General features: G+C 45.2%; 82 protein-coding genes (2 of these 82 cut by a window edge). 6 read left to right on the top strand and 76 right to left on the bottom strand.

Going from position 1 to position 115343, the window contains the following annotated elements:
• The 14 genes from HQN88_RS12750 to HQN88_RS12685 all read right to left on the bottom strand — a co-directional run.
• On the bottom strand, positions 1 to 546 hold the 5' portion of the coding sequence (locus HQN88_RS12750) for a carbohydrate ABC transporter permease (RefSeq protein WP_173111986.1). It extends 333 nt beyond the left edge of the window; only the first 546 of its 879 coding nucleotides appear in the window; its start codon is at positions 544 to 546; its stop codon lies off the left edge, out of view.
• Positions 547 to 655: 109 nt separating this feature from the next.
• Positions 656 to 1963 (bottom strand): ABC transporter substrate-binding protein, encoded by a 1308-nt coding sequence (locus tag HQN88_RS12745; protein ID WP_173111983.1) that lies wholly within the window; start codon positions 1961 to 1963, stop codon positions 656 to 658.
• A gap of 181 nt (positions 1964 to 2144) precedes the next feature.
• Entirely contained in the window at positions 2145 to 3923 is a 1779-nt protein-coding gene (locus tag HQN88_RS12740; protein ID WP_173111979.1) for a cache domain-containing sensor histidine kinase, read from the bottom strand.
• 23 nt (positions 3924 to 3946) lie between these two features.
• Positions 3947 to 5491 carry a response regulator transcription factor gene (locus HQN88_RS12735; RefSeq protein WP_173111976.1) on the bottom strand — a complete coding sequence of 515 codons (1545 nt, stop codon included), beginning with the start codon at positions 5489 to 5491 and terminating at the stop codon, positions 3947 to 3949.
• A 204-nt stretch (positions 5492 to 5695) separates the two neighbouring features.
• Complete coding sequence (locus tag HQN88_RS12730; RefSeq protein WP_173112377.1) at positions 5696 to 6502, bottom strand: carbohydrate ABC transporter permease; 807 nt, start codon at positions 6500 to 6502, stop codon at positions 5696 to 5698.
• Between the two features lie 105 nt (positions 6503 to 6607).
• Positions 6608 to 7480 (bottom strand): carbohydrate ABC transporter permease, encoded by an 873-nt coding sequence (locus HQN88_RS12725; RefSeq protein WP_173111973.1) that lies wholly within the window; start codon positions 7478 to 7480, stop codon positions 6608 to 6610.
• Position 7481: 1 nt separating this feature from the next.
• A complete protein-coding gene (locus tag HQN88_RS12720; protein ID WP_173111971.1) occupies positions 7482 to 8570 on the bottom strand; it encodes an ABC transporter ATP-binding protein in 1089 nt (362 codons plus the stop codon).
• 13 nt (positions 8571 to 8583) lie between these two features.
• A complete protein-coding gene (locus HQN88_RS12715) occupies positions 8584 to 9897 on the bottom strand; it encodes an ABC transporter substrate-binding protein (RefSeq protein ID WP_246320206.1) in 1314 nt (437 codons plus the stop codon).
• A 210-nt stretch (positions 9898 to 10107) separates the two neighbouring features.
• Positions 10108 to 10740 carry a glycerol-3-phosphate responsive antiterminator gene (locus tag HQN88_RS12710; protein ID WP_246320205.1) on the bottom strand — a complete coding sequence of 211 codons (633 nt, stop codon included), beginning with the start codon at positions 10738 to 10740 and terminating at the stop codon, positions 10108 to 10110.
• A gap of 40 nt (positions 10741 to 10780) precedes the next feature.
• Positions 10781 to 11626: a metallophosphoesterase family protein gene (locus HQN88_RS12705; RefSeq protein WP_173111968.1), complete on the bottom strand. Its 846-nt coding sequence runs from the start codon at positions 11624 to 11626 to the stop codon at positions 10781 to 10783.
• 148 nt (positions 11627 to 11774) lie between these two features.
• Positions 11775 to 12575, bottom strand: a complete 801-nt coding sequence (locus tag HQN88_RS12700) for a TatD family hydrolase (RefSeq protein WP_173111965.1) — start codon at positions 12573 to 12575, stop codon at positions 11775 to 11777.
• Positions 12568 to 13146: an RNA 2'-phosphotransferase gene (locus HQN88_RS12695; protein ID WP_173111961.1), complete on the bottom strand. Its 579-nt coding sequence runs from the start codon at positions 13144 to 13146 to the stop codon at positions 12568 to 12570. Before HQN88_RS12695 ends, HQN88_RS12700 begins: the two co-directional genes overlap by 8 nt.
• A 46-nt stretch (positions 13147 to 13192) precedes the next feature.
• Positions 13193 to 14503 carry an AAA family ATPase gene (locus tag HQN88_RS12690; protein ID WP_173111958.1) on the bottom strand — a complete coding sequence of 437 codons (1311 nt, stop codon included), beginning with the start codon at positions 14501 to 14503 and terminating at the stop codon, positions 13193 to 13195.
• Complete coding sequence (locus HQN88_RS12685; protein ID WP_173111955.1) at positions 14500 to 15921, bottom strand: RtcB family protein; 1422 nt, start codon at positions 15919 to 15921, stop codon at positions 14500 to 14502. The genes HQN88_RS12690 and HQN88_RS12685 overlap by 4 nt, the downstream gene beginning before the upstream one ends.
• Positions 15922 to 16347: 426 nt before the next feature.
• Here HQN88_RS12685 and HQN88_RS12680 point away from each other — a divergent pair, with 426 nt between their 5' ends.
• Positions 16348 to 17889 carry a sensor domain-containing diguanylate cyclase gene (locus tag HQN88_RS12680; RefSeq protein WP_173111952.1) on the top strand — a complete coding sequence of 514 codons (1542 nt, stop codon included), beginning with the start codon at positions 16348 to 16350 and terminating at the stop codon, positions 17887 to 17889.
• A gap of 151 nt (positions 17890 to 18040) precedes the next feature.
• Positions 18041 to 20560 carry a heparinase II/III domain-containing protein gene (locus HQN88_RS12675; protein ID WP_173111949.1) on the top strand — a complete coding sequence of 840 codons (2520 nt, stop codon included), beginning with the start codon at positions 18041 to 18043 and terminating at the stop codon, positions 20558 to 20560.
• A 423-nt stretch (positions 20561 to 20983) separates the two neighbouring features.
• Here the strand turns inward: HQN88_RS12675 and lacZ are convergent, their stop codons facing one another.
• From lacZ to HQN88_RS12595, 16 genes are all read right to left on the bottom strand, one after another.
• Entirely contained in the window at positions 20984 to 24088 is a 3105-nt protein-coding gene (gene lacZ, locus HQN88_RS12670; RefSeq protein ID WP_173111946.1) for a beta-galactosidase, LacZ type, read from the bottom strand.
• A 25-nt stretch (positions 24089 to 24113) separates the two neighbouring features.
• Positions 24114 to 25724: a response regulator gene (locus tag HQN88_RS12665; RefSeq protein WP_173111943.1), complete on the bottom strand. Its 1611-nt coding sequence runs from the start codon at positions 25722 to 25724 to the stop codon at positions 24114 to 24116.
• Positions 25725 to 25731: 7 nt separating this feature from the next.
• Positions 25732 to 27483 carry a sensor histidine kinase gene (locus HQN88_RS12660; RefSeq protein WP_173111940.1) on the bottom strand — a complete coding sequence of 584 codons (1752 nt, stop codon included), beginning with the start codon at positions 27481 to 27483 and terminating at the stop codon, positions 25732 to 25734.
• Positions 27484 to 27576: 93 nt separating this feature from the next.
• Complete coding sequence (locus tag HQN88_RS12655; protein WP_173111937.1) at positions 27577 to 28983, bottom strand: ABC transporter substrate-binding protein; 1407 nt, start codon at positions 28981 to 28983, stop codon at positions 27577 to 27579.
• 149 nt (positions 28984 to 29132) lie between these two features.
• The gene (locus tag HQN88_RS12650) at positions 29133 to 29993 is read right to left on the bottom strand and encodes a carbohydrate ABC transporter permease (RefSeq protein ID WP_173111934.1); all 861 of its coding nucleotides are present in this window, start codon (positions 29991 to 29993) and stop codon (positions 29133 to 29135) included.
• Positions 29994 to 30012: 19 nt separating this feature from the next.
• Positions 30013 to 30906, bottom strand: coding sequence for a carbohydrate ABC transporter permease (locus tag HQN88_RS12645; RefSeq protein ID WP_173111931.1), 894 nt, complete (start codon positions 30904 to 30906; stop codon positions 30013 to 30015).
• 188 nt (positions 30907 to 31094) lie between these two features.
• Positions 31095 to 34250: an alpha-mannosidase gene (locus HQN88_RS12640; protein WP_173111928.1), complete on the bottom strand. Its 3156-nt coding sequence runs from the start codon at positions 34248 to 34250 to the stop codon at positions 31095 to 31097.
• 92 nt (positions 34251 to 34342) lie between these two features.
• Positions 34343 to 35785 carry a PAS domain-containing sensor histidine kinase gene (locus HQN88_RS12635; RefSeq protein ID WP_173111925.1) on the bottom strand — a complete coding sequence of 481 codons (1443 nt, stop codon included), beginning with the start codon at positions 35783 to 35785 and terminating at the stop codon, positions 34343 to 34345.
• A gap of 247 nt (positions 35786 to 36032) precedes the next feature.
• Positions 36033 to 38396, bottom strand: coding sequence for a family 43 glycosylhydrolase (locus HQN88_RS12630; protein WP_173111922.1), 2364 nt, complete (start codon positions 38394 to 38396; stop codon positions 36033 to 36035).
• Between the two features lie 13 nt (positions 38397 to 38409).
• On the bottom strand, positions 38410 to 40422 hold the full coding sequence (locus HQN88_RS12625) for an alpha-L-arabinofuranosidase C-terminal domain-containing protein (RefSeq protein ID WP_173111919.1): 2013 nt from the start codon (positions 40420 to 40422) through the stop codon (positions 38410 to 38412).
• A gap of 23 nt (positions 40423 to 40445) precedes the next feature.
• Positions 40446 to 41339 (bottom strand): carbohydrate ABC transporter permease, encoded by an 894-nt coding sequence (locus HQN88_RS12620; protein ID WP_173111916.1) that lies wholly within the window; start codon positions 41337 to 41339, stop codon positions 40446 to 40448.
• A gap of 13 nt (positions 41340 to 41352) precedes the next feature.
• Entirely contained in the window at positions 41353 to 42309 is a 957-nt protein-coding gene (locus HQN88_RS12615) for an ABC transporter permease (RefSeq protein WP_173111913.1), read from the bottom strand.
• 27 nt (positions 42310 to 42336) lie between these two features.
• Complete coding sequence (locus HQN88_RS12610; protein WP_173111910.1) at positions 42337 to 43920, bottom strand: extracellular solute-binding protein; 1584 nt, start codon at positions 43918 to 43920, stop codon at positions 42337 to 42339.
• A 117-nt stretch (positions 43921 to 44037) separates the two neighbouring features.
• Positions 44038 to 45633, bottom strand: coding sequence for a response regulator transcription factor (locus HQN88_RS12605; protein WP_246320204.1), 1596 nt, complete (start codon positions 45631 to 45633; stop codon positions 44038 to 44040).
• Positions 45634 to 47412, bottom strand: a complete 1779-nt coding sequence (locus tag HQN88_RS12600; protein ID WP_173111907.1) for a cache domain-containing sensor histidine kinase — start codon at positions 47410 to 47412, stop codon at positions 45634 to 45636.
• A gap of 83 nt (positions 47413 to 47495) precedes the next feature.
• Positions 47496 to 49283, bottom strand: a complete 1788-nt coding sequence (locus HQN88_RS12595) for a family 43 glycosylhydrolase (protein ID WP_173111904.1) — start codon at positions 49281 to 49283, stop codon at positions 47496 to 47498.
• Positions 49284 to 49508: 225 nt separating this feature from the next.
• Here HQN88_RS12595 and HQN88_RS12590 point away from each other — a divergent pair, with 225 nt between their 5' ends.
• Positions 49509 to 50348, top strand: coding sequence for a helix-turn-helix domain-containing protein (locus HQN88_RS12590; protein WP_173111901.1), 840 nt, complete (start codon positions 49509 to 49511; stop codon positions 50346 to 50348).
• Between the two features lie 89 nt (positions 50349 to 50437).
• Here the strand turns inward: HQN88_RS12590 and HQN88_RS12585 are convergent, their stop codons facing one another.
• The 3 genes from HQN88_RS12585 to HQN88_RS12575 form a co-directional block, all read right to left on the bottom strand.
• Positions 50438 to 51553, bottom strand: a complete 1116-nt coding sequence (locus HQN88_RS12585; protein ID WP_173111898.1) for a slipin family protein — start codon at positions 51551 to 51553, stop codon at positions 50438 to 50440.
• Between the two features lie 626 nt (positions 51554 to 52179).
• Complete coding sequence (locus tag HQN88_RS12580) at positions 52180 to 53037, bottom strand: sugar phosphate isomerase/epimerase family protein (protein ID WP_173111895.1); 858 nt, start codon at positions 53035 to 53037, stop codon at positions 52180 to 52182.
• 233 nt (positions 53038 to 53270) lie between these two features.
• Entirely contained in the window at positions 53271 to 55853 is a 2583-nt protein-coding gene (locus HQN88_RS12575; protein ID WP_173111892.1) for a GH116 family glycosyl-hydrolase, read from the bottom strand.
• A gap of 145 nt (positions 55854 to 55998) precedes the next feature.
• On the opposite strand from HQN88_RS12575, the gene HQN88_RS12570 reads away from it, so the two are divergent.
• A complete protein-coding gene (locus HQN88_RS12570) occupies positions 55999 to 56868 on the top strand; it encodes an AraC family transcriptional regulator (protein ID WP_173111889.1) in 870 nt (289 codons plus the stop codon).
• A gap of 28 nt (positions 56869 to 56896) precedes the next feature.
• Here HQN88_RS12570 and HQN88_RS12565 read toward each other — a convergent pair whose 3' ends face one another.
• From HQN88_RS12565 to HQN88_RS12550, 4 genes are all read right to left on the bottom strand, one after another.
• On the bottom strand, positions 56897 to 57898 hold the full coding sequence (locus HQN88_RS12565; protein ID WP_173111886.1) for a FecCD family ABC transporter permease: 1002 nt from the start codon (positions 57896 to 57898) through the stop codon (positions 56897 to 56899).
• The gene (locus HQN88_RS12560; RefSeq protein WP_173111883.1) at positions 57891 to 58910 is read right to left on the bottom strand and encodes a FecCD family ABC transporter permease; all 1020 of its coding nucleotides are present in this window, start codon (positions 58908 to 58910) and stop codon (positions 57891 to 57893) included. Before HQN88_RS12560 ends, HQN88_RS12565 begins: the two co-directional genes overlap by 8 nt.
• Positions 58900 to 60870: an ABC transporter substrate-binding protein gene (locus HQN88_RS12555; protein WP_173111880.1), complete on the bottom strand. Its 1971-nt coding sequence runs from the start codon at positions 60868 to 60870 to the stop codon at positions 58900 to 58902. The genes HQN88_RS12560 and HQN88_RS12555 overlap by 11 nt, the downstream gene beginning before the upstream one ends.
• Positions 60871 to 61595: 725 nt before the next feature.
• A complete protein-coding gene (locus tag HQN88_RS12550; RefSeq protein WP_173111877.1) occupies positions 61596 to 61967 on the bottom strand; it encodes a winged helix-turn-helix transcriptional regulator in 372 nt (123 codons plus the stop codon).
• A gap of 128 nt (positions 61968 to 62095) precedes the next feature.
• Between HQN88_RS12550 and HQN88_RS12545 the strand changes: the two genes are divergently transcribed.
• Positions 62096 to 63277 (top strand): MFS transporter, encoded by a 1182-nt coding sequence (locus tag HQN88_RS12545; RefSeq protein ID WP_173111872.1) that lies wholly within the window; start codon positions 62096 to 62098, stop codon positions 63275 to 63277.
• A 49-nt stretch (positions 63278 to 63326) separates the two neighbouring features.
• On the opposite strand, the gene HQN88_RS12540 is transcribed toward HQN88_RS12545, so the two are convergent.
• The 9 genes from HQN88_RS12540 to HQN88_RS12500 form a co-directional block, all read right to left on the bottom strand.
• On the bottom strand, positions 63327 to 64274 hold the full coding sequence (locus HQN88_RS12540) for an NHL repeat-containing protein (protein WP_246320224.1): 948 nt from the start codon (positions 64272 to 64274) through the stop codon (positions 63327 to 63329).
• Positions 64275 to 64465: 191 nt separating this feature from the next.
• A complete protein-coding gene (locus HQN88_RS12535; protein WP_173111868.1) occupies positions 64466 to 65437 on the bottom strand; it encodes a Gfo/Idh/MocA family protein in 972 nt (323 codons plus the stop codon).
• A gap of 8 nt (positions 65438 to 65445) precedes the next feature.
• Positions 65446 to 65814, bottom strand: coding sequence for a hypothetical protein (locus HQN88_RS12530; RefSeq protein WP_337995202.1), 369 nt, complete (start codon positions 65812 to 65814; stop codon positions 65446 to 65448).
• A gap of 232 nt (positions 65815 to 66046) precedes the next feature.
• Entirely contained in the window at positions 66047 to 66808 is a 762-nt protein-coding gene (locus tag HQN88_RS12525; protein WP_173111865.1) for a DeoR/GlpR family DNA-binding transcription regulator, read from the bottom strand.
• Between the two features lie 46 nt (positions 66809 to 66854).
• Positions 66855 to 67820: an aldose 1-epimerase family protein gene (locus HQN88_RS12520; RefSeq protein WP_246320203.1), complete on the bottom strand. Its 966-nt coding sequence runs from the start codon at positions 67818 to 67820 to the stop codon at positions 66855 to 66857.
• A gap of 67 nt (positions 67821 to 67887) precedes the next feature.
• A complete protein-coding gene (locus HQN88_RS12515) occupies positions 67888 to 68391 on the bottom strand; it encodes a D-lyxose/D-mannose family sugar isomerase (protein ID WP_246320223.1) in 504 nt (167 codons plus the stop codon).
• 41 nt (positions 68392 to 68432) lie between these two features.
• Complete coding sequence (locus HQN88_RS12510) at positions 68433 to 69659, bottom strand: carbohydrate kinase family protein (RefSeq protein ID WP_274319541.1); 1227 nt, start codon at positions 69657 to 69659, stop codon at positions 68433 to 68435.
• A gap of 2 nt (positions 69660 to 69661) precedes the next feature.
• On the bottom strand, positions 69662 to 70819 hold the full coding sequence (locus HQN88_RS12505; protein ID WP_173111855.1) for a Gfo/Idh/MocA family protein: 1158 nt from the start codon (positions 70817 to 70819) through the stop codon (positions 69662 to 69664).
• A 30-nt stretch (positions 70820 to 70849) separates the two neighbouring features.
• The gene (locus HQN88_RS12500) at positions 70850 to 71683 is read right to left on the bottom strand and encodes a class I fructose-bisphosphate aldolase (RefSeq protein ID WP_173111852.1); all 834 of its coding nucleotides are present in this window, start codon (positions 71681 to 71683) and stop codon (positions 70850 to 70852) included.
• A gap of 291 nt (positions 71684 to 71974) precedes the next feature.
• On the opposite strand from HQN88_RS12500, the gene HQN88_RS12495 reads away from it, so the two are divergent.
• Positions 71975 to 72886, top strand: coding sequence for a helix-turn-helix domain-containing protein (locus HQN88_RS12495; protein WP_173111848.1), 912 nt, complete (start codon positions 71975 to 71977; stop codon positions 72884 to 72886).
• On the opposite strand, the gene HQN88_RS12490 is transcribed toward HQN88_RS12495, so the two are convergent.
• From HQN88_RS12490 to HQN88_RS12330, 30 genes are all read right to left on the bottom strand, one after another.
• A complete protein-coding gene (locus HQN88_RS12490) occupies positions 72883 to 74418 on the bottom strand; it encodes an ADP-ribosylglycohydrolase family protein (RefSeq protein WP_173111845.1) in 1536 nt (511 codons plus the stop codon). The genes HQN88_RS12495 and HQN88_RS12490 overlap by 4 nt on opposite strands.
• A gap of 245 nt (positions 74419 to 74663) precedes the next feature.
• On the bottom strand, positions 74664 to 75278 hold the full coding sequence (locus tag HQN88_RS12485; protein WP_173111841.1) for a polysaccharide deacetylase family protein: 615 nt from the start codon (positions 75276 to 75278) through the stop codon (positions 74664 to 74666).
• Positions 75279 to 75351: 73 nt separating this feature from the next.
• Positions 75352 to 80283 carry a sugar-binding protein gene (locus HQN88_RS37605; RefSeq protein WP_246320202.1) on the bottom strand — a complete coding sequence of 1644 codons (4932 nt, stop codon included), beginning with the start codon at positions 80281 to 80283 and terminating at the stop codon, positions 75352 to 75354.
• A gap of 142 nt (positions 80284 to 80425) precedes the next feature.
• Entirely contained in the window at positions 80426 to 81955 is a 1530-nt protein-coding gene (locus HQN88_RS12460) for an extracellular solute-binding protein (RefSeq protein WP_173111838.1), read from the bottom strand.
• A gap of 76 nt (positions 81956 to 82031) precedes the next feature.
• Complete coding sequence (locus HQN88_RS12455; protein WP_173111836.1) at positions 82032 to 82913, bottom strand: carbohydrate ABC transporter permease; 882 nt, start codon at positions 82911 to 82913, stop codon at positions 82032 to 82034.
• A gap of 12 nt (positions 82914 to 82925) precedes the next feature.
• Positions 82926 to 83891, bottom strand: a complete 966-nt coding sequence (locus tag HQN88_RS12450) for an ABC transporter permease (protein ID WP_173111833.1) — start codon at positions 83889 to 83891, stop codon at positions 82926 to 82928.
• A gap of 91 nt (positions 83892 to 83982) precedes the next feature.
• Positions 83983 to 85800: a cache domain-containing sensor histidine kinase gene (locus tag HQN88_RS12445; protein WP_173111830.1), complete on the bottom strand. Its 1818-nt coding sequence runs from the start codon at positions 85798 to 85800 to the stop codon at positions 83983 to 83985.
• 36 nt (positions 85801 to 85836) lie between these two features.
• Entirely contained in the window at positions 85837 to 87453 is a 1617-nt protein-coding gene (locus HQN88_RS12440; RefSeq protein WP_173111827.1) for a response regulator, read from the bottom strand.
• A 314-nt stretch (positions 87454 to 87767) separates the two neighbouring features.
• On the bottom strand, positions 87768 to 88058 hold the full coding sequence (locus tag HQN88_RS12435) for a DUF2325 domain-containing protein (protein WP_173111824.1): 291 nt from the start codon (positions 88056 to 88058) through the stop codon (positions 87768 to 87770).
• A gap of 214 nt (positions 88059 to 88272) precedes the next feature.
• Complete coding sequence (locus HQN88_RS12430; protein ID WP_246320201.1) at positions 88273 to 89043, bottom strand: IclR family transcriptional regulator; 771 nt, start codon at positions 89041 to 89043, stop codon at positions 88273 to 88275.
• Between the two features lie 70 nt (positions 89044 to 89113).
• Positions 89114 to 90631, bottom strand: coding sequence for an HAL/PAL/TAL family ammonia-lyase (locus tag HQN88_RS12425; RefSeq protein WP_173111821.1), 1518 nt, complete (start codon positions 90629 to 90631; stop codon positions 89114 to 89116).
• A gap of 40 nt (positions 90632 to 90671) precedes the next feature.
• Positions 90672 to 91769 (bottom strand): DUF917 domain-containing protein, encoded by a 1098-nt coding sequence (locus HQN88_RS12420; protein WP_173111818.1) that lies wholly within the window; start codon positions 91767 to 91769, stop codon positions 90672 to 90674.
• Between the two features lie 45 nt (positions 91770 to 91814).
• A complete protein-coding gene (locus tag HQN88_RS12415; RefSeq protein WP_173111815.1) occupies positions 91815 to 93461 on the bottom strand; it encodes a urocanate hydratase in 1647 nt (548 codons plus the stop codon).
• Between the two features lie 33 nt (positions 93462 to 93494).
• Positions 93495 to 94754 (bottom strand): M20 family metallo-hydrolase, encoded by a 1260-nt coding sequence (locus HQN88_RS12410; protein ID WP_173111812.1) that lies wholly within the window; start codon positions 94752 to 94754, stop codon positions 93495 to 93497.
• Positions 94751 to 96121: a dihydroorotase gene (locus tag HQN88_RS12405; protein ID WP_173111809.1), complete on the bottom strand. Its 1371-nt coding sequence runs from the start codon at positions 96119 to 96121 to the stop codon at positions 94751 to 94753. Before HQN88_RS12405 ends, HQN88_RS12410 begins: the two co-directional genes overlap by 4 nt.
• A 35-nt stretch (positions 96122 to 96156) precedes the next feature.
• Positions 96157 to 96363: an EamA family transporter gene (locus tag HQN88_RS12400; RefSeq protein WP_173111804.1), complete on the bottom strand. Its 207-nt coding sequence runs from the start codon at positions 96361 to 96363 to the stop codon at positions 96157 to 96159.
• 18 nt (positions 96364 to 96381) lie between these two features.
• The gene (locus HQN88_RS12395; RefSeq protein ID WP_173111801.1) at positions 96382 to 97074 is read right to left on the bottom strand and encodes a DMT family transporter; all 693 of its coding nucleotides are present in this window, start codon (positions 97072 to 97074) and stop codon (positions 96382 to 96384) included.
• Positions 97075 to 97110: 36 nt separating this feature from the next.
• Positions 97111 to 97935, bottom strand: a complete 825-nt coding sequence (locus tag HQN88_RS12390; protein WP_173111798.1) for a DUF427 domain-containing protein — start codon at positions 97933 to 97935, stop codon at positions 97111 to 97113.
• A 14-nt stretch (positions 97936 to 97949) separates the two neighbouring features.
• Positions 97950 to 99308: an LLM class flavin-dependent oxidoreductase gene (locus HQN88_RS12385; protein ID WP_173111795.1), complete on the bottom strand. Its 1359-nt coding sequence runs from the start codon at positions 99306 to 99308 to the stop codon at positions 97950 to 97952.
• A 31-nt stretch (positions 99309 to 99339) separates the two neighbouring features.
• On the bottom strand, positions 99340 to 100281 hold the full coding sequence (locus tag HQN88_RS12380) for an ABC transporter substrate-binding protein (protein ID WP_173111792.1): 942 nt from the start codon (positions 100279 to 100281) through the stop codon (positions 99340 to 99342).
• A gap of 27 nt (positions 100282 to 100308) precedes the next feature.
• Positions 100309 to 100959, bottom strand: coding sequence for an ABC transporter permease (locus HQN88_RS12375; RefSeq protein WP_173111789.1), 651 nt, complete (start codon positions 100957 to 100959; stop codon positions 100309 to 100311).
• Positions 100956 to 102110, bottom strand: coding sequence for a betaine/proline/choline family ABC transporter ATP-binding protein (locus tag HQN88_RS12370; RefSeq protein WP_173111786.1), 1155 nt, complete (start codon positions 102108 to 102110; stop codon positions 100956 to 100958). The genes HQN88_RS12375 and HQN88_RS12370 overlap by 4 nt, the downstream gene beginning before the upstream one ends.
• Positions 102111 to 102384: 274 nt before the next feature.
• Positions 102385 to 103218 (bottom strand): DUF427 domain-containing protein, encoded by an 834-nt coding sequence (locus HQN88_RS12365; RefSeq protein WP_173111783.1) that lies wholly within the window; start codon positions 103216 to 103218, stop codon positions 102385 to 102387.
• 183 nt (positions 103219 to 103401) lie between these two features.
• On the bottom strand, positions 103402 to 106398 hold the full coding sequence (locus tag HQN88_RS12360) for a hypothetical protein (protein WP_173111780.1): 2997 nt from the start codon (positions 106396 to 106398) through the stop codon (positions 103402 to 103404).
• A gap of 142 nt (positions 106399 to 106540) precedes the next feature.
• Entirely contained in the window at positions 106541 to 108112 is a 1572-nt protein-coding gene (locus HQN88_RS12355) for an extracellular solute-binding protein (protein WP_173111777.1), read from the bottom strand.
• 44 nt (positions 108113 to 108156) lie between these two features.
• Positions 108157 to 109029, bottom strand: coding sequence for a carbohydrate ABC transporter permease (locus tag HQN88_RS12350; protein ID WP_246320200.1), 873 nt, complete (start codon positions 109027 to 109029; stop codon positions 108157 to 108159).
• A 17-nt stretch (positions 109030 to 109046) separates the two neighbouring features.
• A complete protein-coding gene (locus HQN88_RS12345; RefSeq protein WP_173111774.1) occupies positions 109047 to 110009 on the bottom strand; it encodes an ABC transporter permease in 963 nt (320 codons plus the stop codon).
• A gap of 215 nt (positions 110010 to 110224) precedes the next feature.
• Positions 110225 to 111286, bottom strand: a complete 1062-nt coding sequence (locus tag HQN88_RS12340) for a response regulator transcription factor (RefSeq protein WP_173111771.1) — start codon at positions 111284 to 111286, stop codon at positions 110225 to 110227.
• Positions 111287 to 111297: 11 nt separating this feature from the next.
• A complete protein-coding gene (locus HQN88_RS12335; RefSeq protein ID WP_173111768.1) occupies positions 111298 to 113100 on the bottom strand; it encodes a sensor histidine kinase in 1803 nt (600 codons plus the stop codon).
• A gap of 158 nt (positions 113101 to 113258) precedes the next feature.
• A protein-coding gene (locus HQN88_RS12330; protein WP_173111764.1) for an alpha-L-rhamnosidase crosses the window boundary here: on the bottom strand, positions 113259 to 115343 show its 3' portion. It continues 1203 nt past the right edge of the window; the window shows 2085 of its 3288 coding nt (coding positions 1204-3288); its start codon lies off the right edge, out of view — the gene reads right to left on this strand; the stop codon is at positions 113259 to 113261.

Genomic DNA, 115343 nt, shown 5'->3' with positions numbered 1-115343 from the left:
TTGCAAAGAGGAAAGGAAAAAAATCATATTATATCCTGTCCAGCGCCATGTAATGGCAAGAATAATCGTAATTTTCGCCCAGAACGGATCGGAAATCCAAGCGATGGGCTGAGAAATTAAGTGAATTTTGATTAAAGCCATATTGATCAAACCATCATTGCCGAACAAATATTTGAAAACAACCGAGTAAGCAACAAGTGAGGTTACGCAAGGCAAGAATATCGCGGTACGGAAAAATCCCTTGAAACGAAGCTTGCTATCATTCAACAAAACGGAAATCATCATCGACAGCACGATCATAACCGGTACTTGGATAATCAAATAGATAAACGTATTCTTAACGGCCGTGATAAATGTCTTATCACTAAAGAGCCGCTTATAGTTGCTTATCCCGTTGAAATGTAAATTAGCACCCGCGCCTGTCTTAAAGGAAAGCAGCAATGCCTGAATCATAGGATAAAAGTAAAACAAACATATCATTAATACAGCGATAGCGATAAACAGCCATCCCGTAAGCTTTGCACGGCTACGAATCGAGAAGTTCATTAGTCAAATCCTTCCTATCATTTACGATGAAAAATCGAAACGCTGTCCCCTGCTTTGCATATTTCGCAATACAGAGGTCAGCGTTCCATAGGTTAATGGGAAGAGAAACTTACTTAAGTTGGGACTCTGCTTGGGACTGAGCATCACTGAATACTTTCGCAATGTCTTTGCCCTTCAGGTAATTTTGCATCTCAACTTTGAGAATATCTTCAATCGCATACGTATGCAGACCATAGTTGACTTTAGGAATTTGAGCCGTCCATGTTGCGAAATCAGAAATTACTTTTTGACCTCCGAAGAAATCGTCGGCTTTCGTGTAAGCTTCACCTTGCGTAGCAGGTTTATATGTACCGATAACCCCTACGTCTGTAACTAATTTCTGATACAAATTCACATCAGAACCAAGTGTTTTCCCTAGGAAATCAGCAGCCGTATCTTTACCCGTACTGTTCAACACATACCAGGAGCTTCCCCCAAGGTTAGATGCGTTAACCGAACTAGCTGTGTTTTTCAACTTAGGAAAAGGAACAACAGCCCATTTACCGGATTGATCAGCTTGTGATTTAATCGATGGTGTAATCCAGTTACCTGTCGGAACAGAAGCTACAGCTCCGCTATTGAAACCAGCTAGGAAGGAGTTCCAATCCGAGTTGATTTTAACAATATTAGCGCTCATGATTTCTTTATACGTCTCGAAAGCTTCTTTCAACACAGCGTTGTCTTTCAGATCTGGCGTCGTACCGTCACTTTTCAGATACCAAGCGCCTGCTGATTGAATCATCATACGAACTAAGCCAAGATCATTTGGATCCTGTGTCAGCAATTCTTTACCTGTTTTTGCTTTGACTGCTTTACCAACTTCAATGAATTTCTGCCAATCCATATTCTTCAGATCGTCGACTTTATAGCCTGCTTGTTCCAAGTAATCTCTGCGTACATATAAGCCTGTTACGCCGGAATCAAATGGCACACCGTATTGTTTGCCGTTCAAGCTTGTTGGACCTAACTTATAATCGGCGAAATCCGAAGCCTTAATGGATGCGGACAAATCCGCAAATGAGTCTGGATATGTTTTCAAGAAGCTTTGTGCACGGTAATCTTCAATCAATACAACATTCGGCAGACCTGACTTTGAACCGGAGTTTAGCCCCGTGTTCAACTTTTGAATAATGTCATCTTGCGCATATTCAATTACGTTGATTTTCACATCAGGATGATCCTTCGCATAAGCATCTTTCGCTAGGTTCATTGCTGCGATATTAAAGTTCTTATCCCATGCCCAAACCGTAATCTCCTTACTAGTACTCGAAGCGCCTCCGCTAGGCGTAGTAGTTGATGTTGAGTCGGACGAATTACTTGAACATGCCGTCAAAAGCAAAAAACTTGCAAGTAAAACCGTAGAAATTTTCTTCTTCATGTGATCCCCCTTGATGATTTGATATTGTAAGTGCTTACTAATAAATAATATCATTCGGGCAAATCGTCTTGTTAGAACTAAATTTACTGAAATTAGCGTTTTTATTGTGTCTGATATTCCTTCCTCCACCACTCATTTGTATTATTTTTATATTTTGTATTTATTTTAGATTTTTATACTTCTACTTGTACTGTTCTGTGCTCCATGGAAGTTTAATGGAAATTTTCGTTCCTTGTCCCACGGAACTTGATATCGTAACCCCATACTCTTCTCCGTACAATAGAACCAGGCGATCATGAACATTACCAATACCAATCCCTGTAAACAATTGCCGTGCACTTGTGGCATTCGGCATCTCATCCGTGTTGTTCGAAATTTCCATGCCATCCCCATTGTCAACTACTTCACAGAGCAGCGTATCTCTCTCTTTCGTGATGATGACATAAATATATCCGGTACCTTTCTTATTAAAAGCGTGAAAAAAAGCATTTTCGATGAAAGGTTGCAGCATCAACTTCGGCACTTGTGCAGGCAAGCAGTCCGGTGAAACAAAGTAATCCACTTTAATCCCTTGGCCATAACGAATCTGATTAATGAACACATAATGCTTTAAATTCACCATCTCTTGCACAACGGGAATCGTTTCTTGGACATTACTGATCGTATTCTGCAGGAGAGAAATGAGGGCATGAATCGTTTGTGTGGCCGTCTCTTGACTACCTCGTTGAACGAGAATGTTAACTGAAGCCAGCGTATTGTAAAGAAAATGCGGATTGATTTGCTGCTGTAGCGCGGCTAACTCTGCCTTGCGCTGCTCCTTCTGCGTATCAACAAGCTGAGAGATATAGTCGTTCAACTCATCTAGCATAAAATTGAAAGATCGACTAAGCTCCCTTGTCTCATAGGTCCCGGTCACCGCCATATAATTGTGAAAATTCTCTTTCGTCACCGTAGACATTTTCTTAACTAGCTTTCTTAACGAGAGTGTCAGTCGCCGCGTGATGACATACACAATAAGAACAGTCACAATGACAATTCCTGCAACAAGGAAGAAAATCGCTTTCCTGTTGAGCATTTGACCAAGTGCTGTATCCTTATCAATGACGTTGACGATGTAAAAGTCGTATAACGGCAAATCCTTAGCCACGACAATGACATCTTTGTGAGACATGTTCATTTCTACCTCAGCCAGACCAAGTTGCTGAATCCTCTGGGCACTGTCTAAGAGCTCTTTCGATGTGGTTCCAATCAGCCCATGGCGATTGCTGGAAACAATCCGACCTTGACGATCCAATATCATCACATCATTCCCATCACTTGTGAAGCTCGTATAAATGGATCGAACATCGCTTTCTTTCATAATGATATACAGTGTCCCATACCATTCTTTACTGAGGGGTTCAATTAGAGCCTTGGCGGCAACCAATCCTTGGTCCCCAGATCCCGGAGTTCCTTCGTCCAAATAACTGTACATCAATCGCCCAGACTGCCTCTGCGACTCTTGTGTAATTGGATTTCGCCCTAAATCCTCCGAGGAACCTGACCAATAGGTACGGTCGCTCGTATAGCTTTTGCCATTGATACCCGAAATGATCATGCCAATGTTCTTGGCTCCAATACCGGACTGGATTCGCTTCATCTGTTCACTCATGCCAAAGGTCACCATGGAATTGGTTAACGAATCGCTATCTGCCGCAGTCAGAAAACTCTTAATCGCTCCACTTTGCGCAGCATTAATGGCAATATTTACATTGGTATAATGAATGGATTCCAAACCGCTTTTAATTTGCTCGATAATTTTTGAATTCGTGATACTGAATGTCTTCACAAACAGCTTTTGCGACATTTGCACCGTAACCCAAGAAGTCGCCACCGTGACCGTGATCATGCTGAGCACCATCACGAGAAACAATTTGCGAAATAAACTTTGATCGGCGATCCTTCTTAGCCAAGCCCCCATAAGTTCGATGATTCCCTTCGTCTTCATTTTTTGCGATAGTGGCTAGGTGAAGTCCCCATCAACTTCCGAAACACTTTTGTGAAGTAACTATGATCGGAGTACCCAACAAGACTACTAATTTCTGAAATTGACAAATGCGCACTACCTCTTAATAATTCACATGCACGTTCGATTCGAATCCGATTCAAATACTCATTAAAACCTTCTTTATTATGAACAGTGAAATAATTGGACAAGTATGAAGGGTTGAAATGAAACTGTTTGGCTACATCCGTCAGGGTAAGCGGTTCAGCAAAATGCTCATCCAGATACATTAAAATCTTTTGTATCCCCGGAGAATTGGTTTTATTCCCTGTCACACAGTCGGCCGCCTCAATCAGAAACTTGGCTAAAAGTGATCGCACTTCCCCAATATGCTTGGCTTCATGAATGGCACGGAAATACTCATATTTCGCTTCATCCAGCGTGCTGGCCTCATAGTGAAAATGTAGCAAGCTGACAATGATATTGAACAGACTGTGCCCCAGAAACGATTTAAACTCGAACATATCGATATCTAGCCTGCCAGGCATGGAATCGACATATCGGTTGAGACGTTCAAACGCTAGCTGAAATTCTTGATGGTTCAGTTCAGCGGTAAACGCCTCGGAATCAAATGTATCTTTGTTCCCTTCATCATCCACAAGTTCATTTGCGAAGAACAGTTGTACATCCGATAGAAAGAAACGGTGATCCAGCACTTTTAAACTATCATTCGAATAGACGTCATGAAGTTCTTCGATTTTCGAGAAATTCTTGCTGAGTGCGACATAGAAGGATAATCCTCCGCTCACGCCAGATTCCACCAATTGTTCGGCCAAATGGATGGCATCCGCTCTGCCAGTATCCTCTGTATTCAACAGAAACCGGATATGGCTGTCTTGATGTGAAAGATGATGTATGACAACAGGTTGCTGGGCACCCTGAACCCTACCTTTCAGAAATGATTCGATCCATTCCTCATTCCGTTTCAGAGAGGATGGGCTATCTTGTATATCCGCAACTAGTAGGATAAAGCAAGGATATGGGAAATAGGTGCTGATTTCCTCACCGTCAACATCCATGGCATAGCCGGAAATCAACTTGTCCAACACATAATCCACGGACTGACCTTTGTCATTCGTAAAATCCATGTGCCTGAAGGCCGGCATATGCTGAACCGTCTTTTTTAATACAGCTAAAAGTGAATTCGCATCTAATTTCGGTTTTAATAAATAATCCGCTACACCGTTCTGAAACGTTGAACGGACATACTCAAACTCACCGTAGGAGCTGAGCACCACGATTTCAATCTCCGGATATAGACCTTTCACAACCCTGACCAATTCCTCCCCATTCATAACCGGCATAACAATGTCTGTCAGAATCATGTTGGGTTGGAACTCTTTAACCATATCAAGCGCATCCTTACCGTTGGCAGCCTCGCCAACGATGTGGAAGCCTTCGCTTTCCCAATCGAGAAGATGTCTAATTCCTTGACGCACCAGCATCTCATCATCAACAATTAATACCTTGCATAACGTCTCCATGTCTTACTCCTTTATGGCTTATACCTAGCTTCCCACTTTTAGATGGAACGATGTATCGATCTCTGTCACATTTTATGTTTTATTGTACACTTTAACAAGATTGAATCAACGTCCATCTTCGGAAGCGTATTTCGCAATAAAAAAAACATCATTCGCCTTGTAAGGTGAATGATGCTTTTATAGGGCCGATACGCTTCAACTCGACTACTTAACCCCTGTATACACAAATGCGCGAATGATATGCCTCTGTGCAAAAAAGAAAGCAATCAGAATGGGCGTTACCAGCATCATGTTCCCAGCCATTAGCACATTCCAATTCGCTACTCCTTCTTCTTCACGAATCTTAGCAATCCCCAAAGGCAAAGTTCTCGCGACATCATCTGTCGTCATGACCAATGGCCAGAAGTAATCATTCCAATGCGCTATAAAGCTGAAGAGGGCAAAGGTCGCCAATACCGGTTTTGCCATTGGCACCATTAGCTTAATAATAATTTGCCACTCTTTGGCACTATCCAACCGTGCTGCTTCAATCAGTTCCTCCTGAACTTGTTTGAATGATTGCCTCAAGAGGAAAATGCCAAATGCGCTGGAGGCAAATGGAAGTATAAGAGCTAAGTGTGTGTTAAGCAGCTTCCATGCACTCAACTGTAAATAAACAGGCAAGAAAATTAATTGAGATGGAATCATTAAGGTCACCATAACCATGCCGAACAATATGCCTGATCCCTTAAACGTATAACGCGCAAAAGCATAGGCCGCCGGAATAATGGTAAGCATCTGCAAAGCGAGAATACCTAACGAGATTATAATACTGTTCGAAATATAATGTAAAAACGGACCTGAGCCCCAGGCTTTTGAATAATTGCTCCACATGATATGTTTAGGAATCCAATTAGGCGGAAATATCATGGTTTCAGGCAGTGTCTTCAGAGAGGTCGAAAGCATCCATACAAATGGCATGGCAAAAACAAGTACCAACGCAATCATGCCCATTACACTTACGAACTTCATGATGTAATGTAATGTTTTGGAAATGATTTCTTCTTTGCTTTTTACATATATCACAGGTCGTTCCGCATTCATTGTATGCTCGGCTTTCAATGATTTCCCTTCTTTCTATTGATAATGAACACGCTTAGACATCATTTTAAAGTAGATGATTGTTAATATCCCAACGATAACTAGTAAAATGACACCTGCCGCAGAAGCGCTGCCGATTTTGAAGAATCGGAACCCATATTCATAGATATAATACACGAGCGTATTCGTTGAGTTAACCGGTCCTCCCTGCGTCATAATTGCGATGGTTTCGAATACCTGAAACGATCCAATCATGTTAATGATGACTAGGAAGAAGATTGTTGGCGAAAGCATTGGGAGTATTAATCTGTAAAAGGTCGTCCAAGGCTTGGATCGATCCAGGGCTGCCGCTTCATAGATGTCTCTAGGAATACTTTGCAATCCGGCGATAAATACCAGCGTATTATAGCCTAGTCCTTTCCAGACAGCGACGATGACTAAAGAAATCAGAGATGTACTCGTGGAGGACAGCCATGCTAGTTTTCCGAAGCCAAACAAACCGATGAACCAGTTCAATAAGCCATACTGCGGATCCATCACCCAGACCCAAATCATGGAAATGGATACCCAAGAAACAATATGCGGACTGAAGATCGCGCCCTGGACAAAACTTTGAAACACACTGGCTTTATTCAACCAAAGGGCTAGCAATAAGGAGAAGATAATGATACATGTAACGGTCAACACCGTGTAAATCGTTGAGTTGGATATGACTTGTAAAAATTCTTTTTCAGTAAGGAGATCCGTAAAGTTTTGCAAACCAACAAAGTTCTTCGTAGGGCTAATAAAATTCCAATCATACATACTTAAGTACATCATATAAATGATCGGATATATAAAAAACAATGAAAACACAGTAATCGCAGGTGCTACCATGGCGTACGGACGCAGTTTTTCCCACATTGTCATCTTACACACCACCGCTAGTCACAAGAATTTTTTCCTGACGTGCTTGATGGGTTGTTTCTCCTATATTACGAATTCTTTGGCCGTCCGGATCAAAATAGTAAAGCTTATCATAGGGAATCATAATTTGGATATGATTGTCTGTTTGCAAGGAAGACAGGAAGGTTTTCACGAAAAATATGCCCATCTCAGATTTAATCTGATAAATATTTTCTGAGCCAAGGCTCTCGCGAGTTAGGATCTCTCCGTTAACAACAAAACCATTTGAAAGATTATTTGGAGACATTACCACATGCTCTGCCCGGAAACCAATATAACCAATCTTCGAACCTGTCCCTACCTGTAACCCTTGTACGTTTGCAAAATGAAAAATATTCATAGCCGGTGTCCCTATAAACTGTGCTGTAAACACATTATCCGGATCATTATACAGTTTCAAAGGTGAATCCGACTGTTGAATAATCCCTTTGTTCATAAGAACGATCTCATCGCCCATTGACATGGCTTCGACTTGATCATGGGTAACATAGACAAAGGTCGTGCCCAGCCTTTTGTGCAGCTGGATTAACTCTGTTCTCATTTGATTGCGCAGCTTGGCATCCAGATTGGAGAGCGGCTCATCCAAAATAAATACTTTTGGATTCTTGACCATGGCGCGGGCAAGCGCAACCCTTTGACGCTGCCCACCTGATAAATTTTGCGGCTTCTTATCTAGATATGGCGTTAACGCGACGATTTCACAAATATCATGGATCAAGGCTTCTCGTTCTTTTTTGGGTACCTTTCTGTTTTTCAGTCCAAATTCAATATTTTCGCGCACGGTCATTGTCGGATATAACGCATAGTTTTGGAAGACCATGGCGACATCCCGAAGTCCTGGCTGCATATCATTTACGCATTTATCGCCAATCCATATTTGTCCTTCGCTCTGTTTCTCAAGACCTGCAATCATACGCAAAGTAGTTGATTTACCGCAGCCAGAAGGGCCGACGAGCACTGTAAATGACCCCTCTTTAATCGTAAGATTTAAACCGCTGATAATCGTTTCGTCTTTATACTTTTTACCGATATTGATTAATTGGATCCTTGCCATATGTTCATCTCCTTTACTTGCTCAACAATTTATTTGCTTTTTCCGCAGCTTCGTTCATCGCCTCCTGCGGTTTGACATCCTTTTCAAGAATGGCTTTGGTCATGGCATCGATAATTGTTTTGGAGATTTCTGCATAAGCATTGGCGCTAGGACGAAGTACCGCATACTGCAATTGATCCGAAGCAACTTTGTATTGCGGAAACTCTTTATAATAGGCTTGTACCTCTTCACTTTGTAATGCAGATAGACGGCTTGGCAAATATCCAACATACTTATGCTGATAAATCGTATTTTCCTTGGTCGTCATGAACTTAATAAACTCCCAAGTTGCTTCTTTTTCTGCGTTGCTTAGCTTCGATGTGATGGACAAATGACATCCTCCGGTTGGCACACCATACGATTTATTCGCAGGCATAAAGCTGGTCATCATTTCAAAATTATTTCCCTTTGCCACCTCAATGCTTGCAGAGACGCCTGCGGTGGATCCGATTTTAAATGCGGAAAGCTGATTGGTCCAATCCTTTTCGGCATCAGCACCTGCTGTTTTTCCTACAGTAAACTTAATTAAACCTTCATCGGACATTTTCTTCCAAAACTCAACCGGCGCGACACCTTCAGGCGAGTTAAACGTTGCTTTCTTTCCGTCGTCGCTTATCACCTTGCCACCACTTTGAGCAACAAGTGCCTCGTATTCCCAGACGCCGACGGCCATCGTCAAGGGAGTCTTCCCTTTCGCTTTCAATACGCGACCATATTGCTCCAACTCCGCCCAACTTTTTGGACCAGCAGGATCTAAGCCAGCATCTTTAAGCATCGTGACATTCTTGTAAAAGATTGGCGTACTTCGCATAAAAGGAATCCCATATAGCTTGCCATCCACATAGGCATTCCCCATAAGGCCCGGATTAAAATCCTTAATATTGACTTGTGCCTCATCCCTTGTTGCAAGAGGAGTTAGATCTGCAAGCATGCCTGAGCGAGAAAAAATACCGGTAGAAGAAATTTCAAGATCGAACACGGCAGGGGCATTCCCTGCCGCAAATGCTGCTTGCACTTTGGCATTAAGATCATCATAAGTGCCTTGGTTCGCTTGCTGCACTTCAATTTTGCTCTGCGACTCATTAAATTTTTTGACGAGGTTTTGTTTCGCTTCCTCAATTTTCCCACCGTTAGCTGTCCAGTATTTAATGACGACTTTGCCTTCGGAAGAGGCGGAGTTAGTGGCTGAACCCGATGCGGTCTTGTTGTCAGTGCCACCTGTGCCACATGCGGTTAGCATGAATATGGAGCTAAGCGTAAGAATAGATACCCATTTCGTCTTCATCATTTTCATTTTCCTCCTAATTTTTGATATCAATCCAAAAAGAAAGAAGCCTAAATCAACCGCCGACTTATCGTCGACCGCTAATTAGGCTTCTCCATTACTCCAACCTACTGCTATTTACTTGTCATGTTCATCATAATCGACCAGTATTAACCAAGTGTCAATTCAATGTGAATGTTTTGAAAATTCAAAGCTAGTATCTGCTGGGCTGTCTCACACAATAATTCGAAGCTTCTCTTCCTCTTCCGAATACGTTTCATGCCATAGTACCGATTGCGAAGAAGATACTGCTGTTGCGCCATACTTGAAAACTTCCATGACATGACTTCGATCAAACAACAGCCCTCCGGTAATAATCGGGAGGGTGGTAAACTTCTTAATTTTCCCGATCATTTCTGGAATTCGCGCTGGCATCAGCTCAATGATATCGGGTTCAATTTGGGTAAGACTCTTGGATAAATTCTCTATCCCTTCGGTATCCACTAAGAAAAAGCGTTGAATGGTGAATAACCCCATTTTTTTCGCCGTTTTTACGACATTCGTTTTCGTAGTAATGATCCCTGTTGGTTTAATCACTTTGGCCAAGTAATCCATCCCATAAAAATCGGTACTTAAACCGCCTATCTTTTCCATATGCAGAAATACCGGTAACTGATGACTTTTGAATACATCCACATACCCTTTGATGACCCCAATATGCCCTGTTAGCAGAAAAACGCCGCTTAATTGGTTTCTGAGGGATAAGGCAATTTCGATTTGTTTCGGTTCCTTGATGGAAGCAACCATCCGGTGAGAGCGTAATCTTTCAAAAAATAGACCACTTTCATCATGCAAATGCTTCTTCAAGCATCAACACCTCCTAAATTGCTGGTTGCTTTCAGAACAACTACCTATTCTGCTCTGCAGCTATCCGTAAAGAGATCCTGCATTCTCGATCCGAATCTGTTCCACGCGCGTTAGGATTATGACTAAAATGCTTCATATTGTTGTACAACATCGCTACATTCTCTGTTAAAGCGGAGTCTGATAGGTCAACAGCTGATATACGTATTTCGTCTTGCTCAATCTTCACAATCCGTAACCCGTGCTGATCCAGACATGCCGATAGTTGTACAAACGTCCAGTTATTCTGCTTAACAATGGAATCAATATGCGTATGACCGTTGACATACAAGCCAATGCCTTCTTTCTTGCTTAAAATCTTCCACATGTCAATATGAGGATGAATAGATCCTTTTTCTTTATCCGAATTGGTTGTCGTATTATGTACAGGATGATGAGCAAATACGAGTACTGGTGTTGTCCCGGATGCCTCAATGACTTCTTCAAACCATGTCAATTGCTCTTCGTCAACCCATCCTCCCCAATCCTCAAAATCCATCTCTTTCGCCGTATCTAGAAATACAAGAATGGCTTGCTCCGTGGTTACTGCGTGATAGCGAGATTGTCCGCTTATTTCAAGTACTTCTCTCCTTGTTTGTGCGTACAGATCGTGATTTCCCAAAGCATGATAAAATGTTCTTCCACCTTTTCGTATGATCTCATAAACTTCTTGCAGCTCCGACGAATGTCCATAATTGGTAAGATCCCCTACCGAAATATGAGCATCTCCTTCAAGTTCCAAAAATCGTTCCAGAAATGTTTGATAGAAATCATTGCGCGCTTCTAACCATCCTGGAATTGCTTCATCAATCTGGTGATAATGTAGATCTCCCATCAGTACTAGTTTCATAATTTCTCTCCTACTCTCTATCAAAATTGGATGTGATGCCATCACTTCGTTAATGATAGATAGCGAGTATTAAATCTAATTACAAGTTTATTTGTTAATTTTGTAAATATTTGACTCGAAGGGAGACGTAGATGTCCACATATCGACCTCATATATGCATCCTTCCAAAAAAATCCCTTGTCGTTTGTGCAGTTGAATCCGCAACTTCCTTGGGAGTTAGACCAAGGCATGCAGCAACTGTCGCAGCGATATGCGGAAGAAATGCCGGCTCATTCCGGCCATCCTGCGGCTTAACGGGCAAATCCCGAGGTGTAAGAAAAGGGGCATCTGTTTCTAGCATCAAACGGTCAAGAGGTACCTGCTTCACAAGATCACGCAGGTGCTTGCCTCTACGTTCATCGCAAATCCAGCCTGTGATTCCGATATAAAATCCTAACTGCAAATATACCTGAAGCTCTTGCAGTGATCCTGTAAAACAATGGACAACAGCCTTATTGATTGAACCGACATACGGCTTCAGTATGCGAACAAAATCATAATGTGCTTCTCGTTCATGTAGGAAAAGCGGCATTTGCAGCTCGCAGGCCAGCTTAATCTGTTCCTCAAACCATTTCCGCTGAACATCGCGAGGTGAGAAATCGCGGTTATAATCCAGTCCACATTCACCAATGGCAACCACTTGCGGCTTCTTCGCCAACTGACGCAACTTAGTAATCGTATGCTCTTTGCAATTGCGCGTGTCGTGTGGATGTATCCCTGCCGTTGCAAATAATTTCCCAGGAAATTCACCTGCAAATCGCGACGCTTCATCGCTGCTTCTTAGGCTCGTGCCAGTCAATAAAAGTGGGGTTACTCCTGCTTCAAGCGCTCTGGTAACCACTTCTTCGCGGTCCTGATCAAACGAGCGATGCATTAAGTTAACACCAATGTCGATAAGTTGATTACTCATGGTACTGCACCACCTCTGAATTGTCATTGACGCGGCAGAACTCGGCCGGAACGGCGTCTGCCAGCCATACTTCATTCCCTGCATAATAGAAGACCACTCCTGCTTGGGAAGCTTTCTCCGTATCAATGGCTACAATAATTAATTCCCCTCTTCGTTTACCAGCAAGTGTTGCAAAATGAAGTCCTTCAGACAAATGAACATATTGACGATGCATGGAACGTAATCCTTGTTCTAAAATTGTAGGAGCAGCCTGCACATTGGTACCGTGATAGAGCACGTTTGGCGGTATTGCCGCTGGATAGCTAACTTTATCATGGCTATGCCCATAACGAGCTCGGATTCGATCGCCGATAATCTCAAAGCGTTGCTTTTCACACCGCGCAACAACTTCTTTAACGTCACTTTCGCTAATTTTCGACCACTTTGTCTGTACACGAAAAACTTCCATTAATTCGGCAACCGTACAGGAACCATCCGTAGGATCTAGGCTCAGCCCGAATTCTTCTGGCGAATGCCGCAGTATTTTACTCATAAACTTACTTAATTTTGTTTGCATGTTATCCTGTAACATCTGAATCACGTCCTAAAATTTATATTCATTTTCAATAACTATTTACTCAACTAACCAAAAATCCAACCCTCACATCCGACTCCTCTTTCATCCATGACATCGTCTGCCCTTTATGCAGATCCGATTTCATCGATTTCACCAGTTTCTCGATATCCACCGTTTGCTCGTAGTGCCACTGAAGCGCAGCAGATACATACAATTCATTTAACTGGGCAAAAGTAAACCCTTCTGTTTGCTTCGCCGTTACGCGGATCAACTCTTCATTCAAAAGCTTCCCGATCCCCTTTTGCTCCAAATATGTCTGTCTCAGATCTAAGTCTGGAAGCTTAATTTCGTAAGCACGGTCAAATCTCCCTGCCCGGTTCATAAGTGCTGGATCAATTTGCTCCGGATAGTTCGTTGTCCCAATGAGGAATATCCCTTCTTTTGAAGTCGCGCCATCTAAAATATTTAAAAAGTACGACCGTGCCCGATGCGGCATCGCATCGATGTCTTCGATGACAAGAATCATCGGTGCCATTTTAGCCGCAGCTTCAAATGCCTCTTGAATAGATTCACTCCCCGTATTCTCGGTTATTTGCCAATAAGCAACAGGAGCTTTGACGCTGCCGGCAATCGATTTGACGAGCGTTGTCTTTCCATTTCCGGGCTTCCCATAGAGCAGGATGCCTCTTTTGTAAGGAAGCTCATATGCTTTGAAGAAAGCACGATCTTCCGAAAAAAACTGATCAATGGCGCGATAAATATCTGTTTTCACTTCGCTCTTCATGATGACATCTGAACGCTCAACCATGCGTGTGATTGGCGCCAGTTCTTTTTCCATGCCATGAGGTCCATCCGTGAAAACGGTCACTTGTCTACGGTCTAATTCCCTGCGCCGCTGCCTTGCGTGTTCTAGAAAACGCAGTAGACTCGCATCATCCACGGCGAAAACAAAATCCTCTGCTCCAACGCCATTCAAGCGAAAGATAGGTACTCTAGCTAATGCAATTCCCCAGGACGGGTAAGCAAAAACGTTGTTCCGCAGAGTAGGATACGTTCGATATGCCGCAGCATCATTTTCCCCGTCCATTCCGAACGCACGTGACTCCATTCGGTCGTAGATTCTAGTGACAAATTGCACATCCGTTGACCCTGCCTTCACATCTTGTTCAAGCAGCTCCCAATACTCCTCTTTCCTATCTTCACTCAAATAGGTTACAAAGTCATGACCATACTTCTTCTCCAGCACACCTTGAATTCGTTCTAATACATACACATAGTCCCCATAGGCTTTAGGCGAGTTGCCTTCCGACCTAATCGGAGCTGTTACTGCCGCTGATACTTCATTCACTTTTACACTTTGTTCATGTCTCATTTAGCACCTTTTACTGTCGCCATGGGCTTACATTTAGCTACAACTTCAGCCAATCCCGCTCCGACGACACTTTCAATAATTTGATCAACATCTTTATAAGCTTGCGGCGATTCATCTAGGATCGACTCTAATGATCTTTGGTTGACGACAATTTCCTCATCCGTCCCCACTCGCATGGAAGAGGCAAATTCATTCAGTGTTATCAACCTTTTCGTCGCACTGCGAGAGCGAATTCGCCCTGCTCCATGACAAATGGAGTGGAAGTTGGCTTTACCGCCTGGTGCTCCCACCATAATGTAGGAGGAGGTCCCCATGGAACCGGGAATCAGCGCAGGGTGACCTGTGGTTTGATAAGGCTGTGGGTTATCAGGATGCCCTGCAGGAAGCGACCTCGTCGCCCCTTTGCGATGAACAAAGTAGGACTGCCCATCATGCTTTTCCTCCCATGCATAGTTATGCATAAGATCGTACAACGTGGTCATTTCAAACTTTGAGCCGAATACATCTTTACCAGCCTCTCGTATGGCATAGGCAATCAGATGGCGATTGACAACCGCATAATTGAGTGCTGAATACATGAGATTGACATAGGTCTCGGCTGCTGGATGTTCTAAAGGTGCAAATAACAGCTTAGGATCAGCTGTTCCTAATCCATTCATCTTCATCACCTTTAACATATCACTACTGCAATACTGACTTACAGATCCACCCCATGCACGGGAGCCTGTGTGAATCATGATGACCACTTGACCATCGAAAAGCCCCCAAGCTTCAGCCACCTCCCGGTTCTCTTCCGCAATCTCTACCGACTGAATTTCGGCAAAATGGTTCCCATTCCCCAGCGTCCCAAGCTGACGATGCGAGCGATGCCAAACATGGTCTGGAAATCGATTCAATGCATTTTCATCCAACGTAAATTTACTGCTCTCCACATGCGTAAGCGATGTTGCCTTGCGAGGCGTATAGCCGTCGGGCATATACTTCTTCGGTAAACCGTGCAGTCCTTTGGTGACGATGCTCTCCAACCGGATATCCGAGAAATGGCCGCGCGCATGGTCTTCAACGGGTAAATACTTCTCGATGGTCTTCACCAGTTTGCGGCGCAGCTTCACATCTTTCAGTTCATCCTTATGCAAATTCGTCATATGCACGCGCATGCCACACCCTATATCGCTACCGACAATAGATGGTGATACAAATCCGTTATGGGTATTCCATACCGCTGTCGTACCTATACAAGTACCCACACCGACATGTACGTCAGGCGTATAGCTCATATAGACTTGATTAGGTATCTGCAAATTGTTGTTGGCCATCTGAAATACTTGATAATCTAAAGCTTTAAATAACTCAGGTCCTGCGTATACATGAACAACTCCCGCTGGCAGCTGGACCTCTTGATAATAATTTTCTATCATTCTTTTATCCTCTTTTCTTGTTATCTGGACGCAAAAAAGCCGTAGACCTACATCGTCTACGGCTTTTTCATGTCAAATTTAAACTAGGCGTACTCCAAGAGCACCTACGTATTCGTCACAAGTCCGGTTGAGACCGATGGTATGACTTGCTTTTCAGTTGTCGGTTTATTCATAGAAATTTGTTTGCGAATCATATCGTCGGCCTCCTTTCCATTCATTTACAAACATCATACGAGTCGAACCCAATAACTGTCAATCCGTTCGCGGCGGAAAGATTAATTATAAGGATCTGGCCTGTTAATTGAAAACGTTGCTGTCATCCAAACCCCGTTGTTTTTCTACATTGCTTCTTTAGTAAAATTCATGCTAATGTGAGAATGAAACACACCATATTCCACTACATAACGACGATAAGGAATATCTCAAATGAATGAACTTTTTTTAGACTTCCTAACGATTTTACTCCCTACTTTTTTCTTCTTTTACATGGCAATCACGTTAATTCACCGAAATATGAATAGTATGATGAACCGAATTGCGGCTATTCTCATGCTTGCTTTTCAGCTATATTTCTTAGGAGAATATATTAAAACGTCCTTACTGCCACAATATCAAATGCAAATTGTTCTTTATGGCAATAGCCCTATGCTTCTGTTAGTCATATGCTGTTTGGTGCACCTTAGTATACTCTTTGGAAGTCCAACTACATCGCACTTGAAGCGATACTTGCCACTTTTTTACGCGGCCCCCTACGTATTATGGCTGTATTTTCTAAGTACCAGAGATCATCGCGTCTTATACAATATGAATGTGACTGATGGACGAAGTCCGCTTGATCCGCTTTTTCTGCTTCTTACCGTTCTCTTCGTTGCAGGGTATATTCTGATTTCGGTTGTGATTCTCTCTATCTCTTGGTATCGAACTCGTGAATTAAAGCATAAGAAGTCTCTTCGTTCCATGCTTCTCAGTTTATTCTTACTTTTTGCCTGGTTTGTCATGGTCACCTCTCTCTTACAATTTAAAATAGTAACTACTCGGAATGCCATGATTTTATTTTTTATCGGCTATTTGTTCTGGGCGATTGCCCTTCGTCACTTAATTGGTAAATATGACATTATGCCAGATTACCGAAAGCTCTTTCATAATCTTTTCCAATCGGCACCTACAGGCATTTTGCTACTGGACGAAAAGGGAGAAATCAAAGAAATGAACCCCAGGGCGAAACAATGGCTTTCGGGTATTGCTGACTCTGACATCATGAGCCATTTTCAGTTTGATGACAGGTTGAGTCTCCCAGCTAGAATGGCGCGGGTTCAACGAGAGAACGAAGTGCAGTGGGAGGCCCAGATCGTCAATTCACCTAAAGGTGATCTGGACTTTATAATAGGCCTAGAATTGATCGAGGAAACCAATGAGAAACTATTTGTCATGCACCTAACTGACGTTACTTCGTTGAAGGATACGGAACGTAAATTATTTAAATCAGAGCAAAACTACAAATATTTAGCGCACCATGATTCGCTTACAAATCTTTATAATCGAGCTGCCCTTCAAGAGCAGTTGTTGCACAAGTTTAGGATTCATGAATCGTTCGCCTTAATCTTAATCGACTTGGATCGTTTCAAACCGATTAACGATGGATATGGTCATTACGTTGGAGATCTATATCTGAAGCATTTTGCACAAATTTTGGAAACCTGCGTTCAACCCGGTGATATTATTGGGCGTATCGGTGGAGACGAATTTGTGTGGGTCCTTTCATCCATGCCTGAATACATTGAATTAGACACGTTTATCAGTGAAAAATTATCTCTTTTATACAAACTCCCTTTTCAATATGAGGATATTCATATTGACATTTCATTTAGTTCTGGCGTCAGTCTCTACCCCAGAGATGCGACGGATATCACTCAATTAATGAAAAAAGCGGATGAGGCCATGTACAAAATGAAACACAGCAAACGATAAATTTCACATCTATCAGGAAGATCGCATCATCGAAATTCAGTTGATTTCCCCCTCCTCCTTGCTTGGATTGTCCCACTCTCACGACTAAAGCTGATGCTATAGTAGAAAGTGTAGGTGTGACTCTCTACAACTTGATCAGGAGGTACTTGAGATGAGAAACGACTTACAACGAGTGATACCTAAACGTCCTTTCGCTTGCTATGATGCAGGGCAATTGGAGGGCATTCGTTCCCGAATCTCCATGCAAACTGAGCTGGGGGAAGAATACAAGCGACAGTTAACATTATCTGATGCCTTTGCAGAAGTGGAAACCACTGTGCCCATTCAACGCAGTTCCGCTTTCCGAACGAATCCATTTGTGTTCCGGACGCCAGCGAACGCTGCCTATATGAAGATAACTTTTTACATCCGGGGAAAAGGTGAAGTTTGGATCAGACAGGTGCAGCTTACCCACTCGGAAAAAGGATTACCGATCCCTATCGAAAACGGGAGTTTCGATCAGGGATTAATTGGATGGAAGATTACGTCAAGCTCCGCTTCCAGCTCGGTCACCATCCTTGAACCCGTTGAAGACCCCTGGCTCGGGCCGTGTTTGCATGTGAAGAATTGGTCAGAGGACGACATGACGCTTTTGGCAATGGTAACTACGATTCCCGTATGTGCCGAAGAGCATTACAGCATTCAGACAACCCTTCGATTGGACGAACTCTTCACAGACGAGGGCATATACCTCGAGGTCAGCTTCCTCAATGCGGTCGGACAACCTATGGACGTGGTATATACGTCCCCAACTTTTAACCGCAAAACGCCGACCACATGGGCTACCTTGCTGGAGATTGCTGGTGCAGATGCGAACGCTTACATGGTGACGGGGAATGCGGTCTACGCAGAGCGCGCTAAGCGGAAGATCTTGTACATGTTGGCAGACATGTGCCAAGGTATGGATATTTTCAGGGCAACTGGCTGGCATGTGGATGATACTTACGGAGCCGTCCATATTGGACGTGGTATGGCTGTGACATCGGTCATCTACGACCAAATTGCCGACTCCGATGTTATTTCGCCAGATGAGGACGCGGCCATCCAAACACATTTCCGCTATATTGCTGGCATGATGATGGACACCAACTATTACCAATTTGATCTGGAACAGTTTCCGGATGAGAAGGGAGGCAAACGGAGTAACTGGAACGCGGACCGCGCCACCGGTCTCGGTATCTATGCACTCATCTTCCCCGAAGAGGAACTTGCTGAACACTATTTGGAGCATGCCTGTGCTGTCGTGGATTGGCAGTTAGAGCATGTCGTAGATCAGGATGGCGCGTGGCCTGAAAATATTCGTTACCATGGTGCCGTGCTGCATAGGTACTTTCTGTTCTTCACACTGCTGCAGCGGCTTAGGGGCATTGATTACTTGTCCCGCGACAAGGTAAAAAAGATGTATCGCTACTTAATTGGTACCGTGACTCCGAAGGATTGCGTTCAGGGTGGACCGGATTCACAACCTAAATTGCTCTCGCCAGCTGTTGGTGACTCAACCGTTGATGACCATTGGTTCCGTTTGTTCGCCTATGCTGCCCCCTTTTATGCAAAGACAGATCCCCAGCTAAGCAGGGAAATGATGTGGGCCTGGAAGCACGGAGGCGGCGTAGTTCGGGATACAGGAGCTAGCCCATGTACCCTGCTGGCCCTTCTTTACCCGCAGCTGGATCTTCCACAGGAAGCCCCAGAACTGACTTCCGTTCACTATGCTGGCATTGGGTATGTTATTTTTCGACAGCATTTCGGACAATGGGGACAGGAAAACTATGCGATCTTTGAGTCATCGCCGCTAACCTATCATGCCCACCATGACGAAGGCCACTTCTCCATATGGGCAAATGCTACCCCTCTGACCCTTGACCCTGGAACGGGTGGGTACTACAACGGAGACCGACACTGGTACGTAAACGGACATGCGCATAACGTAGTTCAATTTATGGACGAGGCAGGTATTGTACAGAATGGCCCGCTAAAGAGCATCTGCGAGGAAGTTTACTTCTCGGACCAACTCGATTATGTCCGAAGTTGCATTCCTGATGTCCATGCCGAAGCCTACCATCGTCACTTCGCGTATGTGAAGGCCTGCGCTGACGTTTATGTGGTTTGGGATCATATTCGAAGTCAGAGGAACAGTATCTGGAATCTGCATACCATGAGCACCTCCTCTGATATTGAGGAGAACCGGTTGACGGCACACTGCTTAAATGAAATGAAACTGGAAGTTACTTTCTTAGAGCCAAGCAGGATCTCAACATCAACGGCTAACGGGGCTGTATCCGGAGCTTATCCATTAGCTGTACAAGAACACTTTCAAATTACTGGTGATTACGGCAGTGATTATCTGACCCTACTCTTTCCGAATAATGGGGAATTGTCTGGGCTAACCGTTCGAACTTTGTCAGTTGATTCCGATTCCCCCGAACTTCGGATGTACAGGGTACTGCAAGAGGAACAAACTTTGTTCCTCTTGCTGGTGAACGGGGCTGATCACTTACAAACTTTCGCGTTCCAAGCCGATTCGTCACTTTTGAATCTACTGGACCAAACATCCTATAACCCAGACCCCAACGGTCAATGCCACATGCAGTTGGACGCCGGCAGGCTTGCCATATTGATTGAAACTGAATAAACATGCATGCACAATGGGCTAGTTAATCTCTTACAGAAACTAACTCTTCTACATTTGCTGCGGCTTACTCAAAAGCTACGTACCGTCCTTCATTAGCTGGATTTCCTACATCTAGTTTCGAGGAAAACTAGCTTATGGGGAGTTTAACTGGATTTCCTACATCTATTTATGCTCAAATTCACCCATTTGGCGAAATTCCCTTTTAATAACGGGAGTAAATCCAGTTAGTTTGGGAAATCACCGCAATTCGCTTGAATTAGCTGGAGAAAATCCAGTTATTCGATATCTAAACCGTCCTTCGATGACTACTCACCGTGTTACGAAGAAATATAGCCTTCTTAATTTAGGTGAAACTTATAAATACAATTAAAAAAGGTCAATCGACAATTCGTCGACTGACCTTTTTTTAATTCACACCTTGAATTAATGACTAATTCCTTTAAACGAAAAACTGTAAGCATAACTGCGGTTTGCATAAAGCGTAAACTCGGGATGCGTCTTCGACATCCAACTATCGTCGCCGCCAACTCCCATCTGGCGGTAGTTGACTCGCAGCGCGACCTTATCGCTAGTAGGCAGCTTGTACATATGATCGTGCGCTTCTAGTTCAGACGGCGTATATGGCAGTGCGTTCAGCTCCACGGCATTAGCACCTTCAATACGTAATCCAATACCATCGACACGGGTCAGCTCTGCCCAGCGAACTTCCGTTTTGTTTCCGCATTCCTGAGGGCGCAGATACGGAACATATTGGTCCACTACTTTCCCCTGATAAATACCCAGCCTTGCACTTTCAGCACGGTCCCAATGATTTTCATGCGGTCCCTTGCCGTACCACTTCAAGTTCTCGAAGCTTGCATCCAGCTGGAACATCATACCAATCTCCGGGATTTCCGGCAGGTTATGCCCGGGCAGCAGTTCCTCACGAATCCGAATCCTGCCATCCCCAGTCACGACATAATTCAGGTTGCAGATTGAACTGCGTATCGTGGGTAAGTTATATGTGACGGCAATTTCTACTTTATCCTCAAACGAACGAATATTCATGGCATGCAGCTTGCGCTCCTGACCCGCTTTTTTCCACGTCGCACTGCGCTCTGGCAGCTTATTACCTTTATCGTTATCGATACTAGCACGCCAGAAGTTAGGCTTTGGAGCCTCTTTCATGAGCTCGACTCCTTTATAAACATAGGAGGTTAAATCACCTGTCCCCTTGCTGAAAGTGGCACTGAACGCTGAACTAAATGCCGTGAAAGACGTGTCTGACTCTTTCGTATGCAATGGCATAACATCTCGAGCTTGCACCGCATGCGTCACAACTGGCAACAAAAACTGTTCAAACGCCACCTCATGACCAGCAGGCGCCCATGCCTGATCTGTCTTCTCCACCAGTCGAACAGTCAATGTGCACTCTTCTCCATCGAACAAGTCAGTAGGCAGCTGATAGGAAAGAGTAATGACTTCCGTGGCCCCCGCTTCCACAGCCAGTGATGCGATTCCTTGCCCAACTAACATGCCGTTCCTCGCCATTTCCCACTTAAGATGATAATCAGATAAGTTCGTAAATAGATAGTTGTTCGTTACACGGATATGACCTTGCTTCAGATCCACTTCTTCGAACTTCACATTCTGATAGCATTTCTTCACTTCATATAACTTCGGAGTTACACTGCGATCCGCGAAAATGAGACCATTCCCGCAAAAGGTGCCATCATTGGGAGTATCGCCGAAGTCCCCGCCGTAGGCCAGATAGGGGATCCCATCTGAAGTTTTGGTGCGAATGGCTTGGTCGATCCAGTCCCAGATAAAACCACCTTGTAGAATGGGATACTTGTCAAACAACTCGCAATATTTAAAGAGATTCCCATTCGAATTCCCCATCGCATGACTGTACTCACATAAAATAAACGGCTTCTTAGGATTAGAGCGTGCATACTCTTCGACTTTGTGCGGCAGTGTATACATTTGGCTTTCCATATCCGAAGCTGCATCGGATTTGCGGCAGCGTGTGACACCCTCATAATGAACTAAGCGAGTCGGGTCATTGGATCGGAAAAAGTCATGCATTAGAACAAAATTATCTCCGCCCCATGATTCATTGCCTAATGACCAAATAATGATAGACGGATGATTTTTGTCTCGCTGCAGCATGGAATTAGCGCGGTCTAGTACGTTTGCCGTCCATTCCGGTTTACTCGCAGGGACTGTCCATCCTTCCTCCTCTTGGAAATTGGACCAACTGCCGTGTGTTTCAAGATTCGTTTCGTCAATGACATACAGACCATATTCATCACACAAATCATACCAAAGCGGATGGTTCGGATAATGCGAGGTGCGAACTGCATTGATGTTATAAGCTTTCATCAGCTGAATATCGCGAACCATATCCTCATATGAAATGGTACGCCCCGTATCACAGTTAAACTCGTGACGATTCACACCTTTGAACAAGATGCGTTTGCCATTAATTTTCATCAGGCCATCCTTCAATTCAAACCTTCGGAACCCAATGCGGCAACTCACGGCCTCTATTAGATCCCCAGAACCATCCTTCAGCGATAGAACCAACTGGTACAGGTAAGGGGTCTCAGCTGTCCACTTCATTGGGTTCTCTAGCCCTGTGTGAAGTTGCAACTCGTGCTCATTCTCACCGTTAAGAACAACGTCCGCGGTCAATGGAGCTTGAACAAGACGACCATCCTTGTCATAAAGGCTAGCCTCTAACGTATGCCTGCCTAACTGCTCACCGAATGGATTTGTCACCGTTGCTTTTATTTGCAAGAAGCCGTTCAGGTACTCCTCATCCAAATCGGCGACAACACTGAAATCGTATATATGAGCTTTCGGTGTGCTGTATAAATACACATCGCGGAAAATCCCGCTCATCCGCCAAAAATCCTGATCCTCCAACCAACTCGCATCGCACCAGCGATAGACCTCTACAGCCAGTTTGTTTTCTCCCTCTTGCAAATAAGGCGTCAAGTCAAATTCAGCAGGCGTAAACGAATCTTCGCTGTACCCCACTAGATCACCGTTCACCCAGACGTAAAACGCCGATTCCACACCTTGGAAACTTATATAGACAGGAAGATCCTTCCAGTTATTGGGAACAGTAAATGTTCGCACATAGGAGCCAACTGGATTGTATGCTGTCGGCGCAAATGGGGGCTTGATATCCTCTTTGCCTTCCCACGGATATCGGACGTTCGTGTACTGCGGATAATCGTAGCCTTGAAGCTGCCAATGCGATGGAACTTGGATCTGATCCCAGCTGCTGATATCGTAGCTCATCTCGTAGAAGTTCGCACTCCGCTTATCCGGCGTCTCAGCAAAGCTGAATTTCCACATGCCATTCAATGAAACTGTATATGCGGATGCGCTTCTATCCCCATTGAGCGCTTCTTCTATTGACCCGTATGGCATTAAAGTGGCATGAGCGTTCATTCGGTTTAACTGAAAAATTTCTGGATTATTGTTCCACTCGGGATAACCGTTCTTCGGTTGTGTATGGGTATATTTTTGACGCATTTCATGCACCTCAATTGTTAGATTTTCACTTTGTATATAGCTGTTTAAAATCAGACGGTGTCATACCTGTATGCTTCTTAAACAATTCACTGAAATGCCGTCTGTCTTCGTATCCAAGCGCCTGAGCGATCTCTTGCACCTGCTTGCCTTCCAGCAGCATCGCCTTCGTCTGCTCCATCCGTTCTGTTGTTACAAATTGGGTAACGGTCATCCCTGTAACTTTCTTGAACAGATTGGCAAAATAACTGCCGCTCAAATAAACCAATTTGGCATAATCGTTCACCGTCATGTTGGAAGACACATTCTGCCGGATATGCGCAATGACTTGCTCGACAACTTGATTGACATCTTCAACATGGCGTTTTTGTATGAACTCACAACCCAACCTGCATAATTCCTTAATGTTCTCTTGAAGTTCCTTTAACTTATACGTTGATAGATTCTTAATGTGATACTGATAACGCTCAATCCCTTCCATCTCGTCACGCGTTAGCTTTTCAGAGAAGACGCGGTTGATCAGAAAGGCCAGCTCATCACACATTCCTTTGACTACTTCTGGAGCCGGAGGGGTTGATGCATGGACGGTTTCCTCAAACAGCTCGTCCACAATGCTGCACGCTTTCGGCAAGTTTCCCGACCTTAAGCAGTAAAAAAGCTCTTTCTCCTTTTCAGGGGAGTAGCGAGGCAAAGTTTGATGAACTGGGCTCAAATCTCGGTAATTGTAAACGGTATTGCCGCCTGTATAAAAATTATAGGAGATGGCAGCGAACGCCTGAGAATAGGAGTATGAGATCTGATGAATCTCCTGCACTTCTTCCCCAAGCCCAATGGAAATGGTATATCGGGAATATTTATTGACATTCTCACGGCATCTTTCCGCAATAGCTTCTGCATGGAAGGAATCCGAAGGATTGAATATCGCCACGTACCGATTCGTATGATCCCGGAAAACAAAACCTTTGGTATGCTCCCGCAAGCTTTCCTCCAAAATATTGTGAACGGTAAACCGGATGAGTTCTACCTCCTGTACAGGCAGTGTATCGGTTTGCTCCGTGAATTGATCGATTTCTGTCAGCATAACAACAAAACGCTCACGCTCAAGTCCAATATTTAAAAAATCCCAACGTTTTTGCGCTTGTTCAGGCGTTGTTCGGAACTGAAGCAGCAGCTGAAAATATTCCTGCCTCAGGAATGGCAAACTTTCCCGAAGCTTTCTTTCCATCTCACGGTAACGCTGCGTTTCATGCATTTCCTCATCGATCGACTGCTTCGCTTTTAAAACGACGTCGATAATTTTTTGCGGAGTATACGGTTTTACAATATAATCGAACGCACCTAATCGAAGCGCCTCTTGGGCGTATTCAAAATCGGTATAGCCGCTTAAAAAGACGATTTTCGTTCGTGGAAACCATGCCAGAATCTGTCTCGTCATCTCCAAGCCGTCTATTTTGGGCATTCGGATATCGGTCAGAACAATATGTGGCTCCGTTTGTTTGATCAGTTCTATACCCTGCTCACCATTGCTGGCTGTACCTGCGATGCCAATACCGTATGACGCCCAATCGATTTGGTTGGCAATGCCCTGCACAACGGTTCTGATATCGTCGATTACACACATTCTAAGTTCAGTCGTCATTGTTTGATCACTCGCCTGTCAATGGGATAGTTAGTTTCACCGTGGTGGAGACAAAAGGCTTGCTGCTCAGACAAATATCTGCTTGATTGCCGTAGTAAAGTCGCAGGCGCCCATACACATTACGGAGCGCGTAGCTTTTGGCAGCTGATTGCTCCCTGCGCATATCGCTGTCAACAGAAGGGACGTCCATGCCTTCTCCGTTATCCTCCACTTGAAGGACCAGATGATCCTCAGAACTTGAAATGGATATCTGAATTTTCCCCTTACCATCCATACTTTGAAACCCATGCAAGATGGAATTTTCCACTAAGGGCTGCAAAATAATTTTCAAAACGGGAATATCTTGCAAGGACTCATCCTCTAACTCAATCGAATATTCAAATAAATCTTCATAACATTTCTGCTGCAGGATTAAATATTGCCTTACGTGATCAATCTCCTTGGCTAACGTAGTCATCTCGTTCCCGCCATTCAGACCAAACTGGAACAAGAGAGACAGCGACGTAATCATCTCCGTGACATCCCGATTTTGAGACGTTTCCGACTTCCAAATGATCGTGTTCAGCGTGTTATACAGAAAATGTGGATCAATTTGCGCTTGAAGGGCTTTTACCTCCATCTTGCGTTTCTCGTACTCGGCTTCCTTAACATCCTCAATGAGTGAAGAAATTTCCTCCAGCATACGGTTAAATTTCAACCCGACCTGCGTCACCTCATCTTCGTACTTGCTGGTGAAACGCACATCCAGTTGATTCTGTTCGACTTTTTTCATTAACCCTTGAAGTTTGTGCAGAGGCTTCAGTAGAAAACTCGATATGACATTGGATAGCACGAATGCCAAAACGGCACAGCACAGCATAATCCAGAGTGTAATTGTTTTGATCCGATTCACTTGATGAAGCAAATCCGACTGTGTTTGTACACTGACCATCATCCAATCGTCCGCCATCGTGAGCCTTGAATAATTGACTAAATGCTTCTTACCTGCAATGTCATGTTTGAAAAACCCACGATCATGATTCTGCAACTGCGCTATGAAAGAAGAGTCACTTTGAAAGGGAGGTGTCTGGCTGCTTAACGGAAGTACCGTTTCACCGTTGCTTGATATGAGATAGTAGTTTGTAGACTTATCCAACAGACCATCCGTAACAACACTGCTAATGGCATCTTCTTTCACATTAACGACAACATAGACATCACGAACATCCGCTTCCGTGACTGGCTTCATGATCAACGAAATAACTCTCGCTTTACCTAAAAAAAGCGGATCCTCATGATCTTTCAGCCATACTACACGTTCTGTTGTGTTCAGATACTCGGAGAATATCGTATCCTTGAACCGAACCTGTCCATTACGAAGATCATTCGTCGCATACATATCGCCAACAGGCGTGTAGATTAATACGGATTGAATGGAGGGCTCAATAAGTTTCATTTGCGCTAGTGGCGTTTGCAAAGAGGATAACCGTGTATAATAAGAGGCCGAATTATTCGCAAAGACATCCTCCATGGCGTTCTTGAATGGATCACTCAGCATCATCGAGGAGGTCGAGATAATGATATGCCTGAACTTTTCATCAAGCACACGCGCAGATTTATTTAATGTATTTTGGCTGGAAATGAACGCTTCACTTTCTGTGGATCGAAAAGCAATCCAATAGGACATGATGCCCGTCAGGGCAATGGAGGCGACGGTCAGCATCAATACTGAGATTCTTAATCGCCGGCGGAGCGATAGCCGATAAAACCATTGATTCAAGCTGACTCCCCCTTCTCCCGCAAATAATAAGGAAGAGACGCGCTGCTTTTATGCCGCGCGCCCCCTTCCTATTGTATCCATTAAGCCTTCTGCCTATTTGGCAAGGCTTCCTTGCATTTTACCTGGATCAAAGTTCGGATCCGCCTTCAACTTCGTTTCTCCCGCGGCACGCGCTTTCTCCAATGCCGTATTATAGCGAGTGCTCAAATCATTCATAAGCTTGTCCACATCTCCGCCTTCAAGCATATATTTAATAATGACATTCCCAAATTTCAGTCCTTCAACCTTCGTTTCTGCCACGCCAGTCGGAGAAGTTGCATATAACGCGTCGAATTTCGTTGGCAAGAAACCTTCAATACCTGGCATAGCTGGCTTTTGCGCAACAGCATTCACATCCGGTACAATCGAGATCCCAAAACCTTTTTCTTGATATGACTTCTGGAAGTCCAGATTATAGATGTATTCTAAAAACTTCCAAGCTTTATCTTTGTTCGGCGTTTCTTTGTTTATACCAATATAATTCCCCGTATTGTAAACGGCAACAGATCCTGTTTGTTTCCCGTCAACTGTTGGAGGCAATGCCGCGCTCCAGTTAACTTTTGTCGGGAATTGACTTTGGTACACGGCAGGTTCACCAGAGTGGTTAAAATACATACCGATTTTTCCAGCCGCGAATTGGGCACGAAGCGGATCAATATCGAGAGATTCAACACCTGGCAACATGCTGCCGTCCTGTTTCATTTGTCGAAGCGCTTCAACAATCGGCTTGTAAGCAGCAAAATCGTACTGACCCGTTTTGTAATTGTAGCCATCTAATACGGACGTTCCGCTAAATGTTCCGATCGGGTTGGCAATCCGTGTGAAAGCAGAGCTTGGATTTTTGAAGTTCTCGGCAAAACCGTATGCTCCGATATCTTTGCCAGCTTCGGTAATTTTCTTGGCATCTTCAACCATTTCCTGAACCGTTCTTGGCGGTTCTGTGATTCCAGCTTTTTTGAATAGATCTACGTTATAGATTAATCTCCAATATTGCCCTGTATTCGGAAGCGAATACACTTTTCCGTCGACCATATTGCTCTCTTCGACAAGTAAATTGCCATACCGTTTTTTCATCTCATCGGTCATCAAATCATTCAGCGGCAATAGATAGCCTTTCTTCACAAATCCGGCGAAATCGTTGGTCCGAAAAATATCAGGTGATTGTTTACTTGCAAAAGCAATATCGACCGACTGATTGAAGTTATCAGCCATAACCGTCATCTCAACTTCAATGTTGTCTTTGTTCGTTTCATTAAATTTCTTAATAACTTCCTTCATATAATCCGCGTCATGACGGTCAATCGTCCAGTAAGTAAGCTTCGTCTTCGGACCGCTTACTGCAGATGAAGAAGTTGCACTAGCACTCGTGTTCGTAGGCTGATCCGTTTGTCCACCGCATGCTGCAAGTGAAGCTACCATTGTTGCGCCAAGCAGCGTACTCATTACTATCTTTTTACTCATGTCGTTAAACCCTCCTGTTTTCTCTTCCTGTAGTTGGATGCATGTTTCATGTAACTGTTTTCATGATAACCGCATATCAACCGGAACCGTGAATGACAAATCAACTTTCAAGGTGGGGGAAAATAACTCTGTTGTATGCTTCGGTAGGGCTATCCTTTTACGCTCCCAGCCGTTACTTGGATGAACGACTTATTCGCTAAGATATACACGACTAGGATTGGAAGGAATGACAAGCACGCGCCAGCCATCATGAGATGAGCCTCTGCAGCGGCGCCAATACCGTAGCGCAAATTAGCAAGACCAACGGTCAGTGTTTGTAGTTTCGGATTCGTCATGGTGAAAACCAATGGCAATATATATTCATTCCACGCCCCTCGGAACGTGAACAAGGCAGTAACCCCTAGTGCAGGACGCAATAACGGTAGAATAATCCGCCAGTAAACCGTAAAGAAATTACAGCCATCGATATAGGCAGCCTCGTCAAGATCCTTAGGAATCGCCTTGAAAAAGCCGATCAGCATAAAATAAATCACCGCATGCGAGCTAATGAGGATGATGATGACACCCCAAAGTGATTTGTTTAAACCAAGCTTAACCATGAGATTAAACTGCGGCATTAAAACAACAGCACCAATGGAAATAAACATTGTACTCGCTTGTAAAGACACATACAAGCGCTTCCCAGGGAATTTCGTTCTGTCCACCGCATAAGCGGACATCGTTGCAACGAGCAGCGTTCCGATCGTTACGATGATGCTGATAAAGAGGCTATTCCACGTAAACTGGGCAAAGTTAGCCTGCTTCCAGGCCGTTGCGTAGTTGGAGAACTTCCAAACGGAAGGTAATAACGTAGCTCCAGTTGTTAACTCTGCATTCGTTTTGACAGAGCCCAACATCGCCATAATAATGGGGAATATCGTAAAAAAGGCAATTGCTATCAAAAATATCCATTTGATACTATGCCCAATAATTCGGTTGCCCAGGAAGCCACCTGATTTCATACTTGTCATCCTTGTATACCCTCCTTTGTTAATCCTGATTCAATCGTTTGGACATCCTGAAATATGCAATCGTAATTAGTCCGACAATGAGTGCTGTTACGAAACCAGCAGCGCTACCGTAACCAATCTGCTGTACCGTCGGGGAAGTTGCTGAGACTGGGAAAAACAGCTTGTACACATACAGATACATGACATCAGTTTTGCCGAAAGGTCCACCCTCGGTCATAACCATAATACTTTCATACCCTTTAAGAGAGTTAATAATAGCGAGCATAACGATCATCTGCAGGACAGGTCCGAGCATCGGGATCGTAATGTACCAAAACTTTTGAACCACATTCGCTCCATCTATGGATGCACTTTCGTATAGATCATCTGGAATTCCTTGCAATCCGGCTATGAACAGAAGCATATAGTTACCGATCGCTCCCCATATCGCCATTATAATAACGGTTATCATGGCATAATCCGGCCCCAGCCAATCGATCGATTTGGAGATTAGGCCATATTTGAGCAAGAATTGATTGAGAAGTCCGTTATACGAATTGAAAATAGTGAAAAAGACGATAGCCATGACGGATGTGCTTATAATCGTCGGCATGAAATACACGGCTCTTAGCAGCACTCTTCCTTTGATTCCCCGATTGAGAATAACAGCAAGGATAAGTGAAAGCGGCAGAACAATAATTAGCTTGCCACCCGCATAAATGAACGTGTTGTACACGGAGTGCCAATACTCTGTATCCCGCAGCAATCTTGTAAAGTTATCAATACCGATGAATTTCTCTTCCCCATACCCCTGATAGTCGTAAAACATATAACGAAGCGCCCAAATAAGCGGATATATGCCTAGCGCCAGAGTTAAGAATAGACTTGGAAAAATAAAAACATAGGAATTGAAGAGGGAATTCCTTTTGCGCATGTGTCATCTTCTCCTTAAACTGAAATTGTGGTTTAAGCATAGTACAACCGCGCTTCAAGGCGGGAGTGGTAATTCAACTGTGTCCGTATGACAAATCAACTATCTTCCTCATAGGAGGATGCACGAGGAGATACGGATGAAATGCAAATTGGCCCCAAAGTGATTTGGGGCCTTGTCGGCATGTAAATTTAGTTGAAATGGATCATAAATGTCTTGATCTCATAAGGTTTCATCTGAACACTTATGAGATCGTCATACCGCTGCTCTCCTTCAGGTCGTTCGAGCAGGTCACACTCCTGCCAGGACACGATCCTGACGTCGCTTGTAATCTCCAACGGTCCGCATATGCCCGCGAACTCATGAATACGCAAAATGACGGCGTCCTGATCCTCTGCTGCTTTAACCGCGTCAATCATGACATGCTCACAGGATAGACGGAACATACTGAATGAAGCTTTCTCAGGCGTTCCAGACGCATACGTAAGTGGATTATTCAGCGCGTAGGCGGATTGCATCGTTTTGCCGTCATACCAATCTCCAGCATGCGGTAGCAGCGAATACGTAAAGTGATGCTCACCAATATCCGCCGTAGGGTCCGGAACCATCGCAGACTTGATTAGCGTTAATCTCATCACATTGTCCTTGATGTCATACCCATATTTGCAATCGTTCAGAAGGCTGACGCCATATCCTCGTTCCGACAAATCAGCCCACTGATGACCAACAGACTCAAAGCGTGCATAGTCCCAGCTCGTATTCCAATGCGTAGGACGTTTCACGTTGCCGAATTGGATATCGTATGTCGCTTCCGTGGCCCGAATTCGCACGGGAAATGCTACTTTTAACAGTTTACGCGGCTCGTGCCAATTGACCTGTGTCTTGAAATCGATTCTGCGATTATGCGCATAGAGCACCATATCTTGCACAACAGTAGAGTCCATATAAGACCACTCAAAGCGGACAATCGCCGCCAAGGCACCCGTGTCTGTCACTTCCATGCGGGTCACGCAGGAAACTTCCTGCTTTTTCTCCGTATAAAAAATGTCAATATCCCAAGCCTCGTGCCGACCTTTCGGCTTATCTTCAAACACTTCGAATCGGTTGCCGGTCTGACCCTCAGAGATAACTTCCCGCTTCTCAGTCCGATCGTAGAGTCGTTCAATCTGTCCACTGGCATTCCATTCAATTTCGTAGAAAGGGGTTATTATCCCCTGAGGCAACTTCATGAATGGATTTTCTTTTACCTTTTGCATAAACGTATCCGCTTGATCGGCTTGACGAATCACCGTGTATCCCATCGATGGAATCTTCTCCACCTTAACCAACTGGCTACCCTCGACTAGCTGTGTCTCCAACGGACAATTTTGAGCATCCAACCACAGTTCTTCAATACCGGCTTCACTTTGGGGCAAGCATACGATATCCGTCTGCTCCCACGGCGAACTGTTGAACACCAACATTCCACTTCCCTGCTTGCCATCTGTCAAATACGATGCGGATTGTTTCCACACGTTATCTCCAATAGCATGCGCTTCGCTGTATTCAACCCTGCTGTCCTCATAGACTTCACGAATCGACGAACCTGGGATAATGTCATGGAACTGGTTTCGCAAAATAATTTTCCAGCCTTCATAGAGAAGACGTGAACTTTCGCCGTTCGCTGCCTGTGCGCTGGCATTCAATAAACTGCTCATGACTTGCAGCCATTCCGTTTCTCTATATAGCAGCTCTAACTTACGATTCATAAGCTTATTATAAGCTTGACTTGTATAGGTACCACGGTGTAACTCCAGATACAATTCACCATCCCAAGTGTGTACGTAGGACTTTGAATTTGAGACCTCTTGCTGCAATTTGTCAAAATAGGTGTCAGCGCGCCCCGTCTTCACCGCGGGAATGCCAGGTATTTGATCCAGCCTGCGTCTCATCTCCAGCATTTCCCGATTGACACCGCCTCCGCCATCGCCAAAGCCATATGCCAGCAGTAAATTCGAGTTAAGCGCCTTATCCCGATAGGCGTCCCAAATACCTTGCACCGAAGATGGCGTAACTTTCCCGTTGTACGTATAGTAGAAAGCTCCTTCACTGGAGCCGGGATCCGGCGTCGTAATGAAATGAGTCAGTACTTCCGTTCCATCAATCCCTCTCCACATAAATGTGTCGTGAGGCATCCGATTATATTGATTCCAGCTGATTTTCGTCGTCATGAAAGATTCAATGCCGGACTTCCGCAAAATTTGCGGCAACGCCCAGCTATAACCAAACACATCAGGCAACCACAAATACTTGCATTCCACACCAAATTCCTCGCGGAAAAATCGGGTGCCGTATAATAGCTGCCGCACAAGCGATTCGCCAGACGCTAGGTTGCAGTCCGCCTCGAGCCACATCGCACCTCCAGCTTCCCATCGTCCTTCTTTGACACGTTCCTTGATTTGCTCATAAATATCCGGATAATCCGACTTGATATACTCATACAGCTGTGGCTGTGTTTGTAAGAAAATGTACTCCGGGTACTGTTCCATTAAACGGAGCACAGTTGAAAAGGATCTCGCTGCTTTTTCCCTCGTATGCTTCAACTGCCAGAGCCAAGCGACGTCGATATGCGTGTGTCCTATGCATTGAACAACAACAGCATGCAACTTCGGCATTGATGTCAGTGCCATTTGCAATTGTGCCTGAGCACTCGCCACGGAGTTGTAGAAAGCATCGCTCCCTGGCCTCGACCAATCGAGCAGGAGGAAAGCTTGATCCAACATAGTCAGCAGTTCGTGCCGTTCCAGACGGCGTTCATCCAAAATCCGAATCGTTTCCAGCAATGCCTTGGCTGTGTAGTACAGATCATCGCAAGCTTCATCCAGCCAACCTACAGTCGCCAATTCTAGCTTGCTTTCCATCTCACGTAAGCTCTGATAACCTCCTAATCCAGACCACAAGCGGAAGCGAAGCTTCACCTCGGAACCAATCGATGCTTCTGGGAAAAACACTTCGTCATGATTCGAGTCAACGCCCTGATACGGCTCCCCGTTCAAAAAAAGAAGCGATTCGAAACCGCTGTTCGTTCCTTCACCAGTCTGTCCAAGCTTAAACCGACCGAGCACCTTCTTTCTTTTCCACTCGGCAGGAATAAACAGATCCGCAGCTAACCAATAGTACACATCCCGGCCTTTCCAACGGTCTCCGATTCGAATTGAATCCCACTCGCCGTCTTCGGAAGGATAGGCTCCAATGACGCCATCGGCATCAAGTTTGATCCGAAACGTATCTATAACCTTTTCACCACGATAGCGATAAGGTTCTAATTCATGAATTCGCGCTTGCAACTTCTCCACTGTCCAAAACATCACAATACTCCCTTCAATCCAGGTTATGAATATTTTAAGGGATAACTGCCTTTAGACGTGATGGGTAAATGGATGATTCATACGGGGTAAAATCATTTTTTTATTTCCATGCTATTGTCCATTGAAGCTAAAGGAAGTTCTATTTCAACCGTAGTCCCCTGCTTTATTTTGCTTAGAATCGTCAATTTGCCTCCATGCCCTTCAACAATTCGCTTGCAAACCATTAATCCTAAACCGGTTCCATTAGCCTTTGTGGTGTAAAACGGCTCCCCTAACTGCGTTAATCGTTCCTCAGAAATCCCTATTCCTTGATCTTTGACACTAATAACCAAAGACTGTTGGGAAGAAATTCTGAATGAGATGTGAATCACTCCCCCACTATCCATCGACTCAATCGCATTCTTCAACACATTTATTAACACTTGTTTGATTTGATCCGGATTACAATAGATGACCGGGATTTCTTGATCCAATTCCAATTGAATTTGAACGTTATACAAATGAGCATGCGGTTGTAAAAAACCAATGACACTTTGAACAAGCTCTAGAACCTTACTCTCTATGTAGTAATTCAGATGTGGCTTTGCTAGGGTCATAAATTCATTGACGACATAATTAATATGTTCAAGCTCTTCCATCATCACATCAACGTAGTCTGTATTTCTAGTTTTTAATAATTGTACGAATCCCTTCAAGGAAGTCAAAGGATTCCGAATATCATGGGCGATACCAGCAGCCAATTGACCAATGAGCGATAGTTTCTCTGATCTTATAATCGCTTCTTCGGACTTTTTACGCTCCGTGAGATCACGAATTACGCTCTGTACAACCGGATTTCCCATATCTTTATAGATATATATGGAGGACATTTCTGCATCAAAGATAGTGCCGTCTAACTTGCGCATCTTTCTCTCAAAAAATTCACTATAGTTATCCTGATCCATCTGCATTACCTGCTGAAGCCGCGCAGCAATGAGGTTTTTATCCGCTGCGCAGAAAAAATCATAGATGGATTTCCCTTTGAAATCGTCTGATGAAGCACCGCCAAAAAGTTTACTGCAAGCATCATTCACAAACTGAATGAACCCGTCCTTGTGTAGCGCAATGGGTTCTGGGTTAAGTTTGAGCAACTTTCTAAACTGTTTTTCCCTTTCAAAAAGCTCCTCTTCTGCTTTTTTCCTTTCACTAATGTCCCTTTCCACACCGACAAATCCAATAACTAAACCATCGTTATTTTTCACAGGTGAAACGGTAACACTCGCATAAAAGGTAGATCCATCTTTTCTAAGTTTTATCGCTTCGAAATTCTTGATTGGCTCGCCGTTTATTAATGATTGATAGAGTTGAAGCGCATCTGCTCTATCCTGCTCTAGCACCATCGGCAATATGGTCCCGATAACTTCATCCCTCGTCCAGCCATGTAACTCTTCAAATTTCTTATTCACCTCTAACACAGCACCATTTACATCAACAATTACAATACCATCGGAAGTTAAGTTCATTAAGGAATCTATTAAGTATTCTTTCAGTCTCATGTGCGAACGTCCCCTAATAAATATGATTTAGCTTTTATTCGTCTCCTTTTGGAAAAATCCTTTTATTCAACGTCCAAGACCTCAAACGAAATCATGTAGACGCCAAAAAGCCATAGACCAACATCGTCTATGGCTTTATTATATCTACTAGTTAGATATCTTTCTATCTCCAACGAAGTGTTCAACTGCTCTTGTAAGTTACCTCCACCATTAAAAGAAATCGTCCCGATTTTCTCGCAAATCATTGCTACTTGTTGGCTACCGTTAGCGCTGAGATCGTCCACGCTGTCGATACGCCACGCATTCCGACACGACCTAGTAGAAACGCATTCGGATCCTTCCAAGTTAAGATAGGTTTCGGACTATCATCGGAGAAAACTTCAATGGTTGGCCCTTTTAGTTTCACTGAGATGTGGTGTGTTTGTCCGGGTTTAAAAGCATGAGCGCTGGATATCGCTTCCACGGTATTTTCATAGTTCACACGCCGCAGCAGTAATTTGTCACTCCGAAAAGCAAGCGTATAGCCCATGAAAGCATCCTTGACCTGATCCTTAAAATCTGACTCGTTCGTCGTCCGTAGCAGGACACCTGCTTCATCAGACGTTGTTGCTTTGAGCGTCACATCGAAGCTTACGGTATAATCCATCCAACCGGGTTCACCTCCGAATCGATTGACAAGGCCAACGGCCGTCGGCTTAATGACCGTCTGCTCTGGCACAGCTACCGCTCGACTAGCTTCGATGTATCGAAGCGTGACTTCTCCCTTCGCCCCGCGCAGTGACAGCCATTGTGTTCCCGCCCTCAGCTCGAACTCACCAAGCGGTATCTTTGTCCACGCCGCATCGTCTGCGAATAAAGACGCGTCCAGCTTGATAGACTTGGTCGTGCCATTTACGATGAACCTCAACGTTGAGCCCGACGAGGATTTCGCTGCGTTAACGGAAAACAAATAGCTGCCACCCTCGCGAACGTTGATCGGAAAGTTGAGACCATCTTCCTTTTTTGAAAGGACGACAACATCACTGCCATCAGGCGTTAAGCCCGATTGGATAACTGGACTGCCTTCCACTTCAGCATGAACAGCTTCCAACGTACCGGGCAAGGGTTTGATCCCATGCGTATCACTGCTCCCATTCGCTTCATTCGAGAAGGCTGTGTAGTGCAGATCAGGCTTGGCCCCTTGCGGCCACGCATAGCCAATTCGGCCAGCTTTGCTAGCCATTGCGGCATGCTCGATCTTCAAAAGTCCGTCCCAATAGAGCATCGTACTCGATCTGCTTGACTCAATCCGGATCGTATGAACCTTTGTTAAATCCGTCCCTTTCGGCAGCGGCTTCGTCGCAACAACCGTTTCGACGCTATTCACTCGGTCAATTAGGGCAAGCTCCAAAGTCGTTTTGTTGATACGTGCCCTTCGGAAATTTCCCGCATCCTTATAAGCGAATATGGCATCCAGCGAAGAATTCAGTCCATCACTTTCCGCTTCATTCCATTTGAAATTGTATTCGGCCGTGTACGGACTGCCTGTAGCTGCTCTTGTCAACAAAGTCTCCGTACCTCCTGCTTGGCTCATCTGCTCCCATTTGTCAGCAGCTGGCGCAGCACCCGGAACGTCGTGAAACACCGGCATTCTTGGTGCTTCCTGTGGGGAGCCGTTTGTCGGACCGAGGACAGACATCTTGTCACCGTTGAACACGAGCCGATCCAGGTTTAGTTTACGAACAGGCGGTCCTTCTGCAGAACGTCCGACTAGGTTATGGTAGACCATATAATACGAATCTAGATCAGGACCCATGACTGTCGCACTGTGTCCAAGACCATTGAAATCATTGGCTGTGGAAATTAGAATCGGATTATTCTCAGGGATTGTATAGGTACCAATCGGGGATGTATGATTGACCCCATAGTTGACACGGTAGCCTTTGCTAAAAACATGATTGCCTGTGTATGTGATAAAATATCGTCCAGCTCGCTTGATGATCATCGAACCTTCGGTCCAATGCCCGAGTGTGGCGTTCAACTGCTGACCCTCTTCAATCGTATAGGGATCCGTCATCAAGCTTGCCATAATACCGTTCAACTTGGCGTGCGTGAAATACCATTTCTCATCGTCGTCAATAAATACAGAGCCATCGATTGTTAGGCCAAGATTCTCCGTCTTCTGTACGAACGGACCAGTCGGCTTATCACTTTGCAGGACGTAATGTCCCTTGCCCGCAGGTGAAGTGTACATATAGAACGCACCGTTCCAATAAACGACCTCGGGTGCATACGCACCTTCACTGATCGCCTCCTCGGTTACCAAGCCTTCATAGCGCCAGTTCACAAGATCGTCCGAGCTCCATGCTTTCACGCCGACTCTTCGATCCTTCGTGCTGCAATACAAATAATATTTGCCGTCAAAACGAAGAACATAAGGATCTCCGATCCCGTAATCCTCCCATTCCTGGTCCAATACGAACGGATTCTGGTACGTCTGACTTAAGGATATACCCATCCTCTCCGTCCCTTTCTTTCCCCAGAGCTGAGGCATAATCGTAATCGTCACAATCGCCGAAAGTAGCACACAAACAACGATAATCCATCTCCATGCGTTCTTAACTTGTATCATCCGATTATCCCTTTTAGCGAGTGATTTCCAGTACGTAAACAGACGTTGCCTTCAACACACAGTTCACTTGGGCGTTCACAATAGCAACGTTCCATGCTTCACAGACCACTGCCTCCGGGTGGTGCACATCATTGAAAGCCTCCGCATGTTCCCCTGTTAATGCTATTAGACGAGCTGTGCCCGACGTTACAAATCCATCCAGATGTACGTCCGTTACTATATCATCGAGACTTCGATTAACAATAAAAGTCGTTAGTTTATCTCCGTCAATACTTTTGCAGGCTACAACGTCCAAATTCGGTAGATCCACTAGCTTAGGTGATGTAGGTACAAGGCTATTCACGCTAAAGCTGCCGCATTCGATATGACTCTGAACGACATAGCCCAAATCTCTGTTTGCGTACATCTTCATGACATAATAGGTTGGCGTGCCATATACGGTTAAAGCGTTCTCCGTTCTTCCTGAGGACTTACCTCGAAACTGATCCGCGTAGAAATCTCCTACTCGAATACACCCGCCAAGCCAGCCATTGACTAAATCGGAGAAGCTGCCGATCTCGAGGAGATCGCAATTTCGAATAAATTCATTCAAATTCGCTGCATTCGCCGCAGCTGCTTCAAGGGTGTGTTCATTCGGAAGCCCCTTGCGGATCGTATTCGGATAGTACATCGTGTTATATTCCGTGATCGCCAATTTTAGATGCGTATAGCGCGAATCGGAGTTAATTAACTCTCTCACTTGTCGTACAGATTCCCGTGTCCATTCTGGATAGGAAAGGATCGCTTTATACCGCTCTTCTTTCGGCGTACGATCATTCATCCCAAATCGGTTGTAGCCGTGATACAAATGCAATGTTAAATAATCCATATGCTCTGCAGCGCGCGCTAGCAGGATCTGGTTCCAATCTTGCTTGTCATCACCACAAGCAAGCAGCTTAATCTCAGGATCGATGGCCTTCATCGCTTGGGCGAATCGCACGTAACGATCTGCGAATTGCTCTGCACTGCAATGCCCAACTTGCCAAGGTCCCCAGACTTCGTTGCCAATCTCCCAGTACTTCACACCATACGGTTCAGCGTGCCCATTCGCAGCCCGCAGTTTTCCCATCGGTGTATCCAAACCGCCATTACAATACTCCACCCATTCGGCTGCTTCTTCAGGTGTACCGGAACCATCATTCACACAAATCAGCGGTTCCACTTGCAAGTCACGGCAAAACTCGATAAACTCGTCTGTACCAAAATACTTATTCGTCCAACCTCCCCATGCTTCGTTAATCACACAAGGACGCTCGTATACAGGACCAATCGCCTGCTGCCAGTGATAAGCACTAATATAATTCCCTGCAAGCCGCATCATACCCGCGTTCAAGTCCCTCGTCATCTCCACAACTTCCTTGCGAACATTGCCAATACTGTCAGATGGAAGCAGCGAAATATGATCCAGCCAAAGCATCCCTGTAGACACATGATCCCTCCAGCGTTCATGCTCCGCAGAAACATAAATCCTGAACTCTGCTTGCTCACAAATTCGACTGACTTTGATACGAGATGCATATTGCTTCCAGTTATGACTTTCAATCTCGATGCCGCTAGACCCCAGCACTTCTCCACTTGATGCGTCCACGATCTCTGCGGTAAGGAACTTAATTTCAATAGAAGCTCTAGCATATAGAACTAATTCGTAGCCTTGCCGATCTTCTTTTACAGCAATCGCTTGACGGATGCCTGCGTAGGCCTCGTCATCGCTATATATACGTATCAGTTGGCTATGCCCGGAGTGATAGGTAGCAGCAGGTTCGAGCGCAAATACCGTGCTTTTCCCATTCGTGAATGGTCGCCAGTTTCCAGACAGCCCCCTATACAATACATCGTTGCTTTCAAAGTCCATATCCGACAGCGGATACGCCAACATCGCATCCATATGATCACGAATATCTTCCACAAAATGGCCGAATACATACGGATTAATTCTGTCTTTACCGACATGATTCGTATTCACTTGAATCTTCGCTTTTGCTCCCATGAACATAACGCTTCCTTCCATTCTTATCCTTTTAGTGAACCAATCATAACGCCTTTCACAAAATGCTTTTGTACAAAAGGATACATCAGTAATACGGGTAGGCTGGAAATAATAATGACGACATATTTGATGCTTTCAGCCAATAGAATTTTGGATTCAAGACCTACACTGCTGTCCACAACATCCGCCTGACTGACCATCAGCACTTCACGCAACACTAGTTGTAACGGGTATAAATCTTTGCTGCGAATATAAATCAAAGCATTAAAGAACGAGTTCCAGTGACCGACCGCATAAAATAGGACCATTACCGCCATAATCGGCTTCGATAACGGTAATATCACATGAGTTAACAATTTCCAGTTCGAACAACCGTCCATATGGGCCGCTTCTTGGATCTCCCACGGGATGTTCGATTGAAAATAGGTTCTCATGACAATCAAATTATAGGTGGCAATCGCTCCGGGGATGACTAGCGCCCACATCGTATCCACCATGCCTAAATTTTTCACGAGGAGATAAGACGGGATCAGTCCCCCACTGAAAAACATCGTTAGCGTGATAAATACCATGAATATTCCCCGCCCAGGAAGGTCAGGTCTCGACAGCGGATAGGCCGCTAATGTCGTCATAATCAAATTGATAATCGTCCCTACTGCCGTGTACAAAATGGTATTTCCGTATCCGTTCCATATTTGCTCGTTTTGAAAGACGTTCCGATATGCCTCTAGGGTGATCTGTTTCGGCAGCAAAATCACATCCCCATTCAGGACCAACGAAGGGTCACTGAAGGAGGCACTCACGATAAATAGGAGCGGGTACAGGACCACCACGACGATAAGGAAGGCTAATCCGTTAACTACGGCATCGAATACTTTCTCATCCGACTTCCTTTTCTTAAGCATTTGTTCCTGCATCACAGGTCCCTCCTCACCAAAGACTAGTCTCCGCCTTTTTACGGGCAAAGCGATTCACGAGTAATAATAATACCAAGTTAATGACAGAGTTAAACAAGCCAATAGCTGCCGTATAGCTGTATTCGCCTTTTAAAATACCTGTTGAGTACACGAAAGTGGAAATCACATCACTGGAATCTAAGTTCAAATTATTTTGCATCAGCAAAATTTTCTCAAAACCTACATTCATGAAATGACCGACATCCAAAATAAGCAAAATGACGATGACTGGAAGAATGCCGGGTATCGATACATGCCAAATGCGCCGCATCCGGCTGGCTCCATCCATCTTAGCCGCTTCATACAGCTGCGGATTGACTCCGGCAAGCGCTGCAATATAGATAATGGATTGCCACCCCATATTTTGCCATATATTCGAGCTAATGAAGATCGGCTTGAACCACGCTGCCGAATCGAGAAATCGAACTGGATCTCCGCCCAACGCCTCAATAATGGCATTCAAAGGACCACCACGCGGAGATAAGAACAACATTAGCATCCCTACCATGACGACGATGGAGATGAAATGTGGGATATACGTAATGTTTTGCACAATTTTACTGAATGACTTATTACGAATTTCGGTAACGATTAAGGCAAGAAGAATAGGGATTGGAAAAGCAAATAATAAAGAGAACAAGTTAATTGAGATCGTGTTCCATAACAACCGCCAGAAATAATACGATTCTACGAATCGCTGGAAATGATCGAGACCTACCCATGCGCTTCCGCTAATCCCTTTCGCCGGACTGAAGTTTTTGAAAGCAATTTGCAAACCATATAAGGGGCCATAATGGAATACTAGGTACCATACAAGGGGAATGAGGAGCATCAAGTAGAGATCATAGCGAGTACTTATCGCTTTAAAGAGGCTGGAGCGCCTCAATTTGGTTCGAGACGCAACGCCTGCTGTTTTTGCTGTATTGTTCATCTGTAGCCCTCCAGCCGCCAGTCGTGCTTATTTTTGCCCTTTGAGGTTATCATAGGCAACCTGATACAGCTTCTGCAGTTCATCGATTTTCATTTTCTTTAATGTATTCTGAAACTCTGCCCACTTATCAAAGCTAAGGGCGCCAGCAATAAATTTCGTGCTCTGCTCTTCGTAATATTTATCAATGTCGTTGCGAAGGATATTAATCTGTTGCGCTGTTTGCTCATCGAACATCGGCGCTGCATAGCGAATCTTCGGCATGAACGGATCAAGCTTCTTCTGTGCTTCTTGAACCTGCGGTGGATTAATGTAAGAAGCAACCTTTTCACTGATGAGATGCGGTGCTCCGCCCCCAGCATAAGGGGTAATTTTGGATTGATTGCCTGTAGCCAAGAAAGCATCCGTGTAATAAGGAATTCCATTTTTCAACTCATAATTCTCACCCTGACGACCGAAGCGCAGCATGGTGGATCCCTCGTCACTGAAGAAGTAATCAACCCAACGCATCGTTGCTTCCGGGTTCTTGTTTACCGATGTGATCGCAAATGCGCCAAAATCTCTCGGTACCGGTGAGGCTAACTGCAATCTATCTCCATGCGGTCCCTTAGGTGGTGCTATCCCGATATATTGATCTTGAACCTTCCCATCCAACATGGGATTGTTCGTCTGATCGAAGAAGAACCCCGTATTTCCTGTCCCTTGCTTCGTCAGATATTGCGCTTCCTTTTGCGTAAATAGCTCTGGATCTAGCAGCTTTTCTGCATACAACTTATTCAAATACATCAGTAATTCTTTATTCCGATCGCTTCCCATCCAAATATTAACTTTGTCATTCTCTAGGTTAATGTTATAACCTAATTGGAAATCCAGACCGAATGAGCCCGCCATGATCGGTACGATGCTGAGGCCATTACGCGCCGTCATTGGAAGCTCGTCCTGCTTGCCGTTGCCATTGGGATCTTTGTCCCTGAAAGCTTTCAACACCTCATACAGCTCATCCGTCGTTTCTGGTTCCTTCAAATTCAACTTCTTCAGCCATGCTTGATTTATCCATTTTTTATCGGTTCTGGCCGAGTTAACACTCACAATACCTGGTAGGGCATAAATGTGACCTTCAGGTGTTGTAATAGCGGAACGAATCTCTGGATACGTTTCCATTAATTTTTTCAAGTTAGGTGCGTAAGCTTCTATCAGCTTCTCTAGTGGGATTAATTGACCACCAGTACCATAACGAATTGCTTCTAATTGTGTAAGACCTGAGCGGTACATCACATCAGGGAGTTCATTCGAGGCAAACAGCAAGTTCTTCTTCTCATTAAATCCATCCGTTGGTGCTTCAATAAATTCAACTTGAACATTGCTCATTTTTTCGTAGTCCTGGAACACCGGCATATCTTTGAACGGCCCATTGGTTGGTGCAATTCGTGTAAACATTTTCAACTTCAGAGGCTCTTTAACGATAGGAAAACCTGCTGCAGCCACACCTTTCGTCCCATCTGTTGGGGTTTTACCCTCATTCTCTTTACTAGATGTGTCCGAACTGCAAGCGGAAAGTGTCATACTGGAAATGACTAACGTTGATAAAAGTACGGTCCCCCAATTTCTTTTCATGCTTTTGTTCCTCCGATCAAGTTGTTTTCTCCCCTATCAAGAAAGCGTTTTCTAAGGGTTGATCTCAGTATAAGGAATAATCACTTTTCAGCGATTCAACTCTTATGACTTTTCATTCTACTTTTTTGACTGTTTTAGTTGATCCATATACACCTGAGGCGTCATACCTGTCATACTTTTAAATACTTTGAAAAAATACGTGTAACTTAAAAAACCGACCTCACTGCTGATCTGTTTCAACGCATATGTACCTGACTGCATGAGCATGCAGCTGGTTTGAATGCGAACTCGGTTCAAATACTCAGTAAATGTCATTTGCATTTCTTCTTTGAACAGTCTGCTTAAGTAGGATGCATTTAGATTAAGAGAACTCGCCATCATATCCAAAGAAATATTAGAAGCGTAGTTCTCTGCTATAAACTGCAGTGCCTTCGAAATATGGCGCGAGTAAGATCCTGCTACACGCTGTTTTTTAATAGCCTCAACAAGGCGTGCATAGTAGTTTACCATCCAAATCTCAAGCTCAGTGACACTTCCAATACGTCCAAGTTCTGCCCTTGTGGGGATATGCTCGGTATCTTCTATAACAGTCTGCGGATTATGCCGCTTCCACGCCATTTCAACAATATGAAGCATTTCACCGACTATGATTTGAACAGTCATCCCATACACAGGCTGGCTGCGAAGTTCAGCAAATATAGACATAATGAATTGGCTCACTCTTTCGCCATCCAATTGCTCCAGATATAGCAGCAACTGCTTCTGTTCCCTCATAAACAAGGAATCTTTTAAGTTGGATGCGTTCAGACCTTGATTGTGTTGGACGTTCAACTCTTGGTTCGCTTTGGTATAGCTAGAACCAATTAGTCTCAAGTTGCCACATAGTGGTCCTATGACATAAACGCATTTTAAATTAAGAAATTTCTCGAGGGAATGGGATAGTGCGCTCATCGCTTGATTTATTTGCGTCGTAACCGCATGTTCACTTCGCTCCTCTGAGGAAAACAAAATGATAAATCGTCCTTCCCCTACGTAGCCCACCGTTCGTTTCTGAACATCACCAATCGCCATCTGCATAACTTCGATCGCTTGATGCACTAAGCGATTCTTTTGTACATCGGTTAAAGACTCCGTCAATAACAGGAAGGGCACGATCTGTACAGCAGCAGATCCATAGTTAATTGAATTCATATAGAGTTGATTGTCACGTGCATAGTACTGCAGCGCTTCACTAGCATCGCCAACATCTCTAGCCAAATTGGCTACATGCTCGCGAAGAATAACCGGACTTAGGTGTTCAATCATTTTGCTCTGCGCGTTTCGAGCTTCTTCAGTCTGCAGTTCTTGGACGGCTTTATCGAGCAGAGTCAGAAGTGCTGACGCATGTAAGCGATGTTTGAGCAAGTAATCAATAGCCCCATTCATCAGACAAGTCCGAACATAATCATAGTCGTCAAAGCTGCTCAGCATGATCATTTTAACCTTTGGATATTTTCCCTTGATCTCCTGACTTAGCTCTACCCCATTCATGATCGGCATGCTCACATCCAAGATCGCGATATGCGGCGTCATCTGTTCCATCATGGCAAGTGCCATAGACCCGTTGTACGCCTCACCACATATTGTGAACCCATGCTTTTCCCAATCCAACATACTTTTCACGTCATGACGTGCCAACGCCTCATCATCAACTAATAATACTTGAAACATCATTCATCCCTCCTCAAGCAAGTGATTCTTAACCGGCAGCAACGGAAATCTAATCTGCACAGTCGTATGCGAATTTGGTTCACTATACACAAACACGCCAAAGGGTTCTCCGAACAATCGCACGATGCGTTCATGAACGTTTCGAATTCCCATACCACTGAAGCGCGTATTTGTCTGAACTTTATTCACTTCAAACAGCGCTTTTATCTGTTCCTGAGACATCCCTTTACCGTTATCTCTGACTTCAATTCTCAGCTCTTTGTTTTCTTCATATATCCGAATCAACACCACACCCTCAAATTCTGAAGCGGTTAGTCCATGAAGAATGGCATTCTCTACAAGTGGTTGCAGCATTAACTTCAGAACATTGAGCTGTAAAAGCTCTTCTTTTTCCACTTCTATATTCAAATTGAGGGGTTCTACATATTTATATTTTTCAATGGTTACGTAACTGCGGACGTACTGCAATTCTTCTTGCAGCGTAAGAAATTCATTCGTATTCCCGAGAACGCCGCGCATCAGCTCTATTAAGGATTCTGATACCTCTACAATATTCGGCACCCCGTTAATCTTGGCCAAATACTTGACCGTGTTCAGCGTGTTATAGAGGAAATGCGGACGTATTTGAGCTTGTAAAACGGCCAGTTCTGCTTCACGCTTCTCTTTCTCGGTCGTTACGATTCCTTCAAGTAAACGTTTTAGTTCTTCAACCATGCCCTTAAAAACTTGATATAGCTGCCCTATTTCATCCTTGGAATGAATTTCAACGGGTGGAAGCGTCATATTGCCTTCCATAACATGCATCATCATGGATCGTAGTCTTCGGATATTCCTTGTTATTCTGGAGGAAACTTGCAGCGTCCCAATGACAATGATTACAAAAACAATGATAGCCACGGTTGCTAGTACATTCCGAATATGGGTCGTTTCCGTCAATAGAGACTTCATTGGAACGAGTGCCACTGTGGACCATCCTGTATAGTCGGATTTCCGAGTGATTACGAGGTAAGATTGCTGGTTAATAACTCTTTCAACCGAACCGTCCGTTCCGGCCATCTGCTGATTGAATTGAATGAAGGTTTCTTTATTAAAAACACTCGATTTGGGCTCATATATGAATTCATTTTTCCTATCTACCACGTACAGCATACTATCTGATGTCGGTTTGACATCATAGATTTTCTTAATGAAATCGTCATTGAGATCGAACATCACCATACCGATTAAATTACGATTATAACGGAGTTCGCGTCCGGTAACGATGGAGTTATTGAAACCTGTTTGATGAAAATAGGCATGACCTGACCCATTTTGAAGTAATGCGTCCATCATCGGTGAGAACAACACATTCTTATCAAGCCACGGCGATCCAACGAAAAACACCTTTTGGTTCAAGCCTATGACGGCCACACGTGAAATGTAAGATTTATAAGCAATCAATGCGGACAAAAATTCCTCGATCCGCTTCTGCTCTTGAAACCATTCGTAGCTTGGTTCCTCAGTTTTGCTCAGCAACGTATCCAGGACTGTTTTATTCGTAGCCACGACCGTATTTAATCGACTAACCTCCTCCAGACGGAGATTTAATGATTCATCAGCCTGACGTATACTTTCGTTTACAGAAGTAATAGCGTTGTTCTTCACAGTTTCTCTCATATATAAATAAACAATACTTGTCACAGCAACGATCCCAATTAGCGTAACCAGACTAAATGCCACAAAGATTTTCCCTTGGATGCTTCCTGTCGGAGAAATCAACTTTCTAATGGAGAACAACTTCATGAGCTGGCGGCCCCTTCCTTTTCGTCTAACAAAAGAAAAAACATGAACCCAGCCCAATCCAGAGCTTGATTCATGTTCTTATATTACTCACTACAAGGCACAATGCATAGCCCTTCTTCATCCTCTGCGACCCCAAGCAGAACAATTCCTGGACGCGTTCGGAATGGCGCAGTGCGATCGTTGCCAAAAAATGTTGACATAAGTCTGCCGTCATGAGCAATAAACATCGTTCCGTGGCCGCCATGCGGAACTGCCAATCGCCTTGGGGTGTACGGTCCGTACAGCTCATCCGCTACCGCATACATCAAATCGTAGGTACCGTCGACGCGTTTATCACCATTCCATTCTGCTGCCCCCAGAATATACTTGCTTTTATATTTCACGATGAAGGCACCTTCGTAACCTACGCGCTGCCCGTCGGAGCATATTAGTTTACGAGGGTCTTCCGCAAAGCCTGTCATGTTCGTCTTCATCCTGGCAATTTTACCGTCCTGCCAAATAAAATAGACTTGACCGTCCTCATCTTGGAACAGGCTGGAGTCAATATCCGTATTCGTCATGCGTCCCATATCGATATAGGGTCCCTCTGCTTGTCCAGTAATACTTTTAATCATCCCCGTACCACCGCCTTGAAGTGAATACGTAATCCAAAATGTATCATACACAAATATCATCTCTGGTGCCCACAGACACGGGTTCTCATAAATATTGTTCTCCCAAGTGCCATTCTCGAACAAATCCCATACCTTCGCTACATGGTGCCATTCCTTCAAATCTTGTGAACGCCACACATGAAGCTGGTTATTTCGGTCCCAAAAATTGTGATGCGGCTTATCCGACGTCCCCGTCAAATAATAAGTGCCATCTGGCCCTGTGCTAATATGCGGATCACGAATCGGAAAGTCAGCGATGGGCTTTAGAGTTCCTACCCCACCTTTTTCAAGTAATACGTCCTCACTTGGTCGAATAAAGCCTGGATTTACCACGCACATTGGTAATAAGGAAGGATAATGCTCGACTAGTGAATAGCTGCCACATCCCGAAAAAGAGGCATACAATTGATTGTCTATATCTGTAAATATCGAGATTTGACCGCCATGAGGAAGTGCCAAATATCGCCGACTATAGGGACCATAAATCGACTCGCTCACCGCGACGAAGGTATCTACAGCATCGCTCCCCATCCTAGCAAGGGCATCTGCGCAGAACATGTAGTAATACCCGTCCCTTTTGTATAAAAAGGCCCCATACGTTCCTACCTGTACATGCTGACTAAACGAGGGATGATCTTCCCGCCCCGCAACCTTCCAAGGCTGAACCTCTGCCATTCGAGGGGATTCCACTAGACCTGTCAGATCCTCCGTCATTCGAGCGATGTTGCCATTGCCATAAACCCAATAAACGGCTCCATCTTCATCCTCGAACAGCGAAGCATCCTGCCCGTCATCCGTTATTTTCCCCATATCTCGAAATGGACCTTGAACAGAAGCAGACAAGCTTCGAAGCAATCCCGTGCCGCCTTCCTTTAATCCGTAGGTAATCCAGAACGCGCCTTTTACATAGTGGATTTCCGGAGAGCAAATGCCGTTTGATCCTTCACTTGCCTTCTGCCACGTGCCGTCTTTCTCCAAACTCCATACGGTATTCGGTTCGCTCCATGACTTGAAGTCGGGGGAGGTCCACACCTGTATATTTGAGCCATCCGTAGTTCCAGTCAAATAGTACATATAATCAGGTCCCTTACAAATACTCGCATCACTTAACGAGACATCTAGGATTCGTTCTATGGGTAAGGCAGATTCCGAATATCCTGTACACGCTGACCATTCCGTCTCTGGATGCGGGGGCTGCTTAATAAAATCGTTCTTCATTTCGATGATTCCTTTCATCTATCTGGTTGTGTTTGTAGGATAAGTATACCGCCCTTTGTGCAAACGCTTAATAGAGAAAGAGGTGTGTGTGGTGAGGAAAAGGGACATCGATAAACGAATATAGGTGTTGATCTGAATCGTGGGTTCTTGGTAGAATTACCGCAAGAAGAATCGTTATAAACGAATCCTCACCCCAGATGAAGAAAGGAATTCCTCATATCCGTAATGTTAAATAAACCTAGCAAGTCCGGGCCTATCTATCACCTGCCAGTAGTAGGGGATTCCCCTCCACTGAGTGTGCAGTTTCTAGGAATTAATTATTGCGAGAAGGATTACAGGAACATCCGTACGCTTGCTACGATTACTGTTTTCGGTTTTGTATTATCAGGTCAAGGTGTTGTTAGAGTCGGTACCCAATCCTATACAGCTTGTCAGGGGGACCTATTTATCCTCCCAGCAAGTTGCTACCATGAGGTTACATCGGACATCAATCACGAGGAGCAATGGAGTTACATCTGGCTGAATATTAGTGGGAACTGGCTGATAAAGATGCTCGAAGCTTATCAATTACTCTCCCATATCGTGACTAAGGACAGCGGGCTAGCGCATTTGTTTAATGAGGCTATTGAAGCTGCACAGCGCAAATCCGTCGAGGACATGCAAACCGAGCTTCAAATTATCCTCATGCGAATGATCGTAGGCCTCTCTGAAAAGTTGCGTAAAAGAGGTAATGCCTTAACATCAAGCGTACAAGCTATCAAGCAATTTCTGGATAACAGCATCCTTCATCCTTTCGACTCGCGCGGGCTCTCCTCCCATATTGGCCTATCCATGAAACAAATGAATCGCTTATTTAAACGAGAAATCGGAACAACCATCTATAACTATGTCATTACTAAAAAAATAGAATCCGCTAAACTGATGCTCCTCGACACACGACTAACCATTAGTGATATTGGTTATAAGCTGGGATATGAGGATCCGCATTATTTTTCGAACCTGTTCCATAGTAAAACCAGCGTAAGACCAAGCGACTTTCGTAGGATATTTAGTCAAAATGGATAGGAGAGGAAGGCATTTTCTGATTATGTGGACGCCAAAAAGCCATAGACCAACATCGTCTACGGCTTTTTCATGTCAATTAATAACATCTATCAGTTCTTAGAAAGATTTCTATCTCCAACGAAAGAGTTCAACTGCTCTAGTAAATTGCCTCCACCATTAAAAGAAATCGTCCCGATTTTCTCGCAAATCTTCTCTAGGAATTCAAGCTCCTTCAACCGGAACAGGGTTTGGTTCTCATCCATAAGTTTAGCTGTATTCAACAAGCTTCTCGTAGAAGCAGTCTCCTCACGCCGCGTGATGAGATTGGCTTGAGCTTTCTTCTCAGCCAACAAGACTGTATTCAGGATGTCTTTTATCTCACCTGGCAAAATAATATCTTTGACTCCAGCCGACAAGAATTGTACGCCATAATCTAGACTTTTCTCATTCAAGCGTGACAATACGTAGCTGGTGATTTCCTGTTTCATTTTCAGCAAATCATCTAATTTCAAAGTACCCACATACTCACGTAAGACAAGTTGCAATTGAATGTACATTTGTTCTTCAAATGATTTGATTTCAAGCGCCCGAAGTGGATTCACAATGCGATATTGGCACACAAAGTTAAGTCGCAGGGTTACCTTATCCTCCGTCATCATTTCTTGCCCTGTCATATCCATTTGCTGTTGACGCAGGTCCACGGTTTTCACAGTGACGCCTATGGGTCCCTTCCAGAAATAGTATTTGCCAGGAGCTAGCTCCTTCTGCATGACATGATTATAAAATAATGCGCCACTTTCGTGACTAGCCACATCAAATGTTTGATAGTAACCGATTAGCTTTGGAATGATAACTGAATCAATGTCAGTGGGTAATTCAGGATTTCGTATATCTGCACGAAGATAAGTATGCTCTTTCAGGACATTCCAAAAAGCATATCTTCCAGCTGTCAACAATCCCACGAATTTGCCATCTTCATAATGCAGCACATACTCATTGTCTTGAACCTGAATAGTATCCAGCTCTTTGATGAGTATTTCGTCATGCATAAACAACGGAAGATCTTTTCCTTTTACATGAAAAGAGTTCATGATATTTAGTGTCTCTACATGATCATCTGCAAATGGTGACAACCGATACGTGCCTGGTTGTAAACTTTTATAATAACTGCCTTTACGAAAAAGCAGTCCTCGTTCGTCATTGTGTATCGTCACTTTTTTAAACATAATAAACCTCCTTGAATGTTAGATCACGTAGTTGGAGTCCTCCTGCGATGAAGGCGGAATTCTGCTTAAGTATGCAAGTACAGCGTAATGCTATTTGCAAGTAGTTGAAAAAGTTAGGTTTTTCACTAGCAAACCGTCTCTCTTCCGTTATTTACAAATGGTTTTACACATTCTTACAATCGGTATCCGCAGATTGCAGAGCCGTAGCGCAGTGTGCAATTTGAATGCCACAGAAGACTCCAGTACACGATCAAATAGAATATTCGTTTGCTCGATTAAAAGTCGAGTGCTCTACCACTGAGCTAATCGTTCCACACGATAGGGGATTCGAACCCCTGCATTTGGGGAATGTACGCCGAAATGACAATACAGGATACAAACACATAGAGATGTGTGAGCACTGCCGGACTATTTGAAATCCTAGCCTAGGTAAAGTCATCCGTACTTACATCCACAGCTATCATCTCTTATTTCCGTAAGAACGAACATGGTGAAAGTATGGCGACTGGTCAAAAGTTTTCCTTTTTTAATGCAAAAAGGACTCTCCATCTTGCACAGAGAGTCCTTTCATAGCCACTATATCCGAGTTATCAGAAAAGATGCTTTTGTGTTACAGCCGGAATAGGTCAAGCATGTCCCCTAGACAACATGTTCTTGACTACTTGCAAATCATACATTAACCGCTCGTAGGCAGGAAATGGCGCATGGCATTCCAAGGTGATCCAGCCGTTATAACCGACTTCTTTGAGCGCATCGAACACAGGTTGATGGTCAGCTTCCCCCTCGCCCAAGCGACTTTGCAGAAACGCTTCTTCTCCGCGATGCGTCAAGTTAAGGAAAGTGCCTGGTGCACCAACCTCCGTCACGCGAATTTCATCTTTAACATGAACATGGAACAAATGCTTGTCCAGATTCACTATTGAATCCCTGCCATAATCCGTTTCCGTAATATACATATTACCAGCGTCATGAATCATCCCAACATTGTCATGTTCAATCAAATTCAATAGCTTCAAGCTGCTATCAACGGTTTCTACTAGCGATTCATTATGAATTTCAAGCACAATTTTCATGTCAAGTTTCTGAGCCGCCTCAGCACATTTATTCAGCCAGTGAGCCGCTTTGGCATAGTGGTAGTCGTCTGCCATGAAAGCATTGGGCCCTCCAGGGGATACCCGAATCATGGAAGATCCCAGCTCTCCGCCAATGTCCAACAAACGATTAAAATCGCCAAATGCTTGCTTACACTCTTGATCGCTAGCCGTCGAGAAGCCGCCCATATATCCGGCAAGCACCGGAATTTCCAGTCCCAGATCCGCTGCTAGCGCCTTGATTTCCTGGATTCTCGGAGTACTGGTTGTCGGGGAAAGATGTGGCTCGCGAGCAGCAATTTCAATCCCATCCATGCCCAACTTTTTGGTTAACTTCATAGCTTCTTGAATACTGTGTGCTATAAAAACACCACTAAATGCTGCAAATTTCAATGATATCTCCTCCTACGGATGAAGTTTATTTGGCTTAATAACACGTTCCCAAGCAACTTCTGATTCTGTCTCCTACTATATCAACAATGCTTTTCTTAAAGTTGACTTTTCTTTCGAAGAAAATAGGCATTTTTAATGCTTCTCACGAATTCAATGGACAGCGAAAAGCGTTGATGAACTGTTTGTGATGCAAAGTTCTGATTCATCATCATGTAATTACTAGCCTAGACAGCTTAAGAGCAGAACTTAATTACAAGCGGATGCGTCGCATCCAGCCTGAGCCCACCAGTAAAACGTATCTCAATTCCTTCTATTGTGTACGCCAAGCTAGCGCCATTCCTTTGAATTTGTTTAATTCCAACGAGTTGCTCCATAGGAAATTTAAATACCTTTAAGTCAAGTTGCCCACCTAAAATGTGTAGGAGCATTTCCTCCGAATTCTTCTCGAAGGTCCCCCAGCCTGCATCGAGCGACCAGAATGCGCGGAATATCTCCTCTTCTGATTGCACGGGGGTAAAACCAATCATACCTTCAACCATATTGTACTCAAATCCGCTGAAAGCCTGCAGCAAGGAGTAGCTGGCCATCGATCTGGCGTAATTACTGCCACACTCTATTTCGTTCCACGGATTGCGCTTTTCGCCATCATAACGATTACGAATAGCTTCCACGATGGATATCCCCTCTTCGATGAATCCTTCCTGAATCATGTGCGAGGCTGCTTGATATTCAAAGCCCGTCATGGTTTCCGTGTTGTACGTCAATGGAATCGCGGGTTTATATATGCCTTCGGGCCATGTGCAGATCACGAGTCCCCCCTCGTCACCCAGCGAGAACAGTCTCCACGTATTAGCCTCTTGTCTCATACTGACTTTAAAATTATTACGATAAAGCGATTGCAACGCAGTCCGTGTTTGACCCCTATCAAAAATTTCTCCTAGCCCAGATAAATTTGCATGCCACTGTGCAATGACCTGGTCGATAACACAGCCTTCGGCAACCTGATATTTGATTTCACCCAATTCCTCATTCCAATATTGACGAACCGTTTCGACGTCGAATTGATCTAGCAAGGATTTATCCGATAAATCCACTTGTTGAACGTAGTACTGACCATTAAATAAGTGCTCGTCGACCCACTTTTTACCGGTATGAAATAAGTTACTGAACTCCTCTGATATCGCTTGATCACCTAAGAATTCCGCCATCTCAGCTCCCGCTTTGAGTGCAGCCAAATAAAACCCGCTCAACCAAGAGTTGGGACCATAAAGCTCCATATCCAATGTATGGTGTTGTCTGCCCACAAGGACTCCTCTCTTTTCGGTATCCCATTTGTCCTCATTGGAATCTGACCACGCGTAAGTAATTGATTGCTTGATTGCGGGCCAGACAGAACGCAACCACGCCGTATCTCCTGAGATTTTCCAATCTCGATAAGCTTTCATGACTCCGCCGAATTGTCCGTCCGCACAAGCACGGAAGTCCATCCTCTCGCGTCCTAGCGGGAGCATCAAGCGGAACGACATTCTGCCATCCTCGCGTTGGTTGTACGTGAAATCAAGATTTCTCATGCTGCGTTCCAGTTTGGGGAACAAAAATGGCAACGCGTATGCATAGTTCCACACATGTGTACAGGATCCTTCGCAGCACCCAGTATCCTCGATGACGCCCTCAAATCCGTAAAAGGAACCATCGGTCAGACGTAAGCTCGTCGCCGACTTGAGAACCGATAAATTCGCGGAAACCGCATCTTTCACAACATCAGGCACCGTCGAAGAAAACAGAGCTTCTTTAAATGTAATTGTTGCTTCGTATAAATCATTCCAATGCCTGAGAGCATACTGCGCACTTGCCCGAGAATCCTCAAACAGAGTTGCATAGTAATTTCGCCAAACGTTAGGACCATTCAGATTGGGATTCCAATAATTGTTCACATTCGGGAAATTCCAACTAATTGTGAATCTGATCTTTGTCTTCTCGCCAGGCATCAGCTCCGTATGCGCAGCTAGCGAGGCCGTATCTTTCCTACGCATGGGAGACTCATCCTCGCGATACAGTCTGTTGCACAAGTGCCCAAACTGCGTGAAGTCATGCCAGAACATCTCCAAATTATCGCACCATCCGCCACGATACCAATATTCTTGGTAGCTAATATGTGCCGCATCTGTAGCAACCGTTATATCCCCATAGAACGGATCTCCGGGGTCAAACTGGTTTGATCCTAACTTAAGCGAATGAATGCCATCGCTTTCGCTATATTGGTGTACAATCTTATCGGTCGGTATCGGATTACCAGCAGAGAGACATAGCGTATAGGTGAGCGGTTCATCCCCTATATTCTCCAGTTCCCACTCGAAGAAAGCAGCCGGTATACTCGAATCGTCCTCTTGAAGGGGAATGAACGGGTTCCATGCTACTAATTCAATCCGACCTGGGAACTTCGAATCCGTGAACGACATTTCGGCCAAAGGGAATTCTCCCCTGAACTCGACTTCTTCGAAATGCGGCATGCCTGCCATCGTTTCGCTCTCTGGTCCGAAGCCATATCCGCTATGTAAGGGGGCTTTTCGAACATATTCACCAACGTAAGACGTTTGTAAATCTCCGTTTAACACACGTGCATCCACCACTTTCCCATGTCGCTCTGCCTTTACAGCAAAGTGACTAAAACCGTTGAAACTTTTTTTGCTCGGGCGATTAAAAATTTCCCAGTCCACTAATCTTCCATTCCCCGACAAGCCAATACATCCGCTTCCTATTCCACCTAAAGGAAAACTGATTTCTCTTGTTTTTATGCCTTTATATGCGTTTTTCATGTATTTACTCCCTTGGTAAAATGATATACTGAAGTCATCAACTCCCTTTATCATAATGGAAAAGTAGATTGAATTCTTTGTGGATAAGACGCTTTTTTTATGTAAAAAACAACTGCATTAGCTTCCAGGATGAGGTGTACTGCTTGTGATTTTAGAAAATTATGCGATTGCTCCGTTCATTCGTATCGCGGGTTATGCCATCCGGCCTCCGTTTGTTTTAGGAGAACGTAACTTGCTGGATTACATCCTCTTTTATGTGCAAGAAGGTCAGTTTGAGATTCGTCTGGGCAATGACATACATCTATTGAACGAAGGCGACCTTTGCCTGTTTCAGCCTGGTGATGTGCACACCATTAAGGGGATTACCCCTACGATTAATCCGTATATTCATCTTGATTTTTTCTATAATCCTTTGAGAGAAAGCAGCTTTGTAACTCTACCCGGGCAATTGGACATGACTCCCTACACCTCTTATATGCAACCTAGGATGCATGATTGCCAGGATCTCCGGATTCCCTTTAAGCTGGAGACAGCCCACTCGAGTAAAATGAGAGATCTGGTGCTGAAGATGATCGCGTGCTGGCAGTCACAAACGTATATAGGTGTCATGGAAGCCAATCAGCTTGCCCACGAATGGCTGACGTCTGTATTCAAAATCTACATGAAACCACAAACGGCATCGTTATCGCCTCAGCCTTTTTTGAACTGGATAACGTCTTACTTTGCTTTCCACATTTCCGAACCCATTAACGTCATCGATATGGCAAGGAGAGCCGGGCTTTCACCTTCTAGATTTAATGTACTCTTCAAACAGCATTTTGGCACGACGCCTTACCAATATTTGTTGCATTTACGCATCGAGCATGCGCGGGAGTTAATAAACGAAGGCGTCTCTATTCAGAAAGTGAGCGACTACTGCGGCTTTACGGACGTTCATCATTTCTCCAAAACGTTTAAATCTATCATGAATATTAGTCCTGGTTATTATAGAAAAAAAAGGCCGCCGGGCAGCTAACGCCCGGCGACCAATGTCTGCCTTTTTATCAATGAATCGGCTTACGTTTGAATAATAAGTACAAGAAGAACGGGGCGCCGATCCCCGCTGTGAATACCCCTGCTGGTATGTCTAGCGGCATGAACAGCATACGTCCGGCCAAATCAGCCAACAGAAGAAGAATCGCGCCGACTAAAGCAGAAACAGGAATCACTAGCGAATACGAATTGCCTACGAGCCTGCGAGCGATATGTGGGGACATGAGGCCAAGGAATGAAATCATCCCTGCCACCCCGACAGCCGCACCTGCGAGTGCTACACTGTAGAGCAGCACCATGATGCGGGTAATCTGGAGCCGGCTGCCAAGCCCCGTAGCCAATGCATCGCCTAGGGACTGAATCGTCAGTTCTTTGGCATACACAAAGGAAAGCGGGATAAAGACAATAATCCAAGGAGAGATGACTCCCACATACTTCCAGCTTATCCCGTAGATGCTGCCCGTCATCCAGTTCAACACCTGGGCCGCTAAATAGGCCGGCCCACTGATGAGCAAAAACATGGTCAGCGCTCCCAAAGCGGTCGAGAGGCCAAGGCCAATGAGCACAAGCCTGTAGGTCGATACGCCTCGCTTCCAGGCAAGGGTATAATTGATCAAGACCGCAAGCAGCGCCCCGATCACCGCAACGACTGGTACCCAATGTACGCTGTAACCAGAGAACAGTGTGAGGAAGGCAACAGTTGCTGCCGATGCGCCACCGGTAACGCCGAGAATGTCCGGTGAAGCGAGTGGATTCCGAATCACACCCTGCAGCAGAGCGCCGGATACAGCAAGTGCCGCACCGATTAAGATTGCGGCAAGAATTCGCGGTAGACGGAATTTAAGGAGAATCAGTTCTGAGCTTCCCATGTTTTGCCCGGTTAACGTGCGAAAGACATCCCTCATCGGGATATTTACACTACCGACAGAGAGGCAGAACATCGAAAGCACGATCATCCCGAGAAGTAAACTAATAATGATTAGAACGGATCTTCTAGATCGTGTGTTAGTCATGTTCCTTCCTCCTTGCTGCATGTACCAGAAAAGGAACACCGAGCATCGCCGTCGCAATTCCGACGGGAACCTCCTTTGGCATCAGGACGAAACGCGCAGCAAGATCCGCCGCCACAAGCAGCACGGCTCCGTATATGGCGCAGCAAGGCAGCAGCCAACGATGATCTTGGCCAATCAGCGACCGGCACAGATGTGGGACGATCAGTCCGACGAACGCGATTGGACCGGCGGCTGACACTGAGCTCCCGGCAAGCAAGACAACCGCAAGAGAGGACAGCAGCCGCACAAGTGTCACCCTTTGACCCAGCCCCCGAGCACTATCCTCGCCTAACATGATAATGTTAAGAGAATTGGATAAAAGCAGCGCGAGGCCAATACCAATTGCCATGTAGGGAGCTACCGCAAACAAATGCTCCAATTTCCTCCCCGATACGGAGCCGATCATCCAGAACAAGGCCGTATCCAGCGACTGTTTATTAATCAGAATTAATCCAGACGTAATGGACGAGGCAAAAGCCCCCATAGCCGCACCAGCCAGCGTCAACTTGACCGGCTCGAACCAACTGCCCCGCATAGCCATTGCGTAGACGCAAACCGCGACGAACATGGCACCGGCAAAAGCGATCCAAATCATCGAATTCATCGTCAGTGACGATCCATACAGGACCAGCCCGATGACGATAAATAGGGAAGCTCCAGCATTAATGCCGAATACGGAAGGTGAAGCCAACGGGTTTCGAGTTAACACTTGCATAACGGCGCCGGCTACCGCGAGGCATGCGCCAACGGCAGCTGCGACCAGAACCCGGGGCACCCGGGTCGTTCTAAGAATCAGATGCTCGTTCGAGCCGTCGAAATGCCTGTAACTCTCCCACAAATTGCTAAACCCGAACATTTGCGCGCCAAGTAACACGCTAGCTGTTGCTAGTACGAGCAGAAACACAGCTCCTGCCGTCAATCCAATGATCTTGCTTTGGCGCTTATGGAGCAAAGAGGCCGAATTATTTGACATCGAAATACTTGATCAATTCATCCAACAGCAAGTTAGCCGCTTTGTATCCACCTGCAGAGTTCCATATTCCTTCATCGACTTGAATGACTTTACCTATTTTCGCTGCGTTCAAGTTTTTAAATAACGGATCATTCTGCCATTCCTTCACCACATTCGCAGCATCTGTCTTCCCTTTCGCTTCCGTGACGAAGTAGAACAGAACATCTCCGTCCATTTTGGCGATATTTTCTTTATTCAAGACTTCAATGAAAGAGTCCTTGTCCTGTGACTCGGGACGTGCAATGCCCAGTTGGCCAAGCAGTACGCCGGCAAATGTCTGTTTCTGATAAATACGCACCTGCGATGCCGAGAAACGCACCAGCGAAACTTTCGTTGCCGCTTTCGTGCCAAGCTTCGCTTTCACTTCTGCTACACGTTTATCGAAAGCAGCCATCGCTTTCTCGCCTTCATCCTTCTTGTTTACCGCTTCTGAGTAAAGTTTGAAATTGACTTTCCAATCTCCAACTAAGTCCGCAGCGAACACTGTAGGAGCAATTTGCTTCAGCTGATCGTAAATTTTCTCCTGTCTCACTTTGTTTCCGATAATCAAATCCGGTTTCAAGCTAGCGATCAATTCAAGATTCGGCTGCAATTCATCTCCGACTACCGTTACATTCTGCATATCATTCTTAATATGGTCATACCACGGTTCGCCAAGCCAAGACATCACAGCTCCAATCGGCTTCACGCCAACCGCAAGCAACGCTTCCGTCCCCTCATTGGTCAAAATAACGACGCGGGATGGTGTACCTTTAATTGTCGTTTCCCCCATCGCATGTTTAATGACGCGCGTAGTATCGGCTTCCTTATTTACTGCGGCCGTTGGAGAACTGCTCGTAGCTGGGGCCTGTGTCACTCCATTGGTTGGGGCTGGTGTTACCGTTGATCCCGTTGAACAAGCGCTGAGCATTAATGCGAAACAGATGACGACCATCGTTGTCACCCAGGCTCTTGATTTTTTATACATCTGTGCATTTCCCTCTTTCATATAGTGATAATGATTCTCATAACCATTACTACTATAGCGTCTAAGTCCGCTTGCCACAATGGAATATGTCGACGTCGGGAATGGATTATAACGACGTAATTCACGGTCATTCGACTCTTTAAACCTTTTGGGAGATACACCTTCCTGCTTTTTGAAAATCCGACTGAAATAATAACTATCCGCGTAGCCGACACTCTCCGAAATCTCTTTCAGCGTTCTGTCGGTATAGATGAGAAGCTCCTTCGCCTTGTTCACCCGCAGCTGGATCAAATACTCGATTGGACTTGTACCCATCTGACTTTTGAATAAACGGAGCAATTGTCTGGACGTACATTCCAGCGTGTCAGCCAGTTCTTCCAGCGACAACGCTTCCTGATAATGTTCCTCCATATAATAAACGGCTTGACTCACAAGATCGGGCTGGATGATCTCCACACCTTGTTCATGTAACTGTTCTACCAACTCGTAAAGCAATTGATAGAATAACGTCTTCACCTTAAATTTATCAAGCGGACTGGGTGCCTGCCAAATTTGATGCATATGCTCCAGCTTCTGCAACCAAGAGATCGGATACTTAGGCGACAAACTATAGCGCAGCTGGAATGGATTCTCGCGCTCCATGAGATGGACCAGCTCATATCGGCTCGGAAGCGGCAATATTGCCTTGTACAGCACCATAAAATACTCCAGCTGCTCGGCCGCTGCAATGTCTAATCTAAGCCCCTTCCCAACGTGCAGAACATGGAATCGTTGCATGCGGCTTTCGATTCCGTCTATATGAAGTCGGGCACTGCCTTCAGTGACATATAGGAAAGCACTCGTTGGGACGCGATAACCGCGCATCACTTCACCAGGTTCCAGCAGCATGCGGCGAACGTCCATCACTCGGATGAGAACATGATTCCACAACACGAGATGGTCGTTAATTTTCATATATCGGTCATTCCTTTCTTTCCAACTATTGATACTATCATAGCACAATTGAGAATAGTTCTCACTATTAATTAGAGCTAGAATAAAAAATGCCATGGTCATCTCCCGCATGAGATGACCATGGCGTTGTACTAACATTCTAGGCAGGGGTAGCATACGGCGTAAGATTGTGGTTGGTTTGGGCTTGCGAACGCAAGGTGACTGCCGATTCGTGTTTAGATGTATAAACTACAGCTAATTGGGTCGAATCTGACGTTTTTCCGTAACTAGATGGAAAAAGTACATTTAATTTGTATGAAAATTGAAGAACCGAGCAAATCGAAGGAATTTACCTACAGGAAATACAGTTAATCTTTCAAATTCAAAAAATCTGCTTCAAATAGATGGAGAAAATCCAGTTAGATTGCTGGAAGGAGATACGATATTAACAGATTTTAGTGCTTTGGCTGGCTATCTTATTCATCCATCGGATTACGGTCATATCCTGATGGGTTAGCGATTGGCCGAAGAAAAGCAAATCCGCTTGTAGTTGACAGGGTGTACCGAGGTCATTGACTTCGGTGCACTCTGTTTTTCAATAGTACACTATCAATCAACGGACACGAGCAAAGTAAAATAGGCGCTCACCCAGAGAGTGAACGCCATTAGATCCATCCAGTTTTAATTGCACAGGAGTTTCAATCGTTTCTCATTCCGTACTTTATGCCAGCAAGGAAATGCTCTTCTTAAGAAGAAGTGCCAGTTTCCCTGTTTACTTGCAGTGGCTTTCCCCACTTTTTCACCCACTTATTCATTTCGTTCAGGGCAGTTTGGAAGTCGCAACCCTTTTCTGTTAATGAATATTCCACAGTCACAGGTACAGTAGGAAAGACTTGGCGCAGGACAAGACCATTATGTTCCAAATGGCGGAGGGTATCCGTAAGGGACTGCGTCTTAATAATAGCTACATTCCTTTGCAGCTGATTAAATCGCTGTGGCCCGCGAAGCAACTCGTTAAGTACAAGAAATGCCCACTTGGCTCCAAGAATTTGCAATACTTCGCAGATGTCAGAACTCCCCGTAACCAAACATGATTCGGAATTACCTTGCTCAGTCATCCGGCTTCCCCCTAACAAAAAGTAAGTTAGTCAAAATAGATGGATTATATCCTATTACTTTGCCTTCTTACAATATTATCGCAACCCTTCTATACTGACAATAACTCAAATGGAAGGGAATGAAAGGAATGAATAAATGGACGATTTACATACTTGCTCTAGGGGTATTCTTAACAGCTACTTCAGAGTTGGTAGTCGCCGGAATCCTACGTATACTCGCAAAAGACTTAAACATTTCAATCGCCTTCGCGGGGCAATTAATTACTGCCTACTCGCTAGCCTTTGCCATTGGAACGCCTCTCTTGGTATCACTGACATCCCGTATGGGACGCAGAAAAGTGCTCTTAGGTGCATTGGCAGCTTTCATCATGGGGTGCTTGCTCTCCTTCTGGAGTTCGGATATTTCAACCTTGATTGTATCCCGCATTATTTTGGGTGTAAGTTCAGGCGTTTATATTGTCGCAGCATTTGGTGCGGCCGCCAAAATCGTTCCTCCCGAGAAAATAGGCAGTGCAATTAGCACGATCGTTCTCGGCTTCAGCAGCGCGATGATTTTGGGTGTGCCCATCGGTATAGCCATTACGAACTGGTTGAACTGGCAAGCAATTTTCTTGCTTTTAGGACTCACAAGCCTGTTCATTACCTTCGTCATTTTCCGCTTGCTACCAGAAATTGAGGGGGATGCACCAATGTCATTCCGACAACAATTCAAAGTGCTGGGAAGTGCCGTAATCGTGAGCGGTTTGTTTCTTACCTTCTTTAGGGAATCAGGAAATTCGGTGTTGTTTACGTATTTAACCCCTTTTATGCAAGACATCCTACAACTTAAAGCGTCCAATATCAGCATCGTCATGCTTGTTTTTGGTATATTTGGCGCAGTCGGTACCCGCTTAGGGGGCTACGGAATCGATCGTTGGGGAGCTGCGCGCATCCTAGCCTTCAGCACGATCATGCTCTTTATTATTCTGCTCCTTCTGCCTCTATTTGCTGGGGCGACTCTCATCGGTTTATTACTGATTTCACTCATGATGATCTCTCTGTTCATGGCCGGTCCAGCGACTCAAACGTATTTTATTCAACAAGCTCCCCAATCTTCCAATCTCGTTCTTAGCTTGAATACATCGATCATTCATTTAGGCATAGCGACAGGTTCAGGGGCGGGCGGAGCAATGATAAGCGCCAATTCCACCGTTCTGTATAATCCATGGATGGCAAGTTTTGTTGTCATGTTAGCACTAGTGTCTGCATTCATCAGTTTTTCGACGGGGAAGAAACGGCTGAGCAATCTACACGAAAGTCAGATTTCGTAAAATTAAAAACCGCGCAACCGCGCGGTTTTAGTAATTATAACTATGCCATTCAATTGTTTTGTACCCGTACCAACTTCGTAATCCGTCCATCAATTACCCACTCCGCTATGTAAACATTGCTTTGCGAATCAACACAAACCCCGTGCGGCGAACTCAATTTATTGGAACGATAATAGGATTTGCTAATGTTAGGCCAGCCCTCTTGCTGCTTAGCTTGACGATCCTCGCCAAGGTGTGCAACGAGTCTGTCATGGCCATCAAATATGCTAACACGTGAGTGCAAATCAGGAATGTACATTTCCTCACCATGAAAGAAAAAGGAGCAAGGCATATCCAAATCATCATCCAAACTCCGTATAAATAAACCATCTAGGGTGAAAACCTGAATGCGATGGTTGCCTCGATCAGCGACATAGATTTCAGGCTCGCTTCTGCGCAAATCGATCGAAATGCCGTGCGGACACTTGAATTGACCGAGCTCTGAACCTTTGCCTCCCCACGAACGCAAATATTCGCCATCAGCTGTAAATTGATGTACCCAACTTTGCCCATAGCCGTCTGAGACATAGATATCACCATTTGGTGCGACTGCCACGTCAGTTGGCACATATTTGCGTTCGGCATCATAAATATCAGGTCGATCTGGAGCGCCAATCGTCAGTAACTTCTCCCCTGTCAGTGTCGTCTTCACAACAACACCCTGCTTTGTATCTGTCACATAGAGAAATTCGCCATTTGACTCCTGATGTAAATAGAAACCGTGAGCTCCGCCCGCGAAATCCTCTCCCCATGCCGTAACAAAGCTGCCATTTGACTCAAAAACTAAGACACTGGGCTTGCCAGTATGGAATATAAAGACACGGTCATTTTTGTCCGTCACAATGCCGTGGGTATAGCCAAGCTCAACGTTAGATGGAACTTGAAGCCAATCCGATTGCACCTCATATAAATGAGAAGTATTACCAGCATACAAACGCTTCGTCTTTTGTGCTTCCATTTTTACCACACAGCCCTTCTATTCCTATTTGTTTAAAATAGCTTTCCCCAATCTCTATATCTACCATTTCAATACTAACAAATGAAAGACATTTATACTTGCACTATTTTACGGTATCTAGGTGTAAATCGCTTAAATTTCAAAAAAAATAGCTGACCAAGGATGTTAATCCAAGACCAGCCATTTATACTTTAATTAAGACGAATAGGCAATCCCGATTTCGCCGATTCCAAAGCAGCAACCGTCACCCGTTGTGTCTTAAAGGCATCCGCGTAATCTGAAAGAATAAGTCCCGTATCCCCTGTTTTCAGCGCATAAATAAAGGCTTCATTCTCTGCAAGATACGGGTTAACCTTCTTATTCTTAATCGTGGTTTCATGCGCTTCAATCCTTGTCAATCTTTCCGAATCCCACTCCAGTATACCTTGTTGTGTATAGCAGGTAATCCCTGTCTTGCCCACACCACTAGGCAGTACGCATGTATTCGAAATATTCGCAATAACTCCGCTCTTAAATTTAAGAGTAACAGTCCCCACGTCAGGCACGGTTACACCTTCAAATTGCTTATGCATCACTTGATGGCCGTACATCGCGTAGACTTCATCTATTTCCCCTACGCAATAACGCATAATATCAACCAAATGTGTACTTTGCTCAATAAATTGACCACCTGATCTACTTTGATCTCGCCACCAAGCAACCTGAGGCATGCTCCCCATCCAATAGCCTGTCATCATCCCGATTGACTGTTCTTTCAACAGTTGTTTCATCAGAACTACCGTATCTGTATAACGGAAATGATAGCCTACAGAGGTAATCAGGGATTTCTTCCCTATCTCATTTCGAATCTGCTCTGGCTGATCTGTATTCAGACCCAGCGGCTTCTCCACAAAGAAAGGAATACCTCTCTCAATGAGCTTCATTTCGTATTCACCATGTGACATGGGTGGTACTAAAATGTATACAGCATCCAAGGGTTCGCCGTCCAACATCTCATCTAAGCTTTCATAGCTGGATGGAATACCACATGCCGCAGCAAATGCTTCTGCCTTTGCTAGACTCGTCCCACATACCGCCACCATCTGAACGTCATTCATCTCAGATAAAATTTTTGCATGCATCTTACTAAAGCCACCCGTACCGATAAGACCGATTCGTAACATCGTCTACCTCACTTGTTCTTATAATATTTTTGCACAACCGAGTACGCTAGCTTAGGACGACGATATTCGTCCACAATGCCTTTGCTATTCTTGGTGCCTGACCTCGTCATTAACCAACCTAATGCTTCTACTACTCTGCAATCGCAAAATTGCCAGATAAACATGCCGGAGAGATAAGCACGGGAGGTATATGATGCTAGATTTTGCTCGATAATATCCGCTTGGCGTTCCTCCGAACCTTTCACTTTCGCAGGACAGTGATCGCGATGCTGGGATGCAAAGGTCAATGGACGAGTCCGATCCATGGAACGAATCCGTTCCAATTGCCTCTCGTAATGTACTCTTCCTTCTACTGTATCACTCGCACACTCATTCAGTATAGCCCTGATAATAATAGAAGGATGATTCTATGATTCTCTTCCCTTACATAGATGCATCGCTTATTGCAAAGATGCAGACAACGTTCATCATACGTAGTGCATCTTCGATTACATATTCTCACAATTCTTGCGGAAGATAAATAATCAATCAACAAACAAAGGAGCTAAGCGGCTTGTATCCGCTTAGCTCCTTTGTTTGTTCACCTATATAAATGCACGCATAATCATCCTAAGAACATACAAGCAATTGAACTCCGCTTTCCTTTAAAGTCGCATGAAGTTCACCTTCTGGGTACCCGTCTGAAATAATGCGATGCACAGCACCAATCTCGGCAAATGAAAACAGATCCCGAACGCCATACTTCGTGTGATCCATCATCACATTCACTTCAGACGCTTGTTCGATAACCAGCCTTTTGATTTCGGCTTCATGCATATTGGAATTGCTGAATCCGTGTTTGATGGTGAGACCCGTTGTTCCAATAAATACGCGATCAAAAGCCATCTTGGCAATAGCGACGGCAGCGATAGGCCCAACGAGTGTCGATGTTTTATCCAGCAGCATACCTCCCACGACAATGGTTGGAATCTGCTTGGCTTGCAGCTCAGCAGCGATATTCAGTGCATTGGTAACCACAGTAATCGGCATATTCGGTGTTAGATACTTGGCAACTTGAAGGGTAGTTGAACCTCCATCCAGAAAGATGGATTCCCCTTCATTAATTAGCTGTGCTGCGCGGAGGCCCATTTTCATTTTTTCTTCCATCATGACACCTGTACGATCCTGCAGGGCAATATCCTTGCCTATGAGTATAGCGCCTCCAAAGGTTCGTCTGAGCAGTCCCATGGTCTCAAGCTTCTCTATATCACGACGTATCGTCATTTCAGTGACATCAAACATTTCTTTTAACTCAGCAATTCGAATCTCGCCATCGAGTGCCATCCGATCTAAAATTTGTTGCTGCCGACCATTTATTTGATTTGTTATCATGGAGAACCCCCGTCAATGTTTCTTTTCACCTTATTATCCCAATCATTTAACTGAGGTTCAACCTGATTTCATATTTTACCGTTTCACCTGGCTCCAGAAATACCAAATTTCCTCGCTCGCGCTCTTCTTTACGACCTCCCACATGACAATTGGCAGGCTCGATACCAAGCACATGCGTCCCAGCACCAGGCATTTTCCATTGGACGAGGTTGGGCAGTGTTTGTGCAGACCATTGAAGTGTCGCTTGAACCTGCGTTGTCCCACCATGAAGAGGAAAATGAGGATTACTAATGTGCACCAGCGGTTTATTGGGAGACTCATGATAATACACACGTTCTTGATAAGCAGCATCAGGAGACTGCCACTCACCATAGGCATGGACAGAAGTATCTTGATCACGCGGGCTCACTTGATCACCATAGAATTGAATGCGTGTCTCTTCCATAAGTAATGGGAAACCAAAGTTAAAATGGTATAAGATCATATGTGGGCACGACTCGAAACCCATGTTACGAACTTCGTCCTTAATCAGAATTGTATTGTCACCAACGCGACTACTGATTTCTCTAGCTAATTGAAGCCTTCCACCAAATATGGATGTCTCGTTGATGAGCCCTGAAATACACATGTCCATTTCATCTTCTTGCCATGTGGTTCGAGCGCATACTTGTTCTGCTGGTGTATGATGGTAACGTCCATGAAGTCCAAGACGCTCCCCCTTGTCCTCACAATTAGCCCCTACTTGCATGAGACCACAAGTCATGAGTAACCCACCAGATGCTGTCCGAAGCCAATGATTGCCTTCCGCTTCATAATAAGATGGATGAGCATCTCCATTCGGCGATTGCCAGCTAATCGGTACACCATGATACTCGGCCAAAGAGATATCTAAACCCTTGGATGGCGTCACGTTATAACTTAAGCCTGCACCTGTCCGCACCTGAATGTACGCCACACCTGCTTCTTTACCTTCAACGGCAACGAAACGTTTGATTCCCGCTATTTGATCCATCTTGCCCACTCTCGCCTCTATGTCTCGACGCGACCATGCTTTTCCATAAAGGTTCATAGGATTCTACCTACTCATCTTCACGAATAGTGGGCATGCGTTGAATGCGCAGATCCGTAAAGATATCGAACTCGTCCCGACTTGTGCTTGAAAATTCAGAAATGATAGCTCCCTGTTCGCCAGCTTGAAACCAATGCTTAATCCCAGGTTCAATGGTATATTGCTCGCCAGGATGGAGAACGATTTCGTTCATGACGGTGTAGCAATCTTCACTTCCTGAAGGTATAATCGCCGATATCTCTGGCGTAGGCTCTCCCTCTACATATAAATAGACGACCCCTACACGGCAGCGAAAGGTTTCCATTTTACCAGGTACATTCGCGATCTGTGGATGAAGATGCTCGGGACAAGTTTGTCGTGGAAAAAGAACTAAGTCTTTGGCACAATAACGGTCGGTATTGATATAAGTAATGAGCTCCAGCCCTTGTACCTCAAGCTGTCCCAGTCCAAAGTCTGCAACTTCAATGCGCGCAATCTCTTCCTGAGTTAATTGAATGTGGGATGATATCAACATGTGTTCAGCCCGCTGCTGAGCTTGCCCAATCTCACTTCGCTTCATTCGCTTCTCACGCTCTCTTTCGGAGACTTATGATGGGGTCCTATCCAGATCTGATCTTCGTGCAAATCCCAATTGACCAGCTCCAACTTCGTCGCCCGCTTCTTCCATCCTTTGTCCATTCGGTCTCGGACAGCTGTCCATTCGGGTATGCCGCTAGTAGCATCCGCTTGTTCAACATTGAACGCACCTACGCCAACTGCGCTCTGCAATGACTCCTTCAATGTTAACCCTCTTGTCAGTCCGAATAGGAATCCTGCAATTGTGCAATCTCCTGCACCTGTCGTACCTACAACATCGACTTCATAGCAAGAGGATATCATCTCGCAGTTTAACCAATCATCGAGCAGTGCTGTCTTGGGGGAACTTAATCCCATCTGTGCCAATCTCTGCTCATCTGAAGTTGTTCGAACATATACACCGTGCTCACCTAGTTTAATGACCACAATCGCCACACCCATCTGGATGAGTTCAGCCGATAGTTGCGCTAGTAATTCTCCATCTGCACTTGATAGTAAGTCGCCATTTGGAGCCGCTTTTTCCTTAAGATCGTAGCGCTCTCGGTGAAGCATATACATAATTTCCTCGAAGCTAGGTAAAAACACATCGACAAACGGAAGTGATTGCGTCAGAATGGCTCGCCAGTTAGCCCTTCCAGCTTCTGATGCTGGATCAGGTTTAGCCAAATCAAGCGAAACCGTCAATCCACTCTCCTTGACTTTCTTTAGTAAGGATACAAGTTCTGCACCCTCATTCTCGAACATTCTCTTCATAAGAGGTGGATAACCGAAATGAAACAGCTTTGCTCCTTGCAATTGTTCGTGCATCAAATCAGAAGCCGCATACGTATCATTAGCTCCCGTTGAGTGAAGAAACATCCTATCCATATTCGGTGGACTAATGACAATGGAATAGGAACTATTTGCCTCTGGCGATACAATCATCCCCTCCACTAAGGAAGGCTCCTGCTGCCTCAGCAGGGTAAGTATGACTTCACCGAAGGGGTCCGCTCCTATCTTCCCCATTAATTTCACCTTACTTCCTAGACGGTGAAGCGCAATGCCAGTATTCGAAACTGCACCTCCTGTCGAAATAACGGCAGGGCCGATATTCACAAGCTTCCCAGGTGATAGCAAGGCAGCCAAGCTTGATTGATTCTCATCCATAGTTGGAATAATATCCAAGCAAATATGCCCAGCCACGATGACTTCCTCTTTGCCGCTCACATTTATTCCTCCCAATGTAGCGCTATGGTTTGACTAGTTCGATTGGACTCTAACGCGGCTGTAAACACCTGATGACTGGACGCCGCTTCTTCTGGTGTAGCGCAATAAAAAGGCTGTGCCATCTCCTTAAGGTTTGTTATCTCATCACAGAATGCAGCCCACATCTGCAAGATCGAATCCGAGAAACCGAACTCAAAGATTGCTCCTGTAATGGTGCCGTACGCTGATTTATAAGGAGCATCTGTTTGATGCCAAGACTGTACCCCGCCAGGGTTGTATGGTAATGAACTCACTTGCTTTGGGTTCTTGGTTGTAAATTCCGCAGAGAATTCCGTCCCCATAATTCGAATGAACCACGTATTAGCATGCCCTGGGGCAATACGCTTGGTCGATAAGACCATCGGAAATTGCTGATCACCGGTGTCAACCTCACAAGCCAAAATGGCATTATCCCACGTTTCGCAAGGAACCCTATCACCTTTACCATCAGGACGTTCCGACACAATTTGGGAAAGCAGCGCTCTTACGGTATTCGGTTTCCATCCAAAACGCAGGGGCAAGTGAAGAACGTGCATCCCTAGATCGCCCATACAACCATATTCGCCATTCGTAGCGTTACGCCTTTTCCAATTGATTGGTTTTGTGGGATCCAAATCACTTGAATGCCAGAATCCAGCCTCAACTTCAATGATCTTCCCGAATTTATTCTCAGCCACCCACTGAACAATTTGTTGAACACCTGGGAAAAATGGAAATTCAGATGAGCAACGGACGATGACATTCGGATTTCGTTCAATAGCTTCCATAATCAACTTATTGGCTGCCTGATCGATACCGAATGGCTTTTCACCTAGCAAATGTTTCCCTGATTCAATAATATCCATATAGATTTGAGCATGAAGATTGTGGGGAACCGCACAGTAAATCGCGTCTATATTGGGGTTAGCAAGCATCTCCCTATAATCTGTATAGGTGGCTTCCACACTGGATAAGTTGTCTTGGAACCACTGTGTCGCTGCAGGGTTGGCATCACATACGGCTATGATTCTAGGTTCACTGTCGATCTGTGTAAGATGGCACCATCTTGCTGCGGCACTTGCAAATTCCTTGCCCATTAAGCCGCAGCCAATAACGCCAAAACGAATAATTGTCCTATTCAAAATCAGATACCCTCCTTCTGGTACGTTAAGTTATTGACGCAATAACGCAAGTGCCTGCTCTTCTGAAGCCTCGTGATGAACAATCGACATTAAAGCTCTGGTCATGCCCGCTGGATTTGGATGCTGAATGACATTGCGGCCATACACAATACCCGATGCGCCTTGCTTCATCAGCTCCACCGTACGGCTCATGATCTCCTCATCGCTTGCTCGCCCTCCGCCGCGGACAAGGACGGGAATACCCGATGCAATCCCAATGACACGATGATATTCTTCCACATGATCACAAGGGTCGGCTTTAATAACATTTGCTCCAAGTTCAACTGCCTGCCTGACGAGCGGCATAATTTTGTTAATATCACCATCGACCATATAACCGCCTTTCACTTCATTGGCCAGCATAACTAAAGGCTCCACCATGAGCGGCATGCCATACTTCTCGCATGCAGTTTTGAGCAGCGAAACATTTTTCACACATTGATAATGGAGTTGTGGTTGATTCGGTAATTGCAACAGATTCACGCATACAGCCACCGCGTCCATCAGAACCGCTTGCTCAATGGCGTTGTCAATCAGTTCGCTGAAAAGAAACGCAGGAAGCACCTGCCCATAAATATTGGCAACATCGGTACGAAGCACAAGCCCTGGCTTGTTGCTGCCCGGTATGGCTTGCAGATGGTTCGCTTGACCAATGCTAAGCTGAATACAGTTAGGACCTGCATGAACGATGGTTTCAACGGCTTCCTTCATATTTTCGATACCGGTTAGAAACTGAGCCTCATTAAAGAAGCCATGATCAATAGCGACATCAAAGCATTTCCCTTGCTCACTAAACATGCGATTTAATCTTGGTTGAACAGACATGTCTATCACCCTTTACATTTGTTTTAAAATAACATTTAAAAGTTCGTTTATAACATAATAATAAGTTATTTTATAACATACGTCTAGCTCTTTTTCTGTGGTAAAAAAAAAGCGAGCGCCTAGATCCAACTCTAGGGCTCGCAAGGCATCCATGACATGTCCGAGAGAGAAAACAGATTGCAATAGGCAGGAAAATAGGGTAAAAGTGAACTTACCACGATGATAAACGAAGGTATGTTATAATGTGACTGGAATATATCATGTCATTCTATTGAACTTGAAGGTGCCTATATGGAATATTTGCTGTTATCACGATTAACCCGATTAGACGTGAAATGGGTCTCCGAATTACAGGGAAATGATGGCTTTGGATTGCAAAAGTCCAACCCATTTTTCGAACTAATTATGGTGACTGAAGGTCCCATCTATTTGCAAGTAGGCGAGGAAAAATTAGAACTTCAAAGTGGGGAAACCTTCCTGCTGATGCCATGGGAGAAGCATGGCAGTTGGAAACCCATCGCAAATCAAAGCGGGTTCTATTGGGTTCAATTTGCCGCTGATCCAGGGTTGCGTTTACATAAGGAGGAGCTTGAGGAGGGAGTGCCATTCAAACTTTCCGCGAATCAAGACTTGAGAACTTCCACCGCAGAAAGTCTTACTGACTTTCTATTGCTGCCTCGTCGCAGCAAGCCTTTCAATCGCTATGAGATTTTGGGTATTTTCGAGAAAATCCATCAACAGTTCAGTGCCCCCAAAGGGTATTTCCGTTACCGGGCCTCCCTATGGCTTGGCCATATATTGGAACTGGTTGCACAGGATTTAGTCGATCAGAGGCAAGTAAAACCCGAAGTCTCTTCCACTTTTTTGTTGTACAGGCGCCTGGTGAATATCCTGGATGAATCCTATACGTCCAACCCCTCCAGCAAAGAATTGGAACAATCGCTCCATCATAGTTATGACTATTTAAGCCAACTCTTCAAACGACACGCTGGTATTACGATTGGTTCCTATATCCATCAATTGCAGATTCAGAAAGCTAAGCATCTGCTCTCAAGCACCACCAGCATTATTCGAACCATTGCCGAAGAGGTCGGATTTCAAGATCCTTTTTATTTCTCCCGGATATTCAAAAAGCTGGAAGGCATCAGCCCCCAGCAATTTCGAGATTCCCATATGCATGGAATTACGGACAAGTTTACTTAAACACTAGGAACGCCATTGATGAAAACAAGTGGGATCAGCCCTTTAGTTGGGCGACCTTGCGAAGTAATTTCAACAACGAGATCATATCTTGCATCTTGCAGCCCGTTCGGTGTGAACGTAAATTCCAGCTCAGTCCGGCCGATATTGCAGTGATATTGTTCTAGCGAAGATGCCACCTGCGGGCCTGGCGTAATGGTCCATCCCGTCGGCAAATGCCATTTGAATTGCAGCCATTGCTGCATAAATAGTCCATTATCAATACGAATTTTGACAGACTTCGGGGTGCCTTCTTGAATGAATGGCGCCTCTTGATAATCCACGACTGCTGAGAAAATGACGAAATCATAGGCGACCTGAAACGGACTTTGTGATAACTTATCTGCAAAACTTTGTTGCATCCAAGCATTAATTTGCTTCGGCTGACTAAACAATTGCGTCGTCTCTTTGACTTCAATCGTATATCCGTCTGTCGGTGTCACTACATCAACAAGCTGACTACCCAAGAAGGACGGTGTTAATCGAATAATACGCTCCGTCAATTCAGTTACCGTTTTGGGAATGATCAGGCCTTGATCACCCAAATTCAAACATACGGTCTTGATCGAATCCCCGATTGGATCCGTCCATTTGCTTGGAATCTGTTCCGCGCCGCCGATAATACCGAGAATAGAGCCTAATGTAGCCGCCGTGCAGTCCGTGTCTTCGCCACAGTTATTGGCAATGCAAATACTGTTTCCAAAATCGCCCTCGCCATACAGCCAGCCTATAATGGTTATCCCAACGTTACTTGGCGCGTCATAGCCCATCTTACCAACAGGCACATCGGTCGGCAGATCTTCTGGTCGCATGGCTAGAATGCCGAAGCTTCCCGGCACGTCATTGAGCACTTGAATGCGCGCCTCCTGCCAGGACAACCCTCTTGCATAGGCGTCTCTTGCGGAAGCAACACCTTTGGCAACACCGGAATCTTGCGGAATATAGGATAGTCCAATATCGATGAGTGTATCTCGGTTACTTTCAACAAAGGCAGCACTTTCAATAGCTGCGAAGAATACTTCCGCATATACACCTTCATGACTATGATCAACGATGGCATCTTCATAGGCATATTTAACCGCTACATCTGGGTTGCCTGGCGCAAGACACGCCCAAATTTCAGAACGAATAAAGGCGCCATTACTATCGCGGAACACATTATTGACATAACCCGAAAGTGGAGGAACAATACCTTGCCGCATATTATTTTTCCCAGCACCGTATTCGCCCCAGTTCGGAACAATATAGGAAAGCCAATATTCACCTAAAAGTTGAGCCGTGACATTACGGCCATATTTCTCAGCCACATTCAGCCATACTAGTTGCAAATCCAAATCATCATTCGGCAGCGGCTCCCCATTTAAAGGTTGTGTATAGAAATCGTAATCAAATACGCCGCGTTTGCACTCAAATGGCGCGCCTAAGGTGCCACCAATATTTTTGCCAATCCAACATCCCATCAATTTCGATCTGTATGACTGTAGACTTAGTTTCATTCTGTTTGTTCCTCCCTATGGGTTCCTGCTTGCTACATTGAGTATAACAACGAGAGCAGCAGCGCTAACATGAACGAATGATAGTTCTTACCTAGGCAAAGTCTATGTTTTGTCCATGACGAACAGCTTCTGACCAAGAGCGCATTAATTTCCCTTACCATGCGTGGCACAAAAGCAAATAACCCTACGATTTCTCGCAGGGCTATCATCTTCAGTTTCTGTTTTCCCCAGATTGCTTCTTCTTACTAGGACTCTGTCATTTGCAAAAGCTCACTAACCGTTACAAGTTGATAACCTTGTTCTGTTAATTCCTTTGCCAAAATTCGAACAGCCTCTATCGTTTGAGATCGATCTCCAAAGCCATCATGAAAGAGTAAGATGCTCCCGCATCCGACTTGTTCTCGGGTTACCTCAAGAATGTGGTCTACGCCCGGCATCTCCCAATCCCTTGTGCCTCCGTTATTGGATCCAATGACAGGATAACCCATTTTGTCAGTAATTTCCTGAACTTCCTCGTTGAAATCCAAGTACGGTGGGCGCATGACAACTGGCTTACTTCCTGTTACTTGTGTAATTAATTCGTCGGTAACAAGAAGTTCTCGCTCACATTCCTCTAAGCTGATTTGGGTCATAAAAGGATGAGAGTAAGTATGGTTGCCAATTTCATGTTGCCTGGTATGCACATCAAGCGCGGTCTCGGGATAAAGTTCGATTTGTTTTCCCATCATAAAAAAAGTAGCACGACCGGAAACCTCATCGAAAATATCTAGCAATTGAGGCGTATACTCAGGGTTAGGGCCATCATCAAATGTAAAAGCAACAGCTTTCTGTGTTGTTGAAACTTGTTGAATGATCTTCATGCGTTTAGCCCCCTATCATTGTGATCTCTGAATTTCGCTCGACGACAAAGTTGCTCGATTCATGCAGTCGCAGTTATGGTAATACCAGCTTCAACTCTCCGAATGCAGACGTGCTCGACCAGTTATTGGATGTTCCTGCCCATACCGTCTGGCTATGTCGACCGTTTCCATCGTCCTCATCATTGTTCGCTATGTCGAAGCCGATCAACATCCCAGCGGATGGCGTAATACCGAGGGAACTCCATGGAATCGCCATTTCTACACTGTATCCAGCCGCCGTCACAGCCCATGCATGTTGCACCCCATTCGTAAGGCTCCGCGCCTCGAATAGGGAATTGTCGTTCCAACCTTTGATGTACTGCCGATCAAAGCTGTCATAGGTCGCGCCCTGGTTATGATCTCCGTCGATATAAATCTCGACAGAATCATCGGAGTAAGGCTCGGGCGAATTGTTGTACAAATTTCCGTCGGAGACGGTGACCCCGACATATAAGTACGTATTATCCCATATTACACCAAATTGTGTTGTATTGTTAGAGGTAGCGAGTACGTTTTTGTTCGCTTGATTCGTTATCCCCCATACCGTTTCGTTCAGCAAACCATCGACTAGGATGGCAGCATTTGTTTTGGTCACTGGGATCAGCGTATAGGAAGCGTCCATCGTGACACTGACCGTGTTGCTCGCTGCCGAGACATTGTTTTCCCCATCTTTGGCTTTCACCGTAAAATTGTAGCTAGTTCCCGGCGTTAGCCCTGTGACTGTATAAGTCGTCGAAGTTACCGTTGCAACTACATTGCCGCCTTGATAAATTTCGTATCCGGTAACACCGACATTATCCGTAGATGCCGTCCAAGACAATACTGCGGTCCTGTCCGTGTGCGAAGGCGATGTCAAATTCGTCGGGGCTGTAGGCGGCTGCGTATCCCCGATGGAGACGGAGGATAGCTGCAGGGTCCCAAAACCTGACGTATTCGTCCAGTTATCGTTCGTACCGGCCCACATCAACTGGCTTTGCCGGCCATTCCCGTCGTCCGTATCATTGTTCGCCACGTCGAAGCCAATGGTCATACCAGCGGTTGGTGTTAGACCGAGCGTGCTCCACGGAATCGCCAGTTCCACGCTGTAGCCGCCTGAAATCGGGGCCCATCCATGCAGAACACCGTTTGGCATTACTCTCTGCAGCCATAGCGTGCTGTCATTCCAGCCCTTGACATACTGCTGGTCATAACTGTCATACGTCGTACCCTTATTATTGTTGCTGTCGATATAAATCTCGATGGAGTCATCATAATAAGGTTGAACCGATGTATTATACAGATTACCATCGATGACTTTGACGCCTACATATAAATAATTATTGTCCCACAACGTACTGAATTGGGTCGTATTGTTCGGAGTTCCGACAATCCCTTTCTTTACCTGCTTAAACGTGGACCAACCTTGTTCGTTAAGGGATCCATCAACCGAAATGGCGGCGATTGTTTTCTTCGCTTGAACGAGATACGGGTCAGTCGTAACGCTGAGCAGAGCGCTCGCTCCAGACACGTTGCCTGCTGCATCCCTTGCCTTTACACTGAATGTGTAGTTAGTATTCGCTGTAAGATTGGTCGCGGAATATGTGTTGGACGTTACGGTTCCTATCAAAGTTGAACCATGATACACCTCGTATTGGGTTACGCCGGTATTGTCCGTGGATGTGTCCCAAGTTAAATCTGCCGTGGTCTCATTTTTGGATACTAAGCGCAAATTTCCAGGAGCCGTCGGCGGTATGAAATCGCGATCATGAACGACTTTCACATTGTCAAATTCAACACTCGTTTTGAAGGCATATAGACCTATTTTTCCTGAGGCATGACTTGTATCCGTAACAGTTAATTCCTTGAAACCATTCACATATAATTCGAGTGTGCTGTTGTTTAATACCGCAGTGAACGAGTAAACTTCATTCGTCGTCATCGGATAATTTTTCTGAGTCAGGATCGTGACGGTTCCGTTCACCGATTTGCCAATTTGGAGCTTGCCAGCTTTGATTCGGAAATAGTAAAAATTGTTCGAATCGAGATAGCGAGCCGTAATACCGGCTGCCAGGTCAATATCATTCTGGGTAAGTTTGATATTTGTTTCCACGCTATAGTTGGCATATGAGCTGGTATCCACCGTGCTGAACGCATTCGTCGACAGCCAAGAAGCTTGCTTGTAAACCTTGGACCCGCCTGATGTTACGACAGACCAGGTACCGTTTGCAGCCGTCCAACCATCCGCGACCCCATCCTGAAAATCGTCGATGAAGGCAAGCGTGCCCGGACCTGCGGCAGTCGTCGCAGCAAGCGTATTGCTAGCTGCCGACGTGCTGCCTGCGACATCTACTGAACGAACCGTAACCGTGTACGTTCGGTCAGGCAATAAGTTCGTGAGTGTATACGTCGTGCCTGAGGTAGCAGCCACCTGTTTGGATCCGACGTAAATGGTATATCCGACTACGCCTGAGAGATTGGAAGGCGGACTCCAACTCAGGCTGAGGCTCGTGAGCGTCGCCGATGTTGTTGTCAGATTCGTCGGCGGCGCCGGCGGAGGTGCCGTCGTCACACTCAGCGAATTGCTCACAGCCGAGAGATTGCCCGCTCCATCTTTGGCTTTCACTGTAAACGAATAGGTTGTGCTTGGCGTTAAGCCGTTTACCGTATAGTTTGTACTCGAAAAAGTTGTAGTAGCTCCGACATATACACCTGCGTTGTAAATGTTGTACCCCGCCACACCGGTATTATCGGTCGAAGCCGTCCATGACAGGTTAACGCTCGTGGACGTATGCGACGGAGATGAGAGGTTCGCAGGTGCTGTCGGCGACTCCGTATCCGTTCCTTCGCTCATCAAGGTGTCGCCGTAAAAAACACCGGTTCCGTTCGTTCCGATATAGACACGACCCCATGTCTGACGGTCGCCTTCCATCGTATTGGCTTCAGCGCCGATCGCCGGATCAGCTACGTCGATTTTCACCCAGGTAGCTCCGAAATCGTCTGAGCGGAAAATACCCACGGCATTGTCCACCTTGCCATATACGAAAACTGTGGGATTCGGAGAGCCGAGTTTATTTTTACCAAATGCAAACAATGTCGCCTGCTGCACATTCGGCAGCTGTGTCCAAGAATCGCCAGCGTTACTGGAACGCCAGAGACCTCCCCCATCCAAGCTGACCCATACTTCGCCCGCCTTACCTGGAGCTGCCTTGACGCTGAAATACGCAGGAGTTTTCGCAGGTATGATCGGCAACGTAGACGCAACCGTCCAAGACGCTCCTCCGTCTATACTTCGGAATAATTTCCACGTGTTACGTTCCAACAGATAGAACGTATTGGTATTGACGCGATCGGACGCCAGCGGTTGATACCAGACCCAGAAATCGTGAACGGTTCCGGATGGTGCCCCTGTTCCCGGTGTCCATGATTGTCCCCGGTCGGTTGAAAATAACGGGCTTCCGTGCTGCGGGACCCAGACCATCGTTTCGCTGCCAGCAGATACGGCGATGCGGCCTGCGATTCCGGGCGGATTAGGAAATGCCGTCCAAGTTGCTCCGTTGTTGGTGCTGTAGCCGCCGCCCCCTGAGCCGGCATAACGGGTGGAACCTACCCGAGCGATGAAGTTCGGATTACTCTCTTGAAAGTCGATCGAAACTGTATCGCCCAGAGACGGACTGCCGAACTTGCCGCTTGGATACGTCGTAAGCGACGTATGACGCAAGCCGTCGACGTCCGCATGCCCGCTCAATAGCGGTGCTCCGATCGGTGTACTGCGCAGGGCGAACGTCACCACTTCCTCATGCCCCTGTTCGTACGTATACCAGTGGGACGGACTTGCCGTAATATCATCTGTCCGCCATGTGCCGTAGAAGTCGGTTAACCACACCCGTTTAGGAAAATGCGGATCAATGGTCAAGGTTGATGTATTGGCAGCAAACCAGTTACTCGTCCACCAAGGAACATTCGGATGTTTCACGAAGGTGATTTGCGACCAATTCAAGCCTCCATTGGTCGACCGGTAAATCGGTGCTGGCGTGTTCGAACCATCTTCAATCGCCGTCATCACGATGTTTGGGTTGGTAGGATCTACCGTAATGCCGTTGTATCTTCCCGTCGCTGGTGGCGAAATGTCGGTCCATACGCCGCCAACAAACTTGGTAACGCCGGTATCATAAGTTACATATAAAGTGCCATCACCGGACAGTACGACTCGACGAGGATTTAGCGGGCTTCCATTCATCAGCGTCCATGTCGTCCCTCCGTTCACACTCTGGTAAATGCCGGTGCCTTTAACCCCTACATAGATGGTTTGAGTTGATATTCCCGGAGATCCTGTGCTTTTATCAAATAAAACAAAACTGAGTCCAGTCGGTGCCGCTCCAAGGGTTGGAAAGCTAGTAACCTGCTCCCATGAGCCAGCGCTGGCGCCGGATGTACTTTTCCACAGCCCATCATAACGAGTTCCCATGTAAATGATTTGACTGTTGTTCGGGTCTACCCCAAGCCGTTCACCCAAATCTCGTCCTGAGCCGTTTCCATAATGCCTGGGAGCGAAACCGGTTGACGTCCATGTTGTTCCCCGATCAGTTGATTTCAGAATATCCGAAGGAGCTCCGACATAATCGAACTTGCCCGCTGCCACGTAAACCACATTCGGATCCGCTGGATCAAGGGCGATGCTGTCAATGCCGTACAGATTGTATTTCTCTCTTGGAAGCGCATTCAATAATGGAATCCACTTCTGATTAACCGGGTCCCATCGTAAGGCTCCACCAACGTCGGTTCGAATATAGACGAGATCCGGCTCTGTTGGATGTATGGCGATCCCGGTTACAAATCCGCCGCCTCCGATACTTACATTTTGCCAATTGTAAGGCTCTTGTTGAGCGGCATTGACGGAAGAAGCGGATCCTAGCAACATACCAATCAGTAAGAAGAACATCATGAAACCGAGCCATTTCCACCTTTTCGAAAATTCCAAAGCAATCATCCCTTTTCCCTCCCATAATGGTGTTCATCTTGCTTAACTTGCAGCAATCATCCCCCTTTACGTACTGATACTTTGCTGAAAAGGCACAGCAGATGCGGCAGCCTGCACCGCCTAAGCGAATTCGTCAGCCTGCCGCATTGTTTTATTTACGTGCTGTTGCGTACCATGCGTTAATTTCGTCGTAGCTCGTTTGGCCACCGGCTTTTTTGAATTTTTCCGTGAAGGCATCGAATCCTGTTAACGGCTCTCCGCCGACGATGATTTTGACCGCATAATCATTGACCATCTGGTTGAGCTGCGCGTTTTCCTTGGAGTAATTCGGGAAGTAAGGCGCCAAGCCCAGTGGATTCTGCTTGAACACTTCTGGCTTCTGCAGCTTGTTCAGAAATTCCCAGCCCTTGTATAGCCGATCATCTTTGCGGACGCGAGCCTGCCAATAGATCGGATATTTGGTTTCATCAATACCCGTCAAATAGTTGCTGGCAGAACCGCGATCATCATTGAAAATCGGTAATATCGGGTAATAATTTCCGTCTTTGAGCGTATGGTGCGTGCCCTCTACGCCGATTGCAATGTTTTTGAACGTATCCGGTTCTAGCTTGGCGTCGATCCATTTGATCGCATCTTCCGGATGTTTGGAAGCTTTCGGAATAAAGGTCAGCCTATCAAATCCGGAAGACTGCGCCAGACCTGCTTGACCGGTCTTGCCTGCCAGTGCTGGAATGTACGCGTACGTAGCTCCTGGAATGTTTTTCTTGAGTGCATCGTCAATCGCCGGAATGTCGGCCCAATGCAACACGATGGCACCCGCCTTACCATTCGTAAACTTCTCCTTCACGGTTGCGTCCTTGTTAATCGCGAACTCTTGATCGAGCAGTCCTTGTTTGTAAAGATCGGACATATAAGTCAGATACTCCTTAAACGCAGGATTCATCGCACGAGGTATCAGCTTACCGCTCACATCGTTCCAATCATTCACCATACCAAAGGCGCCGACGAGGTTGTCGACTAATGGATTGTCTCCCTTAATAGACATCGGAATATTTTTGGCTCCGTTACCACCAGGATCCTTCTCCTTGAACGCCTTGAGGACAACCAATAGCTCATCAAGCGTGGTCGGTACTTTCAGCCCCAGCTTATCCAACCAATCCTTGCGGATCATCAGGCTCGTGCCGACCGACTCGAGGGTTCGTGTCGGAATCGCATAGATTTTACCGTCGACTTTGGCCATTTCCAGGGACTCTTTGGACAAGGATGCTTTGATGTTTTTGCCGTACTTCTCAATGAGCGGAGTTAGATCGACCAGCGCGCCTTTTTTGGCATAATCAGCATAGATCGCTTTAGAGCTGCTGTCCCCACCTGTCGAGACGATGTCGTAAGGCTCGGAGGAAGCAATCAGTAAATTGAGTTTGTCCTCTGGCTTATCAACCGGAAGCGCTTCGTAATTAACTTTGTACCCCGTCTTCTCTTCCAGCATCATGGCGATCGGGTCTTTAGCAAAGTTTGGACCCAAACGCATAAGCGCTTTCAGTTCAGGCTTGGGACCGGCAGTTGCGGGCTGTGCGGATGGTGCAGGAGTGTCCTTCCCACCTTCGCTGCTCGAACCACAAGCGGTAAGAAGCATCAAACTTACGGCTACAGGGAGCGCAGCCCATTTCATCATTTTCTTCATCTTTTAAACCCTCCTATATAGGTAGTACGATTTATCATTAAGCAGCGGAATGGATTCCGCCGGCGTTAATGCACCATTAACCTTTGACGGAACCGATCAATACACCCTTAATAAAATACTTCTGAAGGAACGGATATACGAGCAGGATGGGCACGGTAGATGCCACTACTGTAGCAGCCCGGATACTTTCTGGTGACATATTCATCAGATCGTCGGCCGACTTGTTGAGCGCGTTTGCCGTATCGTTTTCCATCACGATATCGCGCAGATGCAATTGCAGCGTTTTGAGCAACGGATCGCTAATGTAGAGCATCGGGCTGAAGTAGTCGTTCCAGAAGCCGACCGCATAGAACAAGGCGATCGCAGCGAGCACGGGCATGCTGAGCGGAAGAATGATGCGGAACAGTATTACATATGTTTTCGCACCGTCAATCCGCGCCGATTCTTCCAGCGCTTCGGGAAGCCCTTCGTAATAGCTCTTGATCACCAGCATATTGAACACACTTATCATTGCTGGCAAAATGAGAGACCATAGGTTGTTCAGCAGGTGCAGTTCCCTGATCAACAGGTAATTCGGAATGAGTCCTCCATTAAATAGCATCGTGAAGACGAATAATAGCATGATTCCCGAGATGCCAGGCAAATGCCGCTTAGACAGTGGATAGGCCGTTATGGCCGTCACCAAAATGCTCAGTAGTGTCCCAACTACTGTCACGATGGCCGATATGACGAAAGCCCTGCCGAATGTGTAAGAAGTGGCGACGTTTATCAACGTATCGAGCTGGAAACCGACTGGCAGCAGACTCACCCGTCCTGATATAAGCGCCCAATCCGAACTGACGGATTTGGAGAACACGTGGATCATAGGCAGTAAGGTAATCAGTCCTAACACAATCATGAAGCCGTAGACGAAAATGTCTAATGACCAGTCGCTGAACGTTCTTTTACGGATATGCATGTTAAGCCTCCCTTACCAGATGCCACGGTTCAGCAGTCTTTTGCTGAGCCAGTTGCCGGATATAACGAGTATGAAACCGACGACCGAATTGAACAGGCCGACCGCTGTGCTGAAGCTGTAATCCATCTTGCCGAGACCCGTCCGGTAGACGAAGGTTCCGATAACATCCCCGGATGCGTAGACAGTAGGGTTATACATCGTGAGTATTTGTTCTGTTCCCGCATCCAGTACCATGCCAAGACGGAGAATGAGCATGAGGATGATCGTCGGCACAATGCCTGGAAGCGAAATATGCCACATCTGCTGTAGTCGACTCGCTCCATCGATCGAAGCCGCCTCATATTGCTCCTGCTCGACACTCGCGAGAGCGGCGATGAAGATGATCGCATTCCAGCCGATCTCCTTCCAGCCTGCCGTGAACACGACGACGCTTCGAAATACGTGGTTGTCCATAAAAAATGGGATCGGTTTGCCGCCGAGCCATTGGATGACGGCATTGACAAGTCCGTCGGAAGGAGACAAGATCGTCATGAACAAGCCGGAAATGATGACCCAAGACAAAAAGTGAGGCATGTAGATAATCGTCTGGATGGTCCGTTTGAACGCTCGGAACCGAATCTCGTTCAAGAGCAGGGCGATCAGGATTGGTATCGGGAACAGCAGCACGATCTTGTATACACTAATGAGCAGCGTATTCATGAACACTTGCATGAATTCTGTCGATTCTATTAGCTTGCGAAACTGCTCGAGTCCGACCCACTTGCTTCCTACGATCCCGTCAAAAATGTTATATTCCTGAAACGCAATCACCACTCCATACATTGGCGTGTATTTGAACAGCACCAGTAACAGCAGCCCTGGCAGCAGCAGCAAGTAGGTATCCCTGTTCCGCCATACCTGTCGCCACCTGCCTTCACGCTTGCGGGAAACCTTGACCTCCCCTGCCTTTCCATTCCATTGTGTGATAAGCTCGCTCATATTGTGATTGCACCTCCTGCACTTATGGCTTCATTGTACCTGCAGGATGGTGCGTCATGTAGGGGGCAATCCAACACTTTCTAGGTGTATCCTACTTAATTTTATCCTCTTTCATTGCCTTGAGACGGACGATCACAACAGTGCCTTCGCCTAGACGGGAACGGACAGATAGCCCATATTCGTAGCCGGCCAGCAGCTTGATTCGCTCGTTCACATTATAAAGTCCGTACGAACTGCCACTTCCTTCGGCATGAAGCAAAGGTCGCGATGAGGACAAGAGGCTGGAGGCCAGTTGCTCCTCCATCCCGATACCATCGTCTTTGACCGATATCTCCAGTTCGTCGCCACGCTGCTCCGCACGAATGGAGATGGTCCCAGCTTTGCGCTTGTTCTTGCGGATACCGTGTAACAGCGCATTCTCAACGATGGGTTGAAGCGTTAGCTTCGGAATGACGCACCGACTCGCCTCTTGATCCGCTTCAATCACGAACTCGAATGTAGAGGGGAAACGGTTCTGCTGAATCTCCAAATAGACTCTCGCTAGCTCCAGTTCATCTGCTACGCAGACATGATCCTTACCCTTATTAAGGCTGAGCCGAAAATAGTCGGATAGACTTTCGATCATATGGCTGATATCATCGGCATCACGTGAGATCGCCAACCAGTTGATCGTGTCCAGCGTATTGTAGAGAAAGTGCGGATTGATCTGTGCCTGCAGTGCACGAAGCTCAGCTTCCCGCTCCATCATTTTCGATCGGTAGGCTTCTTCCATTAAATCTTTCACTCGATTCACCAAGTGATCGACGACTTGTTCCAGTAAATAAAAATCGCTGCCCTTATCTGAACGTGATTCTTCCAGCCCTTCTACGCCCTCCGTGCGGATCGTCTTGAAGACCGATTGGATCCGGCGGTTCATTCCATTAATAATAAAAGCCATTAACATAAACACGAGAATTAGAAACATAATCGTCATACCAGCGATCGTCGCGATGCTTGACCACTGACTTAACGTGGTCGCACGGTGTGTCAGGCCAGTCTTGGGCACTTCCAGCACGAGCCGCCAATCCGCAGCTTTGATGGGGGCACGCATCTCAAATAAGTCCACGCCGCTTTCAGACCGTTCACGAATTCCCTCAGCATCGGATTCGCTCGCGAGCTTTGCTTTTGTGCCGATCAAGAATTGCTCCGCGCTGTAAATGATAGTTCCGCTGCGATCCACCATATAGACTCTGCTTTGAGCCGGAAAATCAAGCTCAGAAATGATGTCTGTAACCAGACTCTCAGGGACATCCAGCATAAGCACGCCAAGCGTTTGTTCAAAATTTCGCGGGTGTCTCAGTATGCGGGCACAAGAAAGAATCCGTGCCGGCCCCGAGTCCAGATAGTTTTCTTCGTAGATGCCCGTCCACACGATGCTGCCGCCCGCATTCAAGACCTCTTCGTGCCAAGGGCTTTCTTTCAACTTATCTAGCGGAAAAAGATTCAATAAATCGAAGCCGTATAGATTCGCTGGATCGGTAAAAACACGTGCCCTGACAATATCGGGCGCTGATTGAACCGATTCGAGCAAATTGCGCAGCTCCTTCGACTGGGCGATGCGCTCGATGATTGGATTAGCGGGGTCCAAATTCTCATACAGCTTATTGTTCATAAATATCGTATTGGATGAGTTCTGAACATAGTTAAGCCGCGAGTTTAAATTAATACCCGCCTGTTTCAACGTCTGCTGCATGGTCTGGGTCACTTCCTCCTGCAAAATTCGGGAGGATTGTTCATAATAGACGAACAGCATGATGCATGCCGGCAGGAAAATCAGCAGTCCGTAGACGAGCATCCACCTCCTGGCTGCCACAACACCTTCCCACAAATTGGAAGCACGGCTTCTTCTTTTTCGCAAGACCGTTTTCACTGAATCAACTCCTTTTGGATGGCAACGTTTCTTCTCCTATTGCTGGTCTCGGTACGTGCTTGGCGTAAGTCCGGTCATCTTCTTGAACAGCTTGCTGAAATAGCTTGGATCTGTATAGCCAACCAGCTCGCACACTTCGTAGAACTTGATGTGGGGATCTCGCAGCAGTTCCTTCGCTTTCGCGATACGTACCTTCATCAAATATTCATAAATCGTCTCGCCAGTCTCCTGCTTGAACAGCAAACTGACGTAAGTTTGGCTGAGGTAAACGCTAGCCGCAATCTCCGCAATTGCAAGATTCTTAGCATAATTCTCTGATATAAATTTCTGAATGTGTTCAATCACATTACTTGATCGTCCGCTCCGCTTTTCCTGAATCCAGCTGCAAACGTCATAAAGGTAATCGCTTACAATGTTTTTCAGTTCTACCATCGTTTCCAACTTCAGGAGTCGATCCAGCATCCAAGCTTCCTGCTCTTCCTTTTCGTGAGTAAGCAGATTAAGGTCAAGCAGCAACCTGCCGGCGAGCGCGATCATTTGCAGCCCTACCTGCCGACCATATTTGAAGCCGTCCTTACGGATTTGCGCCAGCGGTTCGAGGATGCTCTCCATTTCCAGCTCTAATCGTTTCTTCTCACCTGATTTCAGCACGGACACCAGTCGCTCACTCTGGCTGGCATCGAACCGGATCGGGTTGGCAACTCCAATTTCTAGACTATCCATCGTAATAACTTGGTTCTTGCCCATATACCACTTTTGGTCCGCAGCGTCGCGGGCATGCCGAAAGGACACCGGGAGCATATGGATACTTTCAGCGCGTTCGCCTACCCCTATCGTGACACTGATCTGCAGCCAGCGCCGCAGATTGTCGCGGACCGCCTCAGCCAGCATAAGTAAAGTTGCCTCTGGGTCTTTCATTTGATCGTCAAGCACCAATAGTCCAACGTATTCAGCAGCTCTGTTCTCGAAGGCATACCCATGCAGGTACTGATCGATGAGTTCTTGAACGACGTTCAAGAGCGAATAAGACAACAACTGTTTGTCTCTCTCTGAACGGCTGCCGAGCACTTCCTTGGAATCGTCAATGGTTATGACGAGTACGAGATATGTCATTTCGAGCGGCAGCTCTAGATTCAGAAATGCTGCTCTTTCCCGCAGCGCCTCCGGCTTTGCGTCCCCATCTTGGATCAGCGCCATCAGAAACTTCTCCCTAAGCAGGGGCATACTCTGCGTCAATTTTACCTCCATGTCTTTAAGCCGTTGCCGCTCCTTATCTTCCCTGCGTAAGTCCCGCACGACACCTTCGATGACCTTTTGGAGCTCAGTCCGTTTAACCGGTTTGAAAATATAATCGGCAGCATGAACCTGCAATGCCGAACGCAAAAGGTTCGCTTCATTGTGGCCGCTGATAAATACGATTTTCGTCTCCGGGAGCCGCTCTCGAATCTCCCTTGACATTTGGATGCCGTCCATGACTGGCATCATGACATCTGTCAGTACGATATCGGGCTTCACTCGCTCGATCAGCTCAAGTCCAGTGTCTCCATCGTCCGCTGTTCCCGCGAGAACAATCCCGTAGTTGCTCCACTCGACGAATTTGCTGAGCCCTCCTCGAACAGCAGGCTCATCGTCGACAATGACCAGTTTATACATAATTTCTGTCTCCTTATTAGAAATTGACGGAACGATCTTGAATAAAAATACACAAACAGCTTTCGCTGTTCCTCTACGGCGAGCGCGAATCCATTTGTGCATCTAAGGTAATTTAATTACAGTACCCTCTATTATAAGAGTTTTTGGGAACATGCTACAGGGGGAATCCTACTATTTCTAGTCTGATGTGACTGACTATATTATCTATTTTTCTACTAATGATGGCCATGCATGTACACATTACAAATAAACCCGTGCATGTCGCACGGGTTTTACATATTTAAACCTAATTCACCTACTAGAACTAATGATAATTATAATAGTAAAGCCTTTTCGAGCGCTCCCGTTGCCCCAAAGCCATCATGGTAATCAAGTTTCTTCCCCTTTTTTTCTGCAAGCTCTCTCACAGCCCACATCGAAGAATGTTTAATGGCACCTTTTAAAATAATAACTACATCTGCATGATTGATAATTCGTTGAAAGTAGTGCTCTATCGGGCCACCTCCCGTTTTACCACTATGGTGCTCTACAATTAATCCTCGCTTTTCACCCAGTTTTTTAAAAGTATTTGTTTGACTTCCGCCAATTATTGCAACTGTCTTCATGATCGATTCCTCCATTCTATTAGCATCTTGATTTAACTCTTCCGCAATCTGTTATAAATATCCTAACTCATTATACAATAATGTCAATAGGTTTACTCGGAATTAATTCAGGAGATATTACACAAAATACTAACCATACAAGCATTTAATAGCCCAAAAAGCTGTTCCTTTAAGAAGAGGAGCAGCTTTGGGGACATCGCGTTTAATTGAATTGCTATTCTTCCGTACTCCCCAGCTTACGTGAAACTAATTCTGCCGAAGCCATTACAGCCTTAATCGCCTTCTTTTTAAGCGCCTCATTAAAGCGATACTTTGGACCGGCAATCGACAGACTGGCAACTAACGTACCTCGGGAGTCAAAAATCGGTGCTCCTACAGCAAAAACGTCTGGATCCGCCTCACCTTGACTTAACGTGTAGCCCTGCTCGCGTATTGTTTTCATTTCCTCAAGTAACAGCTTATGATCAACTTCAACTGGCAGTTTTCCCAACACAGTTTGAATAACTTTTTCACTTTCATAAGCTAAAATCGCTTTGCTCGAAGCTCCTAAATGTAAGGGAAGTATCCTTCCGTTTTCGGTGGAATATTGAATAAGTGCTTTACTTTTAATATTTTGTATACAGATGGCATTCGTTCCTGAACGTATAAATAGCAGAGAGGTTTCATTCGTGTCCGCTGTCAATTCCTCCATAATCGGGAGAGAAAGTGGCACAAGTTCTCTATGTACCTGCTGACTCAAGCTTCTAGCAAGATCCAGAATTCGCATGCCTAGTCCGATCTGTCCTTTGCTCCTGCGTTCAACAATTCCGTTTTGTTCCAAAGTCTGTAGAAATCGGTATGTAGAGCTTTCCGGAATAGATACCTTTTGGGCAATATCACTAACGGAAAGGGAGCCATCGGCTTCTGCAAGTGCAAATAAAATATCAAGTGCTCGATTTAATGTTTGGGTTCCATTCATAGTTCGCACCTCGTAGTTCGTACTCATATTCACCTCCTTTATATTCGTCTGCTCTAACCGAATTCCTTTAATGCGGAATTACTTTAACTTACAAACCCTATGATTTCCTAACGCCCGTTGCTATTCTCCCGCTTTTCAATAGTGTATAGGCGGATTGAATATCCGCTGTTAAAGGACGATCCTTTGCTAGAAAAGGTACAACAGAACGAATTTCATCATAAGCTGCTTGTGTACCTTGGCCAAGTTTAACTCCCGCTCGCAAGTCAATAGCTTGCACTGCGTGTATGGCTTCAATGGCTACGATATAATACAGCCGATCTATGATTTCACCCACCTTACTAACGACAAAAGGAGCATTGCTGCTATGATCTTCCATATCACCGGCCAGTGAATAGTAATCGGCTGAAGATGGATTAGATAAGTGGCGGATCTCCGCATCGAGTGCGGTAAACGTTTTCTGAATCGTGCTGAATGCTAGTGTGCTCTCATCGGGAGATAAAAAGCGGCTTAAGCCTGTAAACGAGGACGTGCTGAGTTTGATCGTGCGGAAGCACGCAACCTTGGATACGTGGCTGAGGGCGATGCCCAGCATTTCAAAACCGAGCACCCATGTCAGCGGCTCGAAGTTTGCGCAGGATACGATGCGATCCTCCTCTTCCAGCACGCAGGGGTTGTCATCGGATGCATTCAAATGAATATGCAGCGCGGCTTTCACAACCTGCAGCGCATCTAAAGCTGCGCCGTGAATATGGCAGGCGCTGCGGAAGCTAAGCGGATCCTGAAGACTAGCAGACTCCTTATGCCAAAGTCCGCTATCCGTTAAAAAGCCGCGAACCCGCTCCGCGCTGCTGCCTTGGCCTGCATAAGGGCGGAACCGCTGGACGCTTGGGTCCAGCGGTGAGACATGCCCTTGAAGCCCTTCAAGGGAGAGCGCGTAAACCAAATCAGCGAGTTCAAGGAGCTGCTCGCATGCATAGAGCACAAGCGCTCCCGTGCCTGCGGCGACCGCATTCGAAGAGACGATCGCCAAGCCGTCTTTGGCTCCGAGGCTAACCGGCGCTAGCCCTGCGTGTTCTAGCGCTGCGGCAGCGGAAGTGCGAGCACCGGCGTACATGACATCGCCTTCTCCGATGAAGGCAAGACCAAGATGCGACAGCAGCGTGATGTCGCCCGCGCCGACAGAGCCTCGAAGCGGCAGCAACGGATGTATGCCGGCATTTAAGAAATCGGCATATTGCTTAGCAATCGCCGGTGCTACTCCCGTCCGTCCGACGAGCAGGGAATTGAGCCTTGCCAACAGAACGGCACGAACCTGTTCTTCGGACGCATACGGCTCTATGCCTGCAGCGTGCGCGTACAAAAGGTTTCGGTTATACGTTTCAAAGGCTTGCGCTTCGATAATTCGATCTTTATTGAGTCCAACACCGCGATTGAACCCATAAACAGGTTCGTCCTCTTCAGCCTTCTTTAGAACAAATCGGCGCGATTTTTCGAGCAGTTCCAAGGCAGACTCATCAATTCGCACCTTTACGTTATGGACAGCGACGGCTTGTATATCTTCGATAGTTAGTCTTTGTCCATCCAAAATAAGTATATCATCCAGTTGATCCACCATCTTCTCGATTCCTCCCTGCTGCTAGGCTGTCCTGTCTCTGTTAAACAGGAATGCTATCTAAGGCATACGCTGCCAACTCGATGCCGAGTGCCTTTTCAACTTCTGGATAAACCGTTGGATCTTTTACACTGGAGCTTAAAGGGACATATTGTTTGTTGATAGATAAAACAACGAGCTCGGCCCCTACCTCGACATGCCCCACGCTAACAGGCAGACCTGTTTCAGCAGATAATGTTGTGATTACATCTGGATAGGTAGTTAAGCGTTTACCATCCTTGCCGTCGACCGCCATATATTCGTTCATAACATGTAGGGTTAACGTGTCACCTGGTACTTCAACTTCGATTGTCCCAATATCAAAAGCACCGGAATAATGAACATTGCGTTTAACAACGATGCCTTTCCCAAGAATAGTTCCTTTTGTCTTACCTACAATGGTATCAATAACATGATCAGCACCCTTAGGTTGTGCAGCGATTATGGCTTTGCCTAATTCAATGGCAATAGAAATGCCGCCAATTGCAGCATGCTTCTTAATATACGAAGCAGGCAGTGGATGACGCGCCGATGCGATAAAGCCTCCAGCTTGATCAGCCGCTGTACGCAAAATATTGGAAGTCTTCGAAGGAGAGCCTTTGACGACGAGTTCCAGATAGGAACCCGTTTCACGCTTGCCTCCGACGACGACTTGAATCGTTTCATAATCCTGCAGCGCAGCAAGACCCATCGAACCCATTTTACCTGTAGGATGAGCCCGAATATCGCCAGTAGCATCCACAACCACTAGATCAAGTAACGCTGCTGGAAGCCAACCATTAATGGTGCTTGACATCCCATTTTGTGGCGTCATCACACCAACAACTTTGCCTTCATAGTTCTCTTGCAGCAACTTCACGGCTTTAATATAGTCCGTCCCCAGCATCTGCCACTCTGTACCAGCCGGGGCTCCTATAGCTGTTGCTGTTATAATGATGGCATCATCCGGAAGTTCATCAACTGAAACCAGCTTGGGCTGACCGATGTTTACAGCTGCATGTCCAATTTGTAATCCATGATCGACCCATCCACCGCCGCCACAAGCGAAAACGGACCCTCCTCTTACAGCCGCCCACACATCTTCTTCTGTTAATATACGCATGTCTATTCCTCCTATAAGTTATATAAACGTATTGACTACATCTCGTTAATTCGTTTGAATCCAGCGAATATCTTTGAGGCGCACTTCGTCTGCCGATTCTTCATAACCGGCATCCGCATACCGTAGAACCCCTAATCCCGTATCATTATTCAATGTTGTTTCCAAACGAATGTCACTTTCAGTCGTTCCGTCCGCTACCAAGGTTACACCAGCGCTTGTCATATAACCTGCATAACCGCCTCCTCCCGAATGGATTGTTACTAAGTCGGCCATAGAGGAGCAATTCAGCATCGCATTCAAAAGCGGCCAATCTGCAATCGCATCGCTTCCATCCTTCATGCGTTCTGTCATAATGTTCGGGTGTGTCATGGAAGCTGCATCTAGATGATCGCGTGAGAATGCAACAGGTCCTTGAAGCTTACCTTCTCGTACCATTTGATTCACAGCTAAGGCAAGCTTGGTGCGATCTCCATGACCGAACCAACCGATTCGAGCTGGCAATCCTTCCACGGGAACATGCTCACGCGCTAAACGGATCCAATTCGCAATGACTTCGTTGTCGGAGAAAGCTTCCAAAATAAAAGCATCAATCGCTTGAATATCGCTAAGTTCTCCACTAAGGGCTACCCAACGAAAGGGTCCAATCGCCCTTGCAAATAATGGCCGAAGGAAGGCTTCGGTGAAAATGTCGATGTCGAAAGCGTTCTCGACACCGTACTCCTTGGCCTGTGAGCGAATATTGTTCCCGTTGTCAAAAACGATTGAACCTCGCCTTTTCAGCTCCAGCATAGCTTTTATTTCTACAGCTATTGATGCACCTGCATCGCGCTGCAGCTGCTCTGGATCATTCTTCCTAGCTTCCTCAAGCTCTTCCACTAGATACCCAGACGGCACATAGCCATACACAAGATCGTGCGCAGACGTCTGGTCTGTCACAATATCCGGTGTGATCCCGCGACGTACAAACTCTGGATAAATGTCAGCAGCATTGCCGATTAACCCTACAGAAACCGGCTGTAGGTTTTGAACAGCTTCTTCAATCCACGATAATGCCTCATCCAAGCTTCTGGTTTTACGCTGCAAATAGTTCGATTGCAAGCGACGATCTACACGTTCTTCGGACACCTCGACGCATAAAATGGCAGCTCCGGCCAAAGTACCGGCTAGAGGCTGAGCACCTCCCATACCGCCTAAGCCTGCCGTTAATATGAATTTCCCTGCGAGACTTCCATTGAAGTGCAATCTAGCAATGCTTTGGAAGATTTCATAAGTTCCTTGGATGACGCCTTGTGAGCCAATATATTGCCAAGCAGCTGCAGTTAAGCCCCCCCAAATCAGCAGTCCTTTTTCCTGCAAATGATAGAAGTTCTCGCTTGTAGCCCAGCGTCCGACCAAGTTACAATTCGCCATGACAATAAGAGGGGCAAATTTATGCGTTTTAAAAATACCAATCGGTTTGCCGGATTGAATAACTAAGGTTTCGTCCTCTTCCAATTCCTTAAGCGTACTTACGATAGCGTGGTAAGAGGGCCAATTTCTTGCTGCCTTAGCTAGTGCCGCATATACGATGAGCTCTTTTTGGTTCTCACCGTTTTCTAGCACATTCTCTAGCATTCGGAGCAATGCTTCCTGACGCCAACCCTTACAACGGAGTTTAAGGCCTCTTGCTGCTGTAATTCGTTCCACGATCATCTTCCTTTCCTTCACACGATTACGTAACGAGCATTAGCTATTTAGCTTTTGGTCAAATACCAATACAGATTGGATCAACGCGTGAACACCGAGCGTAACGTCTTCATAGTCCGTCCATTCTTCGGGGCAATGACTGCGTCCGTCTCTGCTCGGCACGAAAATCATCCCAATGGGAGCAATACGGGATAATTGATTGCCATCATGCCCTGCTCCACTTGGTAATCTGATCGTTGACGCTGTAACGGAACAAGCTTCGTGAATAACCTGCTGTACTTCGGTATCGACACGAATTGGTTCTGATTTCGACAAACTGTCAAAGCTGATATGAACCCCTCGTTCTTCTGCAATTCGATTTGCTTTTTCCCTATAAACAACAACCATTTGTTCTAGAATTTCAACGTTAAGCGATCTTATTTCCAACTCAAAAACAACCCTGCCCGGAATGACATTGGAGGCATTGGGTTCCACATATAGTTTTCCGATTGTTCCTACAACTGGCTCCGAATACGTTGCTCTCGCTATCGACTCCAGTTCTAAAATGAGCTCCGAAGCGCCAGTCAACGCATCCCATCTCATTGTCATTGGTGTCGTTCCTGCGTGATTTGAAATGCCCTCTACGGTAACTCGATAACGATGAATGCCTACAATGCCAGTAACAACGCCTAATTTCTTATCGGATTGTTCCAGAACAGGTCCTTGTTCAATGTGCAGCTCCAGGTATAAAGCAACATCGCCAGATTTACGAGCAAACTGAGATAGACGTTCAGGCTGGCCGCCTGCCCGATGAATGGCTTCCTTGAGTACCAATCCGTTAGGATCTTGTCTCAGCAGCATTTCCTCGGATAAATTATTTACCATGCCTCTGCTTCCTATTGTTGAAATACCAAATTCGCTAGGCTCCTCGGCCGTGAAATCAACCACTTCTAATGGATGCCTTAATTGGATTCCCACCTTTTGCAGAACTCGAACTAGCTCCAAACCGGCTACGACACCGATTATGCCATCAAATCGACCTCCGCCGGTCACTGTATCGGTATGAGACCCAATGAGAATCGGCTTAAGCGAATTATCGCTACCCGGTAATGTGCCAATTAAGTTGGATGCCGCATCATACCTCACATCCATGCCTAAGTTCTGCATCTGCTGTTTCAACCACTCTCTTCCTTGTTCATACCAAGAAGTAAAGGGTCTGCGCGTCCATCCTGGTTTGCTAGAATCAACGAAAGCGGCGAGTTGTTGAATATCATCCGTAATTCGTTCTTTGCTGGGTTGTGTAGGGTGCAGCTCTATCATAGGAAAACCTCCTTCTTCACGGCAGAGCCAGCGATAAACCGACCAAAACCAGGCTTTACTTTTATTTCATGCCCATCATAAACCGTTGTTCCACGAACAATGGTTTGCACCACTCTCCCTTGAACCTCGCGTTGATGAAAAGGCGATAACTTCGAATGGGATCTAAAAGCATGCTCATCAATCGTCCACGTCTGGTTAGGATCAATCACGGTAAAATCCGCATCATAGCCGCCTGCGATTTTACCCTTCCCATGAATTTGAAAAATTTCAGCAGGATGCTGTGACAACCATTTGGCAAACACAACAGGTGAAATCCCCCTATTCATCACGGCCCATTCAAACAATAAGGGAACGATGATTTCCACCCCAGGCATACCAGATGCCGCGTGAAAGATGTTCTGACTGCCATTATTTTTCTTATCTGCCCCCCAAGGCGCATGATCAGAAGTAATAAGATCAATATTTCCTAGGAGCTGATGCTCCCGCATTCCTGCCGCATCTTCAGGGAGCCGAAGCGGAGGATTATTTTTGGCTTTGGGTCCAAATTTCTCCAAATCATGAACATCGAGAAGTAAATAGGGATAGCACGTTTCGGATGTCACATCGACTAGCATCCCCTTAAATATCTGAATGAGATCAATTGTCCTTGGATGACTGACATGGACAATATGCAGCTTAACCCCCGTCCAATAGGCAAACTCCATGAGCTTCAGCACGGCACTTGTTTCCGTAACCGGAGGTCTTGTTTCCATATGCGCTCTGGGATCCACACGTCCCTCTTGCTGGTAAGCTTCAGTAAGACTTTTTATGATGTCATCGTTTTCTGCATGAAATGCAGCTCTAAGGCCAGTTTGTCGTATTAACGTCATTGCCTTCATTATTTCTGAATCCGGTATGAGAGGAAACCGATAGGGATCGGTCTCGAACGTAGACATTTTAAAGGCTATGGCTCCCGCTTCAGCTAATGGACCAATCTGCGGAGTCCCTTCCGTTTTCGCAATGGTTGCCCATAATCCAATATCGATCAGCGCTTCTTGCTCTAACCTTTGAACTTTTTTCTGAAACTGAACGACGCTGTGAATCGGCTCTGGCAGATCATAAGGCATATCTAGAATCGTCGTTAACCCACCAACTGCAGCCGAGGCCGAAGTCGTCGTAAATCCTTCCTGCGGATTGCTGAAACAGTGCACATGCGCATCGATCATACCCGGAAAGATGAGACATTGACCAAAATCTTGTACACTTCGTGCTTGCAGCTGACCGACTGCGGCAATCCTGTCAATTTTGCCTTCTTTGACACCAATTTCTCCATATAAAACTTCATTTTCCATAACGATATTGCCTCTTATAATTAAATCAAGCATCATGCCATAACCTCTTCCATGTGGAGTAGATATTTCGATTATATGCTGTCTGAATTCCCTTGAAATTCGGGCTTCAGCCGATTTCGCTTGACCAACGATTTATTAGATATAAACACACCCAGTAAGATGCAAATACCACCGCTTATCTGCGTCCAATGAACGTCATCGCCGAGAAATAAAAAACCAGTTAATATGGCAATGAATGGTGGTAAATTATTAAATAAGGACGCCGTTCCTGGTCCCACGATGGCTACGCCTCGAATTCACCACAATCCTGCCAGGACATTTAGAAGCCCGCCTGCAGCTAGCAATGACCACATGAATGGATCTCCATGTATCTTGAGTTGTCCAATCAGACTTTCACCTGCGACAAGAGGCATCATTAGCACACCTCCAACCAACGTGGAATACAACGAGATTGAAAAAGGTGACATTCTTTTGGATAAATGAGGTGTAAACAACACACTGATCGAAAAACCAAGCATTGCAATAAGCAGATACACGTCACCTATGGAAACTTTCAACGACTGTCCATTGAAAGTAACAATTACCATGACACCCAAAAAGCCAAGTAAAGCTCCAGCAACCTTCAACCAACTAAATCGTGTTCTCAGAAAAATAGCTTCTAAGAAAAGTGTTGCTATGGGCGCCACTGCATAAATCAAAGACGCATTAGCAGCTGTAGAAAATTGAAGGCCGATAAAATACAATGGCTGCTGGATCAATGTAAAAAAGACGGCAGACCCAAGCAACAACAGCCATTCCCTCCTTGTCGGTTGCTGGATAACTTGAGTCCGAGATACAGCCAATAACAAAACACCTGTTACACAAATTCGTAAGAAAGACAACAATACGGGTGAGAAAGCACGAAGCAAATAAGCGCTTAATACATAAGTAACACCCCAAATTATGGCTACAGCGAACAACCCTGCGATTGCAGATTTATGCTCGGACATCACTTGCACTCCTACTCTGTGAGTTCTCAAAAACGATCATAATTGAGGGGCAATTTGCTTATAAGGAAGTCGGTCATTTTCTTCAAGGGACCACTTCTTACCATCCACGAGCAGCGCATCCACCTCTTCGTTATAGAAGCTAAGTAAGCCCGCTATTTCATGAACCTCAGGAAGAGCTTCCGCGTAACTCCAAGCCACATCTTTGAACGTTCTCCCGCCAAGCGTTGCCGACCAATAGGAAGCAATTCCCTTGTAAGGGCAGCGAGTCACGCTATCCGAAGCGGTAAATAGCTCAAGTCTTATCTCTTCCTTCGGCAAATAATACCGTGGTGTAAGTCCAGTTTCGTAGAGGATAACGGGACGATGACTATCAGCCACAACCTCTCCTCCCACAATCACCTGAATGTGTCGAGAGCTTTGGATTGCATCGATTCGAGAATAGGGATCTCGTGCATGCACGAATATCTCTTCTTCCTCCTCGAACCAAGCATCAGCCTTCTTCCAAACGAAGGAAACATAGTCCTTGAGGAAGCTGCTTTCAGAGCTTGGATCTGAGTAACTCCAAGCAGCCCGTTCAATCGTTTGGTCACCAATTTGGATATCCCAGTAAGCGGCTTTTCCTTTATTTACGTGTTCTTCGCTATGCACCGCTACTGTCAGAAGTTCAGTACGAACATCGGAACGAGGGAAGTAATAAACCGGCAGCTTCCCTGTTTCCGTAACAACGAGTACTTGCTTGCTATCAGCAACCGTTACGCCTCTGAAGATCACCCGGATCCATCTCGGACTAACCTCTGCGCGAATCTGCCATCCTGTGCGGTTACCGTCTCTTAAAGACCACTGCGGATCAACATGTGACATTTATTTCCCTCTCCTTAAACTCGTACTGATTGAAATCGATTAGCAGGCCGTTGTAAATATAAATGATCTCGCAGCGTTCTTCCGGTGTATTCGGTACGGAACAACCCTCTGCGCTGCAGTTCTGGAATAACCAAATCTACAAAGTCATCGAGACTTCCTGGTAAATGTGGAAACGCGATATTAAAACCGTCAGCCGCTCCATGAATAAACCACTCTTCCAGATGATCGGCAATTTGTTCCGGCGTTCCGGCAATACCTCGTTTGTTCGTAATTCGCTGGTACAATTGACGAAGTGTTAACGTTTCTTGCTTAAGAATCTCGCGAATACGCTCGAGACCGCTCTTACTTTGATTGAAGCCATCAATCTCTGGCAAGAATGGCAATGGTTCGTCTAATGGGTAAGACGAAATATCCTGACCTAGATAGTGTGATAGCAAATCCAGCCCTAACTGCTGAGGGGTTAGCTCCTCAATAATCGCTAACTGTTCTTTGGCTTCTGACTCTGTTCTCCCGATAATAGGCATGACACCAGGCAGAATCTTCAATTCATCTCTGTGCCTATTGTATTTGACCATTCTTCCTTTTATATCTTCATATAACCGCTGACCATCTTGAAGCAAACCACCGGGAGCAAAAGTTGAACCCGGCGCGAAAACGACCTCCGCTTTGGCTGCAGCAAGCTCCTTCCCTGCCTCCGACGCACCTGCTTGAATCAGAACGGGGTGTCCTTGGGGCGGTCTTGTAACGTTTAATGGACCACGAACCGAAAAGTCTTTTCCTTTATAGTCAAGATTATGCAGCTTATCTTTATCTGCGAAATACCCGCTAGCTTTGTCAAAAAGTAAAGCATCGTCTTCCCAGCTATCCCACAAGCCTTGGGTCACATCGACAAACTCACTGGCTCGTTCGTATCGCAAAGCATGCTGCAAATGCTTCTCTTTACCAAAATTTCTAGCCTCTTCATCCGTCTGGGAAGTTACAATATTCCATGCGGCTCGACCATTACTCAAATAATCCAGTGTAGCTAACTTTCTTGCAATGTGATATGGCTCGTTATATGTAGTAGAAATTGTAGCGGCCAAACCGATATGTTCCGTCACAACAGACAACGCAGATAAGAGTGAAAACGGCTCCGGACGGATACTGTTAGAATGGCTGATACCTGATTCAAACCGATCCCAGACATACAGCTCGTCGGCATAAAAGAACATATCAAACTTTCCACGCTCTGCCGTCTGCACAATCCGTTTATAATAATTAAAATCAAGCAGTCCTTCTGCTTCAGCTTTCGGGTGTCGCCAACTAGAGATATGTTCTCCAGCAGGAAAGTACATCATCGCGCCAAGCGCCATTTGCCGTTTTACTTTGCTCATTTTCGTTACGCTCCTTTTATTGGAATTTCGTTTATTTTTTGATTAAATCTTTGGAGAGCAACCATTCTTTGGCTACATCCAGCGCAGGTCTTTGTTTCAATTCAACTTCACTATTTAATTTCTGCATCTCCGCATCTGTAATTTTGCCAGCAAGCTTATTCAAGACAGTTGTCAGTTCAGGGTGATCTTTCAGGACAGCATCACGTACTAATGGAACCGCATAGTAGGGTAAGAACACGTGTTTATCATCTTCCAGTACAACAATAGGTTTCACCGTAATTTGGCTATCTGTCGTGTATAGAATCATAGAGTCAATTAACTTTTGATCGATCGCTTGGTAAGCAAGGCCCGGATTCTGAATCGTTTTAATCTCTTTGAACTTGGGATTGTACGTTTTTAGAATTGGCGGCCATGCATCGGGGCGGTTGATGAATTCTTCACTTGCTCCGAAGGTGAGTTCACCTGATTTTGCAGCAAGCTGTGAGGTTGTTTTAATGCCAAATTTCTCCGCTTGTTCTTTACGTAACCCGAAAGCGTAAGTATTATTAAAACCAATTGGATCAAGAACTGTGATCTGATTTTTTTCTTTCAAGTCCTTTTTGACTTTGTCATAAGCTTTCTGTGGATCAAATTCTGCTTCAGCTTTAAGAATGTTGATCAGTGCTGTCCCTGTATATTCCACGTACGTATCCACTTTGTTTTCTTTCACTGCACTCCATAAAAGTGAGTTATCAAGTTTGGTGACATCTGTTTTAAGTTTGGTGTCATTTTCAATTAATAGTTTAAGCGCATTTGCCAAAATGTCAGACTCCGCAAAACCTTTGGTGGCGATTTTAATCGTATCCGAAGAGCTCGAGGCTGATTTGGAGCATCCGGCAAGAGCCGCTGTTAAAACGATGGCTACCCCGATCGTTACCACTTTGTGCAACCAATACCCTTGCTTTTTGCCTGATTGTTGTTCTAAGAATTTCATTGAAATGTTCCCCTTTCGCTGTACCTGTTATATTTTGGTTTGATGACGCAAGCCTTTCGGCGTTAATAAACGATTTAATCCCAGAAGTGATAAGTTAACGATAATGACTAGCAACGATACCGGAATGGCACCTTCCAAGATGGTGTTTGTGTTGATCATGGCAATCCCACGTGTAATGATGTCCCCTAAACCTCCTGCGGCTATATAGGTTGCAATTGTAGCTAAGCTGATGGTTTGTACGGCTACTAAACGAACGCCTGCCATGATGAAGCTTCGCGCGATAGGTAATTGAACCATCCACAGAATTTGCCACCGAGTCATCCCCATCCCTGTACCCGCTTCAATTAAAGATGGTGTCACACTCGATACTCCTACATAGGTGTTTTGTAAAATAGGGAGCAAAGCGTATAAGGTTAAAGCTATTATCGCCGGCTTCGTACCAATGCCAACTAACGGGATCATAAATCCGAATAACGCTAAACTTGGAATCGTTTGTATTACTGACACAACCGTGATTACCCCATTTGCTAATCGCTTGTGTGCCGTAAGATAGATGCCAAAGGGAATAGCAATGAGGCAAGCAATGATGACTGAAATAAGGGACAATTCGATGTGCTCACCTGTCTTCTGCACAATCTTAGGCCAATCGGCCTGCACCGTATTCCAAAATTGATTCATGCAATCACCTCTTTTCTTTCAGCTGAATGGGCTATCGCTTTAATAAAGCTTGTTTGTGTTATGGCTCCAAGCAAACGCTGCGCTTCATCCACAACTGGCACAATGTGATAGTTGTTCAAAAGGCTGAATACTTGCGCTATCGGTGAATGTTCGCCAATACTAGGTACGTCCGTTCGCATAATATCAGCAACTCTTGTTATGGAACTGTTCGCCTCACTAACGACTCCCTGACTGAGATCATCAATGCCCACAACACCAAGGAATTTATTCTCCGAACAGGTTACGATGATGTCTCTCACCTGGTTATCTTGAAGTTGACGCAATGCTTCTGAGATGCCTACATCTGGTCTTACAGAGAGAATATTCTCCCTATTATTCATAACACTGACGACAGTCCGTTCAGCTACCACGGGTTGGAATTTCTCTTGCCCTACGAATTCACGAACAAATGCTGATGCAGGTTGTTTTAATAACTCCTCTGGCGTTGCAGCCTGAACGACTTTGCCTTCTTTGAGCACGATAATTTGATCAGCGATCTTCAGCGCTTCATCGATGTCATGCGTAACGAAAACAATCGTCTTTTTCACATGTTTATTAAGATGTATCAGTTCCTTCTGCAATTGGAGACGACTTATCGGATCTAGTGCGCTAAAAGGCTCATCCATCAAAATGATGGATGGATTTGCTGCAAGTGCCCTAGCAACACCAATTCGTTGCTGCTGTCCTCCACTTAATTCATGCGGGTATCTTTTGCGAAACAAAGTAGGGTCTAGTCCAATAAGTTCAAGAAGCTCTTCCGTACGAGCAACAAGTTGTTTTTTCGACTCACCTTTCAACCTGGGAACGATGGAAATATTCTCCTCAATGGTCATGTGCGGAAAAAGGCCAATCTGCTGAATCACGTATCCGATATTCCTTCTTAGTTCAACCGGATCGAGCGCTCCAATATCCTTCCCCTCTAGTAAAATTTGCCCCGCCTCGGGTTCGATCAAACGATTGATCATCTTGAGAATCGTCGTTTTCCCACATCCAGAAGGACCAATAATTGTTACGATTCGTTCCTTGGGAACCGTTAGATTAAAGTTCTCCAGGACAATTCCCGCACCGTAATTTTTGCTTACTTGCTTGAATTCCAAAGCGATACCACTCATATTGCTCCATCCTTTCATAAAAAATAAAAGGCCTCACTTTCCTTTTCAGGAAAATGAGACCTCCAACCGCATGGTTGATCCCTTGTAAACATTATTAACATGTGATAACAAATAACTGTAATTCAATATTATTATGACTATCTCCCCTTTGTCAATCATTATTTCAAGTAATCCAATCGGAATTAATTGAATTAAAACAAAAAAAGACTTCCTGTGACCAGGTCAGCCTTCATCATCCCTATTATTTAGCTATTGAAAGACATATAAGAACAAATTAGACGACTTCACTTGCATTAAAAAAGTCAAGCGCAGAGCGGTACCATTGAGGCTCCGGCTCTTTTTCCCCATCTACAAAAACTGCATCAACTCGCTCATTGTAAAATGAATATAAGCCCGCGATTTTTGGAATTTCTGGAATCGGATTGAGATAACTCCACACGATATTCTCGTATAATTGCCCCTCAACCGTAGCGTTCAAATAAGAAGCCGTACCTTTATAGGGGCAGCTTGTAAGCAGTGACGATGCCGTCAATACGTCCTCACGAATATCTTCCTTCGGTAGATAATAGCGAACAGGAACACCCGTCTCAAACACGATAACCGGTCGTTTGCTATCAGCGACAATAACACCGTTCAATTGAATCTGTATATGGCGTGAACTAGCAATTGCATCCACACGTTTATAAGGATCACGTGGATGTACGAAGATTTCTTCTTCTTCCTCAAACCATTGATCTACTTTGTTCCAATAAAACGCATAATACCCTTGAATCGCTTTAGACTCAGGAATCGGATTCAAATAGCTCCAGACAGCATTCTCAATGACTCGCTCCCCCACCTGAATACTCCAATAAGAAGCATCCCCTTTTAACGGACAATGGGTGCTGTGTAAACTTGGTATTAGCAAATCCTTACGAACATCCGATTCAGGGAAATAATAGACGGGAAGATGGCCTCGCTCATGTAGCGTCAGTACACCTTTGCTGTCTGCAATTGTTTCACCACCAACTCGGATACGAACCCATCGTGGATTCAACTCTACTTTAATGTTCTTCTTAGAAGTGTCTAATGTTTGGCAAGATTGCTCCTCAGTTGATGAACTACTCATTGTAAAACCTCCTTAATTTGTATCGTATTTAGATAATTAATTATCACTATTAGATAATATCATCATTCCAAAAATTTGACAATAATTATTCCGATTAAACACATAGAGATTGTTCTCTCCTATAAAAAGAAAAAAACCTAGGCTAGTGCCTAGGCATAAATCTTACCTGCTGAACATTATTTACTACTTATAAATCTTTACATTATCCACATTTGTAGTACCTGTGTTTGCATCCGCTGCATAGAATTCTATTTTGCTTATATCTGTAACAGCGCTTCTAAGTGCAACCTGACTAAGCTTCTGAACACCATTGATATACAAATCAAATTTATCTGTATCCGTATTGATGACTAATTTAAGAGCATACCACGTTCCTGCTGTAAACGTTTGTACCGTTTGCCATGTTCCATTGATGTTCACCTTAATATTGCCATTATCAAATGCAAGCGTTTCTGCCCCAATTCCATTACTGCTAGTGATATAAGGCATACACCACCAATTCGTGGTAGCATCTCTTCTGACTCTTGCTTCTACTGAAACCGTACCACTGACTGGACCAAACGTCTTATACATGGACGTCTTTTTACCAAGGGTCGTATCAGATTTACTTATCGATACACTTTTATCCGAAGAATCCGGCACATTCTGTACTGTTACTGTACCTACAGTTGTGTCTAAGACCCATCCCGAAGGCGGATTGCCTGTGGTCGTGCTGTTAAACTCATCATCGATATATTGGGTACTCACTTTATCAAGTTTGAAATAGTCGACAGCAGTCGCATAATTTGTAGATGCTGAATTCTTATCCGTTACTGTAAACCTAAAGCTATGCATGCCAGCACTTAACGTCATTGTACCCAAATCTACCTCTTGATAGGACAATGTCGAGCTATACGCGTCAATCAGTGAACCTTTGGGGATACCATCAATGGTTAATTTGGTAATTCCTCGGGAAGGACCTTTTTTAACGCCAATCTTAATGTTATAGGTACCAGCAGTGGCAATGTTCACGTTATTATATTGCACATATTCATTCACTGCTTGTAACTCAGCACTACTCCAGTGATCATTACTTGGACCAGTGAGCTCAGCTACAGCTGTTAATGTACGACCCGCAGTGATGTTAGCTCCACCGTTAAAGTTTTCTGTTTCATAGATCGTACTGCCGTCAGAAGAAATCGTACCATGAACTCTAATAATTGACATGGAATAAGCTTCAGATGAATAATTGATGAGATTACCGCTTATGCTCGTCGTGGTTGTTCCTGTATCAACTTCATTTAAATCTGTACTCAGTCCGTAATCAAGCCCATTTAGGTACCTACTATCTCTAGCGTCCTTATTCCCTGCAATTTTTGGTTTTAAGTAAGTCACATTTGCAGTAGGAGAAATATTCGTCATGCCATTGATTGAAACCGTACTGTTGATAACGTTGGCGCTATTATTAATAAGCTTTAGAATTAAATCTCCGGTTTCTGTATCTTTGCCTGCTACAACCACAAGATTGGCATCTCCTGATTGTCTGAAATTCACATTATAGTCGGCCAAATTTGTGTTCCACATCTTCTCAGCATGATAATAATTCGTTTTAAACACATTCGCATTATCGAAATCCATTACTTTCCTTAACCCTGTAAAGGCGGACATGTTTAGAATATCGCCATTTTTCTCGAATACGGCTTTATCTTTCGCTGCATCAAGAGCATCAATTATTTTACCATCCCTGATATTGGATCCATATTCACCTAACATAACCTGTGGTCTGGAACGGTCATAGCCATTAATGAACTCGATCCATCCAAGACTACCTTGAGTAAAATAATAGTGGTCATCCACACCCCACGCTCCTAAATTCGTGCTAAAGTTATAGAGGGAGTGAGAGTCACTTGCCGTTACAATCAGTTTGAGGGCAGGATACGCTGCGTGAACAGCATTATATATTTTGGTAATATCAGCTCTTGCATTCGTGCTGTCATGCTCCTCATTTCCCAGATTGAGGTACTGAATGTTAAACGGTGCCGGATGTCCCATAGCGGCACGTTTGGCCCCCCATGTTGAAGTAGCGCTGCCGTTGGCAAACTCTACAAAGTCCAGTGCATCTTGTGTAAGCTGCGCCATTTCTGGACTATTAGGGTCTAGCGCACCGGCAAGGTGTGTGACACCAACTGGAAGGACAGGTACGGCAACCATTCCGATATCTTCACTTAGCTGCAGATACTCATACATGCCAAAACCATTGGTTATATGGTCTGTCGTCTCATACATATTCCATTGCGAGTTGTTGTACTCCTTACGCCCTTCAATAGGACCTATTTGATCCTTCCAGTTATATTGGTAATAAGAACTATGGATGATGCACCCACCTGGAAAGCGCAGAAAACTAGGATGCAATTCCTCAAGCGCAGCTCCCAGGTCTGCTCTAACGCCATTCGGGCGATTTTTATAAGTTACACTTGGAAATACCGAAATAAAGTCCAGATAGACATCACCCGTCCCTTTCGCCAATACGACCAATTTGGCATTTGGATCCGTGGCATTAACCGTAATGCTGCCTGTATACTTAACCCAATCCGTAGTAATAGAATTTATGGTAGCCGTACCATAATCTGCACCTGATTGATTAGCGAATCCTACCGTTATTGATGAGTTGTAATTGGATCCTCTTTTGGCATAAAGTGAATAATTATAAGTAGCTCCCGATGTTACACTAATTCCGTACCACCCGCCATTGGATAATCCCACGCCATTTCCTGCTGCAGTAACATTAAAATGCGCATAATGTGTATTTACAAAGTTCAGGGGGCTGGCATTTTCCACTGTAATGGTTCCAGCACCGCCATCCCGGTAAAGCTGTGTCCATCCTCCTAAGGGATGATTATAGGTCCCCCCGTCTCCAGAATTAAATTCAAATGAGCGGTTAATAACCTTCTCTGCGTATAATCCCCCATCAACTTCGTTATGGAGGTCTTCAACGAATGCACCTATCAAAAGCGGCGAGACTTTGTTACCCGTAACATTCGCATTTACGTCAACACTTGCTGTTGTTGTAGCCGCGTAGACAGGCTCGCTGACTCCTGTTACCCCGACACCAATTACACTAAGCATCATTGAAACCATTAAGATTATTGAAATATAATTTCTGACCCCCGTTTTTACTTGCATGCCATTTTCAGTCATCATATGACCTTCCTTTCCCACATTTATTTGGTATGAAACAGTACGTCCTCCCATCAGATCCGGAGCTTATTCAGTTCCGTTATTTATCTAATTTCATAGAAGCCGTTGATTGAACAACAGCTTCTATGAAACGCTTATTTCCTCATTATTTATGAGTCTTATTGTACCAATCTGTTGCTTCCTTAATCGCTTGGTCTCCGCCTCGCTTCTTCCAATCTTCAACGAATTTATCGAAGGAATCTACAGGATCCTTGCCCGTAATGATTTTCGCAGCCGTTTCTAACCACAAGCCATCTCTTCCAAGTTCAGGATGCGTTTGCAGGGTTGGTAATGAAGGCATGCCCAGTGAATCATTTTTACGGCCTTCTTTGGAAGCAAGATCTATGGCTTTAAGCACCAAATCCCCAGCAGGACGATTTTTCATAAACTCTGTATCCGACAAATGAAGAGGACCTACCATACGTAACCAAGTTAGATGCATTTCTTCACGGTAAATGTCTTCTTGCTTCGCCGGATAGTTGTACTTAATTTTGCCGCCATCCATCGTATAGTCCTTGCCTTCAATGCCATAAGTAAGGAATTTCTGTGCTTCGTCACTATAGAACCAATCCAAAAACTTGATGATATTTTCTGGATTTTTAGTCGTTTTAGGAATAACCCATACGTTATTTCCTACAGTCGATCCAATACTATGACCGCCTTTGCCGTCTGGACCGATTGGGGATGGAATGATCTCAAGTTGAGCACTGGCCGATCCTGCCTTGATCTCGTTTGACCACTTGTCAGCAAGACGCGGAGCATGTATCCATAACCCCCCGATACCTTGTGCTTTGATTTTAGCATCCCATACAGCCCCTTTTTGTACAAACACCTCGTTATCTAAAAGCTTTTCTTCGTACAGCTTCCGGTAAGTTGCCAGTGCCTGCTTCATCTGTGGACGAATGAGATTAGGTATTAATTGACCATTCTCCAGCTTCCAATCGCTTGGGATTGCGTCATAGGCTCCAAAGAACGCTTCTGTAAACGCTAGCTTCTCACGCCCGGTGAAAGGAATTTCGTCTTTTTTACCATTACCGTTAGGATCCTTATCACGGAATGCCCGCAACATATCCAAGTATTCGTCTATCGTTTTTGGTGCCTTTAATCCCAGCTTATCCAGCCAATCCTTGCGGACCATCATGACGAGGCCGTTTGGCGTCGCGTTGACAGAAGGGATCCCGTAGATTTTACCGTCTTTACTTACACTTGCGAATTCCCAAGCTTCTTTTGAAATGTTTTTTTTCAGGTTCGGACCATATTTGTCGATCAGGTCGTTAAGCGGAATAATGACTCCCGTATCTACAGCGGGTGCTACTTCCGGTTTATTAATACCGTGGGTTTGCAAGAGATCCGGCAAGTCTCCGCCCGCAAAGAGCAACGTTAACTTCTGATCAAATTCAGCGTGTGGAATAAGTTCGAGTGTTACATCTGTTTTGGAAATTTCACGAAGTTTCTTCGTATATTCATCCTCGTTGATGTTCGGAGATCCCTGGATGTACTGCAAGCCTTCGGTACCAATTCCTACTTTAAACTTCGCTGGAACAGTCGCACTCTTGGTTGGTACACTTGTACTCTTCGGTGGACTTTGTGTTGATGTTGCACTGTCGTTAGAAGAGCAGCCCACAAGCGTACCTGCAACTGTTACTGCTAGTGCTGCCGTTGTCCATTTTTTGTTCATTTGACCTTCTCCTTTTATTTGTATTTTTGTCTTTGTTTCTATGATTAACCTTTCACCGAACCAAGCATCGCACCTTTTATAAAATGCTTCTGGACGAAAGGGTAGACAAACAATATTGGAAGCGTGGCGACCATGATGGTAGCCATTTTGATGCCCTCCGCTGATTGCAAAGTTAGACTGACGCTTTGGGCGACGCCTTGCGTATCGCCTTCGACTAATAACTGCCTTAATTTCACTTGCAAGGGATACAGCCCAGGGTCCCGGATGTAGATGATGGCACTAAAGTAACCATTCCAGTGTCCGACTGCGTAAAATAACCCAACCGTGCTAAGGGAAGACATGGATAAGGGCAGCACCACACTCCACCAAGTCCGATATTCGCCGGCTCCATCGATTTTGGCGGCATCCACCAAACTCTCGGGAATTTGGCGAAAAAACGAAACCATGATGATCAAATTAAACGCACTGATCGTCCCCGGGATAATGAGTGCCCATAGCGAATTGAGCATGCCTAATGATTTTACAAGCAGATATCCTGGTATAATAGGCACTTGAAAAATCATCGTAAAAACAACAAGAAGCAAGATAAAGGAGCGACCTTTAAGCTCGTTTTTGGCTAAGGCGTAAGCCATTAACGAAGTTAATAACAAATTGAAGGCAGTGCCTCCGACCGTCAGCAACGTCGTGACGCCGAAGGATTTCCAAATCGCCATATTTTTAAGAACCCCAATATAGTTAATCCATGTAAAATCTACAGGGAATATCGTAACCTTTCCTTGTGAGAGCGCAGTTCCTGAGCTTAAGGATCCAGCTACGATATGTAGAAATGGAAGAAGCATGGCGCAGCTTGTTAGGATAAGTATCGTATAGTTAAGGAAAGCGAAAACCTCTCGCGAGAAAGTTGGTTTTTTTGTCATTGAAGAGCCTCCTTCCTTTAATAAATCGAATTGCCGGTTGTTTTTTTACTGAGCTGATTCGCTCCTACAACTAAAATGAAACCTATGACGGATTTGAACAGCCCGATTGCCGTTGTATAGCTATATTGGCCACCAAGTAAGCCGATACGATAAATATAGGTATCAATAATCTCACCTGTAGAAGTGACAAGCGGATTCATCAGCATGTAAACCTGCTCAAAGCCAAGATCGAGAATGTTACCAATCCTAAGCAAGAGCAGCACCATGATCGTAGGCAGTAGTGAAGGTAGTGTAATACTGATCACTTGCACCCACTTGCTCGCGCCATCCACCTCGGCAGATTCATATAACTCTGGGTTAATGCCTGCTAGTGCGGCCAGATAAATAATTGTGCCCCAGCCTACTTCTTTCCAAATCCCTGAGGTCACGACAATTGTGCGAAAATAGTTAGGCTCTTGCATGAAGAAGATCGGTTCCCTGCCCATCATGTGAAGCACATCGTTCAGCATGCCTGAGGTCGGTGACAGGAAGTTTATGACAAGCCCCCCAATAATGACCCATGATAAGAAGTGAGGCAGGTACAACACGGTTTGTATGATTTTTTTGAAAAAGATCTTTCTTACTTCATTCATGAGAAGTGCCAGAATGATTGGAGCTGGAAATCCGATGACAAGTTGATAGATGCTAATTAAGAATGTATTCTTTATCACCCTCAGAAACTCCGGATACGTAAACAAATTGATAAAATGTTTCATTCCGACGAATTTGCTGCCCAAAATCCCTGTGAACACGCTATAATCCTGAAAGGCAATGATGATGCCCGCTAAAGGTACGTATTTAAATAAAATAAAGAAAATAAGTCCAGGGAGTACCATCGTATAGATCTGCCAATATTTAACGACATACAGCTTGGGTTTCACTGACGGCCGTGCCGTTAGCCCAGCTGCTTCTGCCCCAATTCTCTCTTCACTGACATTCATTGCTTCATTTCTCCTCTCCGTATTCTTGTGTTAGCCCCTCTGTAGGCTTTTTATTTTGCCTTAATTACAACTTTATTGTATACGGTTACAAGGTGCTAAGACCATGTGATCTCTTGCGAAAGTTGTGTTTTAATATTGTAATTGGTTGCGTTTTCAAATGAAAAGGACCATTCAGTTAAGAACGGTCCCCTATGGTTCGCTTAGTTAACAATTAGCTAGGAGCTAATCTCTCTTTTTTTGTATTCATTGGGTGACAAGCCAGAATACTTCTTGAATGTTTTCGCAAAATGCGGATAATCCTCGTAACCAACCGCCAGAGCGGCGTCTGAGGTTCTTATACCTGGAGCCTTCAGCAACTCCTTCACTTTCTCCATACGCAGCTTAATAACGAAATCAGTGAAGCTTAGTCCTAGTTCATCTTTAAAACAGCGACTGAAATAAGACAGTGACATCCCTGACTTCTCCGCAGCTTTCTGCAAGGAGATATCCTCATTGGCATAATTCTGAACAATAAATTCAATCGCCTTCGCAATCGATTGACGCTGACCCCAATTTCTGGAGGATCTAACCATATCCGCCAAGGCTTGCACGCAGCCTCTTGCTTGAGCGAGCCATCCCTCCATCGGCATGTCATTCCCCCCTGTCAGAAACGGCTTGCTCAACTCGGACATGCCACCGCCTGAGCGATGCTGGAGTTCCACCTCGACCATGGTCAACAGATCTTCCGTACAACTTCGAGCGACCTCATTGGAAGCACCCTCTTCCCTAAGCTTTTGAACCATATCGCCCATAAGCCGCAGTGCCTCTTCTTCGTTTAACCCCCATAGTTGCTCCGATACGGCCTCGCTTCGCGCTTTGGATTGCTTTACCCATTGGCTTCTACCTGTAGCTAATTTATATTTTTCCTTGAATTTGCCATCGATGCTTGCAAGAAGTTCGTATAGCTGGTCCTCTTTAAGCGGCTTGAGCAAGTAGTCGGTAACGTCTTGCCGAAGCGCCTGTTGCGCATAAGCAAAGTCATCATACCCGGAAATGATAATGGTATCCATGTCCCATTTCCTTCTACGTACCTCTCGAATCAGCTCCAACCCATCCATGACTGGCATCGAGATATCGGTAATCAGCAGATCAGGACGCAGCTTCTCACATAGTGCTAGCGCTTCCATACCATCATCAGCTTCACCGATGACTTCAAAGCCATAGGGACTTTCGGCGATGAGCTTAGCTAAACTGCGTTTAATCATAATCTCATCGTCTACAATGAGCACCTTATACATGTTCGGCCTCCTTATTTGTTGTCAGTAGTGTATTTAAGCATCAGTTCTATGATGGTTCCCGTCTCATTCGACTTGGCAATATAAAGACCACAAGGCGATCCGAAGGAGAGGCGAATTCGCTGATGCACATTCCAAAGTCCGATCGACTCCGAAGAGCCATCTGTTCGTACGTCCGAATCTTTATGAGAATTAATCTCATTGCTATTAAACGCTTGATTATACTCATTTTTCAGCTCATTGTCCATGCCTCTGCCCTCATCCACAATCCGAAGCAAATAACCTTCCTCTGAATGTTCTCCTATAATGCCAATATAGGTAGGCTTGATTCGATGACGTTCATAACCATGCTTGAAGGCATTTTCTACAAGAGGTTGAATCATGAGCCGAAGCGCTAATACGCTGTGGATATCCTCATCATGTATCTTTAGTTCTACGCGTAGCGATTTAAATCTCTCCTGCTGAATTTCAAGGTAGGTGCTAATATAACGAAGCTCCTCCTTCAGTGTTACTGATTGCTGTGGATGACCGATACTATAGCGGAAAATATCGGCTAAGGAAGTTGCCATTCGACTAATCGGTTTAACTCCCTCAATAATGGCATACGAATTTATGATTTCCAACGTATTGTATAGAAAATGTGGATTGATCTGGGATTGCATGACGAGAAGTGCCGATTCTCGTTGCCGCAGCTCCATCTCAATCTCTTTTTGCCGAGAATGTTGGATCTCACCAATCAATCTTTGGATTTCTTCAACCATCCGATTAAAGCTTCGATTTAAGCCCCCTATTTCATCGTTCCGTTTCTCTGGCGCACGGACATGTAAGTCCCCTTCTTCCGCTCGGCGCATCAACCGCCGCAAATGCGACAGCGATTGCGTAAGATACACAGAGAAGCCTCCCACCAAAAATAAGGCCAAGCTAACCAGCAACAACCCCACCCAAACCGTTACATTACGCCAGCGAACAAGATCGCCATTCAGTTCATTCAGCGGCACTTCCGAAACAAGTGTCCACCCGGTCAAAGGAGAACGGTCGGCAAGGATCAGCTTTTTGATGCCGTTAATCATGACGACAGAGTACCCATTTGGCTCATTCTGCGTCAACGGTATGTTCTGCAGGTTGACGGCCTTTCCCCACTTTTCCTTATCGGGGTGATACACGACCTTACCGTCTTGGTCCATAATCCATACAAAACCACTTCTTCCGAGTTTAATTTTATCGCATATTTTAATAATCTCGTTCAATCTTACATGTACAACCAGCATGCCTGTCGACTGATAAGAAATTGTATCCACAAATTTTCGGATAATGGTCAGCACCGTTGTAGACTCCGTCACTGACAAACCCGTAATCTTGTAATTCTGGTCGCCTGTCAGCATATCCTTGTACAGATCATAGCTAGCCTTGGCAGCAATCGCATTATTATTGGTTGTCACCATCCCGTTCTTAGATACGATGGATAATCCATAAATATCCGTGCGACCAAACACGATCGTAGGAAACAACTCATCGGATATTTGTTTATTATTAACAAAACGTGCATATTGATCATTAGGATCCAGCTTCATGAACGTTTGAATTTGAGGATGCAGCAGCAACGGATAGGTCACACGCTGCAAATCCCCAAAATAAGAATCAAGCTGCCCATTAATTTGCCGAACCAGTTGATCACTATAGCCTATCGCATTCTTCTCAATACTCTCGGTTGAGCTTGAATACCACACGGTGCCAAAAGCGAGTAAGGGAACGCATAGGAAAAATAAAATAATGCATACGAGCTTCGCATTAATTGATAACGCTTTCCTTTTTATCATGAGGACTCACAGCTCCCGACCGATAATAACTTCTTTCCATAGTTGTATACGATTTAGTTCATAATTTCAATGATAAATGTGTTAAAGTTTTTTTGGGGGTTCAATCTGAAAAGGCCAAACTGAGTAATCAGCTTGGCTTTAGCATGATAACATTCCTGTTACAGGTAAAATGTATAGCTTCCGCTTCCTATTTCCTCTGTGATACCAGGGAGAACCACTGTGGCTGTGGTATTAGCGGGTACCGCACAACGATAGGTGGCTTTGTCTTCTTCCACGTTATAACTACTTTCAATCCGGCCATACGGAGTGTCAAATCCGCCATTCATTTTTCTAAATCCTGTCAAATCAGGCCTCAAAGTGAAATGACCATAGCCTGGATGCCTCTCATCCCTCTGAATGCCAAGTACATACTCATAAAGCCAGCCCACCACAGCTCCTAAGGAGTAATGGTTAAAACTATTCATCGCATTGCGTCTGCCAAAACCCTTTTGGGCGGTATAACTATCCCAATGCTCCCAAATGGTCGTCGCTCCTTGCGTTACTGGATACAGCCAGCTTGGGTATGCGGTTTGGGTAATCATGGCATAAGCTAGTTCCGAATAACCGCCTTCACTCAACATCGGATTGAGTGGACCCGTCCCGAAAAAACCAGTGGATACGGTGCATCCCATTTCCTTTGTTTTTCTTGCCAGATTATCAAAAGCCTTCTGCTTAACGGTCTCGTCAAACATATTGTAGTTCAGCCCAATAGCATATCCGCCTTGCGTATCATTCACGGTACCGTCCAAATTCAAAGTTTGTCCTGTTGCCGCATCTACAAAAGTCTGATTCCAGTAAAGCTTCGCCTCATCAGCCTTCAACCTATAGTAAGATGCGTCGTCCTGTTCTCCTAATAACTCAGCATAAACCGACATGAGATAAACATCTCTACCATAGAAAGCATTCCATACCAGGTGACTATCCGTTTTCTGTGGAGCCAGCCAGTCATCGATAGGTCCCATAAAGACCTCTCCCGGCATCCCTTTATTCTCCAAATAAGTGGTGTAGCGTTTCATAGCCTCATAGTTATCTGCGATAACACGCTTATCCCCATATTGTTGGTACATATCCCAAACAATCAAGTGAACGCCACTGCCATAAGTGATGCCACCGAATCCGCCTCCTACAGGTGCAATATTGGGGATATTTCCGTCTGGCAACTGCACATCTCGGACTGATTGGAGATAGCGCAAATAAAAAGTTCGAACATCCCCTTGGTATGATGAGGTACGGAAGAATACATGTGCGTCACCAATCCAGCCCATTCGTTCATTTCGCTGCGGGCAATCTGTAGGCACACTGATGAAGTTCCCCAACTGGCTGTACTTCACATTGGATACTAGCCTGTTTACCAGTTCATGATCTACTTCCACCTTACCACGCATCGTGGAAAGACTGGAAAGCAGGTAGCTCTGAACGTCTTCTAATTCAGGCGCGTCATCTAGGCCTGTGATTTCAATATAGCGGTAGCCATGAAAGGTGAATTTCGGTATATACGTTTCTCCATCTGCATCGCCCCGAAGCATATAAATATCGGTGCTCGAAGCGTCCCTCAGGTTCACCTGTAGCATTCTCCCATAAAGTTCTCCATACGCTTCGAGATTCGGATAGAGCATTTCCCCATATCGAATTCGCACTTCAGTTCCTTTTTTACCTCTGAATGTAAGTACGGGAACTCCTGCTATCTCTTGCTCCAAATCATAGATATATATACCTGGAGCAGGCTCAGTCATGCTTTTAGCTATAAAAGTTTCTACATTTCTGATCGGGGCTTGATAATGGCCAATGAGCTCTGGCTCGCTTTCATTAACTGCTGGCCAAGGCAAGAACAATTCAGGTCTAGAATCGAATTCGCCGATAGGAACAGCTTCTATTATCTCCGGCGTTTTCATGCCATCTATGACAAATCCCGCTTGGGAATAATTCTCATAAATGAAGGCCAAATTGGCATCGAAATGCTCCCCTTGGAAAAAGCCCGCGAAACGGTAAGGACCTTCCCCGTAATACTGCCATTCGTGTTCATTTGTTACGTAAACATCCGATGTTCCATCTTCGTAAGTCAGCACCAATTGTGCCAGTAGGCTTTCTTTATCGCCCCAATAGTTATAGTTCTGCAGGACGAAAGTCTGAGAACCGTTCCACCAGCCCGAAGACAAAGTGAAACCAATTCCATTCTCACCTTCAGACAACAAGTCCATAACATC

Source organism: Paenibacillus qinlingensis (assembly GCF_013204845.1).
Classification (GTDB): domain Bacteria; phylum Bacillota; class Bacilli; order Paenibacillales; family NBRC-103111; genus Paenibacillus_E; species Paenibacillus_E qinlingensis.
The sequence above is the reverse complement of the archived record's forward strand: the minus strand, read 5'-3'. Positions and strand labels throughout refer to the sequence as shown.

Bases quoted from the DNA above. Each gene is read 5' to 3' on its own strand.
- HQN88_RS12740 (WP_173111979.1), bottom strand. From the start codon at position 3,923: ATGGGGGCTTGGCTAAGAAGGATCGCCGATCAAAGTTTATTTCGCAAA.
- HQN88_RS12425 (WP_173111821.1), bottom strand. From the start codon at position 90,631: ATGGTGGATCAACTGGATGATATACTTATTTTGGATGGACAAAGACTA.
- HQN88_RS37605 (WP_246320202.1), bottom strand. From the start codon at position 80,283: ATGATTGCTTTGGAATTTTCGAAAAGGTGGAAATGGCTCGGTTTCATG.
- HQN88_RS12645 (WP_173111931.1), bottom strand. From the start codon at position 30,906: ATGCGCAAAAGGAATTCCCTCTTCAATTCCTATGTTTTTATTTTTCCA.
- HQN88_RS12600 (WP_173111907.1), bottom strand. From the start codon at position 47,412: ATGAAGTTGTTCTCCATTAGAAAGTTGATTTCTCCGACAGGAAGCATC.
- HQN88_RS12365 (WP_173111783.1), bottom strand. From the start codon at position 103,218: ATGAGTAGTTCATCAACTGAGGAGCAATCTTGCCAAACATTAGACACT.
- HQN88_RS12705 (WP_173111968.1), bottom strand. From the start codon at position 11,626: ATGAAACTAGTACTGATGGGAGATCTACATTATCACCAGATTGATGAA.
- HQN88_RS12550 (WP_173111877.1), bottom strand. From the start codon at position 61,967: ATGACTGAGCAAGGTAATTCCGAATCATGTTTGGTTACGGGGAGTTCT.
- HQN88_RS12620 (WP_173111916.1), bottom strand. From the start codon at position 41,339: ATGCAGGAACAAATGCTTAAGAAAAGGAAGTCGGATGAGAAAGTATTC.
- HQN88_RS12680 (WP_173111952.1), top strand. From the start codon at position 16,348: ATGAATGAACTTTTTTTAGACTTCCTAACGATTTTACTCCCTACTTTT.
- HQN88_RS12435 (WP_173111824.1), bottom strand. From the start codon at position 88,058: ATGAAGACAGTTGCAATAATTGGCGGAAGTCAAACAAATACTTTTAAA.
- HQN88_RS12525 (WP_173111865.1), bottom strand. From the start codon at position 66,808: ATGATAACAAATCAAATAAATGGTCGGCAGCAACAAATTTTAGATCGG.
- HQN88_RS12715 (WP_246320206.1), bottom strand. From the start codon at position 9,897: ATGATGAAGACGAAATGGGTATCTATTCTTACGCTTAGCTCCATATTC.
- HQN88_RS12695 (WP_173111961.1), bottom strand. From the start codon at position 13,146: ATGTTACAGGATAACATGCAAACAAAATTAAGTAAGTTTATGAGTAAA.
- HQN88_RS12650 (WP_173111934.1), bottom strand. From the start codon at position 29,993: ATGACAAGTATGAAATCAGGTGGCTTCCTGGGCAACCGAATTATTGGG.
- HQN88_RS12360 (WP_173111780.1), bottom strand. From the start codon at position 106,398: ATGATGACTGAAAATGGCATGCAAGTAAAAACGGGGGTCAGAAATTAT.
- HQN88_RS12410 (WP_173111812.1), bottom strand. From the start codon at position 94,754: ATGATAGAGCTGCACCCTACACAACCCAGCAAAGAACGAATTACGGAT.
- HQN88_RS12515 (WP_246320223.1), bottom strand. From the start codon at position 68,391: ATGTTGATATCATCCCACATTCAATTAACTCAGGAAGAGATTGCGCGC.
- HQN88_RS12655 (WP_173111937.1), bottom strand. From the start codon at position 28,983: ATGAGTAAAAAGATAGTAATGAGTACGCTGCTTGGCGCAACAATGGTA.
- HQN88_RS12595 (WP_173111904.1), bottom strand. From the start codon at position 49,283: ATGAAGAACGATTTTATTAAGCAGCCCCCGCATCCAGAGACGGAATGG.
- HQN88_RS12440 (WP_173111827.1), bottom strand. From the start codon at position 87,453: ATGTATAAACTGGTCATTGTCGACGATGAGCCTGCTGTTCGAGGAGGG.
- HQN88_RS12370 (WP_173111786.1), bottom strand. From the start codon at position 102,110: ATGAGTGGTATCGCTTTGGAATTCAAGCAAGTAAGCAAAAATTACGGT.
- HQN88_RS12495 (WP_173111848.1), top strand. From the start codon at position 71,975: ATGGAATATTTGCTGTTATCACGATTAACCCGATTAGACGTGAAATGG.
- HQN88_RS12630 (WP_173111922.1), bottom strand. From the start codon at position 38,396: ATGATACAAGTTAAGAACGCATGGAGATGGATTATCGTTGTTTGTGTG.
- HQN88_RS12460 (WP_173111838.1), bottom strand. From the start codon at position 81,955: ATGAAGAAAATGATGAAATGGGCTGCGCTCCCTGTAGCCGTAAGTTTG.
- HQN88_RS12725 (WP_173111973.1), bottom strand. From the start codon at position 7,480: ATGACAATGTGGGAAAAACTGCGTCCGTACGCCATGGTAGCACCTGCG.
- HQN88_RS12540 (WP_246320224.1), bottom strand. From the start codon at position 64,274: ATGGAAGCACAAAAGACGAAGCGTTTGTATGCTGGTAATACTTCTCAT.
- HQN88_RS12585 (WP_173111898.1), bottom strand. From the start codon at position 51,553: ATGTTTAAAAAAGTGACGATACACAATGACGAACGAGGACTGCTTTTT.
- HQN88_RS12720 (WP_173111971.1), bottom strand. From the start codon at position 8,570: ATGGCAAGGATCCAATTAATCAATATCGGTAAAAAGTATAAAGACGAA.
- HQN88_RS12700 (WP_173111965.1), bottom strand. From the start codon at position 12,575: ATGAGTAATCAACTTATCGACATTGGTGTTAACTTAATGCATCGCTCG.
- HQN88_RS12560 (WP_173111883.1), bottom strand. From the start codon at position 58,910: ATGTCAAATAATTCGGCCTCTTTGCTCCATAAGCGCCAAAGCAAGATC.
- HQN88_RS12535 (WP_173111868.1), bottom strand. From the start codon at position 65,437: ATGTTACGAATCGGTCTTATCGGTACGGGTGGCTTTAGTAAGATGCAT.
- HQN88_RS12385 (WP_173111795.1), bottom strand. From the start codon at position 99,308: ATGAGCAAAGTAAAACGGCAAATGGCGCTTGGCGCGATGATGTACTTT.
- HQN88_RS12745 (WP_173111983.1), bottom strand. From the start codon at position 1,963: ATGAAGAAGAAAATTTCTACGGTTTTACTTGCAAGTTTTTTGCTTTTG.
- HQN88_RS12735 (WP_173111976.1), bottom strand. From the start codon at position 5,491: ATGGAGACGTTATGCAAGGTATTAATTGTTGATGATGAGATGCTGGTG.
- HQN88_RS12605 (WP_246320204.1), bottom strand. From the start codon at position 45,633: ATGATGTTTCAAGTATTATTAGTTGATGATGAGGCGTTGGCACGTCAT.
- HQN88_RS12345 (WP_173111774.1), bottom strand. From the start codon at position 110,009: ATGAATGTCAGTGAAGAGAGAATTGGGGCAGAAGCAGCTGGGCTAACG.
- HQN88_RS12590 (WP_173111901.1), top strand. From the start codon at position 49,509: ATGTTAAATAAACCTAGCAAGTCCGGGCCTATCTATCACCTGCCAGTA.
- HQN88_RS12625 (WP_173111919.1), bottom strand. From the start codon at position 40,422: ATGGGAGCAAAAGCGAAGATTCAAGTGAATACGAATCATGTCGGTAAA.
- HQN88_RS12395 (WP_173111801.1), bottom strand. From the start codon at position 97,074: ATGTCCGAGCATAAATCTGCAATCGCAGGGTTGTTCGCTGTAGCCATA.
- lacZ (WP_173111946.1), bottom strand. From the start codon at position 24,088: ATGCGTCAAAAATATACCCATACACAACCGAAGAACGGTTATCCCGAG.
- HQN88_RS12335 (WP_173111768.1), bottom strand. From the start codon at position 113,100: ATGATAAAAAGGAAAGCGTTATCAATTAATGCGAAGCTCGTATGCATT.
- HQN88_RS12610 (WP_173111910.1), bottom strand. From the start codon at position 43,920: ATGAAAAGAAATTGGGGGACCGTACTTTTATCAACGTTAGTCATTTCC.
- HQN88_RS12730 (WP_173112377.1), bottom strand. From the start codon at position 6,502: ATGAAGTTCGTAAGTGTAATGGGCATGATTGCGTTGGTACTTGTTTTT.
- HQN88_RS12575 (WP_173111892.1), bottom strand. From the start codon at position 55,853: ATGAAAAACGCATATAAAGGCATAAAAACAAGAGAAATCAGTTTTCCT.
- HQN88_RS12430 (WP_246320201.1), bottom strand. From the start codon at position 89,043: ATGAGTACGAACTACGAGGTGCGAACTATGAATGGAACCCAAACATTA.
- HQN88_RS12520 (WP_246320203.1), bottom strand. From the start codon at position 67,820: ATGGATCAAATAGCGGGAATCAAACGTTTCGTTGCCGTTGAAGGTAAA.
- HQN88_RS12545 (WP_173111872.1), top strand. From the start codon at position 62,096: ATGAATAAATGGACGATTTACATACTTGCTCTAGGGGTATTCTTAACA.
- HQN88_RS12640 (WP_173111928.1), bottom strand. From the start codon at position 34,250: ATGTTTTGGACAGTGGAGAAGTTGCAAGCGCGAATTCATGAATTAGAA.
- HQN88_RS12450 (WP_173111833.1), bottom strand. From the start codon at position 83,891: ATGAGCGAGCTTATCACACAATGGAATGGAAAGGCAGGGGAGGTCAAG.
- HQN88_RS12500 (WP_173111852.1), bottom strand. From the start codon at position 71,683: ATGTCTGTTCAACCAAGATTAAATCGCATGTTTAGTGAGCAAGGGAAA.
- HQN88_RS12350 (WP_246320200.1), bottom strand. From the start codon at position 109,029: ATGACAAAAAAACCAACTTTCTCGCGAGAGGTTTTCGCTTTCCTTAAC.
- HQN88_RS12690 (WP_173111958.1), bottom strand. From the start codon at position 14,503: ATGAGACATGAACAAAGTGTAAAAGTGAATGAAGTATCAGCGGCAGTA.
- HQN88_RS12565 (WP_173111886.1), bottom strand. From the start codon at position 57,898: ATGACTAACACACGATCTAGAAGATCCGTTCTAATCATTATTAGTTTA.
- HQN88_RS12615 (WP_173111913.1), bottom strand. From the start codon at position 42,309: ATGAACAATACAGCAAAAACAGCAGGCGTTGCGTCTCGAACCAAATTG.
- HQN88_RS12420 (WP_173111818.1), bottom strand. From the start codon at position 91,769: ATGCGTATATTAACAGAAGAAGATGTGTGGGCGGCTGTAAGAGGAGGG.
- HQN88_RS12485 (WP_173111841.1), bottom strand. From the start codon at position 75,278: ATGAAGATCATTCAACAAGTTTCAACAACACAGAAAGCTGTTGCTTTT.
- HQN88_RS12375 (WP_173111789.1), bottom strand. From the start codon at position 100,959: ATGAATCAATTTTGGAATACGGTGCAGGCCGATTGGCCTAAGATTGTG.
- HQN88_RS12635 (WP_173111925.1), bottom strand. From the start codon at position 35,785: ATGAGACTGAAAGAATACTTAATAGATTCCTTAATGAACTTAACTTCC.
- HQN88_RS12555 (WP_173111880.1), bottom strand. From the start codon at position 60,870: ATGAAAATTAACGACCATCTCGTGTTGTGGAATCATGTTCTCATCCGA.
- HQN88_RS12340 (WP_173111771.1), bottom strand. From the start codon at position 111,286: ATGTATAAGGTGCTCATTGTAGACGATGAGATTATGATTAAACGCAGT.
- HQN88_RS12405 (WP_173111809.1), bottom strand. From the start codon at position 96,121: ATGATGCTTGATTTAATTATAAGAGGCAATATCGTTATGGAAAATGAA.
- HQN88_RS12665 (WP_173111943.1), bottom strand. From the start codon at position 25,724: ATGACGACTGAACTTAGAATGTGTGTAATCGACGATATCAGAACCGTT.
- HQN88_RS12415 (WP_173111815.1), bottom strand. From the start codon at position 93,461: ATGATCGTGGAACGAATTACAGCAGCAAGAGGCCTTAAACTCCGTTGT.
- HQN88_RS12490 (WP_173111845.1), bottom strand. From the start codon at position 74,418: ATGAAACTAAGTCTACAGTCATACAGATCGAAATTGATGGGATGTTGG.
- HQN88_RS12380 (WP_173111792.1), bottom strand. From the start codon at position 100,281: ATGAAATTCTTAGAACAACAATCAGGCAAAAAGCAAGGGTATTGGTTG.
- HQN88_RS12675 (WP_173111949.1), top strand. From the start codon at position 18,041: ATGAGAAACGACTTACAACGAGTGATACCTAAACGTCCTTTCGCTTGC.
- HQN88_RS12685 (WP_173111955.1), bottom strand. From the start codon at position 15,921: ATGATAGAAAATTATTATCAAGAGGTCCAGCTGCCAGCGGGAGTTGTT.
- HQN88_RS12390 (WP_173111798.1), bottom strand. From the start codon at position 97,935: ATGTCACATGTTGATCCGCAGTGGTCTTTAAGAGACGGTAACCGCACA.
- HQN88_RS12455 (WP_173111836.1), bottom strand. From the start codon at position 82,913: ATGCATATCCGTAAAAGAACGTTCAGCGACTGGTCATTAGACATTTTC.
- HQN88_RS12355 (WP_173111777.1), bottom strand. From the start codon at position 108,112: ATGAACAAAAAATGGACAACGGCAGCACTAGCAGTAACAGTTGCAGGT.